104 protein-coding genes, 1 other RNA gene and 1 riboswitch (1 of these 106 cut by a window edge) are annotated in these 115,343 nt (G+C 44.0%); of the genes, 56 read left to right on the top strand and 49 right to left on the bottom strand.

Annotation, left to right across the window (positions count from 1 at the left end; all coding sequences use genetic code 11):
• The 4 genes from FE810_RS05235 to FE810_RS05220 all read right to left on the bottom strand — a co-directional run.
• On the bottom strand, positions 1-654 hold the 5' portion of the coding sequence (locus FE810_RS05235) for a TonB-dependent siderophore receptor (protein ID WP_138318977.1). Its footprint begins 1,740 nt before the window's first position; 654 of the gene's 2,394 nt are visible here — the first part of the coding sequence; it begins with the start codon at positions 652-654; its stop codon lies off the left edge, out of view.
• 509 nt (positions 655-1,163) lie between these two features.
• The gene (locus FE810_RS05230; RefSeq protein ID WP_138318976.1) at positions 1,164-2,180 is read right to left on the bottom strand and encodes an ester cyclase; all 1,017 of its coding nucleotides are present in this window, start codon (positions 2,178-2,180) and stop codon (positions 1,164-1,166) included.
• Positions 2,173-3,027, bottom strand: coding sequence for an alpha/beta hydrolase family protein (locus FE810_RS05225; RefSeq protein WP_138318975.1), 855 nt, complete (start codon positions 3,025-3,027; stop codon positions 2,173-2,175). Before FE810_RS05225 ends, FE810_RS05230 begins: the two co-directional genes overlap by 8 nt.
• Before the next feature lie 9 nt (positions 3,028-3,036).
• A complete protein-coding gene (locus FE810_RS05220; protein WP_138318974.1) occupies positions 3,037-4,053 on the bottom strand; it encodes a nuclear transport factor 2 family protein in 1,017 nt (338 codons plus the stop codon).
• 138 nt (positions 4,054-4,191) lie between these two features.
• Here FE810_RS05220 and FE810_RS05215 point away from each other — a divergent pair, with 138 nt between their 5' ends.
• From FE810_RS05215 to FE810_RS05195, 5 genes are all read left to right on the top strand, one after another.
• Entirely contained in the window at positions 4,192-5,802 is a 1,611-nt protein-coding gene (locus tag FE810_RS05215; RefSeq protein ID WP_138318973.1) for a sodium:solute symporter family transporter, read from the top strand.
• An 11-nt stretch (positions 5,803-5,813) separates the two neighbouring features.
• Positions 5,814-6,773 carry a nuclear transport factor 2 family protein gene (locus FE810_RS05210; RefSeq protein ID WP_138318972.1) on the top strand — a complete coding sequence of 320 codons (960 nt, stop codon included), beginning with the start codon at positions 5,814-5,816 and terminating at the stop codon, positions 6,771-6,773.
• A gap of 146 nt (positions 6,774-6,919) precedes the next feature.
• Positions 6,920-8,026, top strand: coding sequence for an ester cyclase (locus FE810_RS05205; protein ID WP_138318971.1), 1,107 nt, complete (start codon positions 6,920-6,922; stop codon positions 8,024-8,026).
• The gene (locus tag FE810_RS05200; RefSeq protein ID WP_138318970.1) at positions 8,020-8,868 is read left to right on the top strand and encodes a nuclear transport factor 2 family protein; all 849 of its coding nucleotides are present in this window, start codon (positions 8,020-8,022) and stop codon (positions 8,866-8,868) included. The genes FE810_RS05205 and FE810_RS05200 overlap by 7 nt, the downstream gene beginning before the upstream one ends.
• Before the next feature lie 3 nt (positions 8,869-8,871).
• Complete coding sequence (locus tag FE810_RS05195) at positions 8,872-9,753, top strand: amidohydrolase family protein (RefSeq protein WP_138318969.1); 882 nt, start codon at positions 8,872-8,874, stop codon at positions 9,751-9,753.
• A gap of 101 nt (positions 9,754-9,854) precedes the next feature.
• Here FE810_RS05195 and rplS read toward each other — a convergent pair whose 3' ends face one another.
• The 4 genes from rplS to rpsP are packed head-to-tail and all read right to left on the bottom strand — an operon-like array spanning position 9,855 to position 11,806.
• The gene (gene rplS / locus FE810_RS05190; protein ID WP_138318968.1) at positions 9,855-10,205 is read right to left on the bottom strand and encodes a 50S ribosomal protein L19; all 351 of its coding nucleotides are present in this window, start codon (positions 10,203-10,205) and stop codon (positions 9,855-9,857) included.
• 28 nt (positions 10,206-10,233) lie between these two features.
• Complete coding sequence (trmD, locus tag FE810_RS05185; protein WP_138318967.1) at positions 10,234-10,998, bottom strand: tRNA (guanosine(37)-N1)-methyltransferase TrmD; 765 nt, start codon at positions 10,996-10,998, stop codon at positions 10,234-10,236.
• A 4-nt stretch (positions 10,999-11,002) separates the two neighbouring features.
• The gene (gene rimM / locus FE810_RS05180; RefSeq protein ID WP_138318966.1) at positions 11,003-11,524 is read right to left on the bottom strand and encodes a ribosome maturation factor RimM; all 522 of its coding nucleotides are present in this window, start codon (positions 11,522-11,524) and stop codon (positions 11,003-11,005) included.
• A gap of 33 nt (positions 11,525-11,557) precedes the next feature.
• Entirely contained in the window at positions 11,558-11,806 is a 249-nt protein-coding gene (gene rpsP, locus FE810_RS05175; protein ID WP_138318965.1) for a 30S ribosomal protein S16, read from the bottom strand.
• 218 nt (positions 11,807-12,024) lie between these two features.
• On the opposite strand from rpsP, the gene FE810_RS05170 reads away from it, so the two are divergent.
• Positions 12,025-12,996: a DMT family transporter gene (locus tag FE810_RS05170; protein ID WP_138318964.1), complete on the top strand. Its 972-nt coding sequence runs from the start codon at positions 12,025-12,027 to the stop codon at positions 12,994-12,996.
• Positions 12,997-13,513: 517 nt separating this feature from the next.
• Here the strand turns inward: FE810_RS05170 and FE810_RS05165 are convergent.
• Both FE810_RS05165 and ffh read right to left on the bottom strand, forming a co-directional pair.
• Positions 13,514-14,620 (bottom strand): hypothetical protein, encoded by a 1,107-nt coding sequence (locus FE810_RS05165; RefSeq protein ID WP_138318963.1) that lies wholly within the window; start codon positions 14,618-14,620, stop codon positions 13,514-13,516.
• A gap of 155 nt (positions 14,621-14,775) precedes the next feature.
• Positions 14,776-16,155, bottom strand: coding sequence for a signal recognition particle protein (gene ffh / locus FE810_RS05160; protein WP_138318962.1), 1,380 nt, complete (start codon positions 16,153-16,155; stop codon positions 14,776-14,778).
• Between the two features lie 309 nt (positions 16,156-16,464).
• Here ffh and FE810_RS05155 point away from each other — a divergent pair, with 309 nt between their 5' ends.
• The 4 genes from FE810_RS05155 to FE810_RS05140 all read left to right on the top strand — a co-directional run bounded on the left by FE810_RS05155 (position 16,465) and on the right by FE810_RS05140 (position 22,123).
• Positions 16,465-17,673: an SO_0444 family Cu/Zn efflux transporter gene (locus FE810_RS05155; protein ID WP_138318961.1), complete on the top strand. Its 1,209-nt coding sequence runs from the start codon at positions 16,465-16,467 to the stop codon at positions 17,671-17,673.
• A gap of 199 nt (positions 17,674-17,872) precedes the next feature.
• Positions 17,873-18,667 carry a cytochrome C assembly family protein gene (locus FE810_RS05150; protein ID WP_138318960.1) on the top strand — a complete coding sequence of 265 codons (795 nt, stop codon included), beginning with the start codon at positions 17,873-17,875 and terminating at the stop codon, positions 18,665-18,667.
• Positions 18,668-18,741: 74 nt separating this feature from the next.
• Positions 18,742-20,013, top strand: coding sequence for an HlyC/CorC family transporter (locus FE810_RS05145; RefSeq protein WP_138318959.1), 1,272 nt, complete (start codon positions 18,742-18,744; stop codon positions 20,011-20,013).
• Positions 20,014-20,491: 478 nt separating this feature from the next.
• Positions 20,492-22,123 carry a GMC family oxidoreductase gene (locus tag FE810_RS05140; RefSeq protein ID WP_138318958.1) on the top strand — a complete coding sequence of 544 codons (1,632 nt, stop codon included), beginning with the start codon at positions 20,492-20,494 and terminating at the stop codon, positions 22,121-22,123.
• Positions 22,124-22,182: 59 nt separating this feature from the next.
• On the opposite strand, the gene FE810_RS05135 is transcribed toward FE810_RS05140, so the two are convergent.
• A complete protein-coding gene (locus tag FE810_RS05135) occupies positions 22,183-22,800 on the bottom strand; it encodes a transglycosylase SLT domain-containing protein (protein ID WP_138318957.1) in 618 nt (205 codons plus the stop codon).
• A gap of 1,256 nt (positions 22,801-24,056) precedes the next feature.
• Between FE810_RS05135 and FE810_RS05130 the strand changes: the two genes are divergently transcribed.
• Positions 24,057-24,590 carry a hypothetical protein gene (locus tag FE810_RS05130; protein ID WP_138318956.1) on the top strand — a complete coding sequence of 178 codons (534 nt, stop codon included), beginning with the start codon at positions 24,057-24,059 and terminating at the stop codon, positions 24,588-24,590.
• 31 nt (positions 24,591-24,621) lie between these two features.
• Here the strand turns inward: FE810_RS05130 and FE810_RS05125 are convergent, their stop codons facing one another.
• Together FE810_RS05125 and gshA are read right to left on the bottom strand one after the other, a co-directional pair.
• Entirely contained in the window at positions 24,622-24,957 is a 336-nt protein-coding gene (locus FE810_RS05125) for a tRNA-binding protein (RefSeq protein ID WP_138318955.1), read from the bottom strand.
• Positions 24,958-24,991: 34 nt separating this feature from the next.
• Positions 24,992-26,563: a glutamate--cysteine ligase gene (gene gshA / locus FE810_RS05120; protein WP_246036912.1), complete on the bottom strand. Its 1,572-nt coding sequence runs from the start codon at positions 26,561-26,563 to the stop codon at positions 24,992-24,994.
• Positions 26,564-26,856: 293 nt separating this feature from the next.
• Between gshA and FE810_RS05115 the strand changes: the two genes are divergently transcribed.
• Complete coding sequence (locus FE810_RS05115) at positions 26,857-27,480, top strand: pseudouridine synthase (RefSeq protein ID WP_246036910.1); 624 nt, start codon at positions 26,857-26,859, stop codon at positions 27,478-27,480.
• 487 nt (positions 27,481-27,967) lie between these two features.
• Here the strand turns inward: FE810_RS05115 and FE810_RS05110 are convergent, their stop codons facing one another.
• Together FE810_RS05110 and FE810_RS05105 are read right to left on the bottom strand one after the other, a co-directional pair.
• Positions 27,968-29,314, bottom strand: coding sequence for a sodium-dependent transporter (locus tag FE810_RS05110; RefSeq protein ID WP_138318952.1), 1,347 nt, complete (start codon positions 29,312-29,314; stop codon positions 27,968-27,970).
• A 202-nt stretch (positions 29,315-29,516) separates the two neighbouring features.
• Positions 29,517-29,999, bottom strand: a complete 483-nt coding sequence (locus FE810_RS05105) for a YajQ family cyclic di-GMP-binding protein (protein WP_138318951.1) — start codon at positions 29,997-29,999, stop codon at positions 29,517-29,519.
• A 189-nt stretch (positions 30,000-30,188) separates the two neighbouring features.
• On the opposite strand from FE810_RS05105, the gene FE810_RS05100 reads away from it, so the two are divergent.
• Both FE810_RS05100 and FE810_RS05095 read left to right on the top strand, forming a co-directional pair.
• Positions 30,189-30,581 (top strand): VanZ family protein, encoded by a 393-nt coding sequence (locus FE810_RS05100; protein ID WP_138318950.1) that lies wholly within the window; start codon positions 30,189-30,191, stop codon positions 30,579-30,581.
• A gap of 2 nt (positions 30,582-30,583) precedes the next feature.
• On the top strand, positions 30,584-31,495 hold the full coding sequence (locus FE810_RS05095) for a ketopantoate reductase family protein (RefSeq protein ID WP_138318949.1): 912 nt from the start codon (positions 30,584-30,586) through the stop codon (positions 31,493-31,495).
• Here FE810_RS05095 and FE810_RS05090 read toward each other — a convergent pair.
• The 10 genes from FE810_RS05090 to dsbC all read right to left on the bottom strand — a co-directional run bounded on the left by FE810_RS05090 (position 31,492) and on the right by dsbC (position 42,117).
• Entirely contained in the window at positions 31,492-31,923 is a 432-nt protein-coding gene (locus FE810_RS05090) for an HIT domain-containing protein (RefSeq protein ID WP_138318948.1), read from the bottom strand. The two genes, FE810_RS05095 and FE810_RS05090, sit on opposite strands and share 4 nt — an antisense overlap.
• Before the next feature lie 77 nt (positions 31,924-32,000).
• Complete coding sequence (gene ylqF, locus FE810_RS05085; RefSeq protein WP_138318947.1) at positions 32,001-32,936, bottom strand: ribosome biogenesis GTPase YlqF; 936 nt, start codon at positions 32,934-32,936, stop codon at positions 32,001-32,003.
• A 149-nt stretch (positions 32,937-33,085) separates the two neighbouring features.
• Positions 33,086-33,370, bottom strand: coding sequence for a hypothetical protein (locus FE810_RS05080; protein ID WP_138318946.1), 285 nt, complete (start codon positions 33,368-33,370; stop codon positions 33,086-33,088).
• Positions 33,371-33,462: 92 nt separating this feature from the next.
• Positions 33,463-33,747 (bottom strand): hypothetical protein, encoded by a 285-nt coding sequence (locus FE810_RS05075; protein ID WP_138318945.1) that lies wholly within the window; start codon positions 33,745-33,747, stop codon positions 33,463-33,465.
• 129 nt (positions 33,748-33,876) lie between these two features.
• Positions 33,877-35,781 (bottom strand): monovalent cation:proton antiporter-2 (CPA2) family protein, encoded by a 1,905-nt coding sequence (locus tag FE810_RS05070; RefSeq protein WP_138318944.1) that lies wholly within the window; start codon positions 35,779-35,781, stop codon positions 33,877-33,879.
• Positions 35,778-36,449 (bottom strand): NAD(P)H-dependent oxidoreductase, encoded by a 672-nt coding sequence (locus FE810_RS05065; protein ID WP_138318943.1) that lies wholly within the window; start codon positions 36,447-36,449, stop codon positions 35,778-35,780. The genes FE810_RS05070 and FE810_RS05065 overlap by 4 nt, the downstream gene beginning before the upstream one ends.
• A 118-nt stretch (positions 36,450-36,567) precedes the next feature.
• Positions 36,568-38,106 carry a lysine--tRNA ligase gene (gene lysS / locus FE810_RS05060; protein WP_138318942.1) on the bottom strand — a complete coding sequence of 513 codons (1,539 nt, stop codon included), beginning with the start codon at positions 38,104-38,106 and terminating at the stop codon, positions 36,568-36,570.
• Between the two features lie 13 nt (positions 38,107-38,119).
• Positions 38,120-39,218, bottom strand: a protein-coding gene (gene prfB / locus FE810_RS05055; RefSeq protein ID WP_171022269.1) for a peptide chain release factor 2 whose coding sequence is annotated in 2 segments (ribosomal slippage) — positions 38,120-39,142 and positions 39,144-39,218 — 1,098 coding nt in all. Because the reading frame shifts where the segments join, the coding sequence is not laid out codon by codon here.
• A gap of 299 nt (positions 39,219-39,517) precedes the next feature.
• The gene (recJ, locus tag FE810_RS05050; RefSeq protein WP_138318940.1) at positions 39,518-41,248 is read right to left on the bottom strand and encodes a single-stranded-DNA-specific exonuclease RecJ; all 1,731 of its coding nucleotides are present in this window, start codon (positions 41,246-41,248) and stop codon (positions 39,518-39,520) included.
• A 104-nt stretch (positions 41,249-41,352) separates the two neighbouring features.
• Complete coding sequence (gene dsbC, locus FE810_RS05045; protein ID WP_138318939.1) at positions 41,353-42,117, bottom strand: bifunctional protein-disulfide isomerase/oxidoreductase DsbC; 765 nt, start codon at positions 42,115-42,117, stop codon at positions 41,353-41,355.
• Between the two features lie 222 nt (positions 42,118-42,339).
• Here dsbC and fldB point away from each other — a divergent pair, with 222 nt between their 5' ends.
• Complete coding sequence (gene fldB, locus FE810_RS05040) at positions 42,340-42,861, top strand: flavodoxin FldB (RefSeq protein ID WP_138318938.1); 522 nt, start codon at positions 42,340-42,342, stop codon at positions 42,859-42,861.
• 119 nt (positions 42,862-42,980) lie between these two features.
• Positions 42,981-44,246: an ATP-dependent RNA helicase SrmB gene (gene srmB / locus FE810_RS05035; RefSeq protein WP_138318937.1), complete on the top strand. Its 1,266-nt coding sequence runs from the start codon at positions 42,981-42,983 to the stop codon at positions 44,244-44,246.
• 143 nt (positions 44,247-44,389) lie between these two features.
• Here srmB and yaaA read toward each other — a convergent pair whose 3' ends face one another.
• The gene (yaaA, locus tag FE810_RS05030; protein ID WP_138318936.1) at positions 44,390-45,163 is read right to left on the bottom strand and encodes a peroxide stress protein YaaA; all 774 of its coding nucleotides are present in this window, start codon (positions 45,161-45,163) and stop codon (positions 44,390-44,392) included.
• A gap of 267 nt (positions 45,164-45,430) precedes the next feature.
• On the opposite strand from yaaA, the gene tal reads away from it, so the two are divergent.
• The 4 genes from tal to FE810_RS05010 all read left to right on the top strand — a co-directional run bounded on the left by tal (position 45,431) and on the right by FE810_RS05010 (position 48,882).
• Complete coding sequence (gene tal, locus FE810_RS05025) at positions 45,431-46,384, top strand: transaldolase (RefSeq protein WP_138318935.1); 954 nt, start codon at positions 45,431-45,433, stop codon at positions 46,382-46,384.
• Between the two features lie 153 nt (positions 46,385-46,537).
• Positions 46,538-46,705: a DUF3545 family protein gene (locus FE810_RS05020; protein ID WP_138318934.1), complete on the top strand. Its 168-nt coding sequence runs from the start codon at positions 46,538-46,540 to the stop codon at positions 46,703-46,705.
• Positions 46,706-46,874: 169 nt separating this feature from the next.
• Positions 46,875-47,540 (top strand): PAQR family membrane homeostasis protein TrhA, encoded by a 666-nt coding sequence (gene trhA / locus FE810_RS05015; protein WP_138318933.1) that lies wholly within the window; start codon positions 46,875-46,877, stop codon positions 47,538-47,540.
• Between the two features lie 265 nt (positions 47,541-47,805).
• On the top strand, positions 47,806-48,882 hold the full coding sequence (locus FE810_RS05010; protein ID WP_138318932.1) for a ketoacyl-ACP synthase III: 1,077 nt from the start codon (positions 47,806-47,808) through the stop codon (positions 48,880-48,882).
• A gap of 55 nt (positions 48,883-48,937) precedes the next feature.
• Here FE810_RS05010 and FE810_RS05005 read toward each other — a convergent pair whose 3' ends face one another.
• The 3 genes from FE810_RS05005 to FE810_RS04995 are packed head-to-tail and all read right to left on the bottom strand — an operon-like array spanning position 48,938 to position 53,431.
• Positions 48,938-49,945: an ABC transporter permease gene (locus tag FE810_RS05005; RefSeq protein ID WP_138318931.1), complete on the bottom strand. Its 1,008-nt coding sequence runs from the start codon at positions 49,943-49,945 to the stop codon at positions 48,938-48,940.
• Between the two features lie 3 nt (positions 49,946-49,948).
• The gene (locus FE810_RS05000; RefSeq protein WP_138318930.1) at positions 49,949-50,830 is read right to left on the bottom strand and encodes an ABC transporter ATP-binding protein; all 882 of its coding nucleotides are present in this window, start codon (positions 50,828-50,830) and stop codon (positions 49,949-49,951) included.
• 30 nt (positions 50,831-50,860) lie between these two features.
• Positions 50,861-53,431, bottom strand: coding sequence for a GNAT family N-acetyltransferase (locus FE810_RS04995; protein WP_138318929.1), 2,571 nt, complete (start codon positions 53,429-53,431; stop codon positions 50,861-50,863).
• Between the two features lie 231 nt (positions 53,432-53,662).
• On the opposite strand from FE810_RS04995, the gene napE reads away from it, so the two are divergent.
• From napE to FE810_RS04965, 6 genes are read left to right on the top strand one after another with little or no spacing between them, the layout of a single operon-like run.
• Positions 53,663-53,857 (top strand): periplasmic nitrate reductase, NapE protein, encoded by a 195-nt coding sequence (gene napE, locus FE810_RS04990; protein WP_138318928.1) that lies wholly within the window; start codon positions 53,663-53,665, stop codon positions 53,855-53,857.
• Positions 53,857-54,384, top strand: coding sequence for a ferredoxin-type protein NapF (gene napF / locus FE810_RS04985; protein ID WP_138318927.1), 528 nt, complete (start codon positions 53,857-53,859; stop codon positions 54,382-54,384). Before napE ends, napF begins: the two co-directional genes overlap by 1 nt.
• Positions 54,381-54,632 carry a chaperone NapD gene (locus FE810_RS04980; RefSeq protein ID WP_138318926.1) on the top strand — a complete coding sequence of 84 codons (252 nt, stop codon included), beginning with the start codon at positions 54,381-54,383 and terminating at the stop codon, positions 54,630-54,632. The genes napF and FE810_RS04980 overlap by 4 nt, the downstream gene beginning before the upstream one ends.
• A 14-nt stretch (positions 54,633-54,646) precedes the next feature.
• The gene (napA, locus tag FE810_RS04975) at positions 54,647-57,142 is read left to right on the top strand and encodes a nitrate reductase catalytic subunit NapA (protein WP_138318925.1); all 2,496 of its coding nucleotides are present in this window, start codon (positions 54,647-54,649) and stop codon (positions 57,140-57,142) included.
• Positions 57,143-57,153: 11 nt separating this feature from the next.
• Positions 57,154-57,615: a nitrate reductase cytochrome c-type subunit gene (locus FE810_RS04970; RefSeq protein WP_138319017.1), complete on the top strand. Its 462-nt coding sequence runs from the start codon at positions 57,154-57,156 to the stop codon at positions 57,613-57,615.
• Between the two features lie 12 nt (positions 57,616-57,627).
• The gene (locus tag FE810_RS04965) at positions 57,628-58,215 is read left to right on the top strand and encodes a cytochrome c3 family protein (protein ID WP_138318924.1); all 588 of its coding nucleotides are present in this window, start codon (positions 57,628-57,630) and stop codon (positions 58,213-58,215) included.
• A 93-nt stretch (positions 58,216-58,308) separates the two neighbouring features.
• On the opposite strand, the gene FE810_RS17060 is transcribed toward FE810_RS04965, so the two are convergent.
• Positions 58,309-58,455 carry a hypothetical protein gene (locus FE810_RS17060; RefSeq protein WP_171022267.1) on the bottom strand — a complete coding sequence of 49 codons (147 nt, stop codon included), beginning with the start codon at positions 58,453-58,455 and terminating at the stop codon, positions 58,309-58,311.
• Between the two features lie 67 nt (positions 58,456-58,522).
• Positions 58,523-59,128, bottom strand: a complete 606-nt coding sequence (locus tag FE810_RS04960) for a hypothetical protein (RefSeq protein WP_246036909.1) — start codon at positions 59,126-59,128, stop codon at positions 58,523-58,525.
• 241 nt (positions 59,129-59,369) lie between these two features.
• Positions 59,370-59,529, top strand: a riboswitch (molybdenum cofactor riboswitch).
• Here FE810_RS04960 and moaA point away from each other — a divergent pair.
• The 5 genes from moaA to modC all read left to right on the top strand — a co-directional run bounded on the left by moaA (position 59,517) and on the right by modC (position 64,297).
• Positions 59,517-60,488 (top strand): GTP 3',8-cyclase MoaA, encoded by a 972-nt coding sequence (gene moaA, locus FE810_RS04955; RefSeq protein ID WP_138318923.1) that lies wholly within the window; start codon positions 59,517-59,519, stop codon positions 60,486-60,488. Its footprint overlaps the riboswitch before it by 13 nt.
• 5 nt (positions 60,489-60,493) lie before the next feature.
• Positions 60,494-61,153 carry a molybdenum cofactor guanylyltransferase gene (gene mobA / locus FE810_RS04950; protein WP_138318922.1) on the top strand — a complete coding sequence of 220 codons (660 nt, stop codon included), beginning with the start codon at positions 60,494-60,496 and terminating at the stop codon, positions 61,151-61,153.
• Positions 61,154-61,717: 564 nt separating this feature from the next.
• A complete protein-coding gene (gene modA, locus FE810_RS04945; RefSeq protein WP_138318921.1) occupies positions 61,718-62,497 on the top strand; it encodes a molybdate ABC transporter substrate-binding protein in 780 nt (259 codons plus the stop codon).
• The gene (gene modB, locus FE810_RS04940) at positions 62,484-63,179 is read left to right on the top strand and encodes a molybdate ABC transporter permease subunit (RefSeq protein WP_138318920.1); all 696 of its coding nucleotides are present in this window, start codon (positions 62,484-62,486) and stop codon (positions 63,177-63,179) included. The genes modA and modB overlap by 14 nt, the downstream gene beginning before the upstream one ends.
• An 11-nt stretch (positions 63,180-63,190) precedes the next feature.
• Positions 63,191-64,297 (top strand): molybdenum ABC transporter ATP-binding protein, encoded by a 1,107-nt coding sequence (modC, locus tag FE810_RS04935; RefSeq protein ID WP_171022266.1) that lies wholly within the window; start codon positions 63,191-63,193, stop codon positions 64,295-64,297.
• Positions 64,298-64,343: 46 nt separating this feature from the next.
• Here modC and rmf read toward each other — a convergent pair whose 3' ends face one another.
• Complete coding sequence (gene rmf / locus FE810_RS04930; RefSeq protein WP_138318918.1) at positions 64,344-64,517, bottom strand: ribosome modulation factor; 174 nt, start codon at positions 64,515-64,517, stop codon at positions 64,344-64,346.
• A gap of 494 nt (positions 64,518-65,011) precedes the next feature.
• Between rmf and FE810_RS04925 the strand changes: the two genes are divergently transcribed.
• Positions 65,012-67,363 carry a family 20 glycosylhydrolase gene (locus FE810_RS04925; RefSeq protein ID WP_138318917.1) on the top strand — a complete coding sequence of 784 codons (2,352 nt, stop codon included), beginning with the start codon at positions 65,012-65,014 and terminating at the stop codon, positions 67,361-67,363.
• 85 nt (positions 67,364-67,448) lie between these two features.
• On the opposite strand, the gene FE810_RS04920 is transcribed toward FE810_RS04925, so the two are convergent.
• Positions 67,449-67,667: a DUF3820 family protein gene (locus tag FE810_RS04920; protein WP_138318916.1), complete on the bottom strand. Its 219-nt coding sequence runs from the start codon at positions 67,665-67,667 to the stop codon at positions 67,449-67,451.
• A gap of 88 nt (positions 67,668-67,755) precedes the next feature.
• Here FE810_RS04920 and msrA point away from each other — a divergent pair, with 88 nt between their 5' ends.
• Complete coding sequence (msrA, locus tag FE810_RS04915) at positions 67,756-68,292, top strand: peptide-methionine (S)-S-oxide reductase MsrA (protein WP_138318915.1); 537 nt, start codon at positions 67,756-67,758, stop codon at positions 68,290-68,292.
• A gap of 226 nt (positions 68,293-68,518) precedes the next feature.
• On the opposite strand, the gene FE810_RS04910 is transcribed toward msrA, so the two are convergent.
• The gene (locus tag FE810_RS04910) at positions 68,519-69,355 is read right to left on the bottom strand and encodes a tetratricopeptide repeat protein (RefSeq protein ID WP_138318914.1); all 837 of its coding nucleotides are present in this window, start codon (positions 69,353-69,355) and stop codon (positions 68,519-68,521) included.
• 360 nt (positions 69,356-69,715) lie between these two features.
• Here FE810_RS04910 and hmgA point away from each other — a divergent pair, with 360 nt between their 5' ends.
• Together hmgA and FE810_RS04900 are read left to right on the top strand one after the other, a co-directional pair.
• The gene (gene hmgA / locus FE810_RS04905) at positions 69,716-71,023 is read left to right on the top strand and encodes a homogentisate 1,2-dioxygenase (RefSeq protein WP_138318913.1); all 1,308 of its coding nucleotides are present in this window, start codon (positions 69,716-69,718) and stop codon (positions 71,021-71,023) included.
• 51 nt (positions 71,024-71,074) lie between these two features.
• Positions 71,075-72,331, top strand: a complete 1,257-nt coding sequence (locus FE810_RS04900; RefSeq protein ID WP_138318912.1) for a DUF1254 domain-containing protein — start codon at positions 71,075-71,077, stop codon at positions 72,329-72,331.
• Positions 72,332-72,343: 12 nt separating this feature from the next.
• On the opposite strand, the gene FE810_RS04895 is transcribed toward FE810_RS04900, so the two are convergent.
• Positions 72,344-74,389 carry an ADP-ribosylglycohydrolase family protein gene (locus FE810_RS04895; RefSeq protein WP_138318911.1) on the bottom strand — a complete coding sequence of 682 codons (2,046 nt, stop codon included), beginning with the start codon at positions 74,387-74,389 and terminating at the stop codon, positions 72,344-72,346.
• A 692-nt stretch (positions 74,390-75,081) separates the two neighbouring features.
• Between FE810_RS04895 and FE810_RS04890 the strand changes: the two genes are divergently transcribed.
• The 5 genes from FE810_RS04890 to FE810_RS04870 all read left to right on the top strand — a co-directional run bounded on the left by FE810_RS04890 (position 75,082) and on the right by FE810_RS04870 (position 83,131).
• Positions 75,082-78,090, top strand: coding sequence for a TonB-dependent receptor (locus FE810_RS04890; RefSeq protein ID WP_138318910.1), 3,009 nt, complete (start codon positions 75,082-75,084; stop codon positions 78,088-78,090).
• A gap of 170 nt (positions 78,091-78,260) precedes the next feature.
• A complete protein-coding gene (locus FE810_RS04885; protein ID WP_138318909.1) occupies positions 78,261-79,823 on the top strand; it encodes a tryptophan halogenase family protein in 1,563 nt (520 codons plus the stop codon).
• A 20-nt stretch (positions 79,824-79,843) separates the two neighbouring features.
• The gene (locus tag FE810_RS04880) at positions 79,844-80,581 is read left to right on the top strand and encodes a SapC family protein (protein WP_138318908.1); all 738 of its coding nucleotides are present in this window, start codon (positions 79,844-79,846) and stop codon (positions 80,579-80,581) included.
• A 6-nt stretch (positions 80,582-80,587) separates the two neighbouring features.
• Positions 80,588-81,604 (top strand): cupin-like domain-containing protein, encoded by a 1,017-nt coding sequence (locus FE810_RS04875; RefSeq protein WP_138318907.1) that lies wholly within the window; start codon positions 80,588-80,590, stop codon positions 81,602-81,604.
• 30 nt (positions 81,605-81,634) lie between these two features.
• A complete protein-coding gene (locus FE810_RS04870; protein WP_138318906.1) occupies positions 81,635-83,131 on the top strand; it encodes a tryptophan halogenase family protein in 1,497 nt (498 codons plus the stop codon).
• A 127-nt stretch (positions 83,132-83,258) separates the two neighbouring features.
• Here the strand turns inward: FE810_RS04870 and FE810_RS04865 are convergent, their stop codons facing one another.
• The 3 genes from FE810_RS04865 to FE810_RS04855 all read right to left on the bottom strand — a co-directional run bounded on the left by FE810_RS04865 (position 83,259) and on the right by FE810_RS04855 (position 88,351).
• A complete protein-coding gene (locus tag FE810_RS04865; RefSeq protein ID WP_138318905.1) occupies positions 83,259-84,371 on the bottom strand; it encodes a glycoside hydrolase family 16 protein in 1,113 nt (370 codons plus the stop codon).
• A gap of 128 nt (positions 84,372-84,499) precedes the next feature.
• Positions 84,500-87,085, bottom strand: coding sequence for a glycoside hydrolase family 3 protein (locus FE810_RS04860; RefSeq protein WP_171022265.1), 2,586 nt, complete (start codon positions 87,083-87,085; stop codon positions 84,500-84,502).
• Positions 87,086-87,097: 12 nt separating this feature from the next.
• A complete protein-coding gene (locus tag FE810_RS04855; protein WP_138318904.1) occupies positions 87,098-88,351 on the bottom strand; it encodes a sugar MFS transporter in 1,254 nt (417 codons plus the stop codon).
• A 274-nt stretch (positions 88,352-88,625) separates the two neighbouring features.
• Between FE810_RS04855 and FE810_RS04850 the strand changes: the two genes are divergently transcribed.
• Together FE810_RS04850 and FE810_RS04845 are read left to right on the top strand one after the other, a co-directional pair.
• Complete coding sequence (locus FE810_RS04850) at positions 88,626-89,957, top strand: GH1 family beta-glucosidase (RefSeq protein WP_138318903.1); 1,332 nt, start codon at positions 88,626-88,628, stop codon at positions 89,955-89,957.
• Between the two features lie 82 nt (positions 89,958-90,039).
• A complete protein-coding gene (locus tag FE810_RS04845) occupies positions 90,040-91,041 on the top strand; it encodes a LacI family DNA-binding transcriptional regulator (RefSeq protein ID WP_138318902.1) in 1,002 nt (333 codons plus the stop codon).
• A gap of 11 nt (positions 91,042-91,052) precedes the next feature.
• Here FE810_RS04845 and FE810_RS04840 read toward each other — a convergent pair whose 3' ends face one another.
• The 5 genes from FE810_RS04840 to pdsO all read right to left on the bottom strand — a co-directional run bounded on the left by FE810_RS04840 (position 91,053) and on the right by pdsO (position 94,087).
• The gene (locus FE810_RS04840) at positions 91,053-91,787 is read right to left on the bottom strand and encodes a hypothetical protein (protein ID WP_138318901.1); all 735 of its coding nucleotides are present in this window, start codon (positions 91,785-91,787) and stop codon (positions 91,053-91,055) included.
• Positions 91,788-91,899: 112 nt separating this feature from the next.
• Entirely contained in the window at positions 91,900-92,217 is a 318-nt protein-coding gene (locus FE810_RS04835; protein ID WP_138318900.1) for a hypothetical protein, read from the bottom strand.
• On the bottom strand, positions 92,217-92,771 hold the full coding sequence (locus tag FE810_RS04830) for an RNA polymerase sigma factor (protein WP_138318899.1): 555 nt from the start codon (positions 92,769-92,771) through the stop codon (positions 92,217-92,219). The genes FE810_RS04835 and FE810_RS04830 overlap by 1 nt, the downstream gene beginning before the upstream one ends.
• A 39-nt stretch (positions 92,772-92,810) precedes the next feature.
• Positions 92,811-93,161: a DUF6249 domain-containing protein gene (locus FE810_RS04825; protein WP_138318898.1), complete on the bottom strand. Its 351-nt coding sequence runs from the start codon at positions 93,159-93,161 to the stop codon at positions 92,811-92,813.
• 194 nt (positions 93,162-93,355) lie between these two features.
• Positions 93,356-94,087, bottom strand: a complete 732-nt coding sequence (gene pdsO / locus FE810_RS04820; RefSeq protein WP_138318897.1) for a sortase-associated OmpA-like protein PdsO — start codon at positions 94,085-94,087, stop codon at positions 93,356-93,358.
• Between the two features lie 214 nt (positions 94,088-94,301).
• Here pdsO and pdsR point away from each other — a divergent pair, with 214 nt between their 5' ends.
• The 5 genes from pdsR (at position 94,302) to FE810_RS04795 (ending at position 101,036) form a co-directional block, all read left to right on the top strand.
• Positions 94,302-94,997 carry a proteobacterial dedicated sortase system response regulator gene (gene pdsR, locus FE810_RS04815; RefSeq protein WP_138318896.1) on the top strand — a complete coding sequence of 232 codons (696 nt, stop codon included), beginning with the start codon at positions 94,302-94,304 and terminating at the stop codon, positions 94,995-94,997.
• Between the two features lie 11 nt (positions 94,998-95,008).
• The gene (gene pdsS / locus FE810_RS04810) at positions 95,009-97,243 is read left to right on the top strand and encodes a proteobacterial dedicated sortase system histidine kinase (RefSeq protein WP_138318895.1); all 2,235 of its coding nucleotides are present in this window, start codon (positions 95,009-95,011) and stop codon (positions 97,241-97,243) included.
• A 303-nt stretch (positions 97,244-97,546) separates the two neighbouring features.
• Complete coding sequence (locus FE810_RS04805) at positions 97,547-97,843, top strand: isoamylase early set domain-containing protein (RefSeq protein ID WP_138318894.1); 297 nt, start codon at positions 97,547-97,549, stop codon at positions 97,841-97,843.
• Positions 97,844-98,041: 198 nt separating this feature from the next.
• The gene (gene glgC / locus FE810_RS04800; RefSeq protein ID WP_138318893.1) at positions 98,042-99,340 is read left to right on the top strand and encodes a glucose-1-phosphate adenylyltransferase; all 1,299 of its coding nucleotides are present in this window, start codon (positions 98,042-98,044) and stop codon (positions 99,338-99,340) included.
• 52 nt (positions 99,341-99,392) lie between these two features.
• Entirely contained in the window at positions 99,393-101,036 is a 1,644-nt protein-coding gene (locus FE810_RS04795) for a glycogen synthase (protein ID WP_138318892.1), read from the top strand.
• Between the two features lie 139 nt (positions 101,037-101,175).
• On the opposite strand, the gene FE810_RS04790 is transcribed toward FE810_RS04795, so the two are convergent.
• Positions 101,176-101,823: a GAF domain-containing protein gene (locus tag FE810_RS04790; protein WP_138318891.1), complete on the bottom strand. Its 648-nt coding sequence runs from the start codon at positions 101,821-101,823 to the stop codon at positions 101,176-101,178.
• Positions 101,824-102,140: 317 nt separating this feature from the next.
• On the opposite strand from FE810_RS04790, the gene folX reads away from it, so the two are divergent.
• From folX to folE, 3 genes are read left to right on the top strand one after another with little or no spacing between them, the layout of a single operon-like run.
• On the top strand, positions 102,141-102,503 hold the full coding sequence (gene folX, locus FE810_RS04785) for a dihydroneopterin triphosphate 2'-epimerase (protein WP_138319014.1): 363 nt from the start codon (positions 102,141-102,143) through the stop codon (positions 102,501-102,503).
• 1 nt (position 102,504) lies between these two features.
• A complete protein-coding gene (folM, locus tag FE810_RS04780) occupies positions 102,505-103,227 on the top strand; it encodes a dihydromonapterin reductase (RefSeq protein ID WP_138318890.1) in 723 nt (240 codons plus the stop codon).
• A gap of 43 nt (positions 103,228-103,270) precedes the next feature.
• The gene (folE, locus tag FE810_RS04775) at positions 103,271-104,002 is read left to right on the top strand and encodes a GTP cyclohydrolase I FolE (protein WP_138318889.1); all 732 of its coding nucleotides are present in this window, start codon (positions 103,271-103,273) and stop codon (positions 104,000-104,002) included.
• Positions 104,003-104,126: 124 nt separating this feature from the next.
• Here folE and FE810_RS04770 read toward each other — a convergent pair whose 3' ends face one another.
• From FE810_RS04770 to FE810_RS04755, 4 genes are read right to left on the bottom strand one after another with little or no spacing between them, the layout of a single operon-like run.
• A complete protein-coding gene (locus FE810_RS04770) occupies positions 104,127-105,326 on the bottom strand; it encodes a UbiH/UbiF/VisC/COQ6 family ubiquinone biosynthesis hydroxylase (protein WP_138318888.1) in 1,200 nt (399 codons plus the stop codon).
• A 19-nt stretch (positions 105,327-105,345) separates the two neighbouring features.
• The gene (ubiH, locus tag FE810_RS04765; RefSeq protein ID WP_138318887.1) at positions 105,346-106,554 is read right to left on the bottom strand and encodes a 2-octaprenyl-6-methoxyphenyl hydroxylase; all 1,209 of its coding nucleotides are present in this window, start codon (positions 106,552-106,554) and stop codon (positions 105,346-105,348) included.
• 18 nt (positions 106,555-106,572) lie between these two features.
• Positions 106,573-107,949 carry a Xaa-Pro aminopeptidase gene (pepP, locus tag FE810_RS04760; RefSeq protein WP_138318886.1) on the bottom strand — a complete coding sequence of 459 codons (1,377 nt, stop codon included), beginning with the start codon at positions 107,947-107,949 and terminating at the stop codon, positions 106,573-106,575.
• Positions 107,950-108,003: 54 nt separating this feature from the next.
• A complete protein-coding gene (locus tag FE810_RS04755; protein ID WP_138318885.1) occupies positions 108,004-108,573 on the bottom strand; it encodes a UPF0149 family protein in 570 nt (189 codons plus the stop codon).
• 521 nt (positions 108,574-109,094) lie between these two features.
• Between FE810_RS04755 and ssrS the strand changes: the two genes are divergently transcribed.
• The 3 genes from ssrS (at position 109,095) to FE810_RS04740 (ending at position 110,887) form a co-directional block, all read left to right on the top strand.
• Positions 109,095-109,277, top strand: a non-coding RNA gene (ssrS, locus tag FE810_RS04750) — 6S RNA.
• A 216-nt stretch (positions 109,278-109,493) separates the two neighbouring features.
• Positions 109,494-110,243, top strand: a complete 750-nt coding sequence (locus FE810_RS04745; protein WP_171022264.1) for a TIGR04219 family outer membrane beta-barrel protein — start codon at positions 109,494-109,496, stop codon at positions 110,241-110,243.
• An 80-nt stretch (positions 110,244-110,323) separates the two neighbouring features.
• Entirely contained in the window at positions 110,324-110,887 is a 564-nt protein-coding gene (locus tag FE810_RS04740; RefSeq protein ID WP_138318883.1) for a 5-formyltetrahydrofolate cyclo-ligase, read from the top strand.
• Between the two features lie 93 nt (positions 110,888-110,980).
• On the opposite strand, the gene FE810_RS04735 is transcribed toward FE810_RS04740, so the two are convergent.
• On the bottom strand, positions 110,981-111,367 hold the full coding sequence (locus tag FE810_RS04735; protein ID WP_138318882.1) for a DUF3718 domain-containing protein: 387 nt from the start codon (positions 111,365-111,367) through the stop codon (positions 110,981-110,983).
• A 656-nt stretch (positions 111,368-112,023) separates the two neighbouring features.
• On the opposite strand from FE810_RS04735, the gene rpiA reads away from it, so the two are divergent.
• The 3 genes from rpiA (at position 112,024) to FE810_RS04720 (ending at position 115,198) form a co-directional block, all read left to right on the top strand.
• Positions 112,024-112,680, top strand: coding sequence for a ribose-5-phosphate isomerase RpiA (gene rpiA / locus FE810_RS04730; protein WP_138318881.1), 657 nt, complete (start codon positions 112,024-112,026; stop codon positions 112,678-112,680).
• Positions 112,681-112,908: 228 nt separating this feature from the next.
• A complete protein-coding gene (gene serA, locus FE810_RS04725) occupies positions 112,909-114,138 on the top strand; it encodes a phosphoglycerate dehydrogenase (protein ID WP_138318880.1) in 1,230 nt (409 codons plus the stop codon).
• Positions 114,139-114,403: 265 nt separating this feature from the next.
• Entirely contained in the window at positions 114,404-115,198 is a 795-nt protein-coding gene (locus FE810_RS04720; protein WP_138318879.1) for an SAM-dependent methyltransferase, read from the top strand.
• Positions 115,199-115,343: the final 145 nt, after the last annotated feature.

Genomic DNA, 115,343 nt, shown 5'->3' with positions numbered 1-115,343 from the left:
ATCACCATCCGGGTTGTTGATATTTTCAACATAGCCATCGCGCTGCTCATCAGCCGCGGTTAGGCGAAATGCAATATTGTCGCCTAATGGAACGTTCACGAAACCTTCATATTTTTGCAGGCCGTAATCACCTAGGGTGGCTGCGACACCAAAATCGAACTCTTCAGTATCCGGCTTCTTGGTAATAACATTAATCAAACCACCGAATGTATTGCGTCCAAACAAGGTACCTTGAGGACCACGCAACGCTTCGATACGTTCTACGTCCATATAACCTGCAAGTGCCTGGCCTGAAGTCGGTAAATACATATTGTTATGATAAATCGGTACCGCAATATCTGTCGTACCTGCAGAACCAGCACCACGAAGGATAACTTGCGGGTTGTTACCAAAACTGGCAACCGTTACACCGGGTATGGCTTTTTCAATGGATAGGATATCGGTGATCTGCATATCAACCAATGCATCACCACCGATCGCGGTAACAGCCAGCGGCACTTCCTGTATACTGGTAACCCGCTTTGTTGCTGTTACTTCAATTTTTTCAATATCTTGCTGATCTTTCTCTTGCGCATAAGCAGCGCTTACGACCAGCGCGTTAGCAACGCTTAGTGCTACCGCTGATTTTAATAGACTCTTAGGTTTTCTATTCATTTTTTTTATTCCCGAAGTAAATTCTATCTAATTTGAAATCCACTCAGTGTGTTTTTATCAATAGTATTTATGTGGATGAAAAAAATGTACTTCGAAATCATTTTAATATCAACCTAAAATTTCAGAGCAACCCCTTGCAACACCCTTTAATAACGAGCCATTAGAAAGATAACAACTTTTAAACAATTCATTTACTTTAATATCAACGCATTTTTTTGAATCATTTAATGACTTCGGAGTCACCATAAAAGCATAAACCACCTAACACCAAGAGCAAAAACCCATAAATATCAACAGGTAATGAAGCTAGTCAATTGTACTCCGTTGAATTCCACAAAGATAACAAATTGCTTTTCAAGTATTTATTGGAATTATCATGCAATAGGTACGCTCATTTTGCGTTGAACTTTTTTCAGCCAAAATAAATTGAAAAAATTAAATAATTAGGAGGTATGTAGCGACGTTGAAGTAAATCTAGCTGCATTCGCGTTGAATCCAGCTAGGTTTTTTTACGTGTAATTTCTCGCTTTATTAAATTCACGCATTCTACCAAGTACATCGACACCAAGCTGATCGTAAACCGACAACATATCAATTAATACCCAGTTTTCGCGGATTAGATCCCCTTCAACGCGCCAAAAATCGAGACTGCGCATCGAAATTTTCTGGTTACCCGGGGCAATACCTAGCCAACCGGAGCCACTCACAGTCATGTACATGCCGGGCCAAGCCGTAAAAGCGGTGTAATTGCCGTCGGAGAATACATGACCTGCATGAGGATCCCCTACCCTGTCTGGCAATCCATTTAAAAAAGGAATTTGGTGCCAGTTTCTAAACCCGGTAATAGTTCTCGCCGTACCAATGCCCGAAGGGCCGTACCAGGAACAGCGAGGATGCCAGTATTTATCCAGTTGCATCGCTTTCACCCCGCCAGTGGCATAGTTACCAAGAGCAACACACATATCCGTGACAACTTGCTGCGCATGCTCGGCCTGCGCTTTATCCCATGGAAATTGCGATAAACCGTCCTGGCTGGCAGGGCCTGGCACGTGCCATTCACGCCCAAGGCTAGGTACCATAGGCCAGGCATTGGCTTGCATCATGAGCTCAGGGATATCCCAAATCCCTTGAAACTCTACAACCTTTCCGTTTTCAAACTTATAAAACTCATGAAAGCGCATCGACACCATATGCCCCGTGGGTGGAATATCTAACCATGAGTTGCTAAACGTCCCGCAGTAATAGCCACAGCAACCAACCCACTCTTCGCCCTTGCCCGTTGGGCCGGATATGATAATGGTATCGCGCCGCTCCAAATCGGGGATCGCTTGATATAAAGGCTTTAGTGCCTGGTTAAACAATCCATTACTGCCGTCAAGGGTCTCAAATGGAAAGCATAGTTGTACTTTTGCGTGGTCAGTGAAAAGATCACTAAGCAATGCTTTCACATTATCCGCATCGAAGTTGTATAACGTCTGGCTCAATTGGTGAATTTTTTGCTTGTTATTGAGTAACGTGTCAGTCATAAGATTGTCCGTGAAAATAATGTTTAATGAAGCGAATATCGATCGCGATTGCGGTTGCAAAATCGGCTTGTGTAAGCATATGTTGCTCGGTGTTATAAACCCCTTGATAGAGCAAATTATCGGAAAAATTTTGGCGATAATAGTCTGTGTTACTGATTGGTGTCGTTGTGTCTTTGTCGCCATGATGAAGAATAAAGGGGATATCAAAGGGGTTTTTCTTGTCCTGCTCAAAGCGATATTTCGCCGATGACCATAGAGACACCAGCTTTACTTTTTCTGCAAGTTGGCTGGCCGCATAAAACGCAATGGGGCCTCCCATTGAATGGCCTACCAGAGCAATATTTTCAATTTGTTTATCTTTTCTCATTTGTTGTTCAAGCGCCTCAATCGAGGCGAGCAAGTCTCTGGCATAATATTGCTCGGGAAATTTCACCTTACCACCTTGATGGGTAAACCCAAACCCCTGCGATTGATTATGACCTCGATAGTCGGGCACCAGCACATTAAATCCAGCCAATGCATATGCCTCAACCCACTGACGATAATAGTTTCCCGGGCGCCGCGAATCACCATTGGCCAATTTACCATAATCCGGTGGATTTGGGTGGTATCCGTGGGCGACAACCACTAAATCTAGAGCAGAAAATCCCTGGTTACTGCCAACAATATATAAGGCGTACTGATGTAACCCTTGAGATTCAAATTGCAAAAGATAGCGTGACAAGCCATGTGAATTATCATCAAGGGGCTGTAATTCGCTGGCGGATGAACACCAGGTACAAAGCATAACAATACTTGCCCCAACAATACGAGACAGCGATATAGCAACCATACGAACACCAATCATAAGTGGTTCCTAATCCAATGTTGGATTTAGAATCGATGCGGTGCGTTCGAGAATATCGACACCTTGTTGCTTAAGCCAATAAGGAATATCAATTAGTACCCAATTTTCGAGCAATTTATCACCTTCACGATAATACACATCAACAACGCGCATATCGGCACGAACATCACCGCTGGGTAGCCCCATAAATCCACCTTGGGATTTATTAGAAAGATTTGGCCAACCAAAAAAGCAGGCGAACTGGCCTTCCGCAAAACGGCAGACATGACCATTAAAAACCTTGTCCGTTAATCCTTCCCTAAATGGATACATATGCTGCTCCTGATATCGAGGGATGGTATATGTTGCACCAATTCCCGCAGGACCATACCAGGTCATATTATCGTGCCAGTTCTTTTGCATGACTTCCGGACCCGCTCTGTCATTTCCGGTTTGATTGAGCTTGCTAAGATCATCAATCATGGTATTGAGAACCCGCATGGTTTTATCTGCCTCAACCGGATCATGTTGTTCGAATAGAAGACCATTGTGGTGACGAGGGCCTGGATACACAAATGATGCACCCGTCTGCGGCGGCAGTGGATTAATGCCTACCTGATGCATCAAACCAATGATGTCCAGCCACAAACCGGTTTTGGTGATCTTGCCATTTTCGACACAATTGAATTCTGCATAACGTAACATGACAACTTTTCGGTTAGCTCGAATCCCCGTCCAGTCCGCATCAAACAGCCCCATAAAATGGCCCATGCTCATCACCCAGGTTTCACCATTTATTTCACTGGTACCTGCCATAAAGACATCCTGACGCCGCTGCAGTTGTTTAAAAGACTGATAAATCGGGTGCCAGACATTGGCCGTTACATCGCATAAATTCTCAATTTTGTTAAATGGGTAAACACCAAAAAACTCATAATCATCACCAATAAACGCTTGTTGAACTTCAGCCAGGTTTTCAATCGATGCATTTTCCATCGCGTCAAAATACTGTAAAACGTAGGCTTTTTCTGTTTGATAATTTGTCATCTTTAGAGATTCACTTGGTTGTAATCATTTTTAAGTTAAAAGAATGCTATTTACTAATGACTTCGAAGTCAATTGATAATATGATGCTGGCAGCTAATCAATAAATATAACGATAAATATGGGAAGTAACAGCAAGACATGATTGAATTCGGCGCATTGAACTGGAGCATATTAATAGCTTATATCATTGCAAACCTCGCGTTAGGTTTAGTGATAGGAAAAAAAATAGAAACCGATGAAGATTTCTACGTCGGTCAGAAAACCACCCCTTGGTGGGCAATCGGTATATCCGTTGTTGCCACTTACGTAAGTGCGATGACTTTTTTAGGGGCACCGGCCTGGGCCTATAAAGAAGGCTTAAGCGTTATCGCCATTCACCTAAATTATCCATTAGTGATAATGGCGGTGATCATTTTCTTCTTTCCATTTTTCTATAACGCCGGCGTTGCTTCCATCTATGAATACCAGGAAAAGCGTTTCGGTAAACGTGCACGGGCGTTGATTTCATCAATCTGGCTGGTATCACAAACCATGTCTTCCGCCGCGGTATTGTACGCCACTTCCGTGGTACTCAGTTTTATTACTGGCATTGATGTGATTGTCGCAATCGTCATCGTAACGGCGATTGCACTGGTCTATACCGTGCTTGGCGGTATTACTGCGGTAATCTGGACCGATGTGATTCAATCGTTCATCCTGTTTGCCGGTGCCGGCATTATCTTTTATGCCCTGCTTAATGAAAGTAGCTTCTCGGTTATGGACTCGCTGACCCAGTTAAAAGCCGAAGGCAAGTTAAACCCATTACTCACCGATTGGGACTTCAGCGCCACAACCACGGTCTGGAGTGGCATCATTGCCATGACGCTCTATCACACCACAGTATATGGTACTAATCAGATGATGGTACAGCGTACTCTGGCAGCAAAAAATATCGGTGATGCGAAAAAATCCTACTTATTAATGGGGTTTGCCGCGTTCTTTATTTATCTATTCTTCATCATTCTTGGCGTGCTGTTTTACAGTTACTATCAAGGTAAGCCATTTGAAAATGACAATACCATTATTCTCCAATTTGCCGCAGAGTATGGCATGCCAGGACTTATGGGAATTATTGCGGCAGCCGTCATGGCGGCATCGATGTCGAGCCTAGACTCCGCATTTAATTCGTTGTCGACCGTATCGACCATTGATTTTTATAAAAAGTATTTCAAAAAAGATCAATCCAACGCCCATTACCTGAAAGTTTCACGATTTTTCACCCTGTTCTGGGCGGTACTGATAATCTTTCCGGCAATAATGTATCACTTACACTCTACCGGTTCGATTCTGGAAGTATTGAGTAAAGTTGGTTCTTATTTTGTTGGCGCACAACTGGGCATGTTTGCATTAGGTTTCTTCTCTAAACAGGCGACGGAAAATGGATTGCTTGTCGGAACATTTACCGGGTTTGTAGTCGTTGCAGCCGTAGCCCTAGGCACCGATGTGGCTTGGCCATGGTACTGCGCGATTGGTGCTGGAGTGAATGCAGTGATTACCTTAATTGCCAGCCGATTGATCGATGGTAAGCAACATGAGCTTTCTGAATACACCATTAAAGGTCAACAATTAAAATTTGCCCGAGAAGGGTTAGACGAGAAAGAGAATGGCTGGTATCGAGTGCCGGGTAAAGTTGATCCTATCAATTACTGGCTGTTTGCCTTCTTTATCGCGACTCTGATTTTCCTTGGCTCTATTCAGTTTATGGTTTAGGGGGTTTTAGAATGTCGATAATCAATCAATTTTATCAAGCGCTGCAATCCGGAAACAACCTTGAAGCTGTGGCACAAGCGGCGATGCAAATGCATGTCTCCTATCCAATCGAAGACATTCACGGCCTGGATGCGGTGCAAACGGATTACTGGCAGGTTCTTAATACTGCAATGCCGGATATTGAACGAAAGGCCTATATTGAATTTTCAAGTGAATACCAGGGGCACGACTGGATCGCGGCGACCGGCTACTTTGTCGGTACATTTACCCATGATTTATTGGGAATTAAGCCGACCCAGAAAAGCCTGTATCTGCGCTTTACGGAATTGGTGCAATTGGAGCAAGGCAAAGTTGCTAATTACTATATCATTCTCGATTTTATCGACGTGATGAATCAGGCAGGAGTTAATCCCCTGCGCAAAAGCCTCGGCCACGACGGCTTGATTATGCCGCCAAGTACCATGGATGGCCTGTACCCTGCACAAGAATCCGCTGCTCAAGCGAAGGAATCCGAACAATTAGTGATGGCGATGCTCGACGAATTGGGTCGCTTTGACGGTCAATCGTTACAAAGTATGCATCTGGATAAATTCTGGCGCCCAGATTTTATGTGGTACGGTCCTGCGGGTATCGGCACCACCCGCGGTATCGAAGGCTTTCGCCGTGATCATCAAGGCCCGTTTGTATTTAGTTTTCCAGACCGGGTGGTGGATCATAAAGCTACTGTAGTGAAACGAGGGAACTATGTGTCGACCGGTGGCTGGCCACATATGCATGGTAGCCATCTCGTTGGCGGTTGGCTGGGTTTTCCCCCTTGTGGAAAGAACTTGGAATTGCGCGTTATCGATATCTGGCGTCGACAAGACTCATTGCTGGTTGAGAACTGGGTTGGCATCGACATTATCCATATGTGTAAGCAAATGGGGCTCGATGTTTTTGCGATGATGCAAGATACCTTTTACGTTAAATAGGTTATCGAAATACCCTATCGCGATACGGCGCCATGGCAAAAGCCCTATGTATTGGTTTCATATCCGCAAAAAAAGCATTATAGATTTGACTTTAATTGACTTCGAAGTCAATATTTTTATTAAACGATAACAAGAATTTTATCATTATGTCGCAACAAAACGTTACGCAACTGTATTGGAAAAACTTGCCTGAGCTATTAAACCCTCAGGGTGAAAAAGTGCAGACTCTACGAGGATTTGACCCAGAGTTTGTCGATATTGTCGATTATATTATTCGCATTACCCATCGAATATGGGAACAAAAGAATGTTGGTCTTTGCATCGACTACTACGGAGAATATTGCCCGGTGCATACCCTAGGCGGATATTCTGACGATGTTGAAACTGTGGTTAAAAACACCTTGAAAACCATCGGCGCTTTTCCCGATCGCTCGCTAATTGGTGAGAACGTGATTTGGCGAGATCTAGGCGATAAGGCTGGCTACTATTCATCCCATCGTATTACCAGCATTATGACCAACAAAGGGCCTTCGGAGTTTGGCCCGGCAACCGGTAAGACGGGACGGGTCACTACCATTGCCGATTGTATCTGTCTGGAAAATAAGATTGTTTATGAATGGTTAATGCGCGATAACAGCTTTTTGGTCAAGCAACTTGGCATCGATGTATTAGACGCGGCCGAGCATTTTTCCCAATTGCCGGATAATGATACTTTCGAACAATGGCGCCACAATGAAATAGTACGCATCAAAGCAGGCCAGCCCTCGGAGCACCAATGGCTGACCAAGGTCGATAAAAGTGCAGTGGAAATCGCTAATCGCTGGATAGAACAACTATTCAATGAGAAGTGCTTTAGCCATATCGCCGAGCTTTATCATCTCAATGCCAAAGTACAATGGCCAGGGGGCACCGAAGCCTCAGGTATTCCTGGTATCAAAGGCGTATTTATTCGCTTTTTAGCGCAAGTCCCGGATGCAAAAGCGACGGTCGATCATGTCGGTGTCGTCGATTTTGAAGGTCAAGGTTGCGATATTGCCATTCGTTGGTCTATCGCGGGCACTTTCCATTCCGGCGAGGAACGCCTAAGTCTGTATAACGGCCAAGACTATTTTGTCCTGGCCTCGACCCACCTGCGTATTATCGACAATAAAATCCAGGAAGAGTGGACCGTATTTGATGAAGTGGCAGCTTATGCCAACTTGATGAAAGACTTTAATCGTCTTAACGCCGCGAAAGGAGAACAGTCATGTTAACAGCCCTCACAAATACATTTGCCAAGGGTGACATCCAAGCATTGGCGAATAAACTTCTACACTCGACCTGCTGGCAGCAACATAATGTAAAACACTATGGCGAAGACCAGTTACGCTCGATTGTCCAAAACTGGCTAGCAACTATGGGTCGCAGTGACGTTGTCGCGAGTCAGGTCATTAAACAGGACAGCCAAATCGCGGCCAACCTGACGTTTCGCCATACGACGACAAACGTCGACATTAATTACACGTTTTGGCTGGAAAGTAATGGTGAGGTGATCAAATCAATTGTGGCAATGATCGATACCCCGGCACTTGCGTTAGCTACCGGGCAAGATGAAGCAACGCTAACCCAAATGCTGCCGGACGCCGATGCCTTAATCATTGCCGATTATGACCAGCAGGATCATCTTCAGGGTGAGTTGGCGATACCATCGACGATTAGCGCCTTAAACGCCGATTTAGCGTCACTCTTGGATTCTTGGTGGTCAATATGGTCAAAGAATCAGCTCGCGGCAATTGACACCGTTTACGATGCTAATGCAGCCATTAAACTTCCGGGTAATGAAACTCAGGTCAATTCCAGTGACTTATTTGATTTTGTGCTAGCCAGGTTGACTCGCTTAAGCCGCGCATTTGCGCAGCTCGAACAAGTGTTAGTCGACGGCGAGCAAGTCGCAATCAAATGGTACCTTGATGGTGATGAAAATGGTCAGCGCGTGCGCGTACCTATGCTGACCATGCTCAGCCTTGAGCAAGGAAAAATCCAGCAGGAACTAACCACAACCGATATTCTCGCGTTCCAGAAACGCTTTCCTCATTCGTCAATGTTTCAGGGCTAATTCGTGCGTTTTACCGATTCTCATCATCACCTTTGGGAACTTGATAAACTCAGCTATCCCTGGCTTGAAGCTAGGGGTAGCAAGCGTTTTTTTGGACAGCCGGATCCGATTCGAAAAAATTACTTACCCAGCGATTATCTTCAAGATCATCAGCACCAAGTACGCAACAGTGTGCATATCCAGGTTGGCTGTATTCCAGAGCATAATCTGCGCGAAACCCAACTTATCGAATCCTACATAGCAAGCGGAGCGCCAATTTCCGCGATTGTTGCTGCTGTTGATGTGCGTAGCGCCAACCTTGCTGAGCAACTCGCCCAGCAGAGCCAGTATCCGCATGTAAAAGGCGTACGCCATATGATTGGCAAAAGCCCGGAAGAAAATCATCAATTACCGGTCTTTAAAGGCCATGAATGGGTTGATGGTTGGGCCCTAATTGCAGAACAACAACTGACGTTTGATTTGCAATTAACCCAAGAGCAATATGAACCCGTATTGCAAGCATTGCAGTCAGTGCCACAACTCAACGTTGTATTGTGCCATTTTGCCTCTCCCTGGGATCAATCTGAATCTGGCTTTAAGCGTTGGCGAGAGGCGATGAGTAAATTTGCTCGTCTGGACAATTGCTACATTAAACTGTCGGGGTTTTCGATGTTTACCCAGCAATTTAATCAAGCGCGTTTTATCAAATATGGGTTAGCCGCTATCGAAATTTTCGGTGCAGAGCGTTGCATGCTCGGTTCGAATTTTCCCGTCGACAAATTACATATGAGCTTTGCCCAGTTAAGCGATGCATGGTTCGCCTTGTGTAATAGCCTTGATACCGAACAGCAAGCACAGATATGCACGAAAACCGCTCAGAAATTCTATTCACTCAATTGTCGCTAACCGCCGGCCAATACCGAACCTGATAATCCCCAAAAAGACTTTCATACAGAGACAAAAAAGCCCGCTTGATGCGGGCTTTTTCAATAGCGATTAAGTAATGATTACTTAGCCAACTTCTCTTTAATACGTGCTTTCTTACCAGAAAGTTCACGTAGATAGTAAAGCTTAGCCTGACGTACATCACCGCGACGCTTAACAGAAAGTTCTGCTACTAGCGGGCTATGTGTCTGGAATACACGCTCTACACCTTCACCGTTAGAAATCTTACGAACGGTGAAAGATGAATGCAAACCACGGTTCTTCTTCGCGATTACCACACCTTCGAAGGCTTGAAGACGTTCTTTGTCACCTTCTTTAACTTTTACTTTTACAACAACAGTATCGCCAGGTGCGAACGCTGGTACGTCAGTTTTCATTTGCTCGTCTTCGAGCTGCTTAATGATATTGCTCATAATTATACCTTTTGCCTAGAATACACTGCTAGTTATTGCCGGATTGATGTTTCGCTTTTATATCGCGTAACATTTTTTCCTGCTCATCAGTCAGAGCTAGATCTGTTAATAATTCTGGACGTCGAGTCCAAGTTCTTTCTAAAGACTGTTCTAATCGCCACTTGCGTATACGCTCATGATCGCCACTTAATAAGACTTTAGGCACTGATTTGTCATCCAAAACTTCTGGTCTGGTGTAATGTGGACAATCCAATAAACCGTCAGAAAATGAATCCTGTTCGGCTGATTGATTGTGTCCCAATACGCCAGGAACAAATCTCGCCAGAGCATCAATTACCGTCATAGCAGGGATTTCTCCACCGCTTAACACATAATCACCGATTGACCATTCTTCGTCGATTTCCGACTCGATTAATCGCTCGTCGATGCCTTCATATCGTCCTGCAATGAGGACAATATTCTTATATTGCGATAACTCACGTACGCCAGCTTGATCCAGTTTACGTCCCTGCGGTGACATATATATGACATGGGCCTCGCCACCTGCGGCTTCTCGAGCCGCATGGATAGCATCGCGCAGTGGTTGCACCATCATTAACATTCCCGGACCACCGCCATAAGGTCGGTCATCAACGGTACTATGTTTATCATGGGCAAAGTCTCTTGGATTCCGGGTATGGAACTCAATTAACCCATTGCGTATTGCCCTGCCTGTCACCCCAAACTCAGTGATTGCATGAAACATTTCAGGAAATAGGCTTATCACCTCTAACCGCTTCGTGTTGTCTGCCATCGAGTTAGAAACCTGGGTCCCAGTCCACGTCAATTTTTTTCTCATCAAGTGATACAGATTTTATCACCTGATCTTCAAGATAAGGAATTAACCTTTCTTTTTTGCCAAACGCATCAGTGCGATTCGCTTTTACAACCAAAACATCATTGGAGCCAGTTTCCATAATGTCAGTCACCTTACCAAAGTTATAACCTTGTTCGTTGACCACATCCATACCAATCAAATCACGCCAGTAAAACTCACCTTGCGGCAATTCTGGTAACTGGACATCGGACACTAATATTTCAGCACCGGTGCGCAGTTGCGCGTCATCTCTGTCATTGATATCGGTAAACTTGGCAATCAAACCATTATTATGGCGACGCCACTCACTTACTTCGATATTTTGTTTGTTACCACCTAGGTTTAATACCCAGGGGCTATAATCGAAAATTGTTTCCGGCTCTTCGGTAAAAGAATGAATCTTCAACCACCCTTTAATGCCGTAAACAGCACCGATTTTTCCGAGGATGATTTCTTTTTCCATAACCTAGTCCAGTAGCAATTATTGATAAACCGATTAAGCCGCTGCTTGAGCGTCTTTAACCAATTTAGCAACACGATCAGATAATGCTGCACCTTGACCAACCCAGTGGTTGATACGATCTAGGTCTAAACGAAGTTTTTCCGCTTGACCTTGTGCAGTTGGGTTGAAGAAGCCAACTTTCTCGATGAAACGACCATCGCGAGAGTTACGGCTGTCAGCAACAACCACTTGGTAAAATGGGCGCTTTTTGGCGCCGCCACGTGCTAAACGAATGGTAACCATACCGTCCTCTATTTAATAAGTTGTAAAACGTTTTTCCAGACACTTTCCTACCACGGGGGCAAGAAAAGCTCGCAGATTTTACGCTTTTACCGAGAAAAAGCAACCTTAATGAACATAATCGAACAAATTTCTAACGAAACACAAGCTATTCCACATTAACTAGGCTAGAATCTGCGCCTCTCTCTAATATTGCGCTTTTCACTTCAAGATTTTAAAGTATGACCAGCGATTCACAACAAAACACCAAAGGTTTGCTCTTAGCGCTTACCACCGCGATTATGTGGGGCCTATTGCCGCTTGCACTCGGGTCGGTTTTGCAGCTTATGGACTCGTATACCATTACCTGGTATCGCTTTTTGTTCGCCGCAGTTTTGGTCGGAATTGGCTTAAAAAATAAAAATCAAATCCCAGCGCTATTTAGTAAAGATAAACGCTGGCTGAAACCGTTAGCGATTGCCGCTGTATTTCTCAGCTTGAATTATATCCTGTATTTGTCTTCTTTGTATTTTGTTCCCGCAGAAACGGCGCAAATGCTCATTCAAATGGCACCATTAATGATGCTTCTGGGCAGTGTCATATTCCTTAAAGAAGCGTTTAGCCGCGGCCAAATGGTCGGTTCAGTGGTTTTAGTGATCGGCCTGGTGTTATTTTTTAACCAGCAGTTTAGCAATTCCTCAACCCTTGATCGCGACGACTTTATCATGGGCTTTGTCATTATGCTTGGCGCCTCTGTTACCTGGGCAATTTATGCCATCATGCAAAAGCAAATGCTGAAACGGTTTACCGCCAACCAAATCATGTGGGTAATTTATGTGTTCAGTAGTTTATTCTTCTTACCGGTATCTAGTCCGGCACAGGTAAGCAGTTTCGACTGGATCGCGATATTACTGTTAGTCTTTTGTTGCGCCAATACGCTAATCGCTTACGGCAGTTTCGCCAAATCATTGGAATTTTGGCCGGCTTCTAAGGTGAGTGCAGTATTAGCAATCACACCATTGCTTACGGTATTTTTTGCGACAATCGCGCAGCAATTCTTTCCACAATTTATCAGCGCCCAAGAGCTCAATACATTGGCATACATCGGCGCAATGCTCGTCGTCGCAGGTTCAGTATTAACTGCCCTGGGTAACAAGATATTGAGCAAACAGAATATCGCTAAGCTAAAAGTGTGCCTTACCCTGAAGAAATAACCATACATACATACATACATACATACATACATACATACATACATACATACATACATACATACATACAACGATTTTTAAAACCAAGATAATTGTTCAGGCGTTTAATGCAAATGCCAGGTGTTAGTGGCTCTTATTAAAAACCACCATTCCCCCCAACGGTTAAAAACATTAACTGTCCATAATTGTCAGTTTAAGTGACTTGATTACGTTCGTTAGATTAAGGTCGTTGGATTAGCGTCGTTAGATATAGCCTGGCTGAATTTTACAGGCGATATAAAGGCGAGTTCGGCAAAATGGTCACCGCGGATTTTGCATGGATAAGAGAGAAATCAGTCGCATAAAAACAAGTGAGAATTGAAAAGTACACGCTAGATTCAATAAGGTGAAAAGCCCCGTCGATGGCGTAAATGCGATCAGAGTCTTGCCCCAGTCGTGCAACCGGTATTGACACTTAAAGGGCGAGCCAATTGTTCATTGGCTCTAACCTATTAGGGTTAACACTGAAGCTTTACTAAGATTAATCGGTTAACTCGATATAGACTGGATGCGAGTTTAAGGCTTTTTGTGAACCTTTAAGTGAGAAGTTATAACCGCACAGGCCGAAATTCCCACGTTTTTCCAGTGATTGCACTAACATGCGCGAATCTAATGGAGAAAAGCTCGCAAAATAATCGCCACCATTTTCTACGGCAACATTGTAAGGACGAACCTTGTCGCCATTATTAAATTCAATGTACTGACAGGTATCGTCGCCTTTGGCTGACGCCAAAGACCAAATTTCTCCATCACGTTGGATATCCGCTTGCCAATGAATCACCAGGCCGTCGTGCTCGGTCATCATTAGATAAAAGTCATCGGGCATTTCTAATCGATGATTTCGTTCCACACTTGCGGATGGGATAACAGGCATCATTAATTGTGCGGTTTCACCCTGCGCGTGATCGTTGCTTGGCAAATAAGGCCATGCCAATAATGTCACAATCAAAACGCTCATCGCACTGGCGAGTGACCCGCTCAATTTCTTATGCTGACGAAACCACTGATATAGGTCCTGACGCCACTTTGCCAGCTCAGACGGCTGAGCCTGAGCTTTACGATTCAGGTACTCATCGCCATGGGTGCCATAAGGCGCATCGTTATAAGGATTGCCAGTATTGACACCACCAAACAAGACCGGCTCTACCCTCGCATTTAAGGGCTTGGCTTGTACTTTAACCGGTTTGGCATAAGCCGACAGGTCAACAGGCCCTTTGTAGCCTAACGTGTAAAACTGGTGGTCTTTTGCCGGTAAACTAAATATGTAGAGGCCCAAAAACACCACGAGCATTAACGGTGTGTAAGCACTGAAGTGTGGTAGGAATAACGGTAAGATACACGCCAACGCCGTCAAACCGACCAAAGACCAGGCGAGCCCCGCTTTTTCGCCGGCATCACGAACCCTGCGGATGGTCGTATAAAATATCACTAGCACACTTGGAACCAGCCAAATTAGTTGCGCCCACCAGGCGGTGAAGACATTGCCGGTAACTACAAAAAACAGCAGCAAAACACTGGCGAATATCGCCAGAAATCGCTCGCCATTGTCACGGCCTAATAAACAGATTAAGGATTTAACTAATTGCACGGTTCGTCACGCCTATAAATGTTTCAGATTGTCTGGCCGCCTGCCCTGCTTTTGGGTCAATGCTGCCATCGATAATGCTCTGAATATACCCTAAACAACTTCAATAAAAAACCGAAGCGTATTACTTCGGTTTGTCCGTAATACTAATCCGGTCATTAGCGGCGGAACATACCGCCCCCGCCCATGCCAGGAGGCATCATGCCTTGCATTGAACGCATCATTTTTTGCATGCCGCCTTTGCCTGACATTTTTTTCATCATTTTCTGCATCTGGGTAAACTGCTTAAGCAATTTATTGACGTCCTGGATCTGCGTACCAGAACCGGCAGCGATACGACGTTTACGTGAACCTTTAATGATATCCGGGCGTTTACGTTCCCCCGGTGTCATGGAATTAATAATCGCTTCCATACGCACTGTCATTTTATCGTCCATCTGACCTTTGACTTGCTCTGACATATTACCCATACCCGGTAACTTGTCCATAAGCCCCATCATGCCGCCCATGCTTTTCATCTGAACTAATTGTTCACGGAAGTCTTCTAAATCAAAGCCTTTGCCGCTTTTTACTTTTTTGGCTAATTGCTGGGCCTTATCCTTATCAACTTTTTGTTCAACTTCTTCGATAAGAGACAATACATCGCCCATACCAAGAATTCGTGAAGCAACCCGGTCCGGATGAAATGGTTCTAGGGCGTCAGTCTTTTCACCAACACCCAAGAACTTAATTGGCTTGCCAGTGATATGACGAATTGATAACGCCGCACCGCCGCGGGCATCACCATCGGTTTTTGTTAAGATCACACCAGTCAGAGGTAGTGCATCGTTAAACGCTTTGGCGGTATTCGCGGCATCCTGACCTGTCATCGCATCCACGACGAATAAGGTTTCGACCGGGTCAACACTCTTGTGTAATTGCTGGATCTCTTCCATCATTTCGCCGTCTACATGGAGACGACCAGCAGTATCGACAAGTACCACATCGATAAATTGCTTCTTGGCATGCGCCATTGCCGCATTGGCAATCGCTACCGGTTTTTGAGAGACATCACTTGGAAAGAATTCGACATCGATTTCTTCGGCCAGCGTCTGCAATTGCTTGATTGCTGCCGGACGATACACGTCAGCGCTAACCACTAACACTTTTTTCTTTTCGCGTTCTTTTAAAAATTTCGCCAGTTTACCTACCGATGTGGTTTTACCCGCACCTTGCAGACCCGCCATTAAAACAACCGCTGGAGGCGCGGCTTTTAACTCTAAAGCTTCATTGGCGCTGCCCATTGCAGCTTCCAGCTCGCTACGAACAATCTTGACAAAAATTTGTCCTGGGGTCAGGCTCTTGATTACTTCTTGGCCTACCGCGCGGGTTTTAACGTTGGCGATAAACTCTCGAATAACAGGCAAAGCGACGTCGGCTTCTAACAAAGCCATCCGCACTTCACGTAAAGTCTCTTTGATATTGTCTTCAGTCAGACGACCACGACCACTAATATTTTTTAGCGACCGGGTTAAACGATCGGAAAGATTTTCAAACATGGGTTACCCAGAACATAAAATTGGTATCAATACTCGTTAATCCGCCTATTATAACCGGACAAAACAGAAGCGAAAGCATATTATTTGGCCACTGCCCGCTTAATTCGCGAATTTGAGTCAGAATACGGCAAACCGTCCACCGGTTGCACCTTTTTTACATTTTCCTTACGATTTACTCATATGTTGTTGATTAAATTACGGTACAATTGATCAAGAGTTCGTTAATGCCTATAAAGATAACCTTTGGTAATTTCAGCAAATAAACGAATTCTCGACAGGACAAATTTTCACGCGAGGTATTTACCCTAAATGGAAGCCATGTTGGAGTTGCTCAATAATTTCATCGCCATCGTAAACGAGGCGAGTCCCTGGTTATTGTTAGGCTTGATTATTGCCGGGTTAATGAAATCTATGGTCCCGAGCCAAGTTCTGAGCCAGCATTTAGGCGAAGGTAAAATGGCCGTCGTAAAAGCCGCATTTATTGGCGCACCGTTACCATTATGTTCTTGCGGGGTGATCCCGGTTGCCACTCAGCTACATCGCTCGGGCGCATCAGCGCCAGCAACGTCTTCATTTTTGGTTGCCACTCCAGAAACCGGTGTCGATTCCGTGTCCGTTTCTTATGCCCTATTAGGGCCTGTGATGGCAATTTATCGTCCAATTGCCGCAATAACGTCCGCAATTTTTACCGGTCTGTTAGTCGCCCAGGGAACAAAAGGTGCGAACGACGCTAAGCACAAACTTCAACAGGTACCCGAACAGTCAGCGCAACCTGCCGAGATACAACCAATAGATAATGCCAAATCAAGCAGTTGCTGTGCCAGCGTTGAAACGTCCGGGAATACTTGCCAGACCGAAACAATAACCCCCCCGGAACCGCAAAACTCAGCTGAAAGCCCAGCAAACACGAAAGTCAAAGAAAATCACTGCTGTGCCGCAACCACCGCCACGGTTACCGATGACTCGCCAACTATCGGGGCAAAAATATTAATTGGCATTCGCTATGCGTTTACACAACTGCTCGATGATCTCATTGTGTGGCTATTAATTGGTTTGCTATTCGCAACCGTAATTCGAACCTTTATGCCCGCCGATTTCCTGTTGCAGTATGGCAGTGGCCTTGTTGCCATGGCGCTAATGATCCTGATCTCAGTGCCTATGTATATTTGTGCCACCGCTTCGACGCCACTTGCCGCCGGATTAATCATGGCTGGGATTTCACCAGGAACGGCTCTGGTATTCATGATGGCAGGCCCTGCGACCAACATATCGACGTTAGGGGTTATTCGTAATGAAATGGGTGGACGAGTATTATTCCTATATCTAACCGGTATTATTATCTCGTCGGTCTCGTTTGGTTTAGGGTTAGATTATGCGTTAGACCAGTTTGGTGTCAGCATTTTTGAGCAAATGAGTCACAGCCACGAGTTGGTTCCAATCTGGTTTGCCAGCACGTGTTCATTGTTATTGCTGGTCAGTGCTTTCAAGCCATTGCGTAAACGTATCTTAAATGCTTAAAATTTTGTCACACGAATTCATAGAATTGAACTGGGTTTCTGGTAGTATGTGAGCTGGTTTATCTGTGGTATGTATGTTCATATTTGGACATAGTGTTAACACAATTTAATCTGTCCAATTGGAAATGCTAGATAAGTCATAAGTTGACTTAATATAGGCAACTTTAATAACAACAACTGGCTTTGGAGCTTCGAAGACCATGACACCGGTCCTTTCAATCATAACAGCCTTGCTATATTTGACGGCGGCATTCTCCGTTTATACCCGTTTGTTTAAAGCCAACGGGCCCAACCCTAAGTTATTTTTCTCTTTAGGATGTGCCGCTTGCTTGCTCCACTGTGTGTTAATCAGCCAGGTGATTTTTTCAGATTCAAAAGTCAACTTCAGCTTATTAAATGTGACATCACTCGTGGCACTGATCATTGCCCTTTGCGTGACAACGTTATCGCTTCGCTCGAAAATCAATTTGATATTACCCGGGGTATACACATTCGCGGGATCATTTTTATTAATCGCGTTACTGGTGCCGGATTCCGGCACGTTAGCAATCGACTCATCGCAGGTCGTTCTTGTGCTTCACATCAGTCTGGCCTTACTTGCCTTTGGTGTATTAGTGATCAGTACGTTATTTGCCATTCAGGTCAATTTCATTAACTATAAACTGAAAGCCAAAAATATCACCGCGGTGAATCATCTCCCACCATTGATGCAGGTAGAATCACAATTATTCCGATTACTTATCACCGGTGTTGTTCTGCTTATCGCGTCGCAATTTCTCGGCGGATTTTTCATCGATAGTTTTTTCGCCAAGGATAATTTGCACAAAACTGTTCTGTCATTGTTTGCATTGGCCATTTATCTGGTTATTCTTTGGGGACACTATCAGATGGGGTGGCGCGGCCACAGAATTATGATTTTATCGACAATTGCTACCGCGATTCTCACTTTATCCTATTTTGGTAGTAGATTTGTCCGAGAGATTCTTTTATCTTAGACAACCGGGCAAAACGACTGATTAAAAAACCAGCAACCCGCCTGATTATTTGTGACACTTTATAGGATCCCCTTTTGGACGATATCTCTACAAGTATGCTGTTTGTCATACTTGCCGTATTAATTTTTATCTCTGCTTATTTTTCTAGCTCTGAAACCGGTATGATGTCGATAAACCGATACCGCCTGAAACATCTGGAAGAAAATGATCATAAAGGCGCGAAACGAGTTAGTCGTTTACTTAAGCGCCCCGACCAATTAATCGGTCTTATTCTCATCGGCAACAACTTAGTCAATGTCTTTGCATCCCTGATTGCGGGTTATATTGGCATGCGCTTATTAGGCGATGCCGGCACCTTTATTGCGGGCTTAGTGTTAACTCTAGTCATTCTAATTTTTGCAGAAGTCACCCCGAAAACTCTGGCCGCACTGCACCCGGAAAAGGTGGCATTTCCAAGCTCGATCATTCTTAAGGTTTTGCTGAAATTGTTTTATCCATTGGTCGTTAGTGTCAATTGGATAACCAACGGGATTTTGATTTTATTGCGTATCAGCCCAGAGCAGCGTGAACAACATAGCCTAAGTTCGGAAGAATTACGTACCGTGGTAAATGAATCGGCGGCCTTGATCCCGGCAAAAGACCAGGACATGTTGGTGAGTATCCTCGATTTAGAAAAAGTCACCGTCGAAGACATAATGATCCCGCGCAGTGAAATTCAAGGCATCGATATCAATGACGACTGGAAGGTAATCCAAAAACAGTTGACTCAGGCAAACCACACCCGAGTGATACTGTATCGAGATAATATCGATGACGTGGTCGGTTATGTGCATATGCGTGATGCCGTAAAGCTGTTATCGAAAAGCCAGTTTACCAAAGCGACTTTGCTACGAGCAGTCAAAGAAATGTACTTCATTCCAGAAGGGACACAATTGAATGTGCAATTGTTGAAGTTTCAGCGTGCCAAAGAACGTGTCGGCTTAGTTGTTGATGAATATGGTGATATCCAAGGTCTGGTAACTTTAGAAGACATTCTTGAAGAAATTGTTGGTGATTTCACCACGACAATGGAACCAGCGCCAAGCGAAGAAGTGCATAAACAGCCCGATGGTACATATTTAGTAGACGGCAGCGCGAATATCCGTGATATTAACAAGGAAATGAACTGGCAACTCCCTACCGATGGACCAAAAACATTGAATGGTTTGATTTTGGAGTACATGGAAGAAATTCCCAAAGCGAATATCAGCATGCGTATCGCTGGCTACCCAATCGAGATTATCGAAGTGGACGGCAATATGGTGAAAACCGTACGAGTAATGATTGAACACTTCCAGGAACAATAAAGATTCTACGTCAGCGGTTCACGCCGCTGGCATTTCACTACCTATCATCTAACTATCCCAAAATTTAATGACAAGCCGCATTCAGTCACACCGCGACTTTTAGTTAGGCACCCCAGTCATTTTAACAAGACACCCATAGTCATTTTAACAAGACACCCACAGTCACTTTAACAAGACACCCATAGTCATTTTAACAAGACACCCTCAGTCATTTAACAAGGCAGCTTTGTTTTGGGACGCTCTACAAAGCCCACACAATTGCGTCATGTGAGTAATGTACACTCTTTTTGTTGGAATACTCACAATACGATTGTTGATTAAAACTCGATTTGGATTTATTGCGTTAGAGCGATATACGACGTAACTATGATATCGCAACAATTTATCACCGAGTCGTGGTTTTTACTCTGTAAGCAGTTAAATGTTATTTGCCCGATCACTTTGCTAAACTAATTGATTATCGGGAGAAAATTAACAAATGACATACGACTTTATCATCATAGGTGGCGGTTCTGCCGGTTGCGTGCTCGCTAATCGATTGTCTGCTCGCGCAGGTTTTTCCGTATGTTTATTGGAAACTGGCGGCCGTAACCAAAGCCCCTTGATCAAAACTCCCTTAGCAATCCCGCTTCTCTTCCGTATTCCTAAATATAATTACGGATTCGAGACACCGGTCCAACCGACTCAAGCGAATCGTCATATTTACAACCCCCGAGGCCGTGGATTGGGTGGTTCCAGTGCGATTAATGCAATGTTGTACGTACGAGGAGATCGTCAAGACTACGACGACTGGGCTGCGCTTGGAAATGAAGGCTGGAGCTATGACGAAGTATTACCGTATTTTAAGTCGCTTGAACGTCAGGAGCGCATCCAAGACGATTTTCATGGCCAACATGGCGAGCTAAATGTAGCAGATTCACGTTCGAATCACCCGATTGGTAAAGAATTTATCGATGCGGCGACTTCGCTAGGTTATCCCTTTAATCCTGACTTTAACGGTGAACATCAAGCGGGTGTAGGGCATTTTCAAGTTACTCAAAAAAATGGCCAGCGCCACAGTGCTGCGGATGCTTTTATTCACCCGTTGCAAGCGTCGAAATCACGCAAAAACTTAACCGTGTTGTCCTACAGCCGAGTCGAAAAAATACTATTCGAAGGGGACAGGGCCATCGGCGTGCGTTTCCAACAAAGCCAATTGTTGGAGTCGGACAAAGACAACAACAAAACAGTCGAGTTAAGAGCCAATAAAGAAGTAATCTTATGTGCTGGTGCGATCCATAGCCCACAATTACTGATGGTAAGCGGTGTTGGCCCAAAAGACCAACTTGATGCATTACACATTCCACTAGTGAAAGAAATAGAGGGCGTGGGTAAAAATTTACAAGATCATGTAGATGTCTGCATTGTAAATCAGCAAAAGCGCCACGACCTTATTAGTCTTCGCCCGAGTTCACTTTGGTGGTTAAGCAACCAAGCGTTTGATTATTTTAGGTCAAAGCGAGGGGCATTCACGACGTCTTTAGTTGAAACCGGGGGGTTTATCTCCAGTAAAGGGTTGGATAAGAGACCTGATATCCAATGGCAATTTATCGCCAGCGCTATGGATGATCATGGGCGCAACATTAAAATGTATGGTGTTCAAGGAACCACGCTACATGCATGTATTTTAAGGCCGAAAAGTCGTGGTGAAATACGGATAATGTCTGCGGACATTACATCACCTCCGGTAATTGATTCGAATATGCTTAGCCACCCACATGACATGAAACTTATGATCGAAGCGGTAAAGTTATCCCGTCAAATATTTCAACAAGCTCCACTATCACTTACCAACGTAAAAGAAATATTCCCTGGAGAACAAGTACAAAGCGATGAACAAATAGCGGCCTTTATTCAGGAGAAAAGCAATAATATTTATCACCCTGTAGGGACTTGTAAAATGGGCATTGATGAAATGGCAGTAGTTGACCCAACCCTTAAAGTGAAAGGGTTGAATGGATTGAGAGTAATCGACGCATCGATAATGCCGAACTTAATTAGTGGCAACACCAATGCTCCGACAATGATGATTGCTGCAAAAGGGGCTGAAATGATTCTTGCTGACTATTGATATTAAAAACAATTCCAGCGCTCAATTGACAATGCATCATATTGTATGACATTACGATATTAGTAAAAAAGAACCCGCCACAACCAGCTACTGTCTAATTCGTCTTTACAAGTCTTTAATTGACCGGAATATGTGACTGCTCGATGCTTAACTTTGTTCGCCACCGGAAGTAACCATGATTTTTTTGCGTAAGTTTTGCGTTTGAACCCACCCCAACCTTCATGATAATTCAAATATTGATTGTAAGGATCCCATTTGGATACACCATTAACTTTTTGTGTTTTGGCAATGAACCACCCCATAAAATCAATCGCATCAGCAAAGTCATCTCTATCAGCACCACTATTATCCGTATCTTTCATGTAGTCTTCCCATGTAAGAGTTTTTGCCTGCGAAAAGCCATAGGCAGTGCTTACTCTTCCCCAAGGAATAAACCCTAGCAAATAATCTCGAGGCGGCAATGCGTCACTACGAAAAGAACTTTCCTGATACATCATACTCATAGGTACGTGAATAGGCACTCCCCAACGATCTTGCATGTCTTTCGCACCTTCATACCAATGATGATGCTCTCTGAAAATTTCGCAAATATTTTCCGGGTTTTGAGGCGGAGCGGTCGCGCAAGCTGATAACACAAAAGTAAAAGTGACGAGTAAACAGGTCTTTAGAATTTTCATTTGCTAATAAACGTTATTATTTTGAATTTAGTTTGCCAGATTTTTTAACTTTTTTTTAAGTTTTTTTCTATTTTTGAAAAAAACTTTGAACTTTTTGAAATTACCTGACTCTTATATTACGAAATGAACATTTCTCCTTGGGTTTTATAGTTTTTTTGAGCACCTCCTATGAGGTGCTTTTTTTTTGCAAAAAAAAACTGAATAAGCCCATTTCAAATCATAATTAAATACTCACTTTTACTAAAAGCTCAGATTTCTTGGATGTTTCTTGTTCAGAGCGATCATTGTTCCCGTAAAGAGCGTATGCCATCTACGAAGAACTTTTTCTTCAGACATTGATTTGGCTGCTTTTCTATCGATATGCCATACAACATGAAAATGATTGCTCATTACCGCATAGGCACAGACATCAATACAGAATATCTGAGACAAGATTAAGACAAGATTAAGACAAGATTAAGATACGATTTTCAGTCCGACCGCTTCTATCCTCAAAATTCTTATTTGTGTATTTATCTTTGTCACATCAACATCCCCCCGACGAACGCATCGGCTTACACAATGGTAATAGGGGTGCCTTGCAAACATACTTGCCTGTTTCTTGGGGTTGGCATCATCCTTCGCCATGGAAATCTTCTGTCAAAATCAGCTTAGCCAACATAACAGGCCCTGCCAGTCGATTATTTCGTTACAACAAATGCGTGTTTGTTTTTACCTGAATCGCGAGCAAATCGGATTTCGGTGATTAAATTTGATTTCTATTACTTGCGGATTTGAGTCACATTAATGATTGAGGTGGGTGTCTATATAATACATTCGCGCGATGTTTCAAATTAATTTCAGCAATCGCGAATGCAACGATGAGAACAAGGACAGGTGTCTCATTTGAAGCGTTTTTTTGAAGTGAGGCTGAAATTTAAATGAGGTAAAAAAAAAGGCGCGATAAAATCGCGCCGGAATCTTAAGGAAAGTCGTCCAGGGAATAAACGCTTTCAAACTATAAGAGTAACCAAATCCGAAAAAGTTCATATATATTGTAAAAAAAATGTATATTTTTTCACCAAACCTGAGATTCACAAAAATAATCGTGCTTACTAACTGAAATATATGAGGAATATTTACTTTTAATAAATATTGAATGCTGGACCTTTTAAAATAACCTTAACATATCGATCATTTAATCAACACTTAAGTCTCCAGGCCTTGCTAGCATTGCGTTCAAAGGGTATATTTCAAGAAAAACAATTCAACCTCAAATGCCAAAATCTTCTCTATCACCACCGCAAAAACTTTTTATCGATGACGTTATCGCATCTGAAAAGAGTGACTTAGAACTCGGGCAACAAATGATCTGGGTGCAAATTCGCAAAACGATTCCAAATGTTTGGTTTATGGTGAGCATCTCCATCTGGTTGGCGAGTTGTTTTGCCTATGTTTGGGAAACATGCATCGTAGAATCTTTCCAAGCCAATGAAAACGCTCTTTTGTTATTGGCTGGTATACTCATTCCTGCGATTCATTATATCGCCAAGGGTGTCATGCCACTTAAAGCGTTGCACTATAGTCGTGGTTTAACAACTCAATTAGAATGTATAGCTCCTCCTTCGCGCCTCTATGCGCAGGGAGTTATAGCTGCGGTAGTTTTTATGATATTTTGGTTTAGTTTGTGGTTATTTGAAATGACAATAGCTTATCGAATCGGAGGCTACTTTCTTCTTGCCTCGTTACTGACGCTAATATTGCTTGCGTATCGAGAACACTACCAGAAAAGCCTTCAAGTAGATTATTGACCTAAAGCGCTAAGCAATTAAGATTGAACGACTAAGCAAGTCTTGAGCCGTTCGGCACGTGACTATCCGGTACGGCCAAACATACCTTCCCGGAAGCATCATAAAATCCGGTCACCAGACATTCTGACATGAACGGACCGATTTGCTTAACAGGAAAATTGATCACCGCAACGACTTGTTTACCGATCAGATTTTTGACGCCATAGAGCTCGGTAATTTGAGCACTCGATTTTTTCACACCATGTTCACCAAAGTCGAGTGTCAGCTTGTAGGCTGGTTTTCTAGCCTCGGGAAATTCTTCAGCCGCAATAATTGTCCCGACGCAAAGTTGAACTTTACTAAAGTCTTGCCATTGTATTTCGTCCAAACTTGACCTCTATTAACCCTGTGCCAAAACTCAATTATCGTGAAAAATAATCTTCGAGAAACTTATCAAAATCAACGTTATCACCGGCTTCAATTTCTGCTTGCTCGGCCAATGACTCACTTGCCAATTGTTGCAGGTATTTTTCATTGAAAATCTGATATTCCCACTGCTCTAACTCTCGCTGGTATTTTTCTGCACGTTCCAGCGACCAGCCAATGATGCCACGCCCTTTTGTCAGCAAATCATTTAATATCAACCCTGACGGTGTTAATTCAGGGTTTGAAATTTTGTTGTACTCGGTAGCAACAACCTGGCTGTATTTCGTTGATTGGTGAGCGTCATCCAGCAACTTAGCGATAGTTACCAAGTTTTCAAAAATCTCCTGCCCCCAAAGCGGAATTGACTTTGCCACACCGCTATCATTCAATTTGAGTTGTGGGTCACGTCCTGTAAGTATCACCTTATCTGTATTTTCAGTGGTTACCCTAAACTCATCAGGAGTCATATTGGGTGAATCTTGGAAGTACAAAAATGTCAAAAATACGTCCATAAAATACATCTGCTCGCGGCTAATACCGGTGCTAATGAATGGGTTCACATCCAATGCGCGAACTTCAATATACTGCACTCCGCCTTCAGCCAATGCTTCTGACGGTTTTTGACCCGCTTTGGTGACTCGTTTAGGACGAATTGGCGCATATAGCTCGTTTTCAATCTGTAGAATATTTGCGTTTAGTTGCTGGTATTCACCATTTTTCTTCAGACCAATGGAAGCGAATTTTTCGGAAGCCAATGTAATAGCTTGCTTAACACTGGCGACGTAACTGTCGACATTGTTATAACAAATATTCAATGTTGATTGTTCCGAATTAGTGTAACCCAGGTCGCTCATTCTTAATGAGGTGGCATATTCAAGATACAGACACCCCGTCGGCGCTTTTTTAAAGTCAAAATTATGTTCTCTACCTTGCAAGAAGGTCGGGCATAAAGCGGGAGAGCTTCCAAACAAATATGGTATCAACCAACCAAAGCGTTTGTAATTGCGAATTTGCGCAAAATAACGGTCGGAAATGAAATCCTGTAGTGGTCCGTTATCACCAAGCATCGCTTGTGCTTTTTGATGAAATTCCTCACTAAAACTGAAATTAAAATGAATGCCAGAAATGACCTGCATCATTGAGCCATAACGATTTTTTAATCCTTGGCGATAAACTGTTTTCATTTTGCCAACGTTGGAAGAACCATATTGCGCTAGCTTGATATCATCTTCTTTGGCTACCACACATGGCATGCTCATTGGCCAAAAATGATCGCCACCAATATTGGACAGAGTAAACTTTTGAATGTCTTTCAGTTGCGCAATGGACTCTTCAATTGAGTTACTCACAGGAGTAATAAACTCCAGCAGGCTCTCCGAGTAATCGGTCGTTATCAAAGGGTTTGTTAATGCGGAGCCTAAGGCCGGATTATGGGATTGTTCCGATAAATGACCGTCAGCCTTTATACGTAAAGTTTCTCGTTCCAGTCCTCGATTAATTCCCGTCAATGTCGATAAATTAGAAGGCTTTGAAAATTCAGCAATAAAATCAGAGATAGAAAAAGTCAATTTTGCTCCAAAACTCGCATCATTTGCGAACTTAGTTATGCACCACATACAGGCAATTTGCTTATTATGTGGGGGAAGATATTGAATTTACAACGACAATCTTTACAAAAATAAGCAAATAACGGATTTTTCCTACCCAAAAAATAGCCTAACTTAAGGTATAAACCAATGTATCTGTTGGGAGACGCCATAATTAGTTTTATACTGTTCGGGATAAAAGCTTACATATTTAAGGTATCGATATTATTTCAGCTACGCCAAAACCACTGTTTGAAAATGATGATTTTATTGTCGTGAGCAAGCCTTCTGGAATTAATTTCCATGATGAAGACAGTATCGGGCAAGGTTTTTTTAATCGCTATAAACGCTTGTATGGTGAGTTATATCCCGTTCATAGGCTCGATAAAATAACATCGGGCATTTTGTTGATGGCAAAAACACCTGAATCTGCAAGGCACCTGTCCGAGCTTTTTGCCAATCAAAAAATAGGTAAAGTATATATAGCGTTGGCCAGCGGCAAACCCAAGAAAAAACAAGGATGCGTGAAAGGCGATATGGTCAAATCGCGTCGCGGAACCTACAAACTACTGCGCACTCAGGAAAACCCAGCAATCACTCAATTTGATTCCTACTCCCTATCTCCTGGACTGAGACTGTATAAGTTGATGCCTAAAACGGGAAAAACACATCAATTACGCGTTGCAATGAATAGCCTTGGTACAGCTATTTTAGGGGATCCTAACTATCATGCTGGCGACTCTGGCAATTTCCCGACTGACAGAGGTTATTTACACGCTGTGCAAATCTCGTTTAACTTTCGCGATGAACAATTTCAATTTACCGATACGATTCCCACTCATGATGGTAAATTATTCGCCACTTACCAAGATGATATTAAACAACTTCTAAAGTTATAGACCTTTCCAAGCTCTGAAGTTTTCAGGTCCCACAAAAATGCGTATTTAATCTGATTTTTCATCAAACTCCCCGTTATTAATAGCGACCAGTTTTTAATAGAGGCTTTTTAATTTCAAATTAATTTAGTATTCAACAGTGGCTGTCTTGATAAAAAAAGCGCCTTTGTGCAGAAATGTTAGTGGTGGGTGTCTAAGTAATTTTGTCTAAATAATTTTTAATGGCTGTCTAATTAATTTCAAAATAATTTAGTGATTAACCGTGGGTGTCTTAATAAAAAGGTGCCTTGGTGAAGAAATGTGATTGGCGGGTATCGGATAACGTGGCCTCAATAAACTATCAAATACCGTGGGTGTCTAAATAATTTCAAGTTACAGTGGGTGTCTAAGTAATTCTAAATAATTTTTATCAAGCAAGTACATTAGCGGATTGAAGATACAAAAAAAGCGCTGCAGGGTGGACCTGAAGCGCTTTTAGAAAGCTTTAAGGTTATAGGGAATTTAAGAATACGGTTGCGATCGCAACGGGGCAAACGAATTTGGTGTACCAAGGCCAAATTTTCCAGAAAAACGAATGGTCAACGGTATCGTTGCCTTGCTTAAGTTCTTCTAAAATTGAGCTTCTATGCCATATCCAACCAACAAAAATACAACACAGCATAGCAATGATTGGTTGTCCGTATTGGGTCGACAAGGTCGCGATAAAATCTAAACCAGTATCAATATTGAACACAATCACGACGCTAATACAGAGAATTAAAAAGCCGATAATTGTGGTTGCCTTGGCGCGTGGCACATTATGCCGTTCAACCGTATAAGAGACCGGCCCTTCCAACATGGAAATCGACGATGTTAGTGCTGCGATGCTCATTAGAATAAAAAACGCCAAACCAATAAACGTACCGATCAGCCCCATATCTTCAAATAGCTTAGGCAGCACATCAAATACCATACCAGGACCGGAAATTAAGCTGCCATCTGCGGCAAAAATCGCCACACCTTGTGCCTGTGCAACATACATTGCCGGGATAATTAACAATCCCGCCAAAAAGGCAATGCTTACATCGATTAGGGTCACCTGTGCGCCCAGGCTCACCAAGTTTTCTTTCCTGGAGATATAAGAGCCATAGATCACCATGACACTGGTACCCAATGATAAGGAGAAGAATGCCTGTCCCATCGCGCTGACAATCAAGGACGGATCTTTTAATTGTGAAATATCTGGATTCAGATACGCATTTAAGCCTTCCATTGCGCCATCAAGGGTCATGACATAAATAATCAATAGAATAAGCAAACCGAGCATCATTGGCATTAAGCGTTTAGACCACTTTTCAATGCCATTTTCAACGCCTTTGCGAATAATAAAAACGGTCAATACCATAAAGGCAACGGTGAATAACAAGTTACGCCCTAAACTATTGGCAATGACCCAATCCGCCACCGAGTGTAAGCCAACAATACTGGCCGCACTCTCAATTGCATAGGACATCATCCAACCGGCAATAATGCCGTAAAAACTCAGAATGAGCGCAGCACAAATAATACCGCCAAACCCAACAATGAAACCAAAATGCTTTTGCCATGGTCGGGAAGACATTTTTTGCAAAGAAGTCACCGCATTTGCCTGACCATATCGCCCGATCAGCAACTCCGCCATGAATGCCGGATAAGCCAAGCAAAATGCCAGGATCAGATAGACGAGTACAAAGGCTGCACCACCATTGGATGCAGTTTGCGTTGGAAATCCCCAGATATTCCCGAGACCAACAGCGCTACCCGCTGCTGCCATAATAAAACCCAGTCGTGAACTAAATTCACCGCGAGACGATGCCATATTTATTCTTCTTTATTTGTTATTATCAATTGTATTCAGCACCACAAAATCTGTGGATATGGCTTGGCAATATAAAACGCTGCAGCGGCATATTGCAAGCACTCGGAAGTAAAACCCTAACGATTCTCTAGCTACGGGAGCCAGAAAATATCCCATGAGCATATCGTTAAAATCAATATGCTCCTAGGCATTTCTTAAAGGTTTAATCTCGAAAGTTAGTAAATTGGAAAGACTGCTCTAGCTCTGCTTCTCGAACAAGTCGCATAACCGCTTGCAAATCATCGCGTTTCTTACCGGTCACACGAATCTGCTCACCTTGAATACTCGCCTGAACTTTTAGCTTACTATCCTTGATAAGCTTAATGACTTTTTTAGACATCGTTTGTTCTATCCCTTCTTTGAAGGTCAGTATCTGCTGAAAAGTTCTGCCGGTGTGTTCTTCTGCACCAACGCTCATTGCTTTAGCATCAACATTGCGTTTTGATAATTGTGTTCGCAACATATCTCGTAACTGTTTGAGTTGAAAATCACCTTCCGCTTTAATTTTCACCGTAGGCTTAACAAACTCCAATGACGCTTCAACACCTCGAAAATCAAAACGGGTGCTCAGTTCACGGCTGGCATTATCGACGGCATTCCGAACTTCTTCGATATCAATTTCTGACACTATGTCCATTGAAGGCATAATAGGCTCTCTTAAACATTAATAATTACACTGGCGCTAAGACTATCAAACAGCCTGTCGTCAATGCAATAAATTCTCTTTTACGCCGTCCTTATGTTAGGATTCAAAAAAAATCCCATTGTGACGCATGGGCTTATACTAACTAAATAAATTCACCGCGTTACCATGATAGAGATATAGGTTAAACCATTGTCATTTTCTTCCGTTTTTTTCACGATAGCCTTTGTTCTGATCTGCACCATTGCATATCTTCTTGGGTTTGATGGTATCTCGGAGCTGCATCGCAGCCAATTGCTGGATAAAGCCGCACACTTTCTTGGATTCTTCCTGTTAAATGGGGTGCTGTACACCGTAGGCCAGTTGCCTCAAAGAGTGCTTTTACCGGGTCTTATCTGCTATGGGGCGTTGACGGAAATCGGCCAGTGGATACTGGGCTTTCGCGCCGCACAATGGGGCGATTTTTATGCCGATGTTGCCGGGTGTCTGGCATTCACGGTGTTGTATTTTATGTTTGTGAAACTCGGCCAGCTTAATTGGCGTGAAAAGCGAATAAAGTCGCTCGCGACAAAAGAGGACTACTGATCATGAAGATTGTACTGATTGGTGCCGGCGCCATGGGATGTCTGTTACACCAGCAATTACAATCTAGACATCAGGTACAGTTTCTACCAAAAGCCACAACGCCCCTAGCGTCTTTACACCAAAATTACTCGTTTATGGATCTCCACGGGTCGCGTAAAGATCTCTCATTGCACTACGTTCAGGTCGAACAACTCAAGCAAGCGGATGTGATTATCTGCGCATTAAAAGCCTATCAAATGCGCCCAGCGGTGGATTATATCCAGCCCTATTTGCATTCAGATTGCCCGTTAATTTTACTTCACAATGGTATGGGCGTCTTGCAACAAATCCGCTCTGTGTTAGCCCCCGACCAGTTGATAGGACTGATGCTCAGCACCCAAGGTGCGCGTCGCCATCGCCCTGATTTTGTCCAGCATACTGGGCAAGGCCAGTGGCAACTCGGCAACTATCAAAACTTAACTGAGCAATGCCCTGCCATTCAATTACTGATAGAAGATCTCGGCAATTGCAGCTGGCATGACGACATACGCACCAGGCAATGGACTAAACTGGCGATTAATAGCGTTATCAATCCGCTGACCGCAATTTACGATATATTAAATGGGGAGTTGGCTAAGGTGCAGTATCAATCAAGAATGGCTATGCTCGTCGATGAAATAGTCGCACAGGCGGATTATGCTGAGATAACATTGGATAAAGAAGCCTTAACCAATACGATTGAACAGGTGATCCGGCAGACCGCTCAGAATAGTTCGTCGATGCGAGAGGATATTCTCGCCGGTCGATGCAGTGAAATAGATTATATCAATGGCTATATTCTACAGTGTTCGCAACAATCAAAAATCGAAGCGCCACAAAACCAATTATGCGTGACGCAGATCAAAGCATTGGAACAACAAAATAAGCGCGCTTAACGTTCCAAAATTGCCGTCAGCTTTGCTGATAAAGAGCGCTTTATTTTAGCAATTTCGTCGGCTGAATAAGGTTTGAGCGGCAGTTGCCCCCAGATAGGTTTTGGCCACACAGGATCCGTTTTAAAACGCACTATATGGTGAACATGCAATTGTGGGGTTACGTTACCTAATGCCGCAACATTCATTTTATCGCCATTAAACTCTTGCATTAGCAGTTCACTAACCATGCTTGATTCATTCATAAATTGCTGCAAGTCCTGCCAGTCCAGTTGATGCAAATCACTAACCCCTTCGCGTCTGGGTACCATAATAAACCAGGGATATTGACGATCGTTACACAGTAAAAGTTCGCACAAAGGAAGAGAGGCGACAACGACGCAATCTCTTTGCAAATCCGGATGTAAGGTAAATTCTTGATTATCATTCATGGTCATTATGCACTCTGCTATTTTTAGTTTGCTGTGTTGATTCTGCTCTGCTTATCTCAACGTGAGTAATAAATTGTTTATTTGCGTTTATTCTTGCGGCCACGGCCTCGCGCTTTCTTGCGTGCTTCTCGCTCTTGTTCTCGTTGCTGTTGCAACTGAGTGAAATAGACTTCTTCCTTTTCAACCATTTGCGGCGTTTCAAACGTTATCGGGCCCAAGGTTTTATCACGAATTTCATTGACGATAATCTGAGATGCTTTGTGAAAATCCACATGACCACCGGCGCGCACACAACCACGCTTGCGTCCCATTTCCTCGAGAAACTCCACTTCCTGCTCTGGCAAGGGATCAATTTGATATCGTTCCGTCAACCGCTGAGGGTAAGCTTGCAACAAATATTCCGCGGCAAAACACGCGATCTCATCATGATCAAATGCGGTATCTTTTACTGCGCCGGAAACCGCTAAACGATAGCCGCTATTTTCATTAGCAATTTTCGGCCATAACATGCCTGGAGTATCGTATAGATAAATACCGTCATCTAAGCGAATTCGTTGCTGAGCTTTGGTTACCGCCGGTTCATTGCCCACTTTGGCTTTCGCTTTACCGACCAAAGTATTTAGCAATGTTGATTTTCCAACATTAGGAATACCCATGATCATGGCATTAATCTGCTTACCGGTTTCATCCTTATTCGGCACTAACTTACGAATCAAGTTCGCAATTTGTTTGGCACCTGATGGTTCTTCGGTTGTTAATGCCAGCGCTTTTACATTGTGCTGGGCCTGAAAATAATCGAGCCAAATCTGGGTAAGATCAGGGTCGGCAAGATCGGCTTTATTGAGGATTTTAATCAAAGGCTTGTCACCACGAATGCTGGTGATCATTGGATTTTCGCTACTAAATGGTAAGCGCGCATCACAAACTTCAATCACCACATCTATTTGATGGATGATCTCCTTGATCTCTTTTTGGGCCTTATGCATGTGCCCGGGGAACCAGTTTATAGCCATAAAATTGGGTCTAGAAGAAAACCGCCATATTAACAGATAATTGCAATACACGTAATAACAATCCGCGTGCCGTATACAACCATGCCTTATGCAATTTGCTCAATACATTCAGTGGTGCTCGGTGCAGCTACAAAGAAGTCATTGCACGGTCAATTGCCAAACAAAGAGCGAACAAATGCAATGACCAACATTAACAGGCCTCCACCAATACACCCACTAATGAGATCGCTCACAACACTGTGATAATCCATAGAGTTACCGGTTAAGGTGACATTAAAAGCATACAACACCTTGGAAGTCATACCGCCGCCGACAATACCAACCAGCGAATTGCCAAGAAAACCAAACGACAATCCTTGCAAAAAAGTGCCGGCAACATTGCCGCCTACGGCGCCTGCGCCCATCTGAATAATTAAAGGTAAATACTCGTCCATTACTGCACCGGTATTTGAGGCGATAAAATTTAGCCTAGAGACACCAGAAAACGTGTTTTACGTGTTACTCGTTTTAAGTGTGGGGATAAAAGCTACTTGCTTAACAAGGAGCGGATAAAACCAACGATGGTCATCAATGCACCACCGCCAACAGCGGCACCAGCGACACTACCGATAATACTGGCCAGATCTAAGCTGCCATCACCGCCTAAGGATATCCCCACCATTGACAGCAATTGACCGCCCAATCCTCCACCGAGGATCCCCAAGATTGAATTACCTAAAGTGCCAAGTGATATTTTTTGAAAAATGGCGCCAGTCAGATTGCCGCCAACGGCACCACTTACCAATTGAATGATTAACGGAATTAATTCCATACAATTACCTCGCCCAAACTACGCTTCACCCACAACAGGCATGAATAAATGCTGTTAAGTATATATCAGATCTGATGGATAACCGTTTAAGTGCTCGTTTGAGTGGTAGCTTGCAACGATAAAGATACCTTAAAGCTTCTTATCGTAACCTTTAGGCGGAGGTGTCCAGCCTCGTTCGCTGGCACTGTGTTTATCGAGCCGGTCGCGCCCCATTGCAGATTTAATGGCCTGTTCGAGGCGAATAAACAGTTTTTGATAGTCACTGCCATATTGCTCTTCTTCACTATTTGACCATTTTTGATACAAGTCATCGGAAGCGTCTTGCTCAACTTGTGCAAATAACGTTTTTTTATGCTCCACAAAAAATGGGTGCAGCCCCGCTTTACGCATAACTTCGGCACCAAGTTCCAAGGCGGAGTGGTAGGTTTCATTGATGGTAAAATCGGCTCCTGCCTGACGCAGTGCATAACTATGGCCTTTATCAAATGAACGTGACAGAACCGTGAGCTTAGGGTGGGATTTTTTTATATGATGTGTCAACGCTACCGAGTTATCGATGTTATCAATAGCCACGACAAACATTAGTGCATCATCAATACCTGCGGTATGCAAAAGGTCAGGCCGGGTCGCATCACCAAAATAGCTTTTAATCTCTATCCTACGCATATTTTCAATTTGCGTTGCTTCATGATCTAACATAACAGTTTTGATACCGTTGGCGACCAGTAACCGATTGACTATTTGCCCAAACCGTCCAGCACCCGCAATGATTACGGTACCGCAATCATCAATATCATCAAACTCCATCTGATTAATGGCGTCGCGATAGCGCGGCAGAATGATTTTATCAAATGCGATAAACAACACTGGGGTTAAAAACATCGATAACGCCACGACCAACTGCAAAATAGCCGCTACATCCGGGGCGATAACATGTTGGGCCATGGTAAAGCTTAATAATACAAAACCAAATTCACCGGCTTGCGCGAGGCTTAGTGCAAACAACCAGCGATCACTGTTGTTAATTTTAAAAATCATTGCCAGCAACCATAAAATTGCCGCTTTAGATAACATGACCAATAACGTCAGGCCGAGGATAACCACAAGATTATCCGCAAAAATGGAAAAATTGATCCCGGCCCCGACGGTGATAAAAAAAAGTCCGAGTAATAGCCCCTTAAACGGTTCGATATTGGACTCGAGTTCGTGTTTAAATTCACTATTCGCGAGCACTACACCCGCTAAAAACGTCCCTAACGCCGGTGACAGTCCTACCAAAGACATAAGTGCGGCAATCCCCACCACAAGCATCAACGCTGTTGCGACAAAAATTTCACGCAAATGCGAGCTTGCAACATAATGAAATAAGGGTCTACTGAGATAGTGGCCGGTAACGATCACGCCAACAATGCTAGCAAGAATCGCCAGAGCGTAAGCCCAGCTTGGTAACCCCGAGACTAAACTCAACTCTTGATGGTGCTCACTTGCCTCTTTAAGTGAAGCAGCCGCGTCTGCAATTTCTGGTAGTGCCAGCATCGGAATAAATGCCAACATAGGAATGACAGCGATATCCTGCATTAACAAAACAGAGAACGCATTTTGCCCTCCTTGCGTTTTGCTAAGACCTTTCTCATTAAACGTTTGTAGTACGATGGCTGTCGAAGACAGTGAAAAAATCAAGCCTATCGCCAATGCCGTTTGCCAAGGCTGACCAAACACCATGGCAATTATTGTAATAAGGCCAGTTGTTAAGGCCACCTGTAATCCACCAAGTCCTAGCAATCGATGCCGCATTTGCCAAAGCATTTTTGGTTCGAGTTCAAGACCCACCAAAAACAGCATCATCACCACGCCAAACTCAGCGAAATGTTGGATTGTTACCGTTTCTTTACCCACCAAACCGGTTACCGGACCGATAATAACACCGGCAATCAGGTATCCTAACACCGACCCTAAACCGAATTTTTTGGCAAGGGGAACGGCAATCACGGCAGCAATCAGATAAATGAATGCCTGTACAAAATACCCCGTCATCGGTTGTCCTCCTGCTCCAAATTATCTGGGCCAACTTCCTTACTATGGTACTTTTCTATTCCCATAGTTTTATCCGTAAGGTAATCATTTAATGTAATAAAACTATCCGCCCGCTGAATATCAATCTGCCCCTCGTGCAGCATATCCAAAGTCGTCGTCCAATGTTGTAAATGCAGTGGCAGACGATTCTCATCGGTCGCGGTACGACTACCAAAAAGTGTTAAAGGCGGCAGATAATGCATGCCAGTCATAATGGCGGTTTGTTCCAAAGGACGAAATAACTCTCTGACAGTAAAATTATTATGCCCCCCTTGACGATAGGCCTCGACACTGCCGCCTGCGGTCACCGCGCAAAGAAAAGTCTTACCTTTAAGCTGATTGCCATCTTGCCCATAAGCAAACCCGTATTCGAGCACCAAATCCTGCCACTCTTTTAAAATCGCGGGGGTCGAGTACCAATAGATTGGAAACTGAAAAATCACGATATCATGGGCAAGTAGTCGCTGTTGCTCTCTATCGATATCGATATTAAGGCGCGGATATTCCGCGTACAAATCGACCGCTGTAACAAAATCAAATTCACACGCCTGTTGAAATATCGGTGCATTAGCCTCTGAACGATGTAAAGAAGGGTGGGCAAAAAGGACAAGGATTTTAGATTGGCTCATCGGTATTTAATGCAATGCAAAGGCTTTTCTTCTGGATGCATTAAGAATAGTCGCGAATTTAGCAAGCATAAAAAAAGGGAACCATTCGGTTCCCTTTTTTAATCAATTTATCGAACGTTTATTCCGCAAGTGGTCGCATATGCGGGAATAAAATTACGTCTTTAATCGTCGGTGAGTCGGTAAACAACATCACCAAGCGATCGATACCAATACCTTCACCCGCCGTTGGCGGCAGGCCGTATTCCAATGCGGTGATGTAATCTTCATCAAAGTGCATTGCTTCATCATCGCCAGCATCTTTCTCTTCGACTTGCTTTTTAAAACGTGCAGCCTGATCTTCGGCATCGTTAAGCTCAGAGAAACCATTTGCCAATTCGCGGCCACCAACAAAGAATTCGAAGCGGTCCGTAATGAACGCATTGTCATCGTTACGACGTGCTAATGGCGATACTTCCCATGGATATTCAGTGATAAACGTCGGCTGATCCAATTTGTGTTCCGCCACTTCTTCAAAAATCTCGCAGATGTACTTACCGGCGCCCCAAACGTTTTCACCTAATGGCTCTTTGACGCCGACTTTGCGAGCAATTGCTTTTAAGTCGTCAAAGCGTTCTTCCGGGTTGCGAATCACCGCTTCATCCAATTCTGGTGCATGGGTCATAATGGCATCCATCATCGACATGCGAGTGAACGGCTTGCCAAAGTCATAGAATTTCTCTTCAACAACCTCACCGTCAGAATTTTTCACGGTATTGCGGATCACTGTATTACCCATTACATCTTGGGCCAGCGTACGCAACATTTCTTCGGTCAGATTCATTAAATCTTCATAGGTTGCATATGCCTGATAGAATTCAATCATGGTGAATTCAGGGTTGTGACGGGTCGACAGACCTTCATTACGGAAGTTACGGTTGATTTCAAAGACTCGTTCGAAACCGCCAACAACCAAGCGCTTAAGGTAAAGTTCCGGCGCGATACGCAAGAACATGTCGATATCTAACGCATTGTGGAACGTTTCAAACGGTTTCGCCGTTGCACCACCAGGAATGGTTTGCAACATCGGTGTTTCCACTTCCATATAATTGCGTTCGGTTAGAAACTTGCGTATACCGTTGACGATTTTTGAGCGCACCTGGAAAGTATCACGCGTTTCCTGATTGATGATCAAGTCGACGTAACGCTGACGATACTTGGTTTCTTGATCTGACAAGCCATGGAATTTCTCGGGTAATGGGCGCAACGATTTAGTCAATAGCGCATACTCTTCCATATTGACGTAAAGATCGCCTTTGCCTGACTTGTGTAATTTCCCTTTGACACCAATAATGTCGCCGATATCCAACATGCCCCAGCGTTGTTTAATGTCTTTTTGTACGGTTTTATCCGCATAGGCCTGAATGCGCCCAGACATATCCTGTAATACCAGGAAAGGACCGCGTTTCGCCATAATTCGGCCAGCAACTGCATATTGCAGATCCGCTTGTTCCAGCGCTTCTTTGTCCATATCACCATGAGCTGATTGAATATCCGCGGCATAATGCTCTCGGTCAAAATCATTCGGGTGTCCATTCGCTGAACAGTTGTCGCGAATCGCCGCTAATTTGGCACGACGCTCAGCAATTAGTTTGTTTTCATCTTTGGCAATATCAGTCATTGTCACTTCTCAGTTACAGGCCAGACTTCAGGCTGGCTTCAATAAATTGGTCTAAACCACCGTCGAGTACCGCTTGGGTGTTACGACTCTCAACTCCGGTGCGTAAATCTTTAATCCGGCTATCATCCAATACGTAGGAGCGAATTTGACTTCCCCAGCCAATATCGGATTTTCCGTCTTCGAGGACTTGCTTGTCTTCGTTTTGCTTTTGCATTTCCAACTCATACAGTTTTGCTTTCAATAGCTTCATTGCCTGAGCTTTATTTTTATGTTGCGAGCGATCACTTTGACACTGGACCACAGCGCCTGTGGGTTCGTGGGTGATACGTATCGCAGAATCGGTTTTGTTCACGTGCTGACCACCGGCTCCAGATGCCCGGAATGTGTCGATTCGTAAATCGGCAGGATTGATATCAATTTCAATGCTGTCATCGATTTCCGGATAGATGAATGCAGACGCAAACGATGTATGACGACGCGCATTAGAGTCAAACGGTGACTTACGCACTAAGCGGTGTACACCGGTTTCGGTGCGTAACCAGCCATACGCGTATTCACCGGAAAATTTCAACGTACACCCTTTGATACCGGCAACATCGCCATCGGTTTCTTCGATAACATCGACTTTAAATCCGTGTGCATCACCCCAACGCAAATACATACGCATCAGCATACTTGCCCAATCCTGAGCCTCTGTGCCACCTGAACCCGATTGAATATCAAGATAACAATCATTGCCATCCTGAGGACCGGCAAACATACGGTGAAATTCTAACTTCGCTAATTGAGCTTCGAGATCGACAACTTCTGATTCGGCATCCAAAAAGGTTTCTTCATCCTCTTCTTCAACCGCGAGTTCGACGAGTCCTTCGACATCTTCACAACCGGTGACCATGTCATTGATGGTTTTTACCACCAACTCCAGAGAAGAACGCTCCTTCCCTAGTGCTTGCGCCCGCTCAGGTTCATTCCAGACATCCGGCAATTCAAGCTCGCGATTGACTTCGACCAGGCGCTCTGATTTGTGATCGTAGTCAAAGGTACCCCCGAAGCAAATCAGTGCGTTCGCGGATATCTTTTAATTTATTCAATATAGGATTGGTTTCAAACATTGCTAATTAAAAAGTTCTCGGTTTGTTCACATGTCATACCAATAACGCCAGCGGTTCGCTCATTTAGCAGAAATTTAGAATGGTTCCGACAAGGCCATAGATACAAGATAGGTCATCAATTTCATCAATGACAAACGGCCCTCTCAACTGACATTCTAAATTGAGCCAATACCTATCGTAGTCGGTATAACGCAAAATAGTCGGGCATTGTAGCGTATCACGACAATGGAATACACCGCTAAGACGGCTTAACCGTTAAAAAAACGCAGAAAATTTCGCCGCTGCATATCCGTCGAGAATCATTGCGCTGAAGCCGGTTCAATATGCTCAACCATGAGTTGTAAATTGCGCTTACCACGAAACTCATTAATATCGAGTTTGTATGCCAGATGCACAAATCGGATCTGTTCATCAGGCCAAATATTGGGGTCGATATTAAAAGCGATCGCATCGAAAACCTGATCTTCAAAACGCAGCACCATTTTCAAATGTTTACCCGATAATAGCCGTTGCTGAACTAACTCAAATATATTGTCAAATATCGGCTCTGGAAAGTTTTGCCCCCATGGACCGGCACTTTCGATTAATTCACAGTGTTGTTCACTCATTTGTGGCAAGGACAAGGGGCCGTCAGATAATACGCTATTTTCCAGCATATCCTGGGTTAACCATTGATTGGCCAATTGATCGAACAAGGTCTGAAACCTAGCGAAATCCGCTTCTTCGATAGATAAACCGGCGGCCATGGCATGACCACCAAATTTCATAATTAAACCTGGGTGTTGAGAATCAATATGCTCCAGTAAATCACGAATATGCAATCCTGGAATGGAGCGCGCGGAGCCTTTTATTTCCCCGTCACTGCCTCCGGCAAATACAATCGTCGGGCGGTGATATTTTTCCTTGATTCGACCGGCAACAATACCAATCACCCCTTGGTGCCAGTCATCTCGATACAGGGCAATGCCGGAAGGCAGCGATTCCCCACTAAAATCCAATTGTGTTAACACCCGCTCAGCTTCTTCTTGCATCCCCTGCTCGATCTCACGTCGGGCTTTATTTAAATGATCAAGCTCCATCGCAATCACCCGAGCCTGATTTAGGTCTTGTGCCAGTAAACACTGAATACCAAGGGCCATATCATCCAAACGTCCCGCAGCGTTTAAGCGAGGCCCGAGGGCAAAGCCAAAATCACTGGCTTGAATACGTTGCGGGTTTTTCTTGGCCACTTCGAACAAAGCGCTGATCCCCGGGCGAGTCAAACCTGAACGAATACGCTTGATCCCCTGGGATACTAAGATTCGATTGTTTTGATCTAAGGTGACCACATCGGCAACCGTGCCTAACGCAACCAAATCCAGCAATTGTGCAAGATTGGGTTCAGCCAGACCCCGTTGCTGCAACCAATTGTCCTCGCGCATCTTTTTGCGTAGCGCCAACAACAGATAAAACGCGACACCGACGCCGGCAATGGACTTGCTGGGAAATTCACAATCTCGTTGGTTTGGATTTACAATCGCGTCAGCGTCAGGCAATGATTCGCCCGGTAGATGGTGATCAGTAACGATGACTTGAGCGCCCCCGTCTTTGGCCACTTTAACCCCTTGGGTACAACTAATGCCATTATCGACTGTAATTAATAATTGTGCGCCTTTGGCCAATGCCAACTGGGCAATTTCCGGCGTGAGCCCATAACCATATTCAAACCGATTCGGCACTAAATAATCGTGATTTTCGCTACCAAGCAACGCCAAACCTTCCATCATCACCGCAGTGCTGGTCGCACCGTCAGCATCAAAATCGCCAACAACGATAATACGTTTACCGGTATTAATGGCATTAAATAACAAAGTTGCGGCACTGAATAAATCCTTCATTAAGGCAGGACTGTGCAACGCCTTTAATGCCATATCCAGTTCTTGTTCACTTTCCACACCTCGACTGAGATATAAGTTCTGAATCAAAGGATCCACGGGCAAATTAACCACAGGATTGGTAAGTGCTGGACGACGACGAATGGTTTTCGGCATTAGGCTGAGGCGTATTTAGATAAGAGTGCAAGCAGAATACCATGGAATACGATTCGAGTTAATGCGTATTCCAGGGTAGATTTTGGTGAAATTGTGGTGAGGGCTTAACCGGCTTTGGCGGTTGGCATGCTACGCAATATTTGCTGCAACTGTTGCGGGGTTTTGTAACCCGGTAGCATGTTGCCATCTTCCAACATAATTGCAGGAGTGCCATTCACACCGATTTTACGACCAAATTCATATTGCTCGGCAACCGGTTGCGCACAGATTTTTTGCTGTACCTGCGCTCCGCCTTTGGCATCTGTCATCGCTTTTTGTTGATCATTGCTACACCACACCGAACGAATATCTTCATAAGACTGACTACCAATCCCGCCTCTTGGAAACGCTAAATAACGTACCGTGATGCCAAGATCGTTAAATTCGTCGATTTGCTGATGCAACTTCCGACAATAACCACAAGTTAAATCGGTAAAAACCGTCACCTGATATTGCTCTTTCTTCGCTGGAAATACGATCATGGATTGTTCGAATTCATCCATACCGTCAACGCGGACTTTCGCCAAAGTCTCTTCGGTTAGGCTGGAAATTTGTGAACCTGATATGTCGTAAACCTTGCCCTGAATGAGATAGCTGCCATCGATACTGGTGTAGAAAAGGCCTTGATCGGTGAACACTTCCACCAGACCATCCATTGGCGACGCGGTTACCGTGTCGGCATTGAGTCCGAGTTTGGTTAACTGAGATTTAATCGTTTTTATTTGCTCAACGGATAAGTCCTGAGCGCTTGCAGTCGTAGTAAGCATCAAGGTCATCAATGCCAAGGCAGTGGTCACAAATTTGTGCCCTGCACGAGATAAAAAAGTCATATAGAGGTCCACTTATATTTCCTAAACTAACCTTCGGATAGACCGAATTAGGGCCAACTAAATTACTGTCTATGTATAAAAATTACAAGCCTTTTGATTTTTTAGCAAAAGGTACGGCTATAACAAGTATAGTGTTTTGTTATCCAGCCAACAGAAAATATGGCATGACGGCTATGATCTTGTTAAAATCGCCGCAAATTTTCCCCGTTACTGTCTTTGACCATGAAAATAGGCTTATTTTACGGCTCAACAACCTGTTATACCGAAATGGCTGCCGAGAAAATACAGGCGGCAATCGGCGCAGACTTGGTCGATATTTTTGATATTAAAGACGTGCCACTATCACAGTGCGAAGATTACGACATTATTATTTTTGGCATATCCACCTGGGATTTCGGCGAATTGCAGGAAGACTGGGAATCGAGCTGGGACGATATCGAAAAGCTTAACTTAACCGACAAAGTTGTTGCACTTTATGGATTGGGTGATCAACAAGGTTATGGTGAGTGGTTTCAAGATGCATTAGGCATGTTGCACGAGCAAGTGATCGTAAGAGGGCCAAGCCTTATTGGATATTGGCCAAATGAAGGGTATGAGTTTAGTGCCTCAAAAGCGCTGACCGAAGATCAGGAGTTTTTTGTTGGTTTACCGCTGGACGATGAATGCCAATATGACTTAACTGAGCAGAGAATTGATCAATGGTGTCAGCAAATTCTACAAGAAATCATTGATCTACAAGCATAAAAGCTTATCCGGAAAATAATTCCAGACCCAAGAGGTTTGGATTAACATAACTTAACCACCTATACTGAGTCCTCGCCAGGGCTTTAATGACAAAGTAAATTCTAAGGTACTTTCCTACCATGTTTGAACAGTTTGATCTTGACGATAAACTCGTTGCTGCCACGAAATCAGCCGGGTACAAAAAACCGACCTCAATTCAAGAGCTGGTTTTACCTGAAGCGATGGCCGGCAAAGATGTGCTCGCCAGTGCTCCGACTGGAACCGGTAAAACTGCAGCGTTTTTATTGCCATGCCTGCAGCATCTGCTCGACTACCCTCGCACCAAGCCAGGTTTTCCCAGGGTATTGATTCTGGCACCGACTCGGGAATTGGCGACGCAAATTTTCGAACAGGCTGAACAGCTCAGCGAATTTACCAGTATAAAAAGTGGTTTGATCACCGGGGGCGTTAATTACGGTTCCCATAAAGAGATCCTGACCAGTACCACAGATGTGCTAATTGCCACGCCTGGTCGCTTACTGGAATATATAGAAACTGAGCAGTTTGATGCCCGTGAAATTGAAATTCTGATCCTCGATGAAGCCGATCGCATGTTAGATATGGGTTTTGCTGACAATATTAATCGCATTGCCGGAGAGGCCAGATGGCGTAAACAAACCTTTTTGTTGAGCGCGACATTAGCCGGGGCTGGCATCATTCGCTTTTCTAAGGACATTTTGAACGAGCCGGTTTTTCTTGAATCCCACCCGTCTCGCAAAGAAAAAGCGAAAACCCATCAATGGATCCACCTGGCAGATAGCAAAGAACACAAAATCGAATTATTGCTAAACATACTGCGCCAAGAAGATGTTAAGCGGGCAGTTGTGTTTGCCAACAAACGCGAGACGGTGCAGTTTTTAGCCGGTAAATTACAAAGCTCTGATCTCGCCAATGTTTGGCTGGAAGGGGAAATGCCCCAGGATAAGCGTAATAACGCCGTTGCCCGGGTAAAAAATAACAAAGCGAATATTCTCGTTGCTACCGACCTTGCTGCGCGAGGTTTAGATATCGATGAAATTACTCATGTGATTAATTTTGATATGCCACGCAAAGCCGATATTTATGTGCACCGTATTGGCCGTACAGGCAGGGCCGGTAAAAAAGGCACGGCAATATCCTTAGTTGAAGCCCATGATATGACCTCATTAGGCAAAATCGAACGTTTTATTGACGAGCGCTTACGCCGTCGGGTGATTGACGAACTACGCCCAAAACACAAAGAAGCCAAAGTGCCGACTAAGAAAGCCAAAAGCAAAGTCAAAGTGAAAAAGAACGCCGGATTGAGTCCTAAGCAAAAGGCCGCGAAAAAAGCCAAGAAAGCGAAAAAAGCGGCGAAGAAAAAGTAACGAGTGATGGGGTATCCGGGGCCAGGGAGTTAAGGTGCTTTTTCACCAACCTTAGTCCTCATCCAACAATCGCTTACTAAGCAGATTTTACCCGCTGACGACAGGTTACCTCACACAGTAAAGGCGATGCGCCAGCATTGCCTTTACGTTAACTTTCGCGTAAATACCGGTGATAATTCCGTTGAAAGCGATTCACTATATTGATAGCCATCTAAGTCAAAACCTTTCAGCTGTTCAACATCCGTTAATTGATTTTGAATGATATAACGTGCCATCAAGCCCCGGGCTTTTTTAGCAAAAAAGCTGATCATTTTATACTCACCATTTTTCCAGTCTTTAAATGCCGGGGTGATCACTGATGCATGTAACTTTTTCTTTTTAACCACTTTAAAGTATTCGTTCGATGCAAGGTTAACGAGCACTGGGTCAGACTCTTGCTTTAAGTGCTCATTTAATTTGTCCGTGACGATTTCCCCCCAAAACTGATAGAGGTTGGTGCCTCTTTCGTTATTGAGTCTGGTGCCCATTTCCAGTCGATATGGCTGCATTAAATCAAGAGGACGTAACACCCCATATAATCCCGACAAAATTCGCAAATTATTCTGGGCAAACTCAAGATCTTGTTGATCAAATGTTTTTGCATCCAACCCTGTGTAAACATCACCGTTAAATGCCAAAACCGCGGGTCTTGCATTATCGGCTGTGAATGGTAAATGCCATTCGCCAAATCTTGCCGCATTTAAACCGGCGAGTTTGTCACTGATTGACATCAACGAGGACAAATCCGCTGGCGTCAATTGACGACAACGCTCGATCAATTCCTGACTATCATCTAACAATTCAGGCTGACTAAATTTTTCGGTAGTCAAAGGCGATTCATAATCAAGATTTTTCGCAGGAGATACAACAATAAGCATGAATTAGGTTCCACTCATTCAACGAATTTAATTTGTGTCTGACTATACCATGCTCTCGTAAAAAAGGTATCTGGACACAATGCACTTTTCGGAATTTTAACATTAACAAAAATGTTGCCGACTTCGCTTGCAACTGCAGTAATCGATGGATTGATTGTTGCACCGTCTGCATTCTCTATAAAATATTCGATTATTTACTCTATTGACTTGTAAAGGTGGGCATTATTGGGTTCAATGACACTAGCTACATTCTTTAAGGACAAAACAATGACCGATCAGTTATCTCAATTAAAAGCAATGACCACCGTTGTTGCCGATACTGGCGACGTAGATGCGATCGCCCGCTTTCACCCCCAAGACGCGACGACCAACCCGTCCCTTTTGCTCAAAGCATCCGACATTGAGGGCTATCAGCCGCTATTACAAAAAGCGATTGAATATGGCAAGCAACATGCCAGCGATGCAAACGCTCAGATAATTGAAGCTGCCGATATGTTTTCAGTATTGACCGGTGTCGAAATTTTGAAAATTGTCCCGGGCCGCATTTCTACGGAAGTGGATTCGCGTTTATCGTTTGATACCGAAGCGACGGTCGCCAAAGCAAAAAAATTAATTGCAATGTATGAGCAACAAGGCATTACTCAGGATAAAATCCTGATAAAAATCGCTTCTACCTGGGAAGGTATTCGTGCCGCAGAACAACTCGAACAGCAAGGTATCAACTGTAATCTGACACTCTTATTCAGCTTTGCGCAAGCACAAGCTTGTGCCGAAGCAGGCGTTTTTTTGATTTCGCCTTTTGTTGGCCGCATTCTCGACTGGTATAAAAAGGCCAGTGGCAAAGATGCCTACCCTGCGGCAGAAGATCCCGGTGTTATCTCAGTGACGCAGATCTATGACTATTACAAACAGCACGGCTACAAAACCATTGTCATGGGTGCCAGTTTTCGCAACAAAGATGAAATATTGGAACTAGCAGGTTGCGATAGATTAACCATCAGTCCCGCCCTGTTAGCAGAACTGGCGGAATCCAATGAACCGGTTACGCGAAAGCTACAAGATAATAATGCGCCAATTGCATCGAGTGATAAGTTATCGGAAAAACAATTCCGCTGGTTAATGAATGAAGATGCGATGGCAACGGAAAAACTTGCTGAAGGGATCCGAGGATTTACGGTTGATCAAATTAAGCTTGAAGAAAAATTAAGCAAATTGTTGTAAACCATACACTTAGATTAAAAAACAAACAAAGAAAGCGGTTTAATACCGCTTTTTTTGTTTGTTTTTTTTACAATTAATGGTTTTCTTCGATTTTTTTTTGTGTTATTAAAAAAGTGTCATTGTAATCAATTGTAATCAGCAGGAGCTAATATTATGGATCCAATTGAGAGCTTAATGGAAATTGTCGAAGGCAAAACTAAAACGAAAACAAGCAAAAAGCGTAAATGGCGTGAAATAGAACAATTTAAGGAAAAACTTGCTCTAGAAAAAGAGCTTCTAAGTTACGACAACTCGTTAGAGCATCTATTAGAAGAAGTATAATTCAGGCTCAACATGAACCGAGCTGTTTGTTGGGTATCGGAAAGCGTGTACCAGACGCTTCCGGTAACCCTTCTATTGCCGAATATGCGCAATTCTAGAATCTTCATTTGAAAACCGTTGCGGTTCAGCGCATAATTTATACTGTCTCCCGTTATTCTCAGGCGCTCCCATGTCCGGTCAAGTGATTTCCCAAAACATTCAGAAAAATCTCCGCCAAGGCTACTCCCTGGTCGAGGAACTCTTAAACTCAATCACCCATGGTGTTGGCGCTTTATTAAGTGTGGCAGCTCTGACATTAATGATCATGGTCGCCAATGACGCTGCCCAAATGACCAGCGCCATTATTTACGGAACTTCGATGCTCGTGCTGTTTTTAGCCTCAACCTTGTATCACAGCATTACGCACCAATCGGCAAAATCTGTACTAAAACTCGTTGACCATTGTGCGATCTATTTGCTGATTGCCGGAACCTATACCCCGTTTATGTTGATATCTTTAGAAAACGCCTGGGGATATGCAATCTTGTCAATTGTCTGGACCTTGGCCATTGCTGGTATCTTTTTTAAACTCATCTTTCGTCAACGTTTTCCAAAAGTATCCTTAGCAACCTATCTCGCCATGGGCTGGTTGGTGGTTATTGCAATGCCAGATATGATCGCTAATGTCGCAACCGGCGGTTTAATATTGTTAGCTAGTGGTGGCGCCGCATACACCCTTGGCGCAGTATTCTACGCCTTTAACAAAATCCCGTTTAATCATGCAATTTGGCATGTCTTTGTGTTGGCGGGAAGCTGTTGTCATTTTCTGGCAATCTACATTTACCTGATGGGTTAAGAAGACAAACTGATGTCGCGAAAGAAAGCCTTATTTACTCAGATTTCCGGCCGACAGCTAACGCGCTGACACCTTGACACCTGCTTGAAAGTTTTGCCTTTCAAACTGTCACCGTCTACCCCTTGAAAGTTCATATCAAGGGTTAAACTTCCTCTACTTTCTTAACTATTTTCTTTAATTTGCAGACATTTGTCATTAAACTAAGCCATTATTCGTAGTTTTGCTGTCCTGGAAAAGTTGTCCAGGTAGCGTTCAGGATGTCTTTATGCAATACGCTGAAATCACCGGCTGGGGTAAATACACACCTCCCGCCATCTTAACCAATGACGACCTCGCCACTTTTCTAGAAACTTCCGATGAATGGATCAGCTCCCGTACAGGTATTAAAGAGCGCAGGATTTCACATATCAACACCGCAGAAATGTCAGCATTGGCAGCAAAACATGCATTAGCAAGTGCCGGAATCGAAGCCGATGACCTCGATTTGATTATCATTGCAACTTCCTGTCCTGACACTTTGGTTCCGAATACGGCGTCTCGAGTCCAACAACTTCTTGGTTCGAATAACGCTGCATGTTTTGATTTAAGTTCGGCCTGTACCGGCTTTTTGTATGCTTTACAAAATGCCACCGCACAAATTCGTTTTGGTGCAGCCAAAAAGGCACTGGTTATCGGTGCTGAGCGGATGAGTTGGTTTCTTAACTGGAACAAGCGCGATACCGCAGTATTGTTTGGCGATGGCGCCGGTGCGGTTATTCTAGAAGCCACTGACCAGCCCTATGGTTTATTAAATGCGAAGTTAGGCTGTGATTCGAATGCCCGGGATATTTTATCGATCAATAACTTCGGTACCGATATGGATCGCTACATCAACCCACCGTCGGAATTAGATATCTCGTTCCAGGGTCAGGATATTTTCAAACGTGCTGTGCGTGGTATGGGTAAGGCAACAGAGACGGTAATGGAAGAAGCGGGGTTAAGCGTCGAAGACGTAGACTTGCTCGTACCTCATCAAGCCAATATTCGAATTATTGAAACCTTGCAGAGCAAACTTAAATTGCGTGACGATCAAGTGATGGTCAATATTCAAAACTACGGTAATACCTCTGCCGCAACTGTGCCAATTGCTTTGTGTGAAGCGTTAGAGCAAGGCAAAGTCAAAGCTGGGGATAAAATAATGAGCGCTGCATTTGGTGCGGGATTAACCTGGGGTGCGGCTTATATAAAATGGGGCAACAAGGTCACCCCAACTCATGACTATGTGCAACAAGAGCAAGGTGCACAAAATGCCAAAGAGCTTTTGTCCGTCTCTATTGAGCACTGCTTAGGCAAACAGGAATAATCACGAAAGCACGCCAAGGTGGTGGTGGTTAATTTGGCTAATAGCATTAGCACGGTTAGCGATCACCATCCCAGCTAAATAAATACGCACTCAACAGCAAAAATACCAAAGTCATCCCCGCCATAATCCACAACTCCATTTGAATATCGACTAATGTCGCCCCTTCAGTGATGATTTTTCGCGCCGCGGAAACTAAATGGGTGAGAGGAAAAACTGCGGCGATGTTCTTTACAATTTGCGGCGCCCCTTCCAGAGAAAACCATACCCCGGACAATAACATCATTGGCCAGGTCGCCATATTCAACAAACCACCGACTAACTCCTCACTTTTACTTCGAGTAGAGATAACCAACCCCAAAGATATCAGACTCATTGCGCCAACCAACGCCACTAAAAATAGATCCAGATAGCTTCCCAACATGTAAAAATCGAAAAATAGATCGCAGCCGACGTACACGATTGTCGCCATAAACAATACGATGAAAAGCCTTGAGGTTAACTGTGCAGCGACAAATTCAAAAGCTGATAGCGGCGTTGCTTTCAGTCGTTTTAACACCGAGTTTTTGCGGTAACGAACGATCACATAGCCGACACCAAACAAACAGGAAAACATAATGTTCATCCCGAGGATCCCCGGTAATACCCAATCAATATAACGAATTGCCCTACCCTGAGTGAGTTGCCGTTGGAAGTTGCTCTGTTCACTGAGAAACATTTTCTCGACTAAATAACCTTTCGGCGATTCCTCATTAACCCAATACTGCTGCGCGCCCTGGTCAATCACCAAATCAATTTCGTGTTGCTGAAGTTTGATTTTCGCCTTATCTAACTGCTGATACTCAATGAAGTCGATGTAGCGAGTACTGAGAAATGCCAAAGTTTCCGATTGTCTGTCCAATACACCGACCTTATAAACGGCACGACCATCGCCGGAAAATACCATTGCAAATATTGCCAGTAACAATACCGGGAATAATAGATTCCAGCCCAGAGAAGATTTGTCTCGAAAAAACTCGAGATTTCTCGCTTTGACCACGGCCCAAAACCGCTGCACATTAAACATCCATCATCCCCGTAAACTATGGCCTGTAAGCTTTAAAAACAAATCATCAAGATTGGCAGATTTTATATGCATCCCTGTTAATGGCACATGTGCCCCAATCAATTTTTTCACCGTACTTTCAACATGGGTTGTGGCAATCTCGATGCGCTCGGCTCCTGTTTGCCATTGGTCATCTTCGAATAATTCAGACAATACCGAGGTATCGATATTGCCGGTTGGCAGGGTAAGGAAAACCTGTTGAAAGTGCCTGTCCAACAAAGCTTTTGGCGAACCTTGTTCAATAATTTTACCGTGATCCATGATCACGATTTGGTCACACAACTGTTGTGCTTCGTCCATATAATGCGTGGTCAGGATCACTGTTTTATTCTGGGCTTTTATGTTTTCGACTAATTGCCAAAAATGACGCCGAGACTGTGGGTCCAGACCTGTCGTTGGCTCATCAAGAAAAACAATTTGCGGATCATTAATTAATGCCAGCGCTAAAAGCAAACGCTGCCTTTGTCCACCGGATAACAAACGATTATCGCGATCAATAATCTCGTTCAGATCACACCATTTAATCAAAGTTGCAATCTCTACAGAGCGTTGATAAAAAGATTTAAACAGAATAAGGATTTCTTTGACGGTTAAGTAATCCTGTAACGCCGTGTGCTGAAACTGAATACCAATGTGCTGACTGACATCGTCCGCAGCAACTTCCTGAAAATTCACTGAGCCGGAAGTCGGCTTTAAAATTCCTTCCATAATTTCAATCGTTGTGGTTTTACCCGCACCATTTGGACCGAGTAACCCAAAACAATGGCCTTTGCTCACCGTAAAACTGACATCATCTACCGCTTTGACGTCTTTGTATTGTTTTGAAAGATTCCTGACTTCTATCACTGAATTCCCGTTGAACCTCTATGGTTTTTGTTAGGTGTTATCAAGCATGTCGCGGCTTTTGCTCGTTGAGTTTTCCCCGCTATGGCAATGAATTTGATCATTTGCCTTGATGCGTTGTAGTAGCGCTTCAGACGCCACTTGCAATTGCTTGATGACTGCTTTTTGGCCGGTTAAATCAAATCGCTTTGCCAATAGTGAAAAGCTATGTTTCTGGAGAATTTTGGCAACGAGTACCGCCAATGATGATGTCTCACCTAATTCGTTTAACGCCGTATTTTTAACATAACTATAGTCAGTTTTGGTTAACGACATTAATAATCTCTGTAGCGCCGGAATACAGCAACTCAATTGTCGAGAGCCGTCAATAAAATGCTCAACAATAATCAAATCGTCCGCGGAGAAAGGACTCAATTGCTGTCCATCGTCTTCCAGCGTGCATCTACCCGTTGCTGACAACAGTAACGCGACCAAACACGGGGACAAGTTTTGATACTCATCGGGCAAGTAACTTATCAATTCGCGACGCCAACGTAATTGTAAGGCGAATACTCGAGGTTTTGCCTCAGCCGTTAGCGGTTTTAACATCAAGATTGAATGTTCGCCACTGGCTTTATCCCGGGTAAAACCTAACCTGGCCACCTGAAATTCACTATCCTGCCAAAAGTGAAATAGTTGTTGGTTGCCGCCAAAACTAGTAGATAAGCAATCGAGACGCTGGTCGATGGCAAATATTTCCGCGGCACTTAGCAGCAACTTACCGTACCCCTGACTTTGTAGTTCAGGGTGCACCGCAATACGCAGCACACGCGCGTAGCGAAAATTAAATGCCCATTCAACATTGGCCTGAGTCAATAATGACTGAGGGGTAAACTGCCCTGAAATTCGCCTTTGCCCCTGATTAATTTTTGCGATCAGTTCTTCGTCGAGATCGCCTTCAAACATGAGCATAGCAACACCGGTCAGTATCGAATCCGCTTGTGGTTGATTCGGCAACTCAGCAGAGACACCGACCAATTGAAGACCAAGATAAACTTGCTCATCATCCAGCAAGACTTTTAAATCTGAAGGCTTGGTTTGATAGTGAGCCCCAACCAACAGCGCAAATACCTGTTCAAATAATTGCGGACATTGGATTAATTCTTTGCCTTGCAGCCATTGATAGCGTATCGGCGCAGCAACTGTTTCGGCCTTGGTGCTTTTTATATTATCAGGCAAGGTTGCCAACGACGCATTTAAGAAAAAACGTTCAAACAGCAGTTGTTCTAACTCATCATGTTGTGACCAGCGCACCGGACGACTTAAGTGTAATTCTCGGCTATTGGCATAAATACGATGTAAATGCGGTAAAAACTTATGGGTAAAACCTCTGCCCGCTCCTTCATAGCCGTGTACTGTGGATGAAAAGACTACGCGGTGATAGCAAGTGCTTAGTCTTTTCAATAGTGTAATCGGAATACCCGCCGCTTCATCAATTAATAGTAATTGGCATTGCAGGTCACCCGCGATAAGTTCATCAACGGGCACAAAACGAATGTGATGTTGGCGATATTTCACGTGCAAGCCATGCACTAAAAACTCATTTGTGTTTTGCTGAAAATGTCGGAAATAGGTTTGTATCGACATCGGTGATGGTGCGGTAATAAAAATCGTTATTGGAGTTGTACTCTCTTGCAGTAATTGCATACTGGCCAGCGCCAGGGCAGTGGTTTTACCTCGACCGCGATCTGCGGTGATCACCAAAGGGCGATCGCGCCTACCCGTTGCGACCTTAATAATTTTGGTGATCGCCTGGTGCTGCTGTTCATTAACCGCGCCATTGTCGAAGTGTGACAGTGCACCATCTTCGGGTTGTTTAGCGATTGAATTATTCACATACTGGGCTGAATGCTTATCGCTATGAATTTGACGCTTGTTGATGCATTCAGGCACAGAGAAAACGTCGGTGATCGTGTCTTTGTCGCCCTGTTGTAAATTTGCTCCGCTTAATTTGAGATAATGGCAGTGTCGGCGCCCACCAAACCCTTGGCTAAAGTGTGCAAGCGTGAATGATAGAGTCTTTGGCTGTTTAACAAGTATGACCATCACCCCACCACCGATCACGGTTCCGCCCAGGGCTGCAATAACATCAGGGTTGAACGACCGCCGCATATCAATCAAAACCAAGCGATTTTCTCGCCCTAATTGAGATCGATATTGTTGCCCAGTTAAACTACAGGTCGAAAATAGACTGTTCGTCTGGCCGGCGAATTGATCCGTATCAGCCTTAGTTGTTGCGACATCTTGGGCAAGAGCTTTGGGTGCTTGAGAAGCTTCAAACGGCATAAACGCTGATATGCCCCGTTGTGCTTGTGCGTTTACTTGCGATATTGGGTTTAGCCCTTGAGCAGAAGCAGAATCTTGATAAATTGCCGTATTCACTTTAGGTGGTGTCAGGCTGCAATTGGCGCGAAAGGCTTTGTCCTGCCTCGAAAAGTAACCGTTAAGTTGTGAAAACAGCAGATTGGTCAGGGGTTGTGAAGTCTGATCGCCAACATCAATACATAGCAAAACCCTTGCTTGCTGCCGCGACCAATGTAACCAATGAAATGCCTGTTCTGCCATCAACCTAATGAAAACCTTCGAATATTAAAGCTATAGTCTAACAGAATTGCATCCATTGATTACAAGGCTGGCATTGTTAGCTTGCCCTAAAGCCACAAAGAAGCCATCGATTACTGCCAATTTTCCGTTCCTCTGCTAACTTTAAGATACACCCCCCAAATGACGATTGGATTGTGGCGTTGTTGGTTGCCAGGTCCAGTGTGTAGCAAAGAGCTGTAATGAGTACCATTTATGTCAAAACCTGAACAGTTAAGCGGTGATGAAAACTTAAATCCAGATGCCAATGTTCAAAAATCCAGGGAAAGAAATACGTTTCTATTTCTAACCATATTTTTGGCACCGATTCTATCGATAATAATTGTCGGTAGTTATGGCTTTATTATCTGGATGAGTCAGATTATTTATGGCCCGCCCGGAGGACATTGATGGCGACATTGCGACACGTAGATCTGTCCAAACGACGGTTTCTGCGGGCTCAATCTCGAACAACAATCACCCACTTTCGATTACCCTGGACGATTGGCGAAGAGCACTTTAATCATAATTGCAGTAAATGCCGCCAATGTCTGGAAGTGTGTGAGACTCAAATTATCGAGTTAGATGGTGATGGCTTGCCGTTCCTGAATTTCAGTAAAGGTGAATGCACTTTCTGTGCGGCATGCGTTGAAAAATGCCCGGAACCCTTATTTCAGTCGCGCCAACAGCCGCCCTTTTCTGGACAACTCAACATCAAACAAACCTGCCTGGCAAAACAGCATATCTTCTGCCAAAGCTGTGCCGACAGTTGTGATCAACAGGCAATTAGTTTTGTGTATCGACAGGCGATTCCAGAGCCGAGTGTGGATCAAAATGCCTGCAATCAGTGTGGCGCGTGTATCAGCGTCTGCCCAAATCAATCCACCGAACTGATCAATTTAGAAACCGCAAAGAAAGCGCAAGAGAGCCGATTATGAATTGTGCCGATGAATACCATGTGGCGAGTTTTGTGGCATTAGTTGCTCAGGCAGAGATCGCAAATGTCACCCATTACATTGCCACTATGCCCGGTGGCGAAGTCCACGTTCAATCACAGATGGGCAAGTTAGTGTTTACGCTCGAAGCAAACACACATAAACAGATTGCCATACAAATGGATTTCCTCAAAGACATGCAGGGGGTGCTTTCCCTTGCCCCCGTCTATCACCAATATATCAGCGAGTAGCGGAGAATAACCCCATGAAACTAGATCGCCGAGCGTTTATCAAAGCCAATGCGGTAGCAGCTGCTGCAACTGCCGCAGGGTTAAGTATTCCAGCAAGCGCTTCAAATTTAATCACCGCAAAAGATATCACCAAGCTTAAATGGGACAAAGCGCCCTGTCGTTTCTGTGGCACGGGTTGTAGTGTCAATGTGGCAACACTGGATGGCAAAGTCGTTGCCACTCACGGCGACATAAAATCACCGGTCAATAAAGGTCTTAATTGCATTAAGGGTTATTTTTTATCAAAAATAATGTACGGCAAAGACCGACTTACCAAGCCGCTACTGCGTATGAGTAATGGCGAATACGATAAAAACGGCGAATTTGCCGAGGTCAGCTGGGATCAGGCTTTCGACATTATGGCGGAAAAAGCCAAGAAGGCCCTTAAAGAAAAAGGCCCGGAGGCGGTGGGCATGTTTGGCTCTGGACAATGGACAGTGCAGGAAGGTTATGCCGCGGTTAAGCTTTTTAAGGCGGGGTTTCGGAGCAATAACATCGATCCTAATGCAAGGCACTGTATGGCGTCGGCGGTTGTCGGCTTTATGCGTACATTTGGCATTGATGAACCCATGGGTTGTTACGATGATATCGAAGAAGCCGACGCATTTGTGTTATGGGGTTCAAACATGGCCGAAATGCATCCGATTCTCTGGACCCGTGTCACTGACCGCCGACTTAGCGCGCCCCACGTAAAAGTTGCCGTACTTTCCACATTTACCCATCGCAGCTTTGATTTAGCAGACAATGGGATGATATTCACCCCACAAACCGATTTAGCCATCCTCAACTATATCGCGCATTACATTATTGAAAACGATAAAGTGAATCACGACTTTGTCAACAAACACACCAATTTCAAAATGGGAACCACCGATATTGGTTATGGTCTGCGCCCGGAAAATGCGTTAGAAAAAGCAGCGAAACACAATGACGAAACCGCGGGGGATGCGGTTGAAATTGATTTTGAACAATACGCCAAGTTTGTCAGCAAATATACACTCGATTATGTCTCTGAGTTGTCCGGTGTCGGAAAGAAAAAACTGATCGAGCTGGCAAAAATGTATGCGGATCCCGATATCAAGGTCACCTCCTTTTGGACCATGGGTTTTAATCAGCATACCCGAGGAGTCTGGGCAAACAATCTGGTCTATAACATTCACCTGTTAACCGGCAAGATTTCCACGCCGGGCAACAGCCCATTTTCATTAACCGGACAACCTTCAGCGTGCGGCACCGCCCGTGAAGTTGGCACCTTTGCACATCGATTGCCTGCAGATATGGTGGTGAAAAAACCTGAGCATCGTGCCAAAGCTGAAAAAATCTGGAAACTACCGAAAGATACGATAAATCCGGTACCGGGATATCACGCGGTATTACAAAATCGGATGTTAAAAGACGGCAAGCTCAATTTTTATTGGGTGCAATGCAACAACAACATGCAGGCTGCGGCCAATATTAATGAAGAAGGTTACCCCGGTTATCGCAACCCAGATAACTTTATCGTTGTCTCCGAGGTTTACCCAACCGTCACCGCGCAAGCTGCTGATTTAATACTGCCTACCGCAATGTGGGTGGAAAAAGAAGGCGTGTATGGCAATGCCGAGAGACGCACACAATCCTGGTATCAGCAAGTGCCTCCGCCGCAGGGCTGCTTTTCGGATTTATGGCAATTGGTAGAGTTTAGTAAACGTTTCAAGATTGAAGAAGTCTGGCCAAAAGAGCTTATCGAGCAAGGCGACTATGCCGGTAAAACCATGTATCAAGTGTTGTTTGAAAATGGTCAGGTTGATCAATATCCATTATCGGAAGTCGCTGACGAACAGCTTAACGACGATGCTCGACATTTTGGTTTTTACCTGCAAAAAGGCTTGTTTGAAGAGTACGCAACGTTTGGCCGGGGTCACGCTCATGATCTTGCGCCTTATGACGTTTATCATCAGGAACGAGGTTTAAGATGGCCCGTGGTTGATGGTAAAGAGACGTTACGCCGATTCAAAGAAGGGGAAGATCCCTATGTCGAAAAAGGCAAAGACTGGCAATTTTACGGCCATCCGGATGATCGCGCCATTATTTTTGCCCTGCCCTATGAACCACCAGCAGAATCTCCCGATGAAGAATACGATTTATGGCTGTCGACAGGCCGGGTGCTCGAGCACTGGCATAGTGGGTCGATGACCCAGCGGGTGCCGGAGCTATACCGTTCAATACCGGATGCGTTGCTATATATGCACCCGGACGATGCAAAACAACGAAATATGCGTCGCGGTGAGCGGGTCAAGATAATATCAAGGCGGGGCGAATTATTAACACGGGTGGAAACCCGAGGCCGCAATAAGCCCCCCAAAGGCTTAGTATTTATGCCCTGGTTCGATGCCAGTCGCCTGATAAACAAAATCACTTTGGATGCAACGGATCCCCTTTCCAAGCAAACGGACTTTAAAAAGTGTGCCGTCAAAATTGAGAAAGCGTGAGGAGGTTGATGATGAAATTTGCCAAAGTAATGCTCGTTCCCATGTTGGTGTTATGTTTTGCCGCTGTCGCAGAAGAAATCGCAACGCTGCGCAATAACACCGCTATTGATGAAGATGTAAACCCCGAATACATCCCCAAAGCGACCAACGACGATATCAAACAGGCGCGTAACTACCCGATGCAACCACCGCTAATTCCGCATTCGGTGCGAGGCTATGAGGTAAATTTAAACGTCAATAAATGCATGTCCTGTCATGCCAGAAGTCGCACCAACGATTCCCAAGCGCCAATGGTTAGTGTGACTCACTATATGGACAGGGACGGTAATTTCCTCGCGGAGATATCAGCGCGGCGATATTTTTGTAATCAGTGTCACGTGCCACAGCTGTCAACAGAGCCAAAAGTTGCAAACGACTTTGTCGACATGCACACCATCATGTCTGATAAAGCAGCGAAGCCGAAAGGTCAGTAACCAGGAGTCTTTATGAAAGCGTATTTTCTTCGCGTATGGCAAACCATTAGCCGTCCCAGCGTTCATTACTCTCTGGGCTTTCTTACGTTAGGCGGGTTTATTGCCGGCATTATCTTCTGGGGTGGATTCAATACTGCTTTGGAAGTCAGTAACACTGAGCAGTTTTGCATCAGTTGCCATGAAATGCGTGATAACCCTTACGATGAATTAAAAACCACCATTCATTTTTCGAATCGTTCCGGTGTAAGAGCGACTTGCCCGGATTGTCATGTGCCCCATGAATGGACCGATAAAATTGCCCGTAAAATGCAAGCCTCTAAAGAAGTATGGGGCAAAGTTTTTGGTACGATTAGCACGCGCGAGAAATTTTTAGAAAAGCGCCGGGAACTGGCAGAACATGAATGGGCAAGGCTCAAAGCCAATGACTCTCTCGAGTGTCGAAATTGCCATGACTTTAGCTACATGGATTTCACTACTCAAAGCGTTCGCGCAGCAAAACAACATAGTACCTCGTTAGCATCCGGCGAGAAAACCTGCATCGATTGTCATAAGGGTATCGCCCATCACCTACCCGATATGGAAGGCGTGAGTGGTTGGTAAAATCGACTCTTCTTACTTTAAAGGGTCTGGTGAAGTTCAGGTGGCGATGTGAAACGATAACGAACAATTATAAGTGACTCAGACGTGAAGTTTTTACACGGCCGTGATTTCGGGTAAAGTGCAGATCCCCACTTTCGTGAGGATGACGACAGTTAAATAGTCATTGTCACTGGTTTTGTCTTTGTCTTTGTCTTTGTCTTCGTCTTTGTCTTTGTCTTTGTCTTTGTCAGGACATGCCATCAATCCTTACAGACTTTGCCAATGATATTTCAGCACCCGAACTAAAATACCACTGACTGGCTTGCTGTTACTGAAACTTAACCGGGTTATCACTGCGCACGTATTTACGTACCTGGGGCTCGGTCCATTCACCATTTTTCAGGTAGCTGGTCGATACCGTTATTTCGTGGTCAGAAAGCTCGCTCTCGGATTTAACCTGAGTAATGCCCTGCTCGGAGCCTGTCACGTCCTCATATGCAGTAAAGGTGTTATCTGAGGTCACTTCCATCCAGCCGGAAGTATAGAAACTTGCGGTGGTGAAATAATAGAACTTTATTTTTTTCTCTGATTCATCCCAAAAAATCAAAGACTCACCACCATAAACACCATGATTAATCGAATGTAGAGTTCTTACGGCGTTGCCATTTAATGCACGCTGCCAAACCGAGACATCAATCATAGGCTCGCCTTTCTTATTTTTGCCCATATCCGATTGCCAACCGCCAAAATATGGTTTGAAAATAGCCAGCTTGGGATGTAATTCCCCCTGTTGGTTGCTGTCGGGAATATAGACTTCATCGGCACTAAACACCTGCAGCGAAAAGACCATAGTCACAATCAAAACCAAATTACATGTTTGTCGCATTAACATACCCGGATTCTCCGCTTTGTCTTCAATGGTAGGGTTAGCCAACAACCCCCTTAACAGATACAAATTAATTGTGGCCCAAAACACCTGCCGTTTACAATTTAACAATTGCATAAAAACGACAGAATCTGAGAAACCCACCTTCCAATATTATGAAGCTTTCACTGACAAAACAAATGATTACTGTCTTATACAGGAAATAAAAAAGAGCAAAATGCATCACCGACAGTGAACTATTTTCCGTTAATTATTGGTTGTTTAAGGTGTAAGTGTTAACCTTAAAACTACATTTTATTATCGCCGAGCTATTTATTCTACGGGGTTAACGCAGCCTTAAGCCGCGTTTAACACGCCCTATGAATAGTTAGCCGTGGTCAATACCACCAGGGTTAACCGGGAAACGGGTTAGCCTCCCGAATTTGGAAAGGTGAACATGCTTGAAGATGCGTTTGGTCGTAAATTTTATTATTTGCGACTCTCAATTACCGATGTTTGTAATTTTCGTTGCAACTATTGCCTGCCTGACGGCTATCAGTGCGATCATGACCGGGATTTTATGTCTTTGGCTGAAATTACTCGCCTGGCGCGAGGCTTTGCCCAGCTTGGAACAGAAAAAATCCGTATTACCGGCGGCGAGCCTGCTCTGCGTAAAGACTTGCCTGAAATTATCCAAGCCTGCAAAAACACCACAGGCATCAAACATGTCGCAATGACGAGCAATGGCTTTAATTTGCAACAAAAAGCCGGCGATTGGATTGATGCCGGTTTGGATAGTTTAAATATCAGCATCGATTCCTTAGACCCTCGCCAATTTAAAGCAATCACTGGCAAAGATAAATTAGATGAAATACTGGCCGGTATCGATACTTGTATTTCTTCTGGCCTGACGAATCTCAAAATCAATACGGTATTAATGCGTGAGTTTAATAACCATGAGCTTAAGCAATTTTTCGATTTCGTTCGCAAAACGCCAGTGACAATACGATTTATCGAATTGATGCAGACTGGCAGCAATGTCGATTTTTATAACGCCCAACATGTCAGCGGCCAAACCATCGAAAATGCGTTGCTCGAAAAAGGTTGGCACCTGACCAAGCGGCCTAAGACGGCTGGCCCTGCGTTAGAGTATCAGCATGCTGATTATGCAGGAAAAATTGGTCTTATTCGCCCATACAGTAAAGATTTTTGCTCGACCTGCAACCGCTTAAGAGTTAGCGCGTTAGGGAAATTGCATCTGTGTCTGTTTGCGGATCAAGGACTCTCGATTCGCGATCATCTTAATGATGATAACCCACAGGGACTGCAGTCTGCGATAAAGGCAATGCTGACGGAGAAAAACCCCACCCATTATCTTCAACAAGGTAATACTGGCGCAACAAAGCAACTATCCATGTTAGGAGGGTAAGCCCTATGCGTTCATCTTTGATATTGGGCGTTGTATTAGCCGGCGGAAAATCTACACGAATGGGACAAGACAAATCCCGTTTGCCAGCATTGTTATCAACTCATAGTGCGAAAACCGATGTAAACGTAGCAGCACAACCAACCCCATCGATGATGCAGTACAGCGCATCATTACTAGAACAGGTTGGCATTAACGATATTGTCATTAGTGGTAAAAGCCAGCACCAGGGTATCGCCGATTACATCCCCTTTGCCGGGCCTTTGATGGGACTATACTCAATCATTCAATCACGACAACCCAAAGCGATTCTGGCTTTGCCCGTTGATATGCCGTTGCTGAGTGCGGCGGAGGTAAAACAGATAAAAATCGCTGGTGAGTTAAGTGGTAAATGTACGTGTTTTGCAGATCATCCGCTACCGCTTTACCTACCCATAAATGTTCAGGTACACAGTTTTTTAAATCAGCACTATCAAAGACTTATTACGAACCCTGAAACACAGGGGCCATCCTTTAAGCAACTATTTGCGCAAAGCGGTGTTAACTCGCTGCGTTGTGATTTTCCAAAAAGACTCGAAAATACCAATACGCCTGAACAGTGGCAGCGAGCACAACAAACGGCTCGGGAAATAGAAAGTACAGCGCGTTTCCATCAGTACATCAGCTAATCAACCATAGATTGCGCCCACAACCGATAATTCTTGGCCTGACGGCTATGCATTCAACCTGTTTATTCCCCTCTAGCCAAACCTAAATCAATGGTATTATACCAATCACATTAAGTTTGAGCACAACTCAGAGTTAGGGCAGAGGTTCAGTTACAACATAGATTTTATTGATATAGTCATTCTATATTAATGAAATATAGGGCCGTAAATGGACCTCTGACAAACTCCCTACGGGTGAGTTTTAAAGGCATTTATCCTGCGTTACTGATTTTGACCGATTTTGAGATAATGAAGCGACCATTCTCTGCAATCAAAGCCTTGCCTAAAAGCCTTTAAATTCTCACTGAGTGAGCAATAATTTAATGTGATTGGTATTATCATAGATGACCTTGCATCATTACTATTAAGTCTTGTTTGTAAGTATTTCGTATTGTAAATGATGCTTTTTATAAAGTTAGATTTATAATAGACGTTCAAAATCCAAGCCCCCTTTTGGAAAACAGTCAACGCAATAATGCCGTTGTTCCGTTGCTGTAATAATAAAAAATCAAATTGAGGCCCAAAGTGGTAAATATTTCCCGTTCCCTGCTAATTATCTTGACCCTGATAGGTTCGACTGTCGCATCTGCTGAGCAAATGCAAACGACATTGAAAATAGGGGTTGCCGCAAATTTTGCTGAGCCACTCAGGCGATTGGTTACCGCTTATAATCAGCAAAATGACCACAAAATTGATGCCAAAATTTCTGTTGCGGCCACTGGCGTTTTGTACCAACAAGTGCGTCATGGTGCACCATTCGATCTGGTGTTCTCGGCCGACAAAAAGCGTCCTATGTTAATGGAAGACGAAGGCTTTGCACTAGAAAATAGCCGTTTTACATACGCCATAGGCCAATTGGCATTGTGGTCAGCAACCAACCCGAAAACCGCATTGGATGCCTTACAAAATCACCCGGGTAAAATTGCAATCGCCGCCCCGCACTTAGCGCCCTATGGAAAAGCTGCTCGCGAGGCTCTGGTGTCATTAGGATTGTGGCGAAAATATCATCGGCAAGTCATTACCGCGAATAATATCAGCCAAACCTACCAGCAAACCCGCACGGGGGCCGTCGAGTTTGGCATCATCTCTCATTCGCAATTATTGCTGTCCGATATCGGCAGTGGCGTATTAATTGATCGTAATTTGCATGAGCCGATAGAGCAGCAGATGATTATTCTAAACTCATGTAAAGATGTAGAGTTAGCACGTGATTTTCAGCGATTTATCCTCAGCGATAGCAGCCAGAAATTCATTATAGAGATGGGCTACGCGGACCCGGAGACCCCAATTGATGAGCAGCAATGATGCTTGGCTAGCCCTTTATACGACATTAAAACTTGCCGGACTGACCACGGTCATTTTATTACTGCTGGGCACGCCTCTGGCTTGGTATATGAGTAAATTAAATAGTCGCTATAAAGTCATATTGGAAGCTATCGTTGCGCTGCCTTTGGTGTTACCACCAACGGTATTGGGGTTTTATTTATTGATCTTGTTTTCGCCGACGAACGGGCCCGGCGCCTGGTGGAAAAGTATCACCGGCCAGTCTCTGGCGTTTAGCTTTACCGGTATTTTAATCGGCTCGGTAATTTACTCTCTGCCATTTGTAGTCCAGCCGTTGCAAAAGGCATTTGAACAACTTGGCGACAGTTTGCTCGAAGCTGGGGCGATGCTTTGTGCGAACAGTATTGACCGATTTTTTACCATCGTTTTGCCGATGACCAAAGCCAGTTTTATCACCGCAGCCAGCCTTGGCTTCGCTCATACTGTGGGGGAGTTTGGCGTGGTTTTAATGATTGGCGGAAATATTCCTGGGGAAACCCGTGTGTTATCTATTGCTCTTTTCGATCAAGTTGAAGCATTGAACTACGCAACGGCTCATTGGCTTGCCGCCTTATTATTAATAGGTTCCATGGTATTGCTAGCCTTAATTTATCTACTTAACTTTAATCATGAGCGCAACGTCAAAGACAGGGTAGCTCCATGAGTATGGGGATAATGAAGAGCCTTAAGGACAACTTCGATAAAAACCTCAATGTCGATATTGCTCTGGATTTCGACCATTTTAATTTACGTTGTCAGTTTCGTTTTGATCTCGAGGGGATCACCGGCATTCTTGGTCATTCAGGATCCGGAAAAACCAGTCTCTTACGAGTGATTGCAGGCTTAAACCAAGATGCTAAAGCAGACGTTATCCTCAATGGCCGAACATTGCAAAACCGCAATAATTTCATCAAGCCGGAACAAAGAAAAATTGGTTTTGTCTTTCAGGATGCTCGATTGTTTCCGCATTTAACCGTATTAGGAAACCTTAACTACGCGTTTAAACGTTGTAAGCCGAATCACCTCGATTTAGAAGAAATTATTCATCTGACGCAAATAGATGCGCTGCTCAATCGCGATGTACTAAAACTGTCCGCTGGCGAAAAACAACGGGTCGCAATCGCACGTGCATTGCTGGCTGAGCCGGAATTATTGCTGATGGACGAGCCCTTGTCGAATTTGGATAACCGTGCCCGCGGCAATATGGTTCAACTGCTGCGTAATATTCATCAACGGTTGAGCTTACCGATACTCTATGTCAGTCACAATATTATAGAAATACAACAATTGTCTGATGATGTTATGGTTATGGAAAATGGCCGGATTATTCAACATGGTCATGTCCATCAGGTTTTAAATAATCTCCATGAACGCATAACATCGGAGATAAGCAGTCCAACGTCACTCACGTTAACCGTCAAGCAACACTTAGTGAATTTCGGGTTAACGCAATTAGATTTTATCGCGCCCCATAACAATCAAGTAAAATTATTTGCGCCACTAATGAACGCTTCCCTAGGGCAAGCATTACGGTGTTATATTTTGGCGGACGACCTCAGTTTGAGCTTAGTGAAGCCTGAAGCCAGTTCGATTATTAACTGCTTCTGTGGAACCGTGACGCAATTACACCGACTCAGCCGCAATGGCATGATGGTAAAGGTTCAGGTCATGGATCACACCTTTACCATCAATACGTCTCGATACGCGGTAGAGTTATTACGATTAGCCCACGGCACAGAAGTGTATATTCAGTTCCAGGCCGATGCTATTCGTTGCTTTTAAAGGCAATGCTCAGGGTTTTAACCTTGAGTCGTTCGGTTTTTTCGCTCTATTTAAATAGCCCATCATTCCTGTCAGACATTGCTTCGCGCCAACCGCCTAGCCATTCGGACTTTGCATCGAGATTTTGATAGGGACATTCTTCTTTATTTTTGCCGTGCAGGCCGGCTTTGTAACCATGGGAATGAGCTCGTTGCAGACGATCGCGCTTTTGTCTCTTCATTGATAACTCCTAATAACTGATACTTCTATTGCGAGATGGCTCAAGGTTTCAGTAAACCTGTAAAGAAACCTGACCCTAGCTTTTAAGTTAAGTCTAGAAATGCCGCGCTAGCAACCAAAAAACCGAGGAAAGGAATAGTTTTTTATCATTTTCATAACCGTTTTTAACAAGTGTAATTTAAAAAAAATCTGGAATGGAAGTGTGGCGTTAATCCCTATCAATAGTCGTGAAATGGTATAGCAATACTTCTTATTGCCTGAGACAAACAATTCGGTTTGCGCATAACCCGCATTTGGTTTTGAATCGGTATTATCTATTGTGCTGTACCAGCGTTTCATCTTTGTGTTGTTAAAGTCGGCGCGATATAAGAAAAGACGTTCAAAATACGCATCCATAAAGAATGAAAAACACGACGAAAAAAACTTCATGACAGCGCTGTCAGAAATTCTTATTCCTGTTAAACTAAGGGAAAATAAGATAAACAAGGAAGCGTCATGAGTAAGTTTGCCAAAATAATATTGCTGGTCATTTTTGTGACTTCACAAGGTGCTGTCAGTATGGCTTCTTCTTTGACGTTAATGCCTCAGCCACAATATTTCACCTCGGAAACGACCCACTTTAGCCTGACGCCTGCATTACCCTATTGGTCGGACTCAAACAATGAACGAGTTAATAAGGGGATTAGCCGCCTTAATTCAAGGTTAAAAAAACTCGATTCAAAAATTCAATTGATCGCAGCAAAGTCGAAAGAATCGGCGAAGTTAGTATTGTTGATTTCAAGCCAGGCAATTGACCGTAACCCGCAATTATATGATGACGAATCCTATAGCTTAACGGTCAATCCACAAACCATGCAGTTAACCGCTGCGAATGATCTTGGCATCATTCGTGGTTTAGAGACCTTAACGCAACTTATCTATGCCAATTCAAATAACCAAATCCAATCAATAAAGATTCTCGATAAGCCACAGTATCCATGGCGAGGTTTGCTGATAGACAGTGCTCGTCACTTTATGCCGATTGAGACAATAAAACGACAGTTAGATGGTATGGCGGCAGCCAAGCTGAATGTCTTTCACTGGCACCTGACAGATGATCAGGGATGGCGTTTTGAATCTCAAACTTATCCAAAGCTACACACGGTAGCTTCGGATGGTGATTTCTATACCAAAGTACAAATGCGAGACGTGGTTGAGTATGCCAGTTTATTGGGGATTCGTGTTGTACCAGAGTTGGATGTGCCAGGACATGCTTCGGCGATTGCCCGAGCATACCCAGAATTAATGACGCTGGACAAACAGTATAAACGAGAATCACATTGGGGGGTTTTTAAACCTTTGCTAGATCCCAGTAATCCAGAGGTTTTCGTTTTTATCGAAAGCTTAATTGGCGAATTTGCAGAAATATTTCCTGACCCCTATTTCCATATTGGCGGTGATGAGATCGACCCAAGTCATTGGCAGAATAGCCAAAACGTTCAAGACTACATGAAAAAGCACAATATTAAGAATGCTCAAGGTTTACATACTCATTTTAATGGCAGGGTTAATGAATTATTAAAACAACGAGGGAAAGTTATGATGGGCTGGGATGAAGTTTTTACCCCTGGCTTACCAAAAGATACCGTCGTTCAGTCCTGGCGCGGGTTTGACTCGCTGGCTGCGATCACAGAAGCGGGCCATATGGGTTTGTTATCGACAGGATTTTATATTGATCAAGCACAACCAACGGGATATCACTACCGAAATAACCTTAGGCCCGATATTGATTCGACACCAGCACCCGCCCCCGAAGCAAATACACTTGAAGTTAACTTTGTCATGCCGAGGCTAAAAGGCTCTGACGTGGCAGGGAAACTGGTGTTGGAATCACCTCTGCATACATCGACATTTGGCTTTCTAAAATTAAACAATAATACGTTTAAAGCCGTCCATATCGTTGAGCACACGAAATCATCTCTCACTATCTCATTGGACACCTGGATGGGGCCATTTGCAGCCAGGTTTAACATGTCCGGAAATGGCATTGCCAGTGGTTCTATTTTGGTTGGCAATACGCCCTACGAAATGGAGCAAATTAGCGTTCAAAAAACACGTGGCTCTGATTATCCGCAGCAACATCAAAGTACAATGAAATACAGTAACTTACTTGGCGGTGAGGCGACAATTTGGAGCGAACTGGTCACAGAAAATAACATTGATATTCGTATATGGCCGCGATTATTTGCTATCGGAGAGCGTTTCTGGTCCTCATCCGCATTGATAGATGAAACATCTATGTATCAACGTTTGCTAAAAATAGAAAAGTACGCAGACAAAATTGTAGGGTTAAGTCATATAAAACAACAACGTATTGGTCTCGCTAACTTATTAGAAGATCCAACATTACTACCCCATTTACTCCATGTATCTCAGATGTTGGAGCCAGCTCAATATTACACCCGTCACCATATCAAATATCAGCAAAATTTGTATCATCAGCAGGCACCTCTCGATCAGTGGGCCGACTTTTTAGCGGTAGAAAGTTTAACACTAAAACAATTATCGTTAGGTTGGCATAAAGCGTTAACCGAAGTACAACTGACCGAACTTGAACAAGAGATTAAGCATTGGCAAGCGAGTACCAATAAACTGTTAGAGCAAATATCGTCAGAGCCGAAATTGCGATTTCATCAAGCCATGTTGACCGCCATAGCAAAAGAGCTTGCGCTTGGTATTCAACTTATCGACACATGCCAGCGCAAGCCGGGTTCTGAATTAGCACACGAGTTTTCGGTCAATTTTGGTGAAATTATCTTTGCCCTGGGACATACATTAAATACGCTCAATCGGATGTGTCATCGATAATGGCAATGAATAAATAAATGCACACGTCACGTTGTGCTTTAGACATTTATCAAACAAACTTTAGTCAGAAACGTTTGGCCTGGCTCTAATAATCATCTTTTAAAAGTGGCATCAGCATGCTCTCCAAACCATTGAGTTTGACTTCGTATATCAGAGCCAATTGCTGGCCAAGTTTACTATCGGGGAAACCCTTGCTTTTAAACCACACCAGATAAGGCTCTGGAAGTTTGAGTAACGGTTGCCCCTGATATTTTCCAAACGACATAATTTGATTAACGGCGTCAATTAATTGTTGTTGATCCATAACGATACTACTGCGTATATTTATGTTTGATGGTAACGTTAAATCCTATGAGTTTACAACAATATTTAGTTTCTGACAGAGGTTGATGATGTCTAAGGAAAACTTACAAACCGCCACCTTGGCTGGCGGTTGTTTTTGGTGTCTGGAAGCGCCTTATCAGCGCGTCCCCGGCGTCGTAAAAGTTGTCAGTGGCTACATGGGTGGCGAAATCGACAACCCAACATATAGACAGATTTGCTCAGGTACAACCGGACACGCGGAAGTCGTGCAGATTCACTTTGATCCAAGCCGGGTTGGGTTTGATGAGCTACTGGATATCTTTTTTATTCTCCATGACCCTACTCAACTTAATCGCCAGGGTAACGATACGGGCACTCAATACCGCAGTGCCATATTCCCAGACAACCAGCACCAACAAATACAGGCTCAAAAGAAAATTGCTCAACTTGAAAACAGTGGTGAATTTAACAACAAGATAGTGACCCGCATCGAAGCTCTGGCGACATTTTATCCAGCAGAAGAAGATCATCAAGATTACTATGACAGCAACCCTTCCCAGCCTTACTGTCAGATAATCGTCGCGCCGAAATTGGAAAAGTTAAAGCGCTATTTGCAAGACCAATAATGGAAGGTGAACTTGTTCTTACCAATCGAGCGCTAAGCGCTCGATTATCCACCGAACATTGAATCAAAAATATGTTGTCGGCAATTGCTCCCTGCATTGCTCTAATGAATGACTTCCATGTAACGACCGACATTTTCGATATACCGACCGTGGTCATAACCATCGCAATGTTTTGTATTTCGAATCCTCTTTTGGGAAATGCAATAACCGATGTAATTCCGCCGGTTTAATACATCAAGGTGTATAGTTTACGACGGTACTTCGCAGATAAGGGATCGCCATCCGGTAACGCCGCAAGAATATCTAACAACATTTTGCGTGATTCACTGTCGCCCATATCTTTTTTTAATAAACCAAATAGCATCTCAAGGGCTTCTTCCTGACGATTATTCTGACTGTATTGCGCTGCCAGTTGGCGTTGCAGTTCTACGTTGTCAGGGTCTGCCTGCAGCTTTTGCTCCAGTGCTTGAATTTCCGGTGATTGGCTCGCTTCTCTTGCCAGTTCAAGCTTGGCAATCAAGCTTTGGTAATAGCTGTCCTGATCGACCATTTTAATGCTCGCCAGCAAGGTTTCTGCGTCATCAAGTTTGCCCAACTGCACATAACAATCGCTCAATGCTAAGGCGATATCCGCACGCTGTTCGTCTAGTATCCTAGCTTGTTGTAAAACCTTGATTGCCTCGCCAGGTTGCTGTTGCAACAGCGCATCTTGCCCTTGCTTTAAAAACTCATCTTCGGGTTTTGGCAAATGTTTATCAATAAACTGAGTTATTGATTCATCGGTCTGCGGTCCGGCAATGCCATCGATAGGCTGACCGTCTTTAACGGCAATGGCGGTTGGCAAAGACTGAATACCAAATTGCGCCGCAATTTGCTGTTGTTGTTGACAATCAACGCCCGCAAAAATAATGGTTTGCTCTCTTCCGGCTAAACGACTGGCTAATGCATCGCGTAATTGCACACTCTCAGGCATTTGTTCAGCCCAAAACGCCACAACAACTAATTTTTCTTTTGAATCTTCAAACATCAATTGCTGAAAGTTTTCCGGGGTAATTTGAATCATAAGTCCTGCTTTAAATTAATTTATCGTTTACTCATTGCTATTTAAGGGCGAATTTCCAAATAGCAAGGTTACCCTTAGATTTATTCATGCCCGAACAACGAGGACATTGGCTTGGCACGAAATTATCGACAGCGGCTATTATTTACCCAATGCTTTGACGATAAATCATAGTCAATGCTCCTGGCAATAAAGATGAAAATCCAACACCGACTTTACATTCAATGTAAAGTTGTACTTACAAATGCACAGTAACAACAGGGCAATTAAGACCATAATTATCGCAAGGTCATTAATTCCCCTGACTTTTTACGTTAAGATTTAACGTAACTGACAACAAGATAACAATTAAAGGAAACCATTATGTCGGTCGCCGATTCATTAACCTACATGACTGGATTTGGAAACGAATTTGAAACCGAGGCTTTGTCCGGTGCGCTGCCGAAAGGGCAATTCAATCCACAGCGGGTAAACTACGATCTTTATACCGAGCAATTTAACAGTACCGCCTTTACCGCGCCAAGAAGTAGCAATCGTCGCACCTGGTTTTACCGTATCCGACCCAGCGCCGTACAAGGCGAATATCAGGCAATTGACAATGGTTTAATTCGCACAGCGCCGATCACTGAGGCCGTTACTCCTCCGAGTATGTTGCGTTGGGATCCAATTGATATCCCGACTCAGAAAACGGACTTTATTGACGGATTAATTACCATGGCTGCCAACGGTAACGCGAATGGTCAAAGCGGCATGGCAATTCATCATTATGCATTGAACGCCAATATGGATAACCGTTACTTTTGTAATGCCGATGGTGAAATGCTCTTTGTCCCGCAACAGGGTGAATTGTTGTTGTTTACAGAATGCGGCAAGTTAACAATAAAGGCAGGGGAAATCGCCGTGGTCCCCCGCGGCATGAAGTTTCAGATCAGTTTATTCAGTGATACCGCCCGTGGCTATTTGTGCGAAAACTATGGTGATCCTCTGCACTTACCTGAGCGTGGTCCTGTTGGTGCGAATGGTTACAGCAATGATCGTGATTTCCAGTACCCGGTTGCGGCTTTTGAAGATATTGAGGGTGATTTCACCTTAGTCACCAAATTTAACGGAAACTTGTTTCAATGCCCTATCGGTCACTCTCCATTAGATGTAGTCGCGTGGACCGGTAACTCCGCCCCCTATAAATACGATTTATCCCGCTTTAATGTGATCAATACCGTAAGCTATGACCATCCAGATCCATCAATTTTTACCGTGTTAACATCCCAAACAGCAACGCCTGGTGTAGCAAATCTGGACTTTGTTATTTTCCCACCTCGGTGGATGGTCGCGGAGAATACCTTTCGCCCGCCTTGGTATCATCGCAATCTTATGAGTGAGTATATGGGCCTGATTGAAGGTGTATATGACGCCAAGGAGCATGGTTTTGTGCCTGGTGGAGCAAGCTTGCATAATTGTATGTCGCCCCATGGCCCTGAAGCCGACGTGTTTGAAAAAGCCAGTACTGTCGACCTTCAACCGCAACGTTATGAGAACACGTTAGCCTTTATGTTTGAATCACGCTTTGTTATCTCACCAACGGCTTATGCCCTGCACGGCAAAGAGCGCCAACATAATTACATTGAGTGTTGGCAAAAAATTCAAAAGAAGTTCAATCCTAAAACCCCCTAGAATAACGCGCCTTTATTCACGGTTATTGAATCATGCCCTATGCTTTAGGGCATGATTAAACAAATCATAACATGCTACTTTTTGGCACTACTGGTTTGCTCTAACCTGACCTCAGTTTCGGCAAAGCAAGCGCCAAACCTCGAACAAACATTCGATGACAGTCAATTGTTTACGTATTCTCGCATCTATCATGCGAAGCGCGTTATCGATCACCTTCGTCATTTTGGCGCCAATAATTTTGCGTCTGTCAGACCCATTGCCGCCGTTGATTATTCCGCACCAGGGATCCAACATCTAGTGGCAATTGTCGATTTGCGCACCAGTCCCGTGGTGATATCCCTCCCTGAGCAATTGGGCCCATATCGAAGTGTGCAGGTCATTGATCTCAACTATCGACAAATATTTTATCAACAAACGACCCAAGGCAAATTCAAATATGTCCTTAGCCACGTCAACGATAAAAATCGCAAACCGGACGGTAAATTTATCCACAGTCATTCCGACTTTGCAATGGTGGTACTGCGCACATTATCAGGCTACCCCAACGCCAGCTATTCGAATAAAGAAATCAGCCGGCAGATAACCCTGTCAGGGTTTAGTGAAAATATCGCGATCCCAAGGATTGAAAGTAATGACGTTAAGCTTGCCAATATCGCCCCGCAACGCATCATTGACTGGCTGCTTAAGCACCATCAATTTTCGCCGCTGGAACAGATCTGGCTGGCACTGCAACGACAAGAATATCATTTAGATATTGCAGCTAAGATAACAGAGCAGTTAGCACAAAAAGCAGATACCATCGCGTTTTGGCACAACCTCGGATTAATGAACGGGGTAACGGATCCCATCCAGATTCCCCTTGTAAAGCAAGCGCTTAGCCTGATGTTCAACTATCCTTCAATGGCGGCGACCAATCGATTGGAAGTCGCACAACGAATTCATTTCAGCAACCTCGAACATCCATCGTCATACGCAGATAAATCGCAGATTTTTTTCATAAAACCTGACCATATTCGTGCTGGTTTGTGGAGTATTGATACCCTACCTAACGACAATGGCGCTGATAGTTTTTTCTCTGGCTATCACAATTTCAATACCAGCGTTGATTACCGCGGAGAAATCGGCTTTTCTCTTAACCTTCAACGCCCTTATCCAGTAAGTCAAAACAGCTACCGAACTGTGGGTTACCCCCTGTTCGTTGACGCTCGGCGCCCTGTTTTGCGCAGTTTTTATTACCAACCGCAATTTTCGCTATTACAACAGGTGCAACAAAATAATAGTCCGTTAGCCGATATCACCGCCGACTAGTGCTAATGCCTACTAATACTGATGAACGCTAAGTTCAGAAATGGCCGATTGAAAGACTTTGTGTTGTTCTGGATCATCCGGTTGGGTGCCGCCTGGAATACCCTGAATTCGAATTGCCGTGGTAGAGACCGGTTGAAAGCGCACCAAATGATCAATGACTTTGCCCTGCAAGTATTTATTGTTATGGAGTTCCAAACGCGGGGTGATATTCAGTGCTTTTACATCTTGCCATTCTTGCTGGTTATCTAAATATTGAACATGAATGCTGGTAAACCAACCGCTGTCTTCTTTAACGTATCCTGGGTTAAATAGTAATGTCGATATCTCTTGAGCGGTTTTAAAGCGGTAGCCATAGGTATCCGCTGATGCCGGCGCTTTAGCTTGTGGCGCGGAATAAAAGGTATCGCCCTGACTCAAACCATCACGTAATCCCCGCTTGCCATCGCGGATAAGGAAAATTTCATCGTCCAACTGCTGATACTCTTTATCATTATGAATGACGGCCTCAGCCTCAGGTGCCAGATTTTTACTATGGATGGATAGTGTATAGGTTTGTCGATTGGTCATCCCGGGCGTTACGCCTTGAATTGTCACTTGAAAAATCCCGGTTTTGCCACTGACGCCGAAGATTCTATTATCTTTCAGTGTGACCCCCTCAGGTAAACTCCCTTCTACAATAGAAAAGCGCACATAATCAAGCGACTGATGATGTAATAACGGGTAAAATTCAAATTCAAACTGTTGATTAACTTCGATAAATAGCGGCGGTGCTTTGGCAAGTTCCATAGGCGCGACAAAACTGGCCTCGCGATTAATCCGATAAACTTGTTGCCCATCTACGGTTTCTTTGCTGCCGCCATTGGCGATAATCACCTTTTCTCCTTGCGTAGCAATACGACGAGCCATATCTTCAATGCTCGCATCAGGAAGGTCTTCTCGGGTAATGTTGATGTACTTATCGTTAAAAGGTTTTTGCCATTGTTTGTTGCCAAAAGGATACAGCAGAGATTCTGGAATGGCTTGCACACCGCCGATGATTCCTAGTAAACCTCCAAGGGTTGCGGCCTGATTGTCGGCATCAAAACCCATGGCGACCGACATATCCATCGTGCGCTGAAAATCCCCTTGCCCATATAACAAAGCCAGTATTGCGCAGGCACCATTTAACGTCGCATCAATGGCATACCAGGAATTTGGGTTGTACTCGAAGTTCCCTGCATACTTAGCGGCCATTTCCTGACGCGCCTGCTGCCAGTTTTGCGGATACTTTTGATAAAGCTTTTGCATATCGATCACAACGTGTGAAAATTTGCCATCTTTAGGCAAGGCTTTTAAACCAATATTGATTAGCGTGTTGATATCGGATTCATAAAACGCGGCACTATACATCGCAGCATAGTGCATTGCAGGCTCTACCCCGAAACTGTCATTGGTGATCCGCGCTGCCCAGTCGGTTTTTTGCACCGCATAATCAATCATCCCTGGGGCGGTCACCGCCCATATTTCATTGATAAGTTGCGGGTCGATTTGAAACCACTCACTGTTATAGTATTTATGACCCGTTAAAGGGGGGCTAAAATCCGCCCGCATTAATGCCAAAGCCTGGCGGTTAGCAGCCCAAACCCGTTCTCGCACCTGGTGCTGCCAGTCTTCAGCCAGTTGTTGGTAATAAGGAGTGGTGCCGTATTTTTCCATTGCCAACAGATACATATATTCAATATCGGTATCATCGTCAGAAAACGCACCATTGAACTCTTTAAGACGTTCTAGACTACTGCCATATCCATAAGGAAAGTTTTCCGGACCGGGTTGTTCGATAAACTTAAATTCATAGGGTAAACCATAAAAGTTGCCGACCATTTGCCCTAACCAGGAGGCATAAACTTTGTCTTGATAATCGGCCATCGACAACGAATATGTCGACTTGCTATCCGCGCTTTTTAACTCTGCACTTTGCGAAGCCGCATTTTGAAACAAGCCAGGAATCAGTAGCAATGACGCCAAAATGCAATGGCAAAGATTCGAAGATAACCGTTTCCGTGCTGCCCGACCGCCCATAACAACCACCTTTATTAGATTAAAGTCTCAGCTACAAGTACTTATGTTAATGATCAGATTTAACTTCATGCACGAGAGCCTGCGAAGGATTGCAGCACAATAAATCAGAGATTCACTTTCAGTGTAATTAACACCACAAGATAATCCAAGTTCACAACCAATGTATATAAGTTTCCACCAAAGCGCTCGGTTAACCGAATTCTCTGGGCTATACCTTAAGGTTTATCACCTAAACAGCCGATGTATACCTCCAAGTAAAAAACAATATGAACATAATGTAAAAGCAGAAAATACAAATCGTTAGCTACCAAGGGTTACCCAGTTTAACGTACCTCTTTGACCGAAATAGCGCTTTTACACGATTAACGTTTGCTGGTTGAAAAAGGTTGCTGATTTATCATTGTGTTATGACTTTCAGTGTCCAAAAGATCAGTTTCAAGGGGTGAATCAGTAAGCAATCCATCAACATAAAATTCCGTTAAAAATAGCAACCAGTGCAGATAAATTTGATTTTCCAGCCCCTGTTTTGATTAACTTTTGACCAACATTGAATTAACAATTAATGTTGACGTTAAGTAAATAACGTATTAGTTTATAAATAACCGCATTTTTTCGCAGTAAAAGAATTAAAAATGTAAGCGGTTACAAAAAACAAAAATACAACAGGGATTAAGTTCCCAGGGGAGAAACAGATGACGAACTTTACGTTCAAGAAGTCTAAGTTAGCCACCACACTATCACTAGTGCTGGGCGCGACGACCATGGCCAGTGCCGGTGCGCAAGAAAGCACCCAGGCAGATGGCGATGAAATCGAAGTCATAGAAGTTACTGGCATTAAAGGCTCAGTAATTCGAGCAATGGACGTCAAACGTTCATCAACAGGCATCGTGGATGCTATTTCCGCTGAAGATATGGGTAAATTCCCAGATACCAACCTTGCAGAATCATTACAACGTATTTCAGGTGTATCCATTGACCGTAACAATGGTGAAGGTCAAAAGGTAACGGTACGTGGTTTTAGCTCATCACGTAACCTGGTGCTTATCAATGGCCGTCAATTGGCCAATACCACAGGTGATCGCTCTTTCAATTTTGATAACCTGGCAGCTGAAGGTATTTCTGGTTTAGAAGTTTATAAGACGTCCATGGCCAAATTAGCCACGGGTGGCTTAGGTGCAACCATTAACCTAAATACCAATGAACCACTGGCAATTGGCAAGCAAAAAGCGAGTTTCAGTGTCAAAGGCGTGAATGATAGCTCGACGGAAGAAGGTAGTATTACTCCTGAACTTTCCGGTATTTATTCCAATGTATTTGCCGATGGTAAATTTGGTATTTCATTAACCGCCAACTACGCAGAGCGTGAGTCAGGTAGCCAACAAGCAGAAGTTGGTACTGGTTGGCGCTCATTTGAAGCGCGTCAGCACCAGGATTGGGGTGACGGCGACAATGCTACCTGGGGTGGTGTTCCTTATGAAAATCAGGTAAACCGTCCTGATCCGAATAGCGATGATATTTATTCAGTTCCGCAAACCACTATATACAAATTTGAAGAGCAACAGCGCAAGCGCCTAAATAGTCACTTAGTACTTCAATACGATGTATCAGACAATTTCCGCGCCACCGTTGATGCAATGTACATCGAAAAAGAAGTTGATCTTCAGTACAACGATATCTCAGCATGGTACACCTTTGCACCATCTGAAAACGTATGGTCAGATGGTCCTGTTTCTTCACCATTACTTTATAGCGAATACTATGGTGAAGGTTCTTTGCAGGATTTATCCATGGGTGCACGCAATTCAGGTACTCGTGAAGACACCACCATGATAGGTTTAAATCTGGAATGGCAGGTAACCGACAATTTCTGGATGGAATTTGATGTCCATACGTCAGATGCCGTTGAAGAGCCTAACAACAAATACGGTAGTGCGAATACCTTATCATTGATGGCACGTATTCGTGAAGGCGCCGCCACCGATTTTTCTGGCGCTTTACCAGTACTTGCGGTGAAAGGCTCAGAAACATTATCGCCGGAATTGATGGAAGTCGCGGGTAGCTGGTTCCGTAATGACCGCACAGATATTGAACTCGATCAGGCACAGTGGAATGGCTCCTATGATATGGACGAATTCGGTTCCATTGACTTTGGCGCTGCATATATGAACGCCTCTAACCATCGTCGTGAAGCACCACAAATTCAACGTGATGACTGGGGTGGCATGGGCGCAGGCGTATTTGATGCATCGCAATTACCAGAAAGTAGCATTCATGATAAATTTGATGTCAGCGGCGGTTATTTTGCTGATTTTCAGGATCAAGATGCGGGTAGCTGGAATATTGTCGACAGATATTATAAATGGGACTTTAATACCATCGTTCCTTATGCTGAGTCTTTATATGGTCAGCCAGCAGATTCGATTTGTGGTACCAACTTCTGTCCATCAAATAACTTTGCCCAAGGCACCGACCGGTACGTAGAAGAAACCATTACCTCTATTTACTTTCAATACAACTATGAAGGTGAAATTGGCACCATGCCATTTGACGTGCATTTCGGCTTGCGCCACGAGCAAACTGAAATTGACAGTACTTCTGCGGTTGTTAATTATGAAGACTTTGACAGCTGGGTAGGTGAAACAGAATTTTACCTAACGCCAATTGATGGTGATTTTATTTACCAATCAAGAAGCGGTGATTACTCACACACCTTACCTTCAATTAACTTGAATCTTGAGTTAACCGATGATTTGATTGTGCGGGCAGCATACAGCGAAACCATTAACCGTCCATATTACGGTGACTTGTCTGGTGGTACCTCAGTAGGCCAAGGACATAACCTGGCCGGTGCTGGTGGTGGTTCTGGAAACCCTGGTTTATTACCGCTTGAATCGGATAACTGGGATTTCTCCGTTGAATGGTATTACGCCGAAGGTAGCTACCTATCTGCCGCCTATTTTGACAAAACCATCACCAATGCGATTACCACAACAACTGAAGATTTCAGACCGTTTGATATCAATACGCCAATTGGCGGTCAGCGCTGGAATGAAGCAGTTGCAGCAGTTGGTATTGCCGATAAAACAGCGATGCGTAACTGGATATATGATAACTACGCTGATGGTGAAACGGTTTATCTGAATGCATCTGGTTTTGTTGTTGTTGAAGGTGTTCCTGGTGACCCATTATTAGACTTTGCAATCAGCGTACCGAGCAATTCCAGCAATGAGCAAGGTTACGATGGTTTAGAGCTAACAGCTCAGCACCTATTCGGTGAGTCAGGTTTTGGTGTGATCGCTAACTACACGTTTGTTAATACGGATAACACCTATGACAACACTAGCCTTACTCTAGATGTAAATCCAGAGACTGACATCAGTGATACTGCCAACCTTATTGCCTTTTATGAAAAAGACGGATTCCAGATTCGTATTGCTTATAACTGGCGTGATGAGTTCCTGAAGTCTTACTGGGAAAATGCTGCAGACAATGCACCAAACCCTGTATATACCGAAGAGTACGAGCAGTTTGATATCAGCGCAAGTTACGACTTGCCATGGGTTGAAGGCTTAACAGTCTTCCTCGAAGGTATCAATATTACCGATGAGTACACTCGTAAGCATGGTCGTTCTTGGAATCAGGTGACAAATGTCACTCAGACCGGTGCACGTTATGCGCTAGGTGCTCGCTACTCCTTCTAATTTTTGAGGATAGCAACACTGATAATAAAGCCGCGGAATCCCGCGGCTTTATTTTCTCAATCACCCCTATTTCTATTGTAATAACCGCAATGTTTTAGCATTATGGTTCTAACGCAAATGAGTCCATAAGCCACGCAAACTGGGCCAAACTATCAGATGATGTAAGCAGCATGCCGAATAATAAAATACAACAAATCACCATACTCGGTGGAGGCACCGCGGGTTGGATAACCGCCGGAATCATCGCTGCTGAGCATTGGGTAGAGAACGATAAAAACAGTATTCAGATTACCGTTATAGAATCTACTGAAATAACGCCTATCGGTGTCGGTGAAGGTACCTGGCCCACCATGCGTGATACATTAAAATCCATGGGCATTGACGAAACTGAATTCCTAAGTCAATGCGATGCGTCCTTTAAACAAGGTTCCAAGTTTGTTAATTGGTGCCGGGGAGATAACGATTATTATTATCATCCGTTTAGTTTGCCGGAACAATATCACCAGCTAAATTTGGCTAACCACTGGTTACAACATAAAGATAAAATACCTTTCGCAAATGCCGTAACCTTCCAGGCAGCGCTGTGCGAAGAAGGTTTAGCCCCAAAGCAAATATCGACCCCTTCTTTTTCCTTCTTTGGTAATTATGGATATCATTTGGATGCTGGAAAATTCGGGCCGTTTATTCGTCAACATTGCGTCAATAAACTTGGTGTAAAACATATAAACGATACGATCACCGATATTAACCTTCATCCAAATCAAGATATAAAGTCCGTAACCACAGCAAAACATGGTGAAATTGGCGGTGACTTGTTTATTGATTGTACCGGAACCCATGGTCTGATTATCGACAAGACCTACCAAATCCCGTTTGTGAGTCAAAAGCATGTTTTATTTAATGACACTGCCATGGCAGCACAGATAAACTACGACTCTGCAGAGCAACCAATCGGTTCTTCAACGCTGTCTACGGCACAAAAAAATGGCTGGATTTGGGATATAGGCCTGCAATCGCGCCGTGGCGTCGGTTACGTATATTCGAGTAGTCACCAAAATGACGATAATGCCGAACAGACGTTGCGTCAGTACATCCAAAGCTCTACGATAAAACTCGATGAAAATGATATTTCAGTACGAAAACTTGCCATAAACCCAGGGCACAGGGAAAAATTCTGGCACCAAAACAGTGTCGCTATTGGCATGTCTTCTGGTTTTATTGAACCACTAGAAGCATCGGCGATTGCACTGATTGAACTTTCCGCGAAGTATATTGCAAAACAACTGCCACAAAGCCGTTCCCATATGGATATCATTGCTGCGCGCTACAATAAAAAATTTCTTGAGCGCTGGCAACAAATTCTCGAATTCCTGAAACTCCATTATGTACTGTCTCAAAGGCGGGACAGTGAATACTGGCTAGATAATACCTCTGCGACCACAATCCCCGCAGATCTGGCGGAAAAGTTAACACTATGGCAGTCACAATGTCCGTATACATATGATTCGCTGGTTACCGAAGAACTATTTCCGTCCGCGAGTTACCAATATATTTACTATGGCATGGGAGGGGAAACCCGCCCCCAATTCAGCCGAAAGATAATTGATGAGCAACAACAAGTAAACGCGTTAATTCAGCAAAACCGAAGTAAAACAGCACAATTGCTAAATACTCTCCCGACAAATCGAGAGCTACTAAACAAAATCAAACAATATGGCCTGCAAAACATATAAAGATAACAACAGGATACGATATGGCAAAGCATGAACTGGTTAACAATGTTGACCACAAAGATTTAAAAATTAACACCAACCGTTGTACTGAACTGGGTGATAACCTGTGGTATACCCTAACCTTTCCCGACGAATTTCGTGCGGTTCAGGCATATTATCCAATCTTCTTCCAAAAAGAAGGAGAAACGGGACAGTTTGCGCCAGTTGCACTTTTTGGCTTCCAACATCAAGAGAATCTATTTCTAAATAATGACGGCTGGGATGCGGGTTATATCCCTATTACTGTCGCTCGCAGTCCCTTTACCATAGGGACTCAAACTCAGGACGTTGATGGCAAGCCGCAACAACAGCGAGTGCTCACTCTGGATGTCGAACACCCACGAGTGAATAAAGACGAGGGCCAATCCCTATTTATGGAGTTTGGCGGTAACAGCGATTATCTTGATTCTGTTGCAGCAATGATGGAAGCAATTCATCACGGGATCGAGGCAAACAAAGAGTTCGCAGCGTGCCTGAGTGAACTAGAACTTCTGGAACCATTTACCCTGGACGTCGAACTCTATGATGGTTCAAAGCATCAAATGGTCGGTTTGTATGCGATTAATGAAGAGAAGCTTGACCAATTGCCGGATGAAAAAATGGCAGGATTAGTTAAATCTGGATATTTAAAAGCAATCCATTTTGCAATGGCATCGCAAGGCAATATTGGCCAACTTTTAGCGCGCAAGAATAAACAGCTTGGGTTGAAACGAAAATAGAATAATATGTTAAATATCACCAAACAAGTTGAGCAGGTCCAAGGGGTCGTTTCGGACAGTATTACCGATGCATTGCTTTATTCGCCTGTACCTCTTGTTTTAAAAGGATTTTGTCAAAGCTGGCCAATCGTAAAGGCCGGCTTAGCATCGAATGAAGAAGCTGCGGATTACCTGCGCTCGGTATATTCTGGTGATCCTGTAATTGCCAGTTTAGGTGCTCCTGACATTAAAGGCCGGGTGTTTTACAACGAAGACTTTACTGGGTTTAATGTGGCAAATTCCCGGGTGGATTTGAATCTGGTACTCGATAAAATTCTTGAACAACAAAGCTCTGCTTCACCTGCAACCATGTACGTGGGTTCCACGGATGCTCATCGCTGGTTTCCAAAACTGGTTGAAGATAATGATTTTAATATTACCAATGCGATTCCAATTGTAAGCCTTTGGATAGGCAATCAAAGTCGGATCGCAGCCCACTATGATTTTCCAACCAATGTTGCCTGTAATGTTGTTGGAAATCGCCGATTTACCCTATTTCCCCCGGACCAAATCAGTAACCTTTATCCAGGTCCAATTGAATTTGCTCCCGGAGGTCAGGAGATTAGCCTGGTGGATTTTGAAAATCCCGACTTTAAAAAGTACCCGAGGTTCGAACAAGCGATTGAAAACGCGCTGGTGGCGGAATTGGCACCGGGAGACGCATTAATCTTACCCAGTATGTGGTGGCATCATGTGGAAGGCTTAGCACCTCTGAATGTGCTTGTAACGCACTGGTGGAGAGATACACCTTCTGTCTATGGTCGGCCAAACAATGCGTTATCAATGGCGATTATGGCGATACGAAGCCTTCCTAAAGAACAGAGAATGGCCTGGAAGCACATTTTTGACCACTACATATTTGCGGAAGAGCTAGATCAACACAACCATATACCTGAGCAGGTCAAAGGGAAATTGAATCTCCCTCTGGATACAAACATGGCTCGTCAATTAAGAGCTGAACTTTTGAATAAATTAAAGCGCTAACCCGACGAAAACAATAAAAGGGTAGAAACTATGTTGAACAACAAGAAACAGATTAGAAAAGTGGTTATCGCCGGGGGCGGTACCGCAGGCTGGATGGCAGCCGCTGCAACAAGCAAACTACTTGACCATCGAGTCGAGGTCACATTAGTAGAGTCGGATTTGATCCCGACCATAGGTGTTGGTGAAGCGACAATCCCTACCCTACATTTGTTCCATCGATTACTGGGTATCAATGAAAGAGAAGTAATGGCGGCGACTAATGCCACTTTCAAGCTTGGAATTTCTTTCGAGAACTGGCGTGAAAAAGACAAAAATTACATTCATTCATTCGGTTATTTAGGTCCGGATTGCTGGGCATGCGGGTTCCAGCACTTTTGGTTAAAAGGTAAAGAACGAGGCCTGGTATCTGAAATCGGCGATTATGTCCCAGAACACCTAGCAAGTCGTGAAGGAAAATTTGCGGTAATGGCAAAGCAAGAGCTGAACCATGCCTACCACATGGATGCAGGATTATATGCGAAGTTTCTTCGTAAGATTGCGGAAAAGAGTGGTACAACTCGAGTTGAAGGTACTATAGATGAAGTTCAACTTGATCCTGAAAATGGCTACATAAAGGCACTTAAGTTAGCGAATGGTCAGTTGGTTGAAGGCGATTTATTTATTGACTGCACCGGATTTAAAGGGCTTTTAATCGAGCAGACCTTGCACGCCGGGTTTGATGACTGGAGCCATTATCTACCCTGCAATAGCGCGATTGCAGTACAGACCGAATCTGTATCAAAGCCGGTTCCCTATACTCGTTCAATCGCCAGAGAATCAGGCTGGCAATGGCGAATTCCATTACAAAACAGAACTGGAAATGGATTGGTTTTTTGCGATAAATACATGACCGATAACCAGGCCATTGATGCCTTATTAACCCATGTGGAAGGTAAGACGCTAAATGACCCAAGAGTAATTAAATACACAACCGGTGTAAGGCGTAAACAGTGGGTTAAAAACTGTATCGCATCGGGTCTTTCAGCAGGTTTTATTGAACCGCTAGAATCAACCGGTATCCATCTATTTCAAAAAGCGATCGTGCGATTATTACAGCTGTTCCCGCAAAACGGTTTTAACCAGGTTGATATCGATGAATACAACAAGCAGAGCATGGAAGAAATGCTTAATATTCGTGACTTTATTATCATGCACTACCATGTGACCGAGCGTGATGATAGCCCGTTCTGGCGTTACTGCAAAAATATGCCGATACCGGATTCACTCGCTCATCGACTAGAGTTGTTCAAAGAGTCCGGTCGCGTATTTAAGAAACATGGCGACTTATTTGGAGAAACATCCTGGGTACAATGTCTGATAGGGCAAGGTATGATGCCAAACAGTTATCATCCGATTGTGGATGTAATGAGTGACGGTGAGTTAGAAAAATTTCTCTCCCATGCAAAAATGAACACAAGAAAGAAAGTCGATAATTGGCCAGATCACTGGCAGTTCATTCAAAATTACTGCCCATCAAATACAATGTAATTAGAATACGTTTTAGTCTTAATAAATAGCCGGATCTGAAATTTCTATATCCGGCTATTTTTCGTGATTTAAAGACTGTAAACGACAATACTCTCATACGGTAAATACCGTGAGAAATTGGATTATGTTATGGCTGCTTCCCTTCCACCAAAATAGCCTCATCGGAAACTGTTTCGCAACCTTTGCCGGTTACGATATCTTTTGAACATTGATAAACACGCACATAATCAACAATCATTTTTGCTTCAGTTAAGGAGCTATCAATGCCTTTTTCATTCACATTTTCAGCCCAACTACCGCCAATAGCTAAGTTAAGTAGTAAATGAAAGTCCTGATTAAAAGGTGCGGTGTCCTCTGCAATCACAACCACACCACTATCATTGGTGTATTGACTGTACCAACCGTCACTGGTTTGCGTTGCATAGTGAATATCATCCATATACCAACGGATTTCGCCTTCTTGCCATTCCACCGCATAGGTGTGGAAATTCTCCCAAGGTTTTACTCCGTCTTGAAGAAAATCCTGCCCAGAATAAACATTATTTGGCCAGCTACCGCCATAGTGCAGGGTACCGTGAACGCGCGTTTCGATATCACCGGACTGCGCCCAGCTAGCATCACTGGCGGCGCCTAGATTTACCGCTTCCATGATATCGATTTCGCCAGATGCGGCCCAGCCGCCATAAACATAATCCGTAGGCAGCATCCAGATAGCCGGCCAGGTTCCCTGTCCTTGTGGCAATTTAGCCCTTACCTCAATACGACCATAGCGCCAGTCTTTCAGGCCTTTAGAGCGCAAACGTGCCGATGTGTAGGGTAATGTATTGGTGATATTCTCATTATAATCTGGAGAATCATCTTGTACCGCAGGTCCGGTAAAGGTTTCTTTGCGCGCAATGATGTGCAGACTGCCCTGCTCAATTACCGCATTATCAGTTCGGTTGGTGTAACATTGCTTTTCGTTATTACCGCCGCCCCAGCAGTTTTGTTCAAATTGCCAGTATTCAGTATTAATTTCAGTACCATCAAATTCGTCCTGCCACAATAGCTGCCAGTCATTACTTTTAGTGACAACTTTGGCAGGAAAAACCGGTTGTGTAGGTTCAGGAGGAGGTGTAGGCGTGGGTGGGTTGGAATTTGACGAATCATTTTCACCGCCACCTCCGCCGCATCCGGTTATTGCGAGCGTTAAGGCTATCGCTGTTAACCGGCTGGGTATTCGCGCTAATTGATTTCTCATCTTGCATTCCTCTTACTGTTATTATTAAAGAGCAAGGTACGAAACAAGCTTATTTCATACCTTGCTGAGGTAAAGATAGATTTATTAGACGACAATCTATGTATGAATTAATTGCTAATATAAAATTCCTATCGGCAGGTTATTTTCGCCGTAGCACCTTGATTGGGCACCATTCTGATTTTAGCAAATGACACAACACCGCTGCCTTGCGTTGCAATACCAAATGGCATATTCACCCGGGCAAAGTTTAGCCCTTGCTCGCTAAAGCACTTAAGATCGACACTTAATTCCTGCCATTCATGAATGGTAAACCCTTTGATCACCGAGGTGATATCTACCTGTTTTTGGCAATCGGCTTCGTCACAGTGCATTTGCAGATAAACCTTTTCACTAAACTCCTGATCTTTGCGCACTAACAAGGTTAACGCTGAATCGTTTTCCGTATAATTACGCAAGTCTTCAACAAAGTTGCTGCGCAAACTCACCATGGCTTGCTCAGTCCCTGCAAAGGTAATGGTTCTGGCATCTTCCTGCACGTCTTTGTCCATGGTTTGCAATTTAATGCTACCAAGTTCGACGATGGAGCTATTGACCCCTGTTGATTGGTCACCAGAGACTAGGTTGATTGCCCAAGGGGCCTTTTCTGCGTGCTCAAATAACACCAGAGGTTGATCCGCATCAGCAAATTTCGCAACCGTCTCATCAAGATCATCGACAAGTACATTTTCGTCGCCATATGTTAAACCAAATCCATAAGGTAATAATGGATCGTAGTTATCATCATTACGATTTACCGTAGTTTGTGTGGCCGATTTGGGCCATGAGAAAGATAACTTACCGACAAAATCATGCTGTGTGGTACCCGCGCTATCGGTTAACAAAACATCGGCAATGCCCTGCCCTTCACTGCCCGGTAACCATGCAGCCACAAACGCATCGGAGGCATTAAGTTCGGCATTTACCCACATTGGCCGACCAGAAATAAATACCGAAACCACAGGAATGCCATCTGATTTTAACTTTTTAAGCAAAGCCAAATCTTTCTTATTGCCGCGCTGATATTCAAGGTTGTCTATATCGCCAATCCCTTCGGCATATGGCTCTTCTCCGAACACCACTACCGCCACGTCCGGTTTATTTTGATATTCGCCATCAATGGCTAGCTCAATGTCACCACCGGCTGTTGTTACCGCTTGTTCAAAGCCGGCAAAAATTGATGTGCCTCCAGGGAAGTCAGCATTGGTGTTGCCAGTCCCCTGCCAGGTAATGGTCCAGCCTCCTGACTGTTTACCAATATTATCAGCCGCATCTCCAGCAAGGAGAATTTTTTGGTTTGGCTTAAGAGGCAAAAGCTGGTCATTATTCTTAAGTAACACTAAAGACTCGCGAACCGCCTGGCGGGCTACCGCGCGATGCTCGTCGGCACCAATTAATTCAAGTTTGCCCGAAACAGGACGATTGGCAGGGCTTGGCTTGTCAAATAATCCGGCGCGAAGTTTTACTCGCAATATACGCGATACCGCATCATCGATCCGGCTCATCGGGATTTCACCGGATTCCACCTGAGCAATGGTATTTTCATACAAAGGTTTCCAGGCATCCGTTGGTACCATAAAAATATCCAAACCCGCATTAATGGTCTGGCTACAATTATCATTGGTGCAGCCTGGAATCTGACCGTGACCATTCCAGTCGCCGACAACAAAACCATCAAAGCCCATTTTCGTTTTCAAGACATCGGTTAACAGATATTTACTGCCATGGTTTTTCTCGCCATGCCAGCTATTAAATGACGCCATCACCGATTGCGAGCCGGCGCTTAAACCACCAACATAACCTTGCGCATGGATATCAAATAACTCTTGCTCCGATGCCAGGTTATTACCCTGATCGTCGCCATTTTCAGTACCACCGTCACCAAGGAAATGTTTGACTGTCGAGATTACCCTGCTATCGCCTAAAAAGTCTTTATCCGCAGCACCTTGCAAACCTTTTACGATAGCAGCGGAATATTCTCGGACAATTTCCGGATCTTCAGAATACCCTTCATAGGCACGCCCCCAACGATCATCACGCACTACCGCAACCGTTGGTGCGAAGACCCAATCAATCCCGGTAACCATCACCTCAGTAGCGGTAATTGCTGCAATTTGTTCCAACAACTCTGGATTATTGGCCGCACCTAAGCCGATATTGTGAGGAAATAGCGTCGCGCCAATCACATTGTTGTGACCATGAACTGCATCGGTCCCCCACATAGTAGGAATCGCGATACCATCTTCACTGTCTTCCATCGAGGCCTGATACATATCTTCGGCGAGCTTTATCCAGTCCGCTGGCGTTGCATGTTTATCGTCATTTGGAAATGCACCACCACCGTTTAAATACGAACCAAAGCCGTATTTACGCATATCGGCAATGCTAATATCACGTATTTCCGGCTGGATCATTTGCGCGACTTTTTGCTCAAGCGTCATCGTCGCAATCATATCAGTAATTTTCTGTTCTATTGCCGGATCTTTTTTCACCGGCAATTCAAGCACTGGCCAGATATCTAAGTTGTGTTGGGTTTCAGTTGCCTTAGTCGCAGGCGTTGAATTTTCTTCAACTTCCTGAGGCGGCTGATTGCACCCACTAAGCAGTATCGAAGATGTCCCGACAAGCGCCAAAGACACAAGATTAAGTTTGGTTCGTTTAATATTCAACTTACTCATAATGAATTCCAATTAACCGTTTACAGGACGTGGTTTAGAGCCTTTAAGCCCGTAATAACAAATATAGACATAACAGATAATCGGTAAAATAAACGACAGTTGAATACCGATAGTATCCGCAAGCAACCCTTGAATCACAGGAACGATTGCGCCACCAACAATGGCTAAGCATAGGATTCCTGAGCCTTGTGCGGTATGCGCACCCAAGCCTTTAAGTGCCAATGAAAATATAGTCGGAAACATAATAGAGTTAAACAAGCCGACCAACAGGATTGCCCACATCGCCAAATGCCCTGAACTAAACACCGTCACTAAAATAAGAACGCAGGCCATCGTGGCGTTAAATGCCAAGACCTTTCCTGCCGCTATTTTTTGCATAACACCGGCACCAATAAAACGCCCAACCATGGCGCCTCCCCAATAGTACGCGAGGTATTTGGCCGCTTCAGACTCTTCCATTCCCGCAATCGACGCTTCACCAAAAAAATTGACCATAAAACTGCCAATCGCCACTTCGGCGCCAACATAAACAAAAATGCCTAACGCACCCAACACTAAGTGCTGATACTCCCAGGCGCTTCCGGATACGGTTTCTGATGTGTCGGTGTGCTCTGCCACTTTAGGCAGTTTTAGCCAGGAAAATATTGCTGCCAGTGCTAACAAAGCGGCTGCCAACATTACGTAAGGCATTTGTACTGACGCTGCTTTTTCCGCGGCAGTTGCCATCGAAGAGGCAACATTATCGAGAATAAGATAAGCGCCAAAATACGGCGCAATTGTTGTCCCGAGTGAATTAAACGCTTGCGTCAAGGTTAAACGTGACGACGCCGTTTCAGCTCTGCCTAGGCTGGTGACATAGGGGTTTGCTGACACTTGCAGCAATGTGATGCCTGACGCTAAGATAAATAACGCCAGCAAAAATACCGGATAGCTATGCATTGATGCGGCTGGATAAAACGACAGACAGCCAAGGGCAGCAATCACTAAACCAACGACAATACCTTTTTGATAACCAATTTTTTTAACCAGATAACCACTTGGCAGCGAGCAAATAAAATATGCGCCAAAAAAGCAAAATTGTACCAGCATCGCCTGGGTGTAAGATAAATCAAAGACGGCTTTAAGGTGCGGTATTAAGATGTCATTAAGACAAGTAATAAACCCCCACATAAAGAATAGCGATGTTAAAGAAGTGAGTGCGAAAGTGTAATTAGTCACGCTTGCGGCGGTATGGACAGACGGATTAGCCGTAGTCGATGAATTCATTTTTATTCCCCAGATGTTCTTTGGCCAGGCGCATTTTCTATATATTTTCACGCCTAACTGATTATTTTTTCGGCCTATTTGCAACAGATACTATTGACCTTTGACGATGAAAGCTCTACTCTTTGTGCAAATGTAAGCGGTTTCATTTATACCATGAATTTGAATTTCCCGGCAATGCTTTTATTCTTTAGCAGTAACTTTTGCCGAAAATCAAAAGTAAAAAATAAATGTGAATACTTACAAACTTTAAAACCTGAGCTGTGACAAGAGAAGTATGAAATTATCCTTACCCCAAGATTCCAGAATGCTGGATAAAGAGTTCACATTTGGCGTGGCAACAGCGTCATTTCAAATTGAAGGTGGCATTAATAGTCGCCAGACCTGTATTTGGGATACCTTTTGTGCAAAACCCGATACCATCGCCGATACATCAGATGGCAGTGTTGCCTGTGATCATTTCAATTTATGGAACGATGATGTCAATTTAATCGCCGATATGGGGGTTGATGCCTATCGATTATCTCTTGCCTGGGGCCGGGTCTTAAATAAAGATGGCACCGCCAATAGCCAAGGTATCGAATTTTATCGAAACCTGCTTTCCGGCTTAAAAGCGAAAAATATTAAAACGTTCGTAACCCTTTACCACTGGGACCTGCCTCAACACCTTGAAGATAATGGTGGCTGGTTAAATCGACAAACGGCACACGAATTTCAACGTTATGCAGATGTCGCAAGTCGTGAACTCGCCGACTTGGTCGATTCTTGGGCGACCTTAAATGAGCCGTTCTGCAGCTCCTACCTTGGCTATGAGATTGGTATTCATGCGCCAGGAAAATCACAGCAGGCATTCGGCCGCCAATCCGCACATCATTTGCTACTTGCCCATGGTCTGGCGATGCAGGTGTTACAGAAGAATTGCCCGAATAGCCTCAATGGGATCGTACTTAATTTCACCCCAGGTTATGCGGCAACCGATTCCGACGCAGATAAGCAGGCAACGGCCTATGCTAACGATTATTTTAATTGGTGGTACAGCCGACCTATTTTCGAAGGTAAATATCCGGATATTATTGATAGTTTCGATGAAAGCATTAAGCCTGATATTCACTCCGGCGATATGGAAATCATCAGTACGCCAGTGGATTTTCTCGGCGTAAACTTTTATACCAGAGCGGTATATAAAGCCCATCCAAGTGACATTTTTGAAGAAATTCCACCAACGGATGCACCCGTAACCGATATGGGGTGGGAGATCTATCCTTCAGCGTTTACAAAATTGTTGAAAGAGTTGGACGCGCGTTATCAGTTGCCTCCCATCTATATCACCGAAAATGGCTGTGCCATGAAAGACAGCCTTACATCTGGCACGGTTAACGATCTCGGTCGTATTCAGTATTATCAGGATCATCTCAACGCTGTGGATACAGCAATAAAACAAGGCGTCAATGTTCAGGGGTATTTTGGCTGGAGCCTGATGGATAACTTTGAATGGGCATTAGGTTATACCAAACGATTTGGCTTAGTGTACGTCGATTACGACAGTCAGCAGCGTTATCTAAAAGAAAGTGGTAAAGCCTATTCTGCTCTAATTAAAAACAGAACTTAGAAAATGAAGAAACTAGCTGATGTTAAAACAATTTTTATGTTAACTTAGCTCAAGTTTTTTCATCTGCTTTTAAATTTTAACGATGAGTACCATTTACGAAGTATCGAAACTCGCCGGCGTATCCTCCGCTACTGTCTCCCGGGTCATGAATAACAGCTCCAGAGTCAGCCCGAATACCCGGGACAAGGTACTCAAAGCCATGGACGAATTGGGTTTTCGTCCCAATTCGATTGCCCAGTCACTCGCATCAAAACGTTCAAATTCAATCGGCGTGGTGATCTCTGAATTACAGGGCTCCTATTACGGCATGCTCCTTAATGAAATAGAGTTGACCCTAAGAAGTGCCAAAAAACATGTCATGATTGCTGCCGGCCATGCCGATGCAGCCATTGAAGAAGATTCGATAGAATTCCTTTTGCAACGTAGTTGCGATGCCCTAATTTTATTTGTTGAAGCAGTCAGCGACCAATATTTGCGTGATTTGAAAAAACGCGGGGTATTATTTACCTTGATAAACCGTCAGGTTGAAGGACTGGAAACACAATGCTTATCCATTGATAACTACCAAGGTGGTTATATGGCCTGTCAAAAAATGATTGAAGTGGGCCATCAAAGCATTGCCTATATCTCAGGTCCTGAATGGAAGCTTGATGCCATGGAGCGTTTGCGTGGCCACCGCCAGGCATTAAAGGATCATAAACTGCCAATCCATGACGAATTATTTTTTACCGGCGATTACACCGAATATAGTGGAGAGCATGGTTTCGAACAGTTATATAAATCCGGAATCAAATTTTCAGGCCTGGTGTGCGGCAATGATGAAATGGCTGCAGGCGCTATCATGGCAGCGCGGCATTTAGGCCTGGCATTGCCTGATGATTTATCCGTTATTGGCTTTGATGATGCCTACTTTTCCCGGTTTATTTATCCGCGCTTAACGACGATAAAAAACCCGATCAAGGAAATCGGCACAGTGTCTGCCAATCGAGTGTTGCATTCCACTTATGGATTGAAATCCAAAAATCTGGAATATGACAATCAACCATTATTGATCGCACGAGATTCTCTGACGGCGCCCAAATAGCCTGCCCAACATTAAAAATGATAACGAACGGCGTCGGTATTTCGCATTAACGGCGTGCGCTTTGCAACAATAACATAACGCACGTCAGTTGAATTAGTATCATAAGGGCTATGCACAATTAACCATTGCAAGGCAATCGGTTTGCTATCTTTTTGCACCTCACTTACCCATTGCTTCAACGCTGTGTCACTCATCAATTGAATATCGACAATCTGATACGTACCAGGGCCTTTAAAATCGTCCTGTAAGGTAATTTTTTCAGACAGATTTAAAAATCGCAAACCTTGCATGTAGGCATTATGATTTAAAGAAATCGAGAGCCCTCTATGCCAACGATAAATCCGAGGTTTTGGCGAACCTTTATCAATATCCAGTTGTGAATGGTTAACCGCTGAAGAAGAGTCGATTGGAAAAGTATCTGCAAATGCGCACTGGTTTTGTGAACAAGAGCCTGACAAAGTGGGGCTTAACCGGATCACCGCAGACGACTCAGATCCAAAAATGCGCTGTTCAATTACGATGGCAGGAACGCCAAATTCCACCCCTGAATTTTCTAAGCCTGGGCTAGCGCCAGGCTCCAAACTGCCATCCAAGCTGAAATCGAGATTGGTTTTAGAAATTGGTTGAATGTCAGTAAATATACTTGAGTAAGCAACCCAGTGAGTCAAAATACCCGCGCCGGCAAACAGATAAGCCGCCCACCATAGTAATTGTGCCGTGAATTTAGCAATGGTTTGAATTTTCATGATGCCTCCCGGTTTTATACCTATATTAAACCGAGAAACTATGACCTATTCCGGCCAACAAGGTGATCCGTTAAGATCAATGATGACCAATTGTGACCTTGGACTTTTTCAATTAACGACTATTTTCAAGAAGTACGACTACATAGGAAATTAATAACACAGGCAGCACCGCTAAGGTTAGGGTTGGCAGGGAAATATCCTCAATATTCGCACCGCTACTGAATATTTCCACCATCGGCTGAATCGGAAAAAACATAACTAATGCCAGCAAAGCTATTAACCCAAACACCGTAAAAACGATCGCTCTTTTTTGGCTATGCTGACGGTACTTTTGCACCGATTGCCGGATAAATTCCTGTTGCTGTTTTGGTGTATCTGCGACAAAGTCTCTGTGTAGATATTGCATCAAATCGCTATCTGGTTGGCTCATTATGCGGCACCTCGCTGTTGTCTCAGTGAAAAGGCGATCAATTTATCCTTACCTCGCTTACCATGGGATTTAACTGTGCCCAGTGGCATCTCCAATAAGGATGAGATTTGTTGGTGGGAATAACCAAGCGTATGGTTTAAGGTAATCACTGCCCTTTCTTCACTGTTAAGTAGCGCCATCAATTGCATGACATAGCGCTCATCGATAAATTCGTGATTGTCACTATTACGTTCATCACTTTGCTGCAACAATAAGGATTCAAGCTCCTGTTCTTGCAGACATTGCCAGCGTTTTTCTCGCTGTTGCATTTTTAAAAAATGACGAAATGCGATGCGATACAACCAGGATTTAAACGCATCAAGGTTGTTCAGCCTGCCAAATTGCTGATACACCGTTATCAGGGTTTCTTGTGCAATATCATCCGCCTGCTCAATATCACCCGCGGTCAGGCGCCGACAGTAGCCTTTCAACTGGCTCTGACATTGCGATACCACCTGTGCAAAAGAGTGACTGTCGCCACGCTTTTGAAAACGCTGTAACCAATGCGATAACATGGTTATCTGCTTTTCATCATTTGAAATCCCATAAGCGGATTATGACTCTTGCTGGTCAAATTTCCAAACCACCAAATAACCTATCCCTAATGCTAATGGAAACAGACTGATACCAATCACATCCGTATCCAGGCCGTCCAGCATACCAAACAGGGCCGTAGCAACCGCAAGACAAACCAATAAAATACCACGCTTAAAATCTTTTTGTGGTGCCGACTGGGTTTGCAGTATTTTTTCGATACTTTCCGGTGACAGCCCTTGGCCTTTTTCTAATGCCAGGCGCAGCGTTTGTTGTAATGCAATTTTATTGCGGTAGCTGAAAAATAAAAATGAAAACGCGACTGCCGAAAATGAGATAAAAATGATCCCTACGATGATGCTATCTTGCATGGGTATTTCCTTAAAATAACGAGTGAGTGTTATTAGTAAGAGGCAGGCAAGGTCCATTTTGGATGCAAAAAAAACATTTATTTTAAATTAAACAACGTCCAGAGCCTTAACCCCTGAATCGAATAAACGAAACAGGCGCCCTAAGGCGCCTAACGTAACGTTAACCAATGATTATAAATAACGATGTTTTTTTGCTAGTTTTTCGCCACCTCCGTTTGCGTTGCGGTTAATTGCATAACCACTCGGCGGTCAAAGGAGCTGGGGACTGCATTTTCACTGTCTCCTTGTCGTACTTCGCCGATGGCTTCACTCTGAATTTGAATCTCATTAACACCATTGACCAACAGCATGGTTTTCACTGCCATAACCCGTTCCTCGGCCAGCGCCAGGTTTTTATCTTTGCTACCCAATGTGTCTGTGTATCCCGACAAATTGATGGTGATATCTGGATTTTGTTTTAGTAGCGCCGCCATTGCGACAATTTGCGGTTGATACTGGCTGGCAACCTCACTCGATCCGTTCGCAAACATCAGGCTCATTAAAAAGTTTTCCGCCTGATCAATCAGAACCTGTTGATGTTGATGTTTAGCATCAATAAGTTGCTGATGATTTTGCTGCTGTAACGATGTCAGTTGTCGCTGATATGACTGCTCAGTAACAACAAGTTGAGTTTTCACCTCATCCAACTCTTCGTGTACCATCATATTTTTGGCAATCATATCGCCGAGCACGGCCGCCAGGAATGCCCCCGGTGGTCCGCCAAATATCGCCCCAATGACTGCGCCGCTGCTAATACCGATCGCCTGTTCTTTACTAAGCTCATCGGCCATGGTTTTGCCACTACTGGCATTCGCCTGAAGTGGTTGCGCCATCAATGCGGCAAAAAATAAACCAACGGTAAGTGTTTTAAATTGATTAAGTGTCATGGTAACCCCTTTCGTATGTTTTTAGTCAGTGTGTTATTCGCTGCAATTAAGCAAGCTATGGAGTTATTAAACACTGGGAGTTTGACCAAAAAGCTGTTAAAAAGTGATAAGCCGCAAATCAATTATGACCAATTGTGATTTATCCGTCGGATAACTATTCACAACCAAAGCGCAGGGTATAGTGACAATACACGACAGCAACAAAAATAAAGTTATGAGTAAACGAATCGCAATTGTAGAAGATGATGACGGTATCCGTGAAAACTACGCAGATGCATTGCGCCAGCAAGGATTTAGTGTGCAAACCTATGCGTGTAAAGATTCCGCAATGTCTGCTTTTGAATTAGCCCTGCCCCACCTCGCTATTTTGGATATTGGCCTGCATGATCAATTTGATGGCGGATTTGAGTTATGCCAATGGCTGCGCAACAAATCCAATCTGCTACCGATTATTTTCCTTACCGCCCGAGACAGTGATGCCGATCAAATCAGTGGTTTGCGCTTAGGTGCTAATGACTTTGTCAGTAAGACCATGAGTTTTGATAATCTCAGTGCCCGCATCCATGCAACCCTGAATTACCTATCTCGGTTGACCCAGCCACAGCAAGCCGACCAGGAATTCACTCGCGGTATGCTAACCGTCAATCTCGATCGCCTGACCCTGCATTGGCAGGAACAATTGGTCAAAACCACCATAACTGAGTTTTGGATGGTCCATGCCTTGGTAAAAAATCCAGGACATGTGAAGTCAAAACAGCAACTGATGGATGACGCTAAAATCGTCGTCGATGACAACACAGTTACCGCCCATATTAAACGCATTCGCAAAAAATTTATCGCCATCGATGCGACTTTCAATTGCATCGATACGGTTTATGGCATGGGCTATCGTTGGCATGATGTTGACTAAGGAATGGATTGATGTGGCGTAAACTGCGGCTAAATCTGTGGAGCAAATTAATGCTAGTAGCCAGTTTGTTGTTGGCGATCCCCTTTATTGGCTACTACTACATCTGGGATATGGAAACTTTTTTAAGAAAAGGTCAGGAACAAACTCTAATGGGTACCGCAAGGGCGTTAGCAACCGCCTTACACGAACGTCCTAACCTGTTTAATCAACAAGCCAGTTATAAGAAAAAACTCGAAACCGGCAAAGATTTTCTCCCGGCCAAGATCCAAAATCCCATTCGCCTCGATGGCGATTTATCCGACTGGCAAGTACAAATCGCCGCACGCAATCATTATGATTTTCATCACCAAATCGACAGTCACTTTGAGGCGGCGCAAGTCAGTGTCGAATTTACTTCTCAAATAGGCCGTTTTGACGACTATGTGTATGCCTATTTTGACGTCAAAGACGAACAGCTTGTTTACCGACCGCGAAACCAGTTAAGCATCACTGATAACGATTATTTGGAAATCGCCACCCTCAATCAAAATCAACAATTGCAGCGTTATATTGTTACCAGTTATCAAAGTGGCTGGGTAAATGGTTATCGTTTACCAAGCAGCAACGAAAACCAGAAATACCCGCAGCCACAAAGTAATATACAAGGTCATTGGCAAGCAACGGACACGGGCTACACGATAGAGCTGCGTATGCCGGAATCCTTGCTTGGCGAAAAAGTTGCGTTTGCGATCACCGATTTTGATCGTCGGGATTTGCCGACGATTACGATTGGCTCTGCGGATCCAAAACGCAGTGAACAGCTCGGTACTTTTACCGTGCCATCTCCTGATATCGAACGGATTATCAAGGCCATGGGACGCAGCCAATCAAGCATCATTGTGGTCGATCAGCACCAGCGTGCACTAACCCAGCAAGGTAACATTCATGCCGCCAGAGGGGTTTTTGATTCCAGCTTATATCAACGGGAAGGACTGACCTGGCTGGAAACGGCGAAAACCTGGATCATGGCGCCATTTTATTATTTTTTATTGACCAAACCGAGCAGTGACTTTACCAGTGAAGAATTTGAATACCGACAAAATAAACAATCCCATGTTCAACAAGCATTAACGGGAACACCTGCGACCATGTGGTGGACCACTAAGGATAACAAGGCGGTGATCCTGTCAGCGGCGCACCCCATTTATGTCAACAATCAAGTCAAAGGTGCGGTGATAGTTGAAGAAACAACCCATGGTATTCGAGATATTCGTAACAGTGCTATCGAAGGGGTAGTTATTACTTCTTTGATGATTTATATCTCAGTGGCGGCCCTGTTGTTTTATGCATTACGGATCTCGCTGCGTATTCGCCGCTTGCGCAATGCAACCGAAGCGGTGGTCGACGATCATGGTCGTATCGTGCAACCTTTATTGAACTTGCCGGCAAAAGATGAAATCGGTGATTTATCGAGAAGTTTTGCCAATATCCTCGGCCAACTTGGTCAATACAATAATTATTTGCAGACCATGTCTTCTCGCTTGTCCCATGAACTGAAAACACCAGTTGCCTTGGTTCGTTCTTCGTTAGAAAATTTGAACTACCATGCGACGGATGATAATCAACAGCGATATCTGACCCGAGCCCACCAAGGTATTGAGCGTTTAAATACCATGTTGCAGACCATGAGCGAAGCGACACAATTAGAGCAAGCGCTGCAAACCAGTGAGTTTATTACTTTTGATCTGGTACAACTGGTGCAGGGGTGCAGTTATGGTTACCAGCAAATCTATCCGCAGCAACATTTTTCGGTAAAGATTGCCGACAAACCACTCTATATTAGCGGCAGCGATGATCATATCGCGCAATTGTTAGATAAGCTGGTTTCCAATGCCGTCGATTTTAGTGATAACGACCAGGCGATTGAGATCTCCCTGGCAAAACACAAAAAGTCCGCGCGAATCACCATTACCAATTACGGTTCATCGCTTCCTGATGATATGAGCCAAAATATTTTCGATGCCATGGTTTCTTTGCGCACCAATAATTCGGATGCATCGCACCTGGGGATCGGCCTGTATATCAGCCGATTGATTGTCGATCATCATCAAGGCACGATTAGCGCCCATAATCTGGCCCCCGGATATGCGGGTAAAAACTTGGAACCGATTCAGGGTGATAGTCTTGCTGATGAAAGCGCGACGATAAAAAACCACGGTGTAAGCTTTGTCATTGACTTACCTATTGTAAACCCTGCATCTAATTAACATTACCTGATACTCGTGTTCGATACTTTTGATATTAAAAAAGAAAATAGCGAAATGAATTTTCTCGTCTAAAGTTATTGTTTCTGGAATAGCGTGGCAAATATCGCAAGTCGTTACAGTCAGGAATGTTTCTTGCAGTAATCTGTACGAGCCTGAAATACACACGGTTTATAGGGGTATTTGCATCAACCTAGTGCAACATTGGTTAAATATTGCACAGTTATATACCAAACTGTAGAGCGCTAGCGTGCGTTAACTATTTCAGGGGAAATCAATAACAATTAGTCGTCCAAGGAGTTAGTAATGTTAACCAAGCGTTTTTTTAAAACTAAAGATGAAACTGAAGTAACTTTTGAATTCTTTCGTCCTGATGTCACGAGCGTGGCTTTGGTAGGAGAATTTAATGACTGGCAACCCGTGGCTATGAAGTTTAATAAAAAAGCCAATACCTTTAAAACCAAGGTTCGCCTGCCGAAAGATCAAACATTCCATTTTCGTTATTTGCTGAACGAGTCTGAATGGGAAAATGATTACGCTGCCGACACATATATAGCAAATGATTTTGGTAGTGAAAACAGTGTCGTTGTCACGCACGTATAATCAATGCTAATCTGCAGTTAACCCTATTAAGATTCGCTGGTACTTGTTTCGAATACTGAACGCTATGCGACCAGCACTTTGAATTGAGCACAGAATCTTAATGGGTATTCGCCCCAATCGCTTGGGGCTCGCCTCATTCAAAATGATGCTGTATTTGACTGAGCGCTCTAATATGGAATTGCGCACAGGAATAATTAGATGCCAAATAATAATCGTCACATCAGTAACTTAACCCGAGATACATACGCCCTAGTATTAGCCGGAGGACGGGGTTCACGTCTGCATGAACTTACCCAATGGCGCGCCAAACCCGCTGTATTCTTTGGCGGTAAGTTCCGCATCATCGATTTCCCTCTATCAAACTGTATCAATTCCGGGATCCGTCGGATTGGTATTGCAACGCAATATAAATCTCACTCTCTGATCCGCCACATTAACCGTGCCTGGAGTCATTTTAAAAAAGAAATGGGCGAATCTGTCGAGATTTTGCCGGCTTCACAGCGTTATGGTGACGAGTGGTATCGTGGCACCGCCAATGCGGTTTTTCAAAATATCGATATTATTCGTCATGAGCTGCCAAGATTCGTGATGATCCTTTCCGGTGATCATGTTTATCGAATGGATTACGGCCCGTTGATCGCCAAACACGTCGCTCAGGGTGCCGATATGACGGTATGTTGTATTGAAGTGCCAATCGAAGAGGCTGCCGGTGCATTCGGCGTGATGACAGTGGATGAAAACAATAAAGTGCTGCGCTTTGATGAAAAACCAGAGCACCCTTCGGAAATTCCTGGAAAGCCCGGTTATTGTCTGGCCTCCATGGGAAATTATGTATTTAATACAGAGTTTTTGTTTGAGCAACTGCAAGTTGACGATGAAAAAGCAAACTCCAGCGGTGACTTTGGTCACGATATTATTCCAAGCATTATTAAGTCCCATGAAGTTTATGCCTTTCCATTTCGGGATCCCAATTCTGAAAAACAACCATACTGGCGCGATGTTGGTACATTAGACTCATTTTGGGAAGCCAATATGGAGCTGGTAGAACTGGACCCGCAACTAAATATGTATGATGAAGACTGGCCGATTTGGACCTATCAGGAGCAAACCGCACCGGCAAAATTTGTATTTGATGATGAAAATCGACGTGGGATGGCCATCAATTCGACGGTTGCCGGCGGTGTCATTGTCTCTGGTTCAACCATCAAGCGTTCTTTATTATTCAATAAAGTACGGGTCAGTTCCTTCTGCTTAATCGAAGAAAGCGTGGTATTGCCAGGGGCGAATATTGGTCGTAATTGTCGAATCCACAAAGCGATTATTGATCGCAATGTAAACGTGCCGGAAAACTTAGTGATTGGCAAAGATCATGAACAGGACAAGGCGAATGGGTTCAGAGTAACCGATAAAGGTGTCGTGCTTATTACTCGAGACATGATCGCCGGTTACCTCGCCAAACAGGCAGTAGAACAGGCTCAATCTGAGCCAATTGAATAGAATCTAAAGCCGCGCATCGTGTCGCCGGTAAGCAAAAGTTAAAACAACAATAATGAGTAGTATTTCGCAAACAAAAACCGACAATCAACAATTCACAGTATTGCATGTTGCCTCAGAAAATGACGCCTTGGTGGGTGGTAAAGTTGGCGGCATTGGTGATGTCATACGTGACGTACCTAAATTCAGTGTTGAGCATGGCTTGCAGGCTGATGTAATCACTCCCGGGTATGGTATTCATGGCCAGAATCAAAAATCCGTTTTGATCCGTCAAATCAGCGTTGAGTTTCGAGGCCAAATTGAACAGGTTGAGTTACATCGTATCGATTTTACCGAGTCTGCAGCTGACATCACTTCTCCTGCGGTGAATCACTGGTTTTTAGAGCACCCGCTGTTTTATCAACACGGCCGTGGAAGGATTTATGTGGACGATGGCGAGCACCGACCATTTGCCAGCGATGCCAATAAATTCGCTCTGTTTTGCGCCGCAATTTGCGAGTTACTCAGTGGTTTTTGGTTACGTAAATTTCGTGTTTTGCATCTCCATGACTGGCACAGCGGTTTAGTACCAACGCTGGCCGCATTTCATAAAAAATACGCCCCCGTGGCGAATATTCATCGCGTCTATTCAATTCATAACCTGGCGTTGCAGGGTATTCGTCCGATAGATGGTGATGAATCCAGTCTCAAAGCCTGGTTTCCTGGTTTGACGGTTGATGAAACCTTAGTATGCGATCCACGCTACCCTAATTGTTTCAACCCGACCCGAGCGGCAATTAATTTAGTCGACGCGGTTCACGTTGTCTCCCCGACTTATGCAAAAGAGGTCATACAACCCTCAATGCACCAGCAGGGCTTTATTGGTGGCGAAGGGTTGCATCTGGATTTACAACGGGCGCAGCAACAAGGGCGACTCTTTGGCATACTCAATGGTTGCGATTATGACTATGCGCCAATTTTGAACCCAAAGCCAGAGCATTCAGTACCCGCTCGGCACTTTGACCATCAGGCATTCCCTGCAATTCAACAGGTATTGGAACAATGGCAGGCCAGCCATCATTTTGTCCATTCAGCCCACCTTGTCGCATTACAACGTCTACAAGAGTGGCAGGAAAGTCCGTTTCACGGACCATTAGTCACCAGTATTGGTCGCTTAACCAGTCAAAAAGTAACCTTGTTACTTGAAACCGTCAATGGCTTAACGGTACTCGATCACTTGCTTGCGGTATTGGCCGCAACGCATGGACGCATGATAATTTTAGGCTCAGGCGATCCCGATCTTGAAGATCAAATCACGCAGGCCATGCAACGTCATGAAAACCTTTTATTTATCAACGGCTATCACCATCAACTTCCGAAATATTTATTTGAAGGTGGCGATTTATTTTTAATGCCGAGCTCTTTTGAGCCATGTGGTATCAGTCAAATGCTAGCACTGAGAAGTGGTCAACCTTGTCTGGTTCACGACATAGGAGGCCTGCACGATACCGTTGTTGAAAACAAATCAGGTTATCTTTTCCGAGGTGCCGATATCAATAAACAAGCCAATGCATTAATTGATTGTTTTCAAAATGCGTTAACGACCTATTCCGAAAAACCACAGCAATGGCAGAAAATGCGTCAGTTATCTAGTCAGCAACGATTCTTATGGCAAGACAGTATTGAACAATACTGTCAGCACTTATACCAAGGTTCCTAGTAATCGAGGCATTAAATTGGTGGGGCTGTGGCTGAAGTCATTTAAGCCTAGCGAGCATTAACACAGCAAGTGACCAGAGTAAATTTTTGGGTTTATAACGCGGGCGCAGGTATCACGCCCGCAAAGAAGACAAGGGCGACTAACCGATTTGCGCTTCAAAGTTCGTTGATTGGGTAATGTAGGGGTGGTCTTCTAAAAATATTTCGATCGCCTTTTTTACTTTGTGGGCAATAAAATCGATTTTATCGTCAAAGAAGTTTTTACGATGATCTTCACTATCAAAAATTCCAATGACTTCGCCATTGGCAGCAAAAATTGGACAGCAAAGTTCGGATTTAACTTTGGCATCACAACGATAATACGGCCCTTCATGGGTTTCGACGTCTGGAATATAGTAATGCTGCTTTTCCATTATCACTCGGGTATTAATCGATTTATGCAGATATTCCTCAGAGATAGGGAATTCCGCTTTCGACATTTCTCCGTTGTATACATACTTAACCAACTTATCACCGTGGCGCAAATATATCCCAAACCAAAGTACGTCGGTTTGTATATGGATCCAGCGCACCAGACGATTTAACCTCGCCAGCAAATCCACCAGATTTTTCAGTTGCTCTTCGTTATTCGCATACTGACGCAAATCATAACGATCCCCTTCGACTTTATAGATAGGGCAACTGCCGTCTGGGTTCAATTGTGGCTGAATATAGCTTAATAAGTGATCATGGTTATCCAATTCATTAATTGGTTCGTATAACACAGACAAAATATCAAATAGGCGCATGGCAACTCCGAAATAAAAGACGTTTAGACGTCTAAACACCCAGGCATTATACACAATGAATTTTATAGTGCTAGAAAAAAATCTAAATATGGCGCAGAGCCGTATTGGCTATCGCCATCTAAGGTTAGTGTGGTGACGTAATTATAGTGGCACACGCGAAGCGACGGTTAGCAAATGGCATTTGCAAGACATCGGCATATCAGGCAATTTTTTCCCTGCTTGTCGCTTTGATGCAGTGATTGTTATACTGAATTTTAAAATAAGGGGAAACGATGAATACGGTGCACAATATTAATCAACCGAAACTAGGTTTTGAAATGGAACAGGCTAGAATTGATATCATCAATTTACGATTGCGAACGTTTATCGGTTTCAACCCTGAAGAGTTGACCAAACAACAGGATATCGTCATCAATGCGCAAATCTATTATCCCGCTATGAGTGCCTGCGAATCTGATGAAGAGTCCAAAGCGCTTAACTACAAAACCATCACAAAACAAATGATTGCGCATGTCGAAGATGGCCACTTTAAGTTGCTCGAAAAACTCACCTCAGATTTACTCGCCATTGCGATGGAACCGAAAATTGTCAGTCATGCGACCGTTCAAGTAGAAAAGCCCCATGCATTAAGATTTGCAGACTCGGTGTCTCTGACATTAAGCGCGAAAAGAGCACTCTGATATGCCACAATCCAATATCATTATTACTGGCGCTGGTCAGCGCTTTGGCTATCATTTGGCAAAAGCATACCAACAACGAGGGTTTCAGGTTTATATCAGTTACCGCAGTCATCGGCCGCAGGTTGACGAATTACAAGCCATGGGCGTCGATTGTTGGCAGGTTGATTTTCAAAACGACGACGAGATCCAAGGCTTTGTCGAGCACATCCAAAAACACTGTTCCAGCATTCGTGCTCTGGTGCACAATGCGTCGGATTGGCTACCCGACAACAATGATTTGTCATTGACTGAGACGCTTGCTCGAATGTTACAAGTCCACGTGCAAGCACCTTTCCAAATGAATCATCTGTTAGCGCCGTTATTGCGAGCTCACAGTCAACAACATGGGCAATGCGCCGATTTGATCCATATGACAGATTATATCGTAGACAAAGGCAGTAAAAAGCATATGGCTTACGCCGCCAGCAAAGCCGCACTTGCCAATTTAACCTTATCATTCTCAAGCATGCTCGCCCCGGATGTGAAGGTAAATAATATTGCGCCAGCCTTGCTGAAATTCAACGATTATGATGATCAAGCCTATCGCCTGAAAACGTTGAAAAAGTCTGTCATGGAGAAAGAGCCGGGATGGCAAGAGGGCATCGCCGCCGTCGATTATTTGCTCGCCAGTGTCTATATGACTGGTCGTACCCTACACTTAGATGGTGGTAGAAACGTGTCTTAGGCGCGATTTTTACTGCATTAGACCATTGAAAAGAGAGATTACTATGAAATCTGGTTCATTGAAAAAGCCCCTGTCAGTCGTCGCGAAGCACGGCGAGAATCAGCAAGCACAGCCCGTGAGTGCTGAAGCTGAGAAAGTCAGGGAAGCTCTGCTTGAACAAGGTATTGAAACACCGGTTTCAGTGCCATCGAAAAGCAGTAAGGCATTTCAATTAACGGACGAGGAGAAGCTAATTCGGTTGGAATCAGCTTTTGTCGAAGTGCTTGATATTCTAGGCCTCGATCGCTGTGATGACAGCTTACAAGAAACCCCGAAGCGGATTGCAAAGATGTATCTCAAAGAGATATTTTCCGGCCTGGATTACGCCAATTTTCCTAAAATCACCCTGATTGAAAATAAAATGGGTAATGATGAAATGATCGCGGTCAGCGATATAAGTGTCACCAGTACCTGCGAACATCATTTTGTGACAATAGACGGCAGCGCCAAAGTTGCATACATTCCAAACAAAACCATCATCGGCTTATCAAAAATTAATCGCATCGTTCGATTTTTCGCGCAGCGACCTCAGGTTCAAGAGCGTTTGACTCAACAGATTCTCGTGGCACTGCAGACATTGTTAGATACCGAGCACGTAGCGGTTACCATTAATGCTGTGCATTACTGTGTAAAATCGAGAGGTATTATGGATAGCACATCAAGTACAACCACGACGTCCTTAGGCGGGTGTTTTAAATCCAATCCTGCGTCGCGAGCGGAGTTTTTGCAAAGCTGACACAAAGTATCAACGCTGGATTCGAATCAGACTGTGTCGCGATGTTGGAGTTGACGTAAACCGTCTATTCCACCAGCGCAGCTTACCTCTTAAACAGTGGCGATGCTTTAGCATCGTCCCTCCGTTATTTCCCCATTGCCTTTTTCACCAATTGTTGCTTTAACAATGGCAAATTGTTCAATGCTCGCATCCCTAAGCCCCGCAATAGTTTCGGGACTTTTTGCTGTAGCGAAAAACCCTGCTTAATGGCCTCCATTGCCACCACCATCTCCATGGCTTCGGCCTTACGAAAGCGCGAGAACTCGCCAAGCTTTTTATTTAGCACACTAACCTTGTCAGCATGGCTAAATACTTGTTCAGCGTCGCCGTTGGCAAATGCATCTTCTAGCGTATCCGCAAGTGCGAGTACGTCTTGTAAGCCTAGATTTACCCCTTGCCCTGCTAAGGGGTGAATCGTATGGGCAGCATCACCGATAAGGACAACCTTTTGCTGGACAAAGTTTTCCACCAATTGCATTTTCAATGGAAAGCTCAGTCGCTCTGAAACTAGGTTTATCATTCCTAATTTTCCATCCGTGGCACACGTAATCTCCTTTTCAAACTCAGCGTCGCTCATTGATTTCAAATTCGCGACTCTCTCTGGCGGTGCCGACCAAACAATTGAGCATAAACTAGGATCGTAAAGCGGTAGTAACGCCAGTGGCCCCGAGTCTAAAAACACTTGCCAGGCGGTATTTTCATGGTGGCTTGCAACCTTAACGGTTGCGACCAATGCGTGATGATCATAGTCGCGAAACGTCATCGGAAGTTTTAGCTGGCGTCGTACCCAGGAATTCCCCCCATCGGCGGCAATGACGAGTCTGGCGAGTACCGGCGGTTGCGCTGCAAAACTCAAAAATACTTCACTATCGCCAACGGCAATATTCGACAGTGGCTGCGGAATAATTTCAATCTGTGGCTGGGCTTCAACTTGTTGGGTTAACGCCTGACGAATCACATCGTTTTCGATAATCCAACCCAAACTCTGATCATTTCCCTGATCCGCGAAGGTTAACTGACCCGGCCCATCTTTATCCCAGACATGCATTTGCTGATAAGCCTGTAAACGCTGTTCCAGCATTGTTTCCCAGACATCAAGGCGTGCGAACAGTCGCTGACTCGCGGCATTAATGGCGCTCACTCTGAGTTTAGGTTGCTCTGTAAACTTAGCCACAGGTTGAGGTTCAATCACTGCAATTTGAAGTTTGGTTTTCTGGGCAATGGCTAACGCAGCGCTCAGCCCGACGATCCCCCCACCGACAATTGCTATATCAAATCGTTGCATGCTTTATCAAATACCTCAGTTATTCCTTTACATAGCCCATGGTTGTTTGCGCCAATAAACGTTTTATTCCTGAAGAATAATTTAATGCTTTTAAACCGACATTACGACCAACTACTAGCGGGAAATATTGATTGGAAAAACAGTGCACCAGTGAATCCGTTAATCGAATAATGGTTTGTTGATCCTCTTGCCGCAGTTGCTGATAACGGCTCAACAAGTCATAGCTACCAAGATCATCGCCATTTTCTAATGCTTTGGTGATTAACGATGCCAGACACGCGACATCCCGAACCGACAAATTAAAGCCCTGACCTGCAATCGGGTGTAGTGTATGGGAAGCATTTCCCAGCAACGCTAAACGGTGTTGGGTTAATTGCATTGCATGGACTAGCTGCAATGGAAAATTCTGCCGTCGACCGATCCGAGTAAATGGTCCAAGCCAGTCGCCAAACGCTTTTTGAAGGGCATTGGCAAAACCCACATCGTCCATGGACATAAGATACTCAGCGTCGCTCGGTGTCAAAGTCCAGACCAGCGAACAGCGATTCTCAGTCATCGGTAACATTGCCAATGGCCCGGATTTGGTGAATCGTTCAAAGGCTTTGTTGTTGTGCGGTAATGTAGTTTGCACATTAGCAACGATTGCATATTGCTGGTAATCTTTACATTCGGTATCGATTTTAGCGATTTGTCGGCATCGGGATTGGCCGCCATCGCAACCGAGCAACAATTTGGCGGTTAGCAACTGTCCTTGTTGCAACTGTACCTGTACTTCATTCTTTTGCCAGACGATATCCTCTATACCGTTCGCAAAGTATTCATCTAGTCGATGATTGCCACCAGTAAGGGTTTTAAGTTCGGCATAAATGCTCTTTGCAATCGCATCTAAAGGGGCGACATAACCGAGAGCTTCGCGTTGATAATCCTGACAATCAATTCTGGCTTTACCATAGTAAGTACGATCTGAGACATGGATATTTTTGATTGCACATGCGTGTGATTTTAAGCGGTCCCAGACTCCAAGTTTATGCAGATATTCGGCACTCCCGTAAGACAGTGCAATCACACGTTCATCAAAGCCACCGCTTGCCTGTTGTTTGTTGGCACTATCAACTATCGCAACCTGCAGTGGTTTTTTTGCTTGCTTGAGGACGGCCAGTGCCATCGCAGCACCCGTAAGGCCGCCACCAGAGATAACGATATCGTATTGTGCTTGATTTGCCGCCATAGTTCTCGGGTTTGCCTATTACGCTTTGTTTGCTGTCGCCATTAAGGATTCGATTTCCTCAACCGTTTTTGCTGCATTTACGGTAAGATTTTCATAGCCGCTTTCGGTGACAAGTATATTATCTTCAATACGAATGCCAATGCCTTTCCAGCGCTCTTCAACCTGAGCTTCGGCATCGATGTAGATCCCGGGCTCAATCGTCATCACCATACCCGGCTCAAACGGTCGTAACTGACGACGGTTTTCATCCATTTGATAATCACCAACATCATGAACGTCCAACCCCAGCCAATGACCTAGACCATGGATAAAGTATTGTTTACATGCGTTTTCTTCCAATAACTGTTCTAACGAACCTTGTAAAATACCCAGCTGATGTAAACCTTTTGTCAACACTTGATTCGCCGCATCATTGGCAGCCGCAAAGTTGCTGCCAGGTTTGATCGTCGCTATCGCCGCATTTTGCGATTCGAGCACCAAATTGTATAACGCCGCCTGCTCCGAACTAAACTTACCGGAGACTGGGAAAGTGCGGGTGATATCCGCGGCATAACCACAAAGTTCGGCACCGGCATCGATAAGCAGTAACTCTCCGTCTAATAAGACATCCTGATTGTCGGTGTAATGCAAAATTGTCGCATTTTCGCCACCGCCGACGATCGAACCATAGGCCGCAGTGCGTGCACCATTGCTGGCAAATTCATGTAAAATTTCCGCTTCTACCTGATATTCAAACTTGCCCGGTTGGCAAAATTTCATCGCCCTTTGATGCGCATTCCCCGAAATTTCATTAGCGCTGCGCATAATGGCCAGTTCCGCATCCGATTTAAGCAAACGCATTTCCGCCACAATGGGACGAATATCCTGCAAAGTACCCGGTGCAGAAAACCCTTGTTTCGCACCGTTACGCAATATATCTAAAATGGCAAACACCATATCGTCAAAGACTTTATCTTGCCCCTGGGCAAAATACAGTGAACTCCGACCATTCACATACATCGGCATTACCTGTTCAAGTTCAGACAAACCATAGGTATGTTGCACACCATATTCGCTTTGCGCGACTTCGGGTCCGATGCGACGCCCATGCCAAATTTCCGCCTGCGGGTCTTTATCACGACAAAACAAAATACTTTCATTCACGTCCAGATTGGCGGCAACCTTTTCGGGGGTATCGGCACTATCCCCTTTCACCAGCACCAATAAAGCGTCAGGTTCATGAAAACCACTTAAATAGAAAAAATCTTTGTCCTGGCAAAATAAGAATTCAGTATCCCGAGAGCGGGTGACTTCTTTAGCGGCAGGGATCAGGGCAACGGAATTGGCCGGCATTTGCGCCAGCAATCGATAACGGCGTTGCTGAAATTCAGCAACATCAATGTGGGTTTTATTCATAATGATCAAAAATATTTGTAGGCGTTAAAATGTAAGTTTCGATTCCGTGATTAACTAATGCAAGGTCTTAGATTCTTGCGCTGGCGCCGGATTGTCGCCTAATTCAGCAAAACAGAGCAGTGACGAAATGCGAACATATTCGAGAATTTCAAAATAGGCTCCTTCCGTTTCTTCGTCGTCTTCCAATTCGCTGGACAAATTAGCGATATCGGCGAAGTCTTTGATAATTTCCTGAACGTCCTCGGAGTAACTACTGCTTTGTTTTTGCAACAAACCAAACCCCAGATTAAACCCTTGAACCCAGGCACTAATCGCCTGGCCGCGTTCGAAAATGGAGTCATCATCATCCGGCACTAGCAGTTGAAAGCTATAGTTATCATCAACGATAGAGTGAACAATATCCGCAAATAAAACCTTCATTTGGCGATGCATGGCTTTTGATAATGTTTCACCATTATTAAAAAAATCGGCAAGGATTTTAAGGTAATCGGTTTTATCAAGCGAATAACCTGCGGCTACCATCCCGGTAAGAAAACCATGAATTTCAGACGCGTGAGACTGTATGTTTTCGCCTCCTAAAAACGCCTGAAGTTGAGTGAAAGTAATTAACTTAGTTTGTGTCATAACACTTCATTCAATATAAACATTATTATTATCCTAACACTGCCTAGATACCTACACCAGTTTCCACCGCAATAATACTGAAACGGCAAGGGATTTGTTGTTTTACTGCATAAAAAAATACCAATTAATCACATTTTCGCATGTTGGCATTTATTGGCTTGGCAAATGACAATTTGGCAAAGGCGAACCAGGACTGAAAGATGCCCTATTTGCAGGGCTTATGTTGCGACCCACACCATACATTTCGTTATAAATTATTACGTATTTTTCCGAAAATCATCAACCTTCGTATTGCGCCCTTTGGCGCTCTGAGTTAAAGTGCTGCCGATCTGTCAAACTGGGTGTCGATAACGTGAGTTAGATGCATTCCCAATCTGTGGTAAGCGCGTGTTCTGCCAAGTTTTTGTTGCCGTTGATACAAATGCGGTTACGCAATAAACGATGAAATGCTCGCGACATTTTTCACGTCTTGCCACAAATCTCCGACTATTTTTGCGGAAATTTTGTATAATTAAAGTTCAAGTTCCCTGGGATGTTTGATATTAACTATGTCCCTGAGCCGATAATTTCTACTTAAGGGGGTTTATCGGTTGCTATTGAGCAGGCCCGGCTTGTACCGGGAAGCCTAAGGCAATTGCGCAACCTCCGCCTTGAACACACGGTTGTTCAAGGGCTGACGTTGGTACCGGCATTTTGGGGAACCCTTTTTCGAAATAGCTAAGTCATTTATTTTTAATGATTTCGCTTTTTTGTGTCTGAATGGCTGTTCCTACCTCCCTGTATTGACGAGGAACTCATTATTTTTCATAGACTCTTGATGAAAAATTAACTTCCCCTCTACATTTTCTTTTCATTTTACGGTAATGTTGGCCTGTCGTCCTATCTTGAAAAAGATAACAATAACTAAAAGAAGTAAAGTCATGAAAAAACTCGCCTTAGCAACAACGTTAGCCCTCAGTTCGTTTTTCGCCCAGGCCGATACCATTGTCGGTGTCTATATCGGTGGTCAGGTTTGGGATATGGAAGCAGAAGGTAGCTTTGGAAGCTCCGAGCAATTACAAGCCTTTGAATTGGAAGATGACAAAAAGTCCAGTTACTGGGCTGCACTAGAGCATCCAATCCCATTACTGCCAAATTTAAAGCTTCGTCAAAATGAATTGGATACCATGGGTATGGCCGATGTCGACGGTTTTGAATTCGGTGGTAACACCTATGATGGTGACACGCTCGTCAATGCCGAATTAGATCATCTCGATGTCATCATGTATTACGAACTGTTTGATAATGCCATTTTCAGCATCGATTTTGGTCTGAACTTTAAGTACGCAGAGTATGCGGTTACCGTCAGCAAAGACGATTTAAACCCAGTGTTTAGTGAAGAAGAAGTCGGTTATGATGGCGTGATCCCAATGTTGTATTTAGCGACGGAAGTGGGCATTCCCGGTACCGGTTTAGGTGCATTCGCGGAAGGTTCATGGATTGGCTTTGACGATCATAATGTTTATGACGCGATGGCAGGTTTAAAATACTCTTTTGTCGATAATCTGATTGTGGATTTGGATATCCGCCTGGGTTACCGCTCGATGAAATTTGATCTTCAGGATCTAGACGATTTATATCTGGATACGCAATTTGATGGCGCGTTTGCGGGCATTGAATTCCATTTCTAATCGCCTCGAGATTGGCAAGCTAGCAAGATTCAAACATAATAGGGTCAGAATATATTCTGACCCTATTTCATTTAACGCCTATGACAACCATTGATTACTCAGGACTGCGAAAAACGCTTAAGGCATACCGTCGAAATCTAACCACGGCGGAACAGTTGCAAGCCAGCGAAAAGCTCTGTGTAAAACTGCAACAACACTGTCAATCGCAAAACATCCGCACAATTGCCGGCTACCTTGCAGCTGACGGCGAAATATCCTTACAACCCTTCTTTGATTGGTGCTGGCAAAAACAGATTAAAACCTATGTGCCGGTGCTGCATCCATTTAGCAAGGGCCACCTGCTATTCTTAAACTATCGCGCTGACACCCCCTTGGTATTGAATCGCTATAAACTGCAAGAGCCAATTTTGGATGTCAGGCAAGTACTCGCGATTTCTCAATTCGATTTACTTATCGCGCCATTGGTTGGATTTGACGATGTCGGAAACCGCTTAGGAATGGGCGGAGGCTATTATGATCGGATGCTGGCACTTTGCCCACCATTGCAGGAACGAACCGTTGGGGTGGCCCACCATTGCCAGAGAGTTGCGGCGCTAACTCCCCAACCCTGGGATATTCCCCTAACCCAAATCATTGCTTGTTAGACGTGAGTTGTTAACACGCGTTTTTTACCATCTTCGAGCAAAGAAATGCGCAGCAGGCAATGATTACCGAACTGCGCATAAAACAACACTTTTCTATTTACTGCTTACTATAATCACCACCTTACCCTGTGTATCAGGTTGATACGCACTGGTATCGATAATTTGCACTGAATCATCAATTCGATACTTAGATGAAACCTTACCGTTTAAATATTCTGAAGTGTCCTGAGCACCAAACGTATGGGCAAAGGTATTGATATCCTGATCGTTACACTTAAGTGCATGGCTCATTAATCGCACATTATTATCAAATGAGCGCCTTACATACTTCTTCAAACTTGAAAGATCATCAGATGCCGCTGAGATACAGGTTTTGGTTTCGTTAGAGTTATCTGCGGCAATAAACTCATGCTCAACCGCCTGGCTACTTGCTGATGCCACAATCAGAGCCGTGGCTATCGCTGACATTAACGTTTTCATCACTATCTCCTAGATCATTTTCCTTTAAAATTAACCGTGCATACGCATGCACTAGGTGTGTGTTTATGTTTTAATTTTGCTCAAAGAGCATTGCCATATTGAAGCGATAGAACATTCGTATCTGCGGTAACACAACGACCATCTTTTATTCATTTCTCATAGCGGTCTGGCTGGTTGTGGCAATGAAACTTGCTTGTCTTCATCGTCAAAATTACGCCGGCTATCGGATATTGGTCATAAGCGTTATTTGTCATCGTTAAAGAGTGCGTTAACATTCTTGTCGCCATTCGACCCATTAATTAAACCCTGATACCGACTAAAAAACCTGAGGGAAAGCTGAGGAATTGACGATTAATTACTCTACAAAATACGTTATATCAACAAGTTATGTGATAACTTTTGAAAGTTATGAAGGAAGCGGGTCTTGACCTAAGGTATCGTTCAAAATGTGGCTAAGAAAGTCCGTGCATTCTTGCCGATAGCACCGTCAAAAGTACTGCCTATAGCCCTGGCAAAAACAAAAACACCAAGTTCGCAGGCATTGTGACATGTACATAAAGGTTGAACGGCTGACGATAATATTGTGGTGGCATATAGGAGACATTTCACAAGGCTTAACGCTATAATCGAGCCATCGTGTCGAAAAAGGAAACATTATGACCCAAGACGAAATGAAGAAAGCAGCAGCTGAAGCCGCACTAGATTATGTTACACCTGACAGTATTGTTGGGGTAGGAACCGGCTCTACGGTTAATTTCTTTATCGATGCGTTAGCAACCATTAAAGATAAAATTCAAGGCGCGGTTTCCAGTTCAGAAGCATCAACGGAAAAATTGAAAGCCTATAGTATTGAAGTATTTGATCTCAACAGCGTCGATATTTTGGACGTGTATGTCGATGGTGCCGATGAAATCACCGAGCATATGCATATGATTAAAGGTGGTGGCGCCGCGCTTACCCGGGAAAAAATAGTCGCCGCCGTTGCACAAAAGTTCGTATGTATCGCCGATGCAAGTAAACAGGTTGGCGTATTAGGTAGCTTTCCATTACCCGTTGAGGTCATCCCGATGGCCCGTAGTTATGTCGCTCGTGAGCTGGTAAAACTCGGCGGTGATCCGGTTTATCGACAAGGCGTGGTAACCGACAATGGCAATGTGATTCTCGATGTCCATAATATGGAAATTTTAAATCCCGTCGCAATGGAAACTAACATCAATGCCATCGTCGGTGTGGTAACCAATGGCTTATTTGCAAATCGTGGCGCGGATGTGTTGATTCTTGGCACCGAACAAGGGGCAAAAATCATCGAATAACATTGCGACAATCTATCGATGAAACATTGTGATGAGATTTCATTGCCATTGAATTGGCGCTGAATTGAAACTGAGCGGAAAACACAGCTCGTTCAATCAGTCAAAATGATGACTTGAATACTGTTTTATCGAATATTAAATATCCAAAAAACGCTTTGGAGTTTTCACTCTATATGTTAGTTTAGCTGTCTAGCCATCTAAACAGTGTTATTTACAGAGTTAGTACCTATGACCCGACAATCGTTGCACAAAGATAAAATCCGAATTTTATTGCTAGAGGGTGTCCACCCTAGCGCGGTAAAAACCTTACAAGACAATGGTTACACGAACATTGACTACCTTAAAAGTTCATTACCTGATGACGAGCTAAAAGAAAAAATTGCCAATGTTCATTTTGTCGGCATTCGCTCTCGCACTCAATTGTCTGACGATGTCCTTAGTCATGCCAAAAAACTTGCGGCCATTGGATGTTTTTGCATCGGTACAAATCAGGTCGATTTGCCTGCGGCACAAATTCGCGGCATTCCAGTGTTCAACGCACCATTTTCCAACACCCGCTCGGTGGCAGAATTGGTTATCGGAGAACTATTGCTGTTATTTCGTGGCGTCCCGGAGAAAAGTGCGCTGGCCCACCGTGGTGAATGGCTAAAATCCGCCGCAGGTGCCGTTGAGGCCAGAGGCAAAACCTTAGGTATTATCGGTTATGGTCATATCGGCACCCAGTTAGGTATTCTTGCGGAACACTTAGGGATGCGCGTAAAATTTTATGATATTGAAACCAAGTTACCGCTTGGCAACGCCAGCCCATGTACTAGCCTCGAAGAATTGTTAGCCTGTGCTGATGTGGTTTCTTTGCACGTTCCTGAAACCGTGGCAACTCAGGATATGATCAGCACACAGCATTTTGCGCAAATGAAAGACGGAGTCATCTTCATTAACGCATCACGCGGCACGGTTGTCGATATCGATGCGTTAGCTGCGGCTCTGAAAACGAAAAAAGTTGGTGGCGCTGCGATAGATGTATTCCCTGTGGAACCAAAATCTAATGATGATGAATTTATCTCACCACTGCGCGAATTCGATAATGTAATTCTGACTCCACATATCGGTGGTAGCACCCAAGAAGCGCAGGAAAACATCGGTATTGAAGTGGCCAGTAAGATCATTAAATATTCCGATAATGGCTCAACGGTTTCTGCAGTAAATTTCCCCGAAGCTTCGTTGCCAGCCAATATCAATCGTTCACGTTTATTCCACATTCACCATAACCGCCCGGGTGTTCTGACGCAAATTAACCAGACGTTTGCGGACAGAGAAATAAACATCGCCGCGCAATACCTGCAAACTGATGACAAAATTGGTTATGTGGTTATCGACCTAGATTCGAAAGACAGCGATATGGCGCTGAAAGAGCTGAAAGCGATCGACGGCACGATTCGAGCGAGATTGATCCACTAATCGACCCTCGATTGCATAGAAAAAGGACCTTAGGGTCCTTTTTTATTTGCTGCGTTTTAGCAATAAAATCTCCGTCCACACTGGCGGAACATCACTCAATCTATGACATGAGCAATGATTAGCGCGGTGACTTAAACAATGATTAGAGCAATGATTTCAAATACCGGCTGATTGAACATGGGTTTAACCACGCCAATTTCATCGCATTTGCGTTTAATGACAGCAACGAAAGCCGCTCGCTAGGTGCGCTTATTAAGGAAAGATTATGAATAAAAAAGGCAGTCTTACCTGTGTTGGTACAGGTATCACTTTAGGTGCTCACCTCACTCCTAACGCCCGCAACCATATTACACAAGCAGACATTGTTTTTAGTGCGATGAATTCCAGTTTTGGTCGTTTGTGGCTAACGGAAATGAATTCAAATGTTCATGACCTGCAGCAGTACTACCAGAAAGGGAAACCTCGCAGCGAAACCTATCAGAAAATGGTTGCGGTTATGCTCGATGCTGTGAGGGACGGAAACAAGGTTGTGGGTGCATTTTATGGTCACCCTGGAATTTTCGCCACCCCGCCGCACACCGCCATTGCGATAGCAAAACAAGAAGGTTATCTGGCACAAATGCTTCCTGGAATTTCTGCGGATGATTGTTTATTAGCGGATTGCGGCATCGACCCCGGAAAAAACGGTTGTGCGAGTTTCGAAGCAAATCAGTTTATCCGTTATCACCGCCCTATCGACAACAGCGCTTACCTAATACTCTGGCAAGTCGGAATATTGGGGGATTCTGGCCATCAATTTAGCACCTCGGAACCCTACAAACAGCTTTTGGTCGAAGTATTGCACCAAAACTACCCTTTGCATCATGAAATCATCCTATACGAAGCGCCAACGCTTGCCATCGAATCGCCCCGTATCACGCCGATTACACTGGCGGAATTTGCCCAGACACCAACGTCGCAGATCACCACAATGTTGATCCCACCCTGTACACAAATGCAAAAAAACGCCGGGATTCAAGCCAAACTGGCGCAACTTGATCGTATCTATCGGCATAAATAAAACAAGATTAGCTGTTGCCCATTTTAAGGAAACAAAGGAATTTCTGATTTGATTGTGAAGACATAAAAAGCAATTCGATTAAGAAGCGAACGCGAACAAACATCAAGTGAAAAATAATCACATAAAAAAGCTTTTATCTTGTGAT

Origin of the sequence: Thalassotalea litorea (assembly GCF_005843925.1) — a bacterium.
GTDB classification, from domain to species: Bacteria; Pseudomonadota; Gammaproteobacteria; order Enterobacterales; family Alteromonadaceae; genus Thalassotalea_A; species Thalassotalea_A litorea_A.
Note: the sequence above shows the minus strand (reverse complement) of the source record. Positions and strands in the feature narration are given on the sequence as shown.

Bases quoted from the DNA above. Each gene is read 5' to 3' on its own strand.
- FE810_RS04790 (WP_138318891.1), bottom strand. From the start codon at position 101,823: ATGCGCCTATTTGATATTTTGTCTGTGTTATACGAACCAATTAATGAA.
- FE810_RS04970 (WP_138319017.1), top strand. From the start codon at position 57,154: ATGAAATTTGCCAAAGTAATGCTCGTTCCCATGTTGGTGTTATGTTTT.
- FE810_RS05020 (WP_138318934.1), top strand. From the start codon at position 46,538: ATGGATCCAATTGAGAGCTTAATGGAAATTGTCGAAGGCAAAACTAAA.
- pdsO (WP_138318897.1), bottom strand. From the start codon at position 94,087: ATGACACTTAATCAATTTAAAACACTTACCGTTGGTTTATTTTTTGCC.
- FE810_RS04920 (WP_138318916.1), bottom strand. From the start codon at position 67,667: ATGGATCAACAACAATTAATTGACGCCGTTAATCAAATTATGTCGTTT.
- rpsP (WP_138318965.1), bottom strand. From the start codon at position 11,806: ATGGTTACCATTCGTTTAGCACGTGGCGGCGCCAAAAAGCGCCCATTT.
- FE810_RS05065 (WP_138318943.1), bottom strand. From the start codon at position 36,449: ATGAGCCAATCTAAAATCCTTGTCCTTTTTGCCCACCCTTCTTTACAT.
- FE810_RS05070 (WP_138318944.1), bottom strand. From the start codon at position 35,781: ATGACGGGGTATTTTGTACAGGCATTCATTTATCTGATTGCTGCCGTG.
- FE810_RS04870 (WP_138318906.1), top strand. From the start codon at position 81,635: ATGTTGAACAACAAGAAACAGATTAGAAAAGTGGTTATCGCCGGGGGC.
- FE810_RS05095 (WP_138318949.1), top strand. From the start codon at position 30,584: ATGAAGATTGTACTGATTGGTGCCGGCGCCATGGGATGTCTGTTACAC.
- modC (WP_171022266.1), top strand. From the start codon at position 63,191: ATGAAGAGCCTTAAGGACAACTTCGATAAAAACCTCAATGTCGATATT.
- FE810_RS04855 (WP_138318904.1), bottom strand. From the start codon at position 88,351: ATGAATTCATCGACTACGGCTAATCCGTCTGTCCATACCGCCGCAAGC.
- FE810_RS04745 (WP_171022264.1), top strand. From the start codon at position 109,494: ATGAAAAAACTCGCCTTAGCAACAACGTTAGCCCTCAGTTCGTTTTTC.
- FE810_RS05220 (WP_138318974.1), bottom strand. From the start codon at position 4,053: ATGACAAATTATCAAACAGAAAAAGCCTACGTTTTACAGTATTTTGAC.
- mobA (WP_138318922.1), top strand. From the start codon at position 60,494: ATGCGTTCATCTTTGATATTGGGCGTTGTATTAGCCGGCGGAAAATCT.
- glgC (WP_138318893.1), top strand. From the start codon at position 98,042: ATGCCAAATAATAATCGTCACATCAGTAACTTAACCCGAGATACATAC.
- FE810_RS04875 (WP_138318907.1), top strand. From the start codon at position 80,588: ATGTTAAATATCACCAAACAAGTTGAGCAGGTCCAAGGGGTCGTTTCG.
- FE810_RS04865 (WP_138318905.1), bottom strand. From the start codon at position 84,371: ATGAGAAATCAATTAGCGCGAATACCCAGCCGGTTAACAGCGATAGCC.
- FE810_RS05200 (WP_138318970.1), top strand. From the start codon at position 8,020: ATGTTAACAGCCCTCACAAATACATTTGCCAAGGGTGACATCCAAGCA.
- folM (WP_138318890.1), top strand. From the start codon at position 102,505: ATGCCACAATCCAATATCATTATTACTGGCGCTGGTCAGCGCTTTGGC.
- FE810_RS04965 (WP_138318924.1), top strand. From the start codon at position 57,628: ATGAAAGCGTATTTTCTTCGCGTATGGCAAACCATTAGCCGTCCCAGC.
- FE810_RS05210 (WP_138318972.1), top strand. From the start codon at position 5,814: ATGTCGATAATCAATCAATTTTATCAAGCGCTGCAATCCGGAAACAAC.
- rplS (WP_138318968.1), bottom strand. From the start codon at position 10,205: ATGAGCAATATCATTAAGCAGCTCGAAGACGAGCAAATGAAAACTGAC.
- FE810_RS04735 (WP_138318882.1), bottom strand. From the start codon at position 111,367: ATGAAAACGTTAATGTCAGCGATAGCCACGGCTCTGATTGTGGCATCA.
- FE810_RS05075 (WP_138318945.1), bottom strand. From the start codon at position 33,747: ATGGAATTAATTCCGTTAATCATTCAATTGGTAAGTGGTGCCGTTGGC.
- rpiA (WP_138318881.1), top strand. From the start codon at position 112,024: ATGACCCAAGACGAAATGAAGAAAGCAGCAGCTGAAGCCGCACTAGAT.
- modB (WP_138318920.1), top strand. From the start codon at position 62,484: ATGAGCAGCAATGATGCTTGGCTAGCCCTTTATACGACATTAAAACTT.
- FE810_RS05140 (WP_138318958.1), top strand. From the start codon at position 20,492: ATGACATACGACTTTATCATCATAGGTGGCGGTTCTGCCGGTTGCGTG.
- FE810_RS17060 (WP_171022267.1), bottom strand. From the start codon at position 58,455: ATGGCATGTCCTGACAAAGACAAAGACAAAGACAAAGACGAAGACAAA.
- fldB (WP_138318938.1), top strand. From the start codon at position 42,340: ATGAAAATAGGCTTATTTTACGGCTCAACAACCTGTTATACCGAAATG.
- serA (WP_138318880.1), top strand. From the start codon at position 112,909: ATGACCCGACAATCGTTGCACAAAGATAAAATCCGAATTTTATTGCTA.
- FE810_RS04755 (WP_138318885.1), bottom strand. From the start codon at position 108,573: ATGACACAAACTAAGTTAATTACTTTCACTCAACTTCAGGCGTTTTTA.
- FE810_RS04900 (WP_138318912.1), top strand. From the start codon at position 71,075: ATGATTAAACAAATCATAACATGCTACTTTTTGGCACTACTGGTTTGC.
- FE810_RS04795 (WP_138318892.1), top strand. From the start codon at position 99,393: ATGAGTAGTATTTCGCAAACAAAAACCGACAATCAACAATTCACAGTA.
- FE810_RS04880 (WP_138318908.1), top strand. From the start codon at position 79,844: ATGGCAAAGCATGAACTGGTTAACAATGTTGACCACAAAGATTTAAAA.
- FE810_RS04740 (WP_138318883.1), top strand. From the start codon at position 110,324: ATGACAACCATTGATTACTCAGGACTGCGAAAAACGCTTAAGGCATAC.
- FE810_RS05215 (WP_138318973.1), top strand. From the start codon at position 4,192: ATGATTGAATTCGGCGCATTGAACTGGAGCATATTAATAGCTTATATC.
- FE810_RS05110 (WP_138318952.1), bottom strand. From the start codon at position 29,314: ATGGCATCGTCTCGCGGTGAATTTAGTTCACGACTGGGTTTTATTATG.
- hmgA (WP_138318913.1), top strand. From the start codon at position 69,716: ATGTCGGTCGCCGATTCATTAACCTACATGACTGGATTTGGAAACGAA.
- FE810_RS04895 (WP_138318911.1), bottom strand. From the start codon at position 74,389: ATGGGCGGTCGGGCAGCACGGAAACGGTTATCTTCGAATCTTTGCCAT.
- ubiH (WP_138318887.1), bottom strand. From the start codon at position 106,554: ATGGCGGCAAATCAAGCACAATACGATATCGTTATCTCTGGTGGCGGC.
- FE810_RS04925 (WP_138318917.1), top strand. From the start codon at position 65,012: ATGAGTAAGTTTGCCAAAATAATATTGCTGGTCATTTTTGTGACTTCA.
- FE810_RS05130 (WP_138318956.1), top strand. From the start codon at position 24,057: ATGCCAAAATCTTCTCTATCACCACCGCAAAAACTTTTTATCGATGAC.
- FE810_RS04890 (WP_138318910.1), top strand. From the start codon at position 75,082: ATGACGAACTTTACGTTCAAGAAGTCTAAGTTAGCCACCACACTATCA.
- yaaA (WP_138318936.1), bottom strand. From the start codon at position 45,163: ATGCTTATTGTTGTATCTCCTGCGAAAAATCTTGATTATGAATCGCCT.
- pdsS (WP_138318895.1), top strand. From the start codon at position 95,009: ATGTGGCGTAAACTGCGGCTAAATCTGTGGAGCAAATTAATGCTAGTA.
- FE810_RS05150 (WP_138318960.1), top strand. From the start codon at position 17,873: ATGACACCGGTCCTTTCAATCATAACAGCCTTGCTATATTTGACGGCG.
- FE810_RS05105 (WP_138318951.1), bottom strand. From the start codon at position 29,999: ATGCCTTCAATGGACATAGTGTCAGAAATTGATATCGAAGAAGTTCGG.
- FE810_RS04860 (WP_171022265.1), bottom strand. From the start codon at position 87,085: ATGAGTAAGTTGAATATTAAACGAACCAAACTTAATCTTGTGTCTTTG.
- napA (WP_138318925.1), top strand. From the start codon at position 54,647: ATGAAACTAGATCGCCGAGCGTTTATCAAAGCCAATGCGGTAGCAGCT.
- ffh (WP_138318962.1), bottom strand. From the start codon at position 16,155: ATGTTTGAAAATCTTTCCGATCGTTTAACCCGGTCGCTAAAAAATATT.
- tal (WP_138318935.1), top strand. From the start codon at position 45,431: ATGACCGATCAGTTATCTCAATTAAAAGCAATGACCACCGTTGTTGCC.
- dsbC (WP_138318939.1), bottom strand. From the start codon at position 42,117: ATGACTTTTTTATCTCGTGCAGGGCACAAATTTGTGACCACTGCCTTG.
- folE (WP_138318889.1), top strand. From the start codon at position 103,271: ATGAAATCTGGTTCATTGAAAAAGCCCCTGTCAGTCGTCGCGAAGCAC.
- FE810_RS05080 (WP_138318946.1), bottom strand. From the start codon at position 33,370: ATGGACGAGTATTTACCTTTAATTATTCAGATGGGCGCAGGCGCCGTA.
- folX (WP_138319014.1), top strand. From the start codon at position 102,141: ATGGAACAGGCTAGAATTGATATCATCAATTTACGATTGCGAACGTTT.
- FE810_RS05230 (WP_138318976.1), bottom strand. From the start codon at position 2,180: ATGACTGACACGTTACTCAATAACAAGCAAAAAATTCACCAATTGAGC.
- FE810_RS05135 (WP_138318957.1), bottom strand. From the start codon at position 22,800: ATGAAAATTCTAAAGACCTGTTTACTCGTCACTTTTACTTTTGTGTTA.
- napF (WP_138318927.1), top strand. From the start codon at position 53,857: ATGGCGACATTGCGACACGTAGATCTGTCCAAACGACGGTTTCTGCGG.
- FE810_RS04980 (WP_138318926.1), top strand. From the start codon at position 54,381: ATGAATTGTGCCGATGAATACCATGTGGCGAGTTTTGTGGCATTAGTT.
- FE810_RS05090 (WP_138318948.1), bottom strand. From the start codon at position 31,923: ATGAATGATAATCAAGAATTTACCTTACATCCGGATTTGCAAAGAGAT.
- moaA (WP_138318923.1), top strand. From the start codon at position 59,517: ATGCTTGAAGATGCGTTTGGTCGTAAATTTTATTATTTGCGACTCTCA.
- FE810_RS04770 (WP_138318888.1), bottom strand. From the start codon at position 105,326: ATGCAACGATTTGATATAGCAATTGTCGGTGGGGGGATCGTCGGGCTG.
- rimM (WP_138318966.1), bottom strand. From the start codon at position 11,524: ATGGAAAAAGAAATCATCCTCGGAAAAATCGGTGCTGTTTACGGCATT.
- FE810_RS04850 (WP_138318903.1), top strand. From the start codon at position 88,626: ATGAAATTATCCTTACCCCAAGATTCCAGAATGCTGGATAAAGAGTTC.
- FE810_RS05005 (WP_138318931.1), bottom strand. From the start codon at position 49,945: ATGTTTAATGTGCAGCGGTTTTGGGCCGTGGTCAAAGCGAGAAATCTC.
- ylqF (WP_138318947.1), bottom strand. From the start codon at position 32,936: ATGGCTATAAACTGGTTCCCCGGGCACATGCATAAGGCCCAAAAAGAG.
- FE810_RS04885 (WP_138318909.1), top strand. From the start codon at position 78,261: ATGCCGAATAATAAAATACAACAAATCACCATACTCGGTGGAGGCACC.
- FE810_RS05010 (WP_138318932.1), top strand. From the start codon at position 47,806: ATGCAATACGCTGAAATCACCGGCTGGGGTAAATACACACCTCCCGCC.
- FE810_RS05225 (WP_138318975.1), bottom strand. From the start codon at position 3,027: ATGATTGGTGTTCGTATGGTTGCTATATCGCTGTCTCGTATTGTTGGG.
- FE810_RS04910 (WP_138318914.1), bottom strand. From the start codon at position 69,355: ATGATTCAAATTACCCCGGAAAACTTTCAGCAATTGATGTTTGAAGAT.
- pdsR (WP_138318896.1), top strand. From the start codon at position 94,302: ATGAGTAAACGAATCGCAATTGTAGAAGATGATGACGGTATCCGTGAA.
- FE810_RS05155 (WP_138318961.1), top strand. From the start codon at position 16,465: ATGGAAGCCATGTTGGAGTTGCTCAATAATTTCATCGCCATCGTAAAC.
- recJ (WP_138318940.1), bottom strand. From the start codon at position 41,248: ATGCCGAAAACCATTCGTCGTCGTCCAGCACTTACCAATCCTGTGGTT.
- napE (WP_138318928.1), top strand. From the start codon at position 53,663: ATGTCAAAACCTGAACAGTTAAGCGGTGATGAAAACTTAAATCCAGAT.
- rmf (WP_138318918.1), bottom strand. From the start codon at position 64,517: ATGAAGAGACAAAAGCGCGATCGTCTGCAACGAGCTCATTCCCATGGT.
- srmB (WP_138318937.1), top strand. From the start codon at position 42,981: ATGTTTGAACAGTTTGATCTTGACGATAAACTCGTTGCTGCCACGAAA.
- FE810_RS04805 (WP_138318894.1), top strand. From the start codon at position 97,547: ATGTTAACCAAGCGTTTTTTTAAAACTAAAGATGAAACTGAAGTAACT.
- FE810_RS04835 (WP_138318900.1), bottom strand. From the start codon at position 92,217: ATGAGCCAACCAGATAGCGATTTGATGCAATATCTACACAGAGACTTT.
- FE810_RS05205 (WP_138318971.1), top strand. From the start codon at position 6,920: ATGTCGCAACAAAACGTTACGCAACTGTATTGGAAAAACTTGCCTGAG.
- trhA (WP_138318933.1), top strand. From the start codon at position 46,875: ATGTCCGGTCAAGTGATTTCCCAAAACATTCAGAAAAATCTCCGCCAA.
- FE810_RS04995 (WP_138318929.1), bottom strand. From the start codon at position 53,431: ATGGCAGAACAGGCATTTCATTGGTTACATTGGTCGCGGCAGCAAGCA.
- msrA (WP_138318915.1), top strand. From the start codon at position 67,756: ATGTCTAAGGAAAACTTACAAACCGCCACCTTGGCTGGCGGTTGTTTT.
- FE810_RS04825 (WP_138318898.1), bottom strand. From the start codon at position 93,161: ATGCAAGATAGCATCATCGTAGGGATCATTTTTATCTCATTTTCGGCA.
- FE810_RS05170 (WP_138318964.1), top strand. From the start codon at position 12,025: ATGACCAGCGATTCACAACAAAACACCAAAGGTTTGCTCTTAGCGCTT.
- FE810_RS04720 (WP_138318879.1), top strand. From the start codon at position 114,404: ATGAATAAAAAAGGCAGTCTTACCTGTGTTGGTACAGGTATCACTTTA.
- lysS (WP_138318942.1), bottom strand. From the start codon at position 38,106: ATGACTGATATTGCCAAAGATGAAAACAAACTAATTGCTGAGCGTCGT.
- pepP (WP_138318886.1), bottom strand. From the start codon at position 107,949: ATGAATAAAACCCACATTGATGTTGCTGAATTTCAGCAACGCCGTTAT.
- trmD (WP_138318967.1), bottom strand. From the start codon at position 10,998: ATGGCAGACAACACGAAGCGGTTAGAGGTGATAAGCCTATTTCCTGAA.
- FE810_RS04830 (WP_138318899.1), bottom strand. From the start codon at position 92,771: ATGTTATCGCATTGGTTACAGCGTTTTCAAAAGCGTGGCGACAGTCAC.
- FE810_RS04840 (WP_138318901.1), bottom strand. From the start codon at position 91,787: ATGAAAATTCAAACCATTGCTAAATTCACGGCACAATTACTATGGTGG.
- FE810_RS04845 (WP_138318902.1), top strand. From the start codon at position 90,040: ATGAGTACCATTTACGAAGTATCGAAACTCGCCGGCGTATCCTCCGCT.